This is a genomic window from Hymenobacter aranciens (genome assembly GCF_030580865.1).
In the GTDB taxonomy this organism is placed as follows: domain Bacteria; phylum Bacteroidota; class Bacteroidia; order Cytophagales; family Hymenobacteraceae; genus Hymenobacter; species Hymenobacter aranciens.
Map to the genome: position 1 here is coordinate 1 of NZ_JAUQSY010000016.1, position 115343 is coordinate 115343.

The following is a 115343-nucleotide window of genomic DNA, read 5'->3' on the forward strand; positions in this document are numbered from 1 at the left end:
AACCTTTTACACGTACAGCCTGCCGCTTTTACCAGCGGCAGGCTGTTTGCTTTTACACCAGTCTCCGCGCCAGGGCTGCTAGTTATTGCTGAAGCTGTGGATAGGTATAGTTTGGGGTTAAGTTTAACGCGATGAATCAAGCAACTCCTGCACGGTATAGCCGAAGTATTGATTGGCCAACGGTGTTATTGTATGTGATATTGGTCGGGCTGGGGTGGCTGTCGATTTATGCATCGAGCTATTCGCCGGATGCTCCGGCTAACCCTCTTTCGTCTTTGAGCTTTGACCAGTTGATGACTTTCAATTGGTTTAAGCAGTTGCTGTGGATTGGAACAGCGGTTGTGTTGATAGTGGTGCTGTTGGTGTTGGATTATAAGGCCTACGATACGTTGGCTTATATTCTGTATGGCGGGATGGTGGTGCTGCTGCTGATTACTATGTTTGTGGCTCGGCCGATTGCGGGGTCGAGGTCGTGGCTGGAGCTGGGGCCGGTGCGGTTGCAACCGGCGGAATTTGCCAAGTTTACTACAGCTTTGGCGGCTTCGCGATTTATGGCGGGGATTAATTTGCGGTACCAGAATTGGCGTGACCAGCTGGTGCTGGCAGGTATAACGTTGTTGCCACCACTACTAATAGTTGCGTCGAATGAGTCGGGGCAGGCGTTGGTTTTTGGAGCGCTGCTGCTGGCTTATTTTCGGGAGGGCATGTCGCCTTTGATTTTGTTATTGCTGGCGGCAGCGGGAGTTATCCTACTACTGGCACTGCTGGTGCCTAAGTTGTGGCTGATTGGCTTTTTTACAGCGGTGCTATTGGGGGTTTTTGTTGCGAATCGGAGGGTGTTTCGGCACTTTCTACCGCTTTCAGTGGGAGTGTGGGCGACGGTGATAGGAATGGTGCTGGGGGTAGATTTTTTCTATAATAATGTGTTGCAGCAACACCAGCGGCAGCGGATTGAGGTGTTGATTAATCCATCGGCTGACCCACTGGGGAAGGGGTGGAATGTGACGCAGAGCAAGATTGCGCTTGGGTCGGGCGGATTTTTAGGCAAGGGGTTTTTGCAGGGGACTCAGACTAAATTTGACTTTGTGCCTGAGCAGAGTACTGACTTTATATTTTGTACGATAGGGGAGGAGTTTGGCTGGCTGGGGAGTGCCGTGGTAATTGGGCTTTATCTGACATTGTTGTGGCGGATAGTGTATGTGGCGGAGCGGCAGAAATCCGTGTTTGGGCGGACGTATGGGTACTGTGTGGCCAGTATATTATTCTTCCACATGACGGTGAATATGGGCATGACGATGGGGCTGGCTCCGGTAGTGGGCATACCGTTGCCATTCTTCAGCTACGGTGGGTCGTCGCTGTGGTCGTTTACCGTGTTGTTGTTTAGCTTGCTGGCAATTGATGCTTATCGGAAGCAGGATTTGCTGCGATAATGGCTGGAAGCTGCGTAGCGGTACTAGCTTTGTAGCAAGGGGCGCCAATTCTTGAGGGAATTAGCTAGGAGGACTACGAAAAGAGGGGCGGCTAAATACCCCATGCGGCCTAAGTCGCCGGACAGTAGCATGTGTATTGCGACAATAGCTACAAACCAGAAGTCGGCGCTTTTTAGAAAGTTGAACCCTTCAGAAGCTATTGATAATGAGGTGCTGGTTCGGCTTTTCTTGAGAAAAAAAGCAAATGCGGGGATGAGCGTGAAGAAGCCAAAGATGCTCAGTAACTCGCCAATGCCTTTTGGAGAAGCGGCCCGGTGCAGGGAATAGCGGATGTTCTCCAGGTGATTTAGCGCGTTGGAAACGGTTTCGGTGGAGGCGGCGGCGATGCTGCGGTCGATGTAGTGATGCGTTAGAGCTAGCGTCAGGCAGCCGATAATTAGCGCTATGGCTTGTTTGGGCCACGACAGGGCGGGGCGGCCAAACCAGAAAATCCACGGTAGTAAAAAGACGAAGGATTCTTTGGCTAAGGGGCCGAGGAGCAGGCTGAGAGCAATGGCCCAGCCAGCACCGGAGCCGCGACGGCAGGCGTAGTAGCTTAAGCCAAAGATTAATAGGTATAAACTGTCGGTGAGGGGAAGGCCCGCCCCGTATTCGGCCCAGCGGCTGGAGAGGACGGCCAGCATAGCTAGCGCAGCGGCTTCGGCCGGGGCGCCGCTGAGGCGGGCGGTGTTGAACCAGGTGGCAGCGGCGGCGGCCAGCAGTATGCAATTGACAAGGTAGAACGCGAAGCGTAGGGGCCAGAGACCGGCCGGGCGCTGGGGCCAGATGTGGCCGTACACCTTAGCGACGGGCGCGGCTACGATGGCCGCGGCGGCAGGCACCAGTATCCGGTAGCGGCGGGTGACGCTTACGCTATCGAAGCGGCCGGTGGCCATGCGGAGATAGCCGCGGGTATCGAGCGAGTGCGAGAAATCGTAGTGCACGTACATGGGGTAGGCCAGATTGGCCAACAGGGCCATGGCCAGACACCAGGGCAGAAACCAGCGGCGGCTACGGGTGCCGGGAGCAAACAGCTGCACGATAGCGCGGGCTTAGGCGAACTTCCGCTCGATGAGCTTCAGGAGCTTATTGACGTGTTCTTCCTTGCGGTTGTTGTTCCAGCCGTAGCGGCTGGCGAGGTCGGAAGTGACGTAGGTGCGGGCTTCTTCGGCCGTGGGCAGCGAGTCGAGGTGCTGGATGGCGGCGTGGTATTCCATGTTTTCGCCGTTGAACAACTCGTTGATGAAGCTGAAGCGCTGGTTGATGGAAATAGCTTCGCGCAGGGTTTCTACCTTGGGGGCGCTACGCTCGGTGAAGGAGGCGGTGCCGGCCCGGAGCGTTTCGGCGAGCGGGGCAGCGGCGGGTTGAGATGCTTTGAGCTTTTCGTGGAGCGGGATGGCATCGGTGGGCTCCTGGGTGGGCTGGGGCGTTACGGTAGGCTTGGGCTCAACGAAAGTGGGAATAGCTGGAGCCGGCTCGGCTACCGGCGCAATTACTGGTTCCGAAACCGGAGCAGGCGGCGGGCTGACTGGCATCGGAGGAGGAGTTGGAACAACTGGCGCGCTGGCTGGCGGCGCTGGGGCGGTGGGCTTTTCGACGATGGTAGCCGGGGCTGAAGCAGCGGATACCGGACCATCCTCGCGCAGGTCGGCTTCGGTAAGGGGCAGCAGGCTGCTGAGCGTGGCTACCAGCCGTTGCATGGGCTGGTGGGCCTTATAATTGGCAGCGTGGTAGAGTTCGAAGCGGTGATGCAGGAATTCGGGCGTGAGCTCCGGAGACGGCGGCAGGCTGTCGATGAAACCCGTGAAAAAATCTTTGTCGATATCGAAGTAGCGCAGGTTGTCGCGCAACTGCGCGCTGGTGGGCTGGGTGGTGTTGCCGAGAAGCAGACGCTCGAAAGTGCCAATAGGGTCGGCCACGATGAGCAGCGTATCAGCGGCGGCGCGGGCCAGCAGCGGCTCGAAGGCGACGCGGTCGAGCCGCATATGGCGCGACAACACGTTCATAAACTGCGTGAGGGCCGCCTGCACGGCGGGCGCTTCAAAATCGAAATAAGGGCTGCGCAGGCGGGCTGTTTCGCTCTGCCACTGCTGCAGAAGCTGGCGCATCACCAGCAGATTGAGTTGCCGGACGGGAGTAAATTTCAGGATAGCCGGGCCGTCGAGGCTGGCATCGGGCTGGGAGGCAAAGTGCTGGTCGCAGAGCCGGGCCGCGAGGCGGCGACCGTATTGCTCGCACTTGGCGAGGCTATATTTGTCTTGCATAAGAAAGGCCGGTTTCAATGGCCGAAGTTAGGCATAAATGCCCCTCCTGACCGTTCAAAATTTGCCCGGCGCCGTTATCGAAACCCCGCCCGAAACCACGCTACTGGCCGCGCTGCAGGCCGCGGGCTTCGACTGGCGCCACGCCTGCGGGGCCAAAGGCCGCTGCACTACCTGCCGGGTGCAGGTGCTGGCAGGCGGCGAAAACCTGGCGCCCCTCACCGAAGCTGAACGTCGCTACAACACCGCCGGGCGGCTCCGGCCCGATGAGCGGCTGACCTGCCAGGCCCGTCTGCTGACGGGCGAATTGCTGGCGCGCGTGCCCGAAGCCACCAAGCTGCCACACGTGCAGTATGAATAACAAAGCAAGATGCTGAGTGAGCGTAAGTAGGCCTTCGTAGTCGAGAACAAGGCTGGCATCCTGCCGGCTTGGTACTTAACTTTAGGGTTCAAAACCACCTCAACTCCGTATTCACTTTGTTTATTGAACCCCGCGTTGGCAACCGCCACCATGCGCCCCACCGGGGCTGGATTGAAGTGGTGTGCGGCTCGATGTTTTCGGGCAAAACCGAAGAACTTATTCGGCGGCTGACCCGCGCCCGCATTGCCCGGCAGCAGGTTGAGATTTTTAAACCCGCGCTAGATACCCGCTACCACGCCGAAGATGTGGTGTCGCACAATGCCAATAGCATCCGCTCGACGCCAGTGGCGCTGCCGGCCGAAATTCTGCTACTGGCGGCCGGGTCGGATGTAGTGGGCATTGATGAGGCCCAGTTCTTCGACAGCTCGCTGGTAGAGGTGTGTGAGCAGTTGGCCAACAATGGTGTGCGCGTAGTGGTAGCCGGGTTGGATATGGATTACCTGGGCCGGCCTTTCGGCCCGATTCCGGCGCTGCTGGCCACGGCCGAGTTTGTGACCAAAGTGCACGCCGTGTGCGTGTGCTGCGGCGAAATAGCTTCCTATTCCTACCGCATTGCAGCCAGCGAAAGCCAAGTGCTACTGGGCGAAACCGATTCGTATGAAGCGCGCTGCCGGCCGTGCTTTCTGGCGGGCATGCAAGCCAAGCAGCCGGCTAGTATTCAGGCGGCGGCCACGCACTAAATAGCCACTGTTGGCGTTGTTAGAACGCTACGCTTCGGCGGTAATTTGTTTTTAGGGGTTTTCTTTTTGGCTATGACGCACGTCTTTCGCAGCTTTTGTTTTTTTCTTTCGCTGGTGCTGCTGAGCGGTATGGTCCGGGCGCAGAGCGTAGGCTACGGCGACTGGCAACTCCACTTGCCCGCCAACCGGCCGCTATACTTGGCCGATGCCGGCGACCGCATATACGTAGGCACCGAAAGCTCATTCTATTTTCTGGATAAAGCGCAGAACACAACACACATGCTGTCGCGCCGCGATGGACTGAGCGATGTGAACGTAGCCGGGCTTGACTACGACCCGGCTACGAAGCAAACCGTGGTGGTGTACCGCAACAACAACATTGACATTATTCAGCCCAATGGGAAAGTCCGGAACCTGAATGATGTGGCCCGAAAAGCCATTTCGGGTACCCGCAATGTAAACCAGGTAAAGGTGCTGGGTGACCGGGCGTACATCGCTACCGATTTTGGCTTGGTGGTAGTGAATCTGACCAAGCTGGAAATTGCGGACACTTACAGCACTATTGGCGCCAATGGAGCGCAGGTGCAAACGTATTCGGTTACTACTGCGCACGATACCCTGTTTGTGTCAACTTCGGAAGGCCTGCTGCGGGGGCGATTGAGCAGCTCCGTCAACCTGCTTGACTACCGTAACTGGACGAAAATGCCGGCCGCTGGCAGCCGGCCACGACACATACTGGCTACACTGAACGGCACCGTATACGCCGGCTCGTATCCGGAAGGAGTAGTATATGCTTACGCACCGCGGCAGAATTCCCCGGCTGGCGGTACCTGGCTTTTCGCAGGGTATGGCGGCAATTTGTTTAAGCTGCGCACTATTGCTACAGGGTTGCTTTTGTTGGGGGAAAATGCAGATGTTCAGTTGCTATCCCGGGGTAGTGATGGCAGCTTTTCACAAACTGTGCTGATTCCGAAGAGCACGGCGGGCATACGCACCTACGACGGCTTACGGGCCGACGATGGCAGCTACTACATCGCCGACTACAATCTGGGATTCCGGCATATTGTGCCAGGCCCTGCGCCGACGGTAGAGTTATTCCAACCTAATGGTCCGCAGGGGCGCCTGGGATTCAGCATCCTGGCCGATTCGCGTAGTAATACAGTTGATGTATTTGCCGGCCTTTATAGTGACCGTTATGCCCCACAGGGCTCGGGCGGAGCATTTTACGAATACGCGCTTGGGCAATGGACCAATTACACGCGCCAGTCCTTGCCTTCGGCTACCGATTTGCCGCAGCTACGCGATTTTGTGCGCGGCGCCCGCACGCTCGATGGCAGCACCCTGTACATCGGAAGCTACGGCGACGGGCTGGTGAGGTGGAATGGCGTAGGAAACTACGAAGTATTCGATGCCAGGAACAGCATCCTGAAGAATGCCACTACCGGGCCGGATGATAAAACGTGCTATATCGGCGACCTTGCCACGGCCGCTGATGGCAGCATCTGGCTAACCAATCGGCACGGCTTGCAGCAGACCTCGGGTTTATTCAGGCTGGACCCCAGCACTTCGCCGCCTACCCTGACTTCACCTACCGCTTTTCGGGAAGGAATGCAGATTCTTGACCGCCTGGCGCTGGATGACAATGGCTTCGTGTGGGCATCAGTGTCGCGCAAGACAGACGGCACTTCCGCCGCGCCGGGCATCATTGCCGTAGACCCGGTTAGCAACCAGACGAAGCACTTTTCCTCGGCCGATGGCCTGCCGAGCAACGAAGTGTATGATATTGTGAAAGACCAGACGGGCGATATCTGGGCGGCCACGCTGCTGGGGGTAGCCCGGCTAAGCGGGCCGGGAGGGGCCTTCCTATCTGAAGTAAGCTTTCTGACGCCCAACGTTACCCGCGGCGAAGGCGCCGGCTTTCCGGCGCTCTGGAACACAGCGGTGCGGGCAATGGCCGTCGATGGTGCCAATCGCAAATGGTTTGGTACCGACGAAGGGCTCTGGCTGTTCAGCGCCGATGCTAACGAGGCGCTGCTGCACTTCACCACCGATAATAGTCCGCTGCCCTCCAACCGCATTGTGGATGTGGCTGTGAACGACCGCACCGGCGATGTATGGGTGTCTACCGACGGCGGTGTGGTATCGTACCGCGGCTCGGCCACGATAACCGAAGGCAAACCCAACTGCACCAAGGTTTCGCCCAATCCCGTGCGGCCGGATTATACTGGTGTAGTAGGCGTTTCGGGTTTGGCTAACAATGCACTGGTAAAAATTACGGACGTGGCTGGCCACCTGGTGTATGCCACCACGGCCACCGGCGGCACCCTCACCTGGAACATGACCGATGCCAATGGTCAGCGCGTGCGCTCCGGCGTGTATCTGGTCCTGTCGTCGGATGCGGATGGTGGCAATACCTGTGTAAGCAAGGTGGCGGTACTGAGCAAATAATAAAGCGGTTAGCTGGGAGCTATCAGCTGTTAGCTTTCGTTCGAAAAAAGCCAATAGCTAACAGTCATAAGCTAACCGTTTAATAAATATGCTAGTTAAAACCCGGGGCATTGTCCTCAGCTACCTGAAATACCGCGAAACGAGCATCATTGCCCGCATCTACACCGAGCGGCTGGGCGTGCAGAGCTACGTGGTGAATAGCGTGCGCAAGGCCAAGCCGCCGGGTCGCATCGCCTTGTTTCAGTCCTTTACGCTGCTCGATTTGGTGGCCTATACGCCCAAGGGCAGCAGTACCCTCTCGCGCCTGTCGGAATACCGTTGCGCTGAGCCATTCCAGACGCTGCCTTACGATGTGCAGAAAAGCAGCGTGGTGCTGCTGCTGTCGGAAGTCGTATCGCGGGCCGTGCGCGAAGAAGAGCCCAACGAGCCGCTGTTTAATTTTCTACACGACACCATGCTGGCTTTCGACCAGCAGGAAACCGGCACGGAGAACTTTGCGCTGATTTTTCTGCTGCACCTGGCGGGCTACCTGGGCTTCGGGGTGAGCACGGGCGGCGAGCTGGTGGACCAGGTGATTATGGCGGGCAGTGCGCCGACGAGCTACGGCGTCAGCAGTCCGCCCACGCTGCGGTTGCGCGAGTTCGAAGGCTATTTTGATGAGCTGCTGGGCAACCCGTTCCAGAGCACTATTCCCAATGGCCGCGTGCGCCGCGAGTTGCTGAGTGTAGTCATTCGCTACTACCAGCTGCACGTGGAGCAGATGGGCGAAATCCGCTCGCTGGATATTTTGTCGGAAGTGCTGGCGGAATAGCCGTTTGGGTACAGTGCAAATAATAACGAAGAAGGCCGCTGGATTCCAGCGGCCTTCTTCGTTATTACTTGATGTCGGTGACTTCAACTTCGAAGCGGAGCACCGAATTCGGCGGAATATTGGGCCCCGAGCCCCGGGCGCCGTAGCCCAGCGCCGAAGGGATGTACAGCACGGCTTTACTGCCCTTCGGCAGCATCGCCACGCCCTGGTCCCAGCCCTGGATTACTTGGCGGCGGCCCAGCACAAATTCGAAGGGAACGTTGCCGTGCTTAACCGAGGCGTCGAACTCGGCGCCGGTGCTGAGAATAGTACCCCGGTAGAGCACGCTCACCGTTTGGCCAGGCTGGGGCAAAGGGCCGGTGCCGGGACGCGTGACGAGGTAGTATGTGCCGCCGGGCGTTTTTTTGGCCGTGGCCTTACGGCTTTTTAGATAAGCCAGAATCTGGGCTTCGTCCTTGGCCACCAGCTTGGCTTTTATTTCTTCCTCCGAAGTCAGCTCAAAAGCCCGGAAAGCGGCTACGAACATATTGCCGCGTTTGGCGATGAACGCCGGCACGGGCTGATGGAAAGTTTTCTTAAACACCGAGTCGGCCTGGAAGCGAAACACGGCGCTGTCGCCGGGCAGTAGGAAACTCATACCCTCTTCGATGCTGCCGGGCGTCGGCTGGGCCATCAGGGGGAAGGGCTGGGCCAGCGGCCCCATCCGGCGCGAGTCGATGAGCACCGAGTCGCGGCCATTGAGGTACTGAAAGTGGGTGGTGAGAAGCTTACCGACCCGACTGGCGTAGGGCGCATCACCGGGCGGATTGAGCGGGCGGGGCTTGAATTTGCCGGCTTTGTCGCGGCGGAACAGGCGGTATTCGATGCCCGAAGGCGTCCGTTGGAATTCGGCAGTTGCCGTTTGGGCGACGGCCTCGCTGGCAATACCCAGCGCAAGCAGGCTACCACAGAAAAGAGAAAAACGCATCGAAAAAGCAAAGTAAAATGCCGGACGGCCGGGCCAACACCCTAGCGCACACTCACGACGTACAACTCAAACACCAGTTCCGTATCGGGCGGAATAACGAAAATCTGCTCATTATCGAGGTCCGTAAAGCCTTTGGCACCGTAGGCCATGTGGGCCGGAATCCAGGCCCGCACCCGCGAGCCGGCGGGCAGCACCTGCAACAGCTCATCCCAGCCGGGAATTACCTCGCCGCGCGCTACCCGAAACCGTAGCGGGCCACCCGAAGCAGCCGTAGCGTCGAAGGCATGGCCATCGGGCAAAAAGCCGGTGTAGCGCACCGCTACCCGGCTGCCGGGCTGGGCCGTGGGGCCGGTGCCGCGCACATGAAACACGTAGCGTACGCCGCCGGGCGTTTGCTGCGTTGCCAGCTTTGCGGTGTCGGCAGCGGGTGGTGGAGCAGTGGGAACGCCGGGCACCGCAGGCTTGGCAACATCCTGTGCGCGCAGGCCGTCTGGGGCACCGAACCATACCACGCCAGCCAGCGCCGTCAGACGCCACACCGATAGCAGACGCAGAAGGGCTGGTCGTTGCACAGGTAAAGATTATAGAACGTCGAGAACCTCAATGTCGAATGACAGCACGGCATTCGGGGGAATGGTATAGCCCGTGTTGGTGGCATTAACCTGACCGGCAGTGCTAAAGGCCAAGCGCGAGGGAATCAGCAGTAGTTTGCGGTCGCCTTCGCGCATCGTCAGCAGGCCTTCGCTGAAGCCCGCGCCAAAAGGCGAGGCTACCCCACCGGTGAAAACTGCGCAGCCGCAGGTCGAATGATTTTCCGAAGAGTTTTCGAAGATACCACCAGGAGGAAACAGCGTGTTGTTGTAGCTATTGTTCAGAAAGCGGCCGACGTATTTCACCCGCACCTGCTTGCCTGCCGTGACGGCGGTGCCGGTAGCCGGGCCCGCCGTCAGCGTCACGATGGACAGGCCGGTAGCGGTGGTCTGCGCGCTGTTGACGTAACCGTTGCGACGGATATAGTTCTGAATGGTATCGTTGTCGATAATCTTATAGGCTTCCGTCTGCTCGCGTATCGACTTCATGTAAGCCGTTTCGGTGTTGCAGCTCCAGAAGGCCGGCACGGCCAGCACCAGGAAAAATAATGCCTTCAGGGCCGGGAAAGAAAACAACGTGCGTTTCATCATCTTAGGGGTAAAAATAGACAATCCGGCCGAGTAACCGGCCGGATTGTCCTTTAGAGAGACGTCCGGCCGGCCACCCGGCCGGACTGTGCAACACTACTTCACGTCAACCAATTCCACTTCGAAGCGCAGGGGCGAGTCGGCCGGAATGTCGGCGCCCGCTCCGCGCTGGCCGTAAGCCAAGGTCGAGGGAATCAGCAGGATGGCGCGACTGCCCTTGTTGAGCAGGGCAATGCCCTCGTCCCAACCCGGAATCACCTGGCCCTGGCCCAGCGGGAATTCGAATGGCTTGCCGGCTTTGGCCGACGAGTCGAACTCCTTGCCGCTCAGTAGCGTGCCGGTATAGTTTACGCTTACCTTCTGGCCGGGCTTGGCGTTGGTGCCAGTGCCGGCTTTCAGAATCTGATAGTACATGCCCGACGGGGTTTTCTTCACCGTCAGGTTGTTTTTCTTGATGTAGTCCTGCAGCACTACGTCGTCCTTTTTCAGCTGCTCGGCAGCGTAGGACATCATTTCCTGCTGCTGCTTGGCCATCATTTTCTGCTGCAGGTCCTGCTGCATGGCTTGGGCTTCTTTCTCTTCCACCAGCTTGTCGGTAGCCAGAGTCATGACCACCACGTTGCCAGCCTTTTTGAGGTAGCCGGGCACGGGGCGGCCGGGGCCTTTGAAGAGCGAGTCGGCCGAGAAGCGGAACACGCCGCTGTCGCCGGGCTGCAGCAGGGAGAAGGCTTCCTCGGGGCCGCCCATCTGCTTGAGCTCCATCAGAGGCAGAGGCACGGGGGCGCCGATTTTCTTGCGGGTATCTTCCAGCACCGAGTCTTTGCCGGTACGGTAGGAGAGATGGCCGGTCAGGAACTTACCGATGCGGCTCTTGAACGTCGGGTCGATGCCGTTGGCTACGCTTTTGAAAACGTACTTGCCGCCTTCTTTTTTGTAGATTTTGTATTCGATGCCGGATTTGGTTTTAGCAAATTCGCCATCGCCTTTGTTACAGGCCGTCAGGGTTGCGAAGCCCAGCAGCCCGGCCGCCAGGGCCAACTGCCGCGCAGGGCGGGAGGAAAAAAGCATGAAGTAAAAAGAAGGGAAAAAACAAGAATGTCGCAAAGTTACGCCACGGGGGGCGCAACCGCCAGCGGCGCGCCCGTCAGCTGCTCCTGGTACTCGGGCAGAATGCTCAGAAAGCGGTCCACCGTCTCATCCAAAGTCTGGTAGCTGATGCCGCCGGAAGCGTTGTGGTGCCCGCCGCCGTCGAAATGCCGGCGCGAAAAGTCGCTTACCGAGAAGTCGCCCACCGAGCGGAAAGAAATTTTGACGGCCACGCCGCGGTCGATGAAAACAGCCGCAAACACGATGCCCTCGATGCTCAGCGCGTAGTTCACCAGGCCCTCGGTATCACCGGTTTTGCTCTGGTACTCGCGCAGCTCTTCCTGCGAGATGGCAATGTATGCCGTGTTGTACTTACGGTTTACCACTAGCTTGTCCTTCAGCACGTAGCCCAGGAAGCGCAGGCGGATTTCGGAGTGCGAGTCGTAGATGCGGCGGTGTACGGCCGAGAGGTCGATGTTGACCTTGAGCAGCTCGGCGATGATGAGGTGGACGTTGCGCGAGGTGCTGGGGTGGCGGAACGAGCCCGTGTCGGTCATGATACCGGCGTAGAGGCATTCGCCCATTTCTTTGGTAATCAAGTCCTGGTCGCCGAGGTCGCGGATGATTTCAAAAATCATCTCGGCCGTTGCCGCCGCCTTGGGTTGCGAAAAGCTGATGTCGGCGAAGTTCTCAGGCTGCTGGTGGTGGTCAACGAGCACCTTCACGGCCGGTGAGCTGCGCACGTAGTCGCCGAGCTCGTTGATGCGGTTCAGGCAGCTGAAATCGAGGCAGCAGATAACGTCGGCGCGGTGAAAGAGGTCCCGGACCTGGGCGTCGTTCTGGCGCTTTTCGTAGATGACGACCTCGTCGTTGCCCTCCATCCAGTTGAGGAAGGCCGGGTAATCCGACGGCGCTACCACCGTGACGTGGTGGCCCCGCTGCTTGAGGTAGCCGGCCCAGGCCAGGGAAGAGCCCAGCGCGTCGGCGTCGGGCTTGTGGTGCGTGGTGATAACAACCTGCTGCGGCTGCGCCAGCAAAGCCTGCAGCGCGGATATGGGAGTGGACATTGACTACGTAAATGACCTAAGAATACAACTAAGCTCCGGGCGGTTAGAAATAAAACCGGGGCGCAAAAGTCGGAAGAAATCCGTTCCCAACAACGGCGCCCCCCCGAAAGGTTCTCCAAAACCCGGCCAACGGGGCCCGGCACTCGCCGAACGCGGGCCGCTCGTTATCTACTACTTTTGTGGCGAAATTACCCTCAACTTCTTTTTAATAAGACTCCCAAAAAATGGCCACAAACCGCACGTTCACGATGATTAAGCCCGATGCCACGAAGGACAACCACATTGGTGGCATCCTCGGCATGATTGAGCAAGGCGGCTTCCGCATCGTTGAGCTTCAGAAAGTTGAACTAACCCCGGAGCGCGCCGGCGAATTCTACGCCGTGCACAAAGAGCGTCCCTTCTACGGCGACCTCGTGAAGTACATGTCGAGCGGCCCCATCGTAGCCGCCATCCTCGAGAAGGACAACGCCGTGGCTGATTTCCGCACCCTCATCGGCGCCACCAACCCGGCTAACGCCGAAGACGGCACCATCCGGAAAAAATATGCCAAGAGCATCGAAGCCAACGCTGTGCACGGCTCGGACTCGGACGAGAATGCCGAAATCGAAGGCAAGTTCTTCTTCGGCAAATAAGCCGTAACGCGGAGTTTTATTCCGCGAAATCAATCAAAAAGCCCGCTCAACCTAGGTGTTGAGCGGGCTTTTTGATTAGGCCCAAAGGCTGACTTTTTTTGTGCCTTTTTTATACTGCCGGGCTTGCGCTACGCCTGCTCTACTGATAGCACGGCCTCGTCGGGGTAGGCGCCATCGAACTCCTGCTTGGTGTGTTTGTGCTTGAAAATAAGTACGAACAGCACCGCAATAACCAATGCGTAGGCTGCGAAGCACAGCCAGATGCCGTGCCAGTCCTTAGTGCCGTCGGCAGCGGTGAAGTACTGCTGAATGACGATGCCGCTGATGGAGCTGCCGAGCACGGCGCCAAAGCCGTTGGTCATCATCATAAACAAGCCCTGGGCACTGGCGCGGATGCTGGGGGCCGTCTGCGTTTCGACGAACAGCGAGCCCGAGATGTTGAAGAAGTCGAAGGCCATGCCGTAGACGATGCAGGAGAGCACAATCAGCCAGATACCAGGGTTATCGGGGGTGCCGTAGGCCAGCAAACCGAAGCGCAGTACCCAGGCAATCATGCTAAACAGCATCACCTGCTTGATGCCGAAACGGCGCAGGAAGAACGGAATGGCCAGAATGAACAGCGTTTCCGAAATCTGCGAGATGGACATGATGATGGCCGGGTATTTCACGGCCAGCGTGTCTTTGTAAGCCGGTACTTTGTCGAAGTCGTGCAGGAAGGTGTCGCCGTAGGCATTGGTGAGCTGCAGGGCGGCGCCGAGCAGCAGCGCAAACAGGAAGAAGGTAAGCATCTTACGGTCGCGCAGCAGCGCAAATGATTTCAGGCCCAGAATTTCGCCGAGTTTCTGGCTGTCGGTTTTCTGCTGGGTGGGTGGGCAGGCGGGCAGCGTGAACGAATAGATTCCCAACACAAAAGCTGCCCCGGCCGCTACGTAAAACTGGCTGGCCGACTTTTCGATGCCGAGCAGGCTCACGGTCCACATGGCCACGATGAAGCCGATAGTACCCCACACGCGAATGGGCGGGTAGTCCTTCACTACGTCGAGCCCCTGGCGCTTCAGGATGGAATACGACACGGCGATGGACAGCGCCAGCGTGGGCATGTAGAAAATCATGTTCAGCAGGATGACCCAGAAGAACGTGTTGGGGTCGTTGACCAACGGGATGGTGCACAGGGTGATGCCGCCCAGTAGGTGCAGCAAACCGTAGAGCTTCTCGGCATTCACAAACTTATCGGCCACGATGCCCATGAGCGAGGGCATGAAGATGGACGCGATGCCCATGGTGGAGAAAATGGCGCCAAACTGCGCGCCCGACCATTGCTTGGTTTGAAACCAGTAGGCGCCAATGGTTATCAGCCACGAGCCCCAGATAAAAAACTGTAAAAAGCTCAGGATGGTAAGGCGCAGCTTCGTATTCATGCGAAAGCAGGAGAGGATAAATAATAAAGTCGGCCGGGGCCGTGAACGTCAAAGATAAATAAAAAAGCCCCTGCGCGTGGGCACAGGGGCTTTTGAAAAAACCGTGGCAATTGCCTACGCCTGATAGTCGGGTGCAAACGTTCCCGCTGGCTGGCCGTTGGCCGTGGGGTAATCGGTGTAGCCGTCGGCCCAGCCGTTGGGGCCGGGGGCGTAGAAGGTGGCGAAATCGGGCTGCGCCAGCGCGGCACCGGTTTGCAGGCGTTCCACTAGGTCGGGGTTAGCGAGGAAGGGACGGCCGATGGCCACGAGGTCGGCCTGGCCAGCCAGGGCACCTTCGATGGCGGCGACGGTATTGTAGCCGCCGGCCAGGATGAGCGTGTTGGTGAACTTGGCGCGGAAGGTGGCTACCGTTTCGGCGGGCACGGCCGGAGCGCCCATGCTGGAGTGGTCCACGAGGTGTACGTACACGAGGTTGAGCTTCTGCAGCTCCTCGGCCAGGTAGGCGTAGGTTTCGTCGATTTCGGGGTAGTGCGGCATATCGGAGGCCACGCCCCAGGGTGAGAGGCGGATGCCGGTGCGCTCGGCGCCGATGGCTTCGGCCACGGCCCGGGCTACTTCGAGCACGAAGCGGGCGCGGTTTTTTACACTGCCGCCGTAGTCGTCGGTGCGCTGGTTGGAGTGGGGGCTCAGGAATTGTTCCAGCAGGTAGCCGTTGGCGCCGTGCAGCTCCACGCCGTCGAAGCCGGCTTCGATGGCCAGCTTGGCGCTTGCTACGAATTCGCCGAGGACGCGGCCCAGTTCCTCGGTTTGCAGGGCGCGGGGGGTACCGTTGGGCTGCATCTGGGCCTGGTCGGTCCACATGTCGCCGGCGGCGGCGATGGCGGAGGGGGCAACGCCCTGGGCGCCTTCGGGCAGGTTGTGGGCGTGGAAGATGCGGCCGGCGTGCATCAATTGCACGAAGATGTGGCCGCCGTGGTGGTGCACGGTTTCGGTCACGCGCTGCCAGTTGGTGACCTGCTCCTGGTTGTAGAGGCCGGGCATGCGGGCGTAGCCCATGCCGTCGGCGGCGGGCGAGGTGCCTTCGGTGATGATGAGGCCGGCGGTGGCGCGCTGGCGGTAGTACTCGGCCATCAGCTCGTTGGGCACGCCGCCGAGGGCGCGGCAGCGCGTCATGGGGGCCATCACGAGGTGGTTGGCGAGGGTCAGGTTGCCCAGCTTGGCGGGGGCGAAGGTTTGGTTCGACATTTTTAAAGGTTGATTGAAATGCGCTGGTAAAGTCTGTAGGTACACGGATTGTTTTTGCGGCACTGTCATGCTGAGCGCAGCGAAGCATCTTCTCACGCCCAGACGATTGAGTTACTGCGTCGTTCCGGCGCGATAGGATGCTTCGTTACGCTCAGCATGACAGACGAAAAAAGGCCCGTCTCCTCACGGAAACGGGCCTTCTTAAAATAAAAAAAAACGAAGCCTTACATCGGCGTAGCCTCCGCGAAGCGGCGGTTCACCTCATCCCAGTTGATGAGATTGTAGAACGCGGCGATGTAGTCGGGGCGACGGTTCTGGTAGTGCAGGTAGTAGGCGTGCTCCCACACGTCGAGGCCCAGTACGGGGATGCCTTTGCAGCCCTGGTCGGGCATCAGCGGGTTGTCCTGGTTGGGGGTCGAGCAGATTTGCACCGAGCCATCGGCCTGCTTGCAGAGCCAGGCCCAGCCCGAGCCGAAGCGCGTGGTGGCGGCTTTGGTGAATTCTTCCTTGAATTTCTCGTAGCTGCCGAAGGTCTTGGTGATGGCTTCGCCGACGGCCCCGGTGGGCTCGCCGCCGCCGGTGGGCGAGAGCACGGTCCAGAACAGCGAGTGGTTCCAGTGGCCGCCGCCGTTGTTGCGCACCGCGGCTGGGGCTTTGGCAATGTTGTGCAGGATTTCCTCCAGCGACTGCCCTTCCATCTCGGTGCCGGCAATGGCGTTGTTGAGGTTGGTTACGTAGGCCTGGTGGTGCTTCGAATGGTGGATTTCCATCGTCTTCGCGTCGAAGTGAGGTTCCAAGGCGTCGTAGGCGTAGGGGAGGGCGGGGAGTTCAAAAGCCATAATAAGAGAGGTGTTTGGGGATGGTTGTTGAAAGGGAAGGGTAGGAGTATAACCGGCGGCTGGCCTGTAGGGTTAAGCTGTCGGGCAGTCAAAAGTAAATTATTTCCGCTTTAAAGCGAAGAAATCGCGCATTAGCGCCACGCATTCGTCGGCCAATACGCCGCCCAGCAGCTTGGTGCGGGGGTGTAATAAATGGCCAAAGCGCCGAAAACCCACCTTCAATTCCTCGGCCCCGAACACCACCCGCGCCACCTGGGCCCAGTAGCTGGCCCCGGCGCACATCACGCAGGGCTCCACGGTAACGTAAAGCGTAGCCCCGGCCAGGTATTTATTACCGACGTGGTTGGCGGCGGCCGTTAGGGCCAGCATTTCGGCGTGGGCTGTCACGTCGCGCAGGCGCTCGGTCTGGTTGTGGCCCCGGCCGATGATTTTATTATCTAACACCACGACGGCGCCGATGGGAATTTCTTCCTCGGCCAGCGCTTGTTGGGCCTCCAGCAGGGCCTGGCGCATGAAATACGTATCGGAAAAATCTGTTGTCATGCTGAACGCAGTGAAGCATCCTCTCGCGCCGGAACGATTGAGTTACTGCCTCGTTGTGGCGTGAGAGGATGCTTCACTGCGTTCAGCATGATAGGTACTACTTCAGCACAATCCCATCCATCACCGCCTGCGCGGTTGCCTGCCACTGGGCCTGCTCCTCAGCGGGCGCATCAAACGTAAAAATGTACACCTGCTGCTTGTCGATGGCATACTGCACCATCTGGTATTTCTTGATGGGCGCCAGCTGCCCGCTGCGCTTGCTATCCGTCACGGTCGACACGAATTCGAAGAAAATGAAATCGCGCTTGTTCACCGTGCGGATGTCTTCTTTCAGAAACTCAACTTTCGAATACAGCCGCTGGATGCTGGACTTGTAAATCTTGATGAGCACCCCGTAGTCCATGCTTTCGAAGGTGGTAGGGCGGGTGCCCACGCTGAAATCGACGCGGCCCGCCGGGTTGGTGTACACAGCCAGGGGCTTGCGCGGGGCCGGGTATTTCACGGCAATGCCAGCGTCGGGCATGGCTACGAAGGTGGCGGGCACGCCCACCGTCAGGTTCGGGGCCAGCTTGGTGGCGGTGAGCTTGGGCTTGGGCGCGAAGGCCATCAGGGCCAGCAGCACCAGCAAAAACGGCAGGATTTTAACTTTCATGGGTACAAAACAACGCAACAAAAAAAACAATGCCCCGCCCTTCAGGGGCGAGGCACGAGGCTTTAGCGGCTGGTGGGGTACTTGATGCGGACCTTCTTCCAGTACACGTAGTTGTCGATTTTGGCTTCGACCAGGTAGGTGCCAGCCGGGATTTTTCCCAAGTCCACCGGCGCGCCGGTGTAGGTGGCCGGGTCGAGGTCGGTGCGGTAAATGACCTTGTTTTTATAATCCGTCATCACCAGCGTGCCGGGCTTGGTGAACTGCTGCGAGAAGCTCAGCATGACGCTGTTCGATTTCGACTTGGGGTACACGTCGATGCCCGACAAGGTTTCGATGCGCTTCACCGGGCCGTCGAGGGTCACGGCGCCGGGCTCGGCTTTGGCTTTCACCGAGGTGCCGGTCGAGGTTTTGGCTTTGGTCTTGACTTTGGTTTGGGCCTGGGCGGTACCGGCGGCCAGCAAAGCGGCGGCCAAAGCGAGCGTGGGGAAAAATTTCATGGCGAGGGGAGGGGTTGAAGAAGACAAAGGAACGGACTTGCCGGGGCTCTTTGCATGCGCCGTGCCAAAATAGCCGGCGTCGGTTTACCGAAAAGAGCCGAAAAACGTTTTTCAGAGGCCTATACATTGGTCGAGGTGCCTGAAAAACGTTTTTCAAGCACCCATACATTCGCCCAGGTGTCTGAAAACCGTTTTTCAGGCACCTACACATTGGTACATGCCTCTGAAAAACGTTTTTCAGACACCTGTACATTCGCACATGCCTCTGAAAAATCAAAACACTATGTTTCGGGAGGCCCGAAAACCGTGCGGAACGCCCCCGCCTACGGCCTAACTTTGCCAAAAATCCCGATACCGTATGTTACGTACCCACACCTGCGGCGAATTGCGCCCGGAACACATTGGCCAAACCGTCACCCTCTGCGGCTGGGTGCAGCTCACCCGTGACAAGGGCGGCATCCTTTGGATTGACCTGCGCGACCGCTACGGCCTCACCCAGCTGGCCCTCGAAGAAGGCGTGGAAAGCGACGAAGTGCGCGCCGTGGCTCGCGAGCTGGGCCGCGAGTTCGTGATTAGCGTGACCGGCAAAGTGGCTGAGCGCTACTCCAAAAACCTGCACATCCCGACCGGCGAAATCGAAATCCGCGTCGAGCAGCTGGAGGTGCTGAACCCCGCCAAGCTGCCGCCCTTCCTCATCCAGGACGACACCGACGGCGGCGACGACCTGCGCATGAAGTACCGCTACCTCGACCTGCGCCGCAACCCCGTGCGCCGCAACCTCGAGCTGCGCCACCGCGTGGCCCAGGCCACCCGCCGCTTCCTCGACGGCCAGGATTTCATCGAAGTCGAAACCCCCGTGCTCATCAAAAGCACCCCCGAAGGCGCCCGCGACTTCGTGGTGCCCTCCCGCATGAACCCCGGCGAGTTCTACGCCCTGCCCCAGAGCCCCCAAACCTTCAAGCAGCTGCTGATGGTAGCCGGCTTCGACCGCTACTTCCAGATTGTAAAGTGCTTCCGCGACGAAGACCTGCGCGCCGACCGCCAGCCCGAATTCACGCAGATTGACTGCGAAATGGCCTTCGTCGAGCAGGAGGATATTCTCAACGTGTTCGAGGGCCTCATCCGCTACTTGTTTAAGGAAGTCAAGCAGATGGAGCTCACCGAAGTGCCCCGCATGACCTACGCCGAGGCCATGCGCCGCTTCGGCAACGACAAGCCCGACGTGCGCTTCGGCATGGAGCTCACCGACCTCACCGCCACCGCCCAGGGCCAGGGCTTCCCCGTGTTCGACAGCGCCGAGCTGGTGCTGGGCATCAACGCCCACAACTGCGCCCCCTACACCCGCAAGCAGATTGACGAGCTCACCGAGTGGGTCAAGCGCCCGCAAATCGGCGCCACCGGCCTCGTCTACGCCCGCGTCGAGGCCGACGGAACCGTGAAATCCTCCGTTGATAAATTCTACTCGCAGGAAGAGCTGCAGAAGTGGCGCGAAGCCCTGCTCGGCAACCCCGGCGACCTGCTGCTGCTGCTGGCCGGCCCCGCCACCCGCACCCGCAAAGCCGCCAGCGAGCTGCGCCTCGAAATGGGCCGCCGCCTCGGCCTGCGCGACCCCAACACCTTCGCCCCGCTCTGGGTGGTCGATTTCCCGCTCCTCGAATTCCTCGAAGAAGAAGGCCGGTACTTTGCCATGCACCACCCCTTCACCTCGCCCAAGCCCGAAGACCTGGCCCTGCTCGACAACCCCGCCACCATCGGCCAGGCCCGCGCCAACGCCTACGACCTCGTCATCAACGGCGTCGAAATCGGCGGTGGCTCCATCCGCATCCACGACCGCACGGTGCAGGCCCGCATGTTCGAGCTATTGGGTTTCTCGCCCGAAGAAGCCCAGGCCCAGTTCGGCTTCCTGCTCGACGCCTTCGAGTACGGCGCCCCGCCCCACGGCGGCCTCGCCTTCGGCTTCGACCGCCTCTGCTCCCTCTTCGGCGGCTCCGATTCCATCCGCGACTTCATCGCCTTCCCCAAAAACAACTCCGGCCGGGATGTGATGATTGACTCGCCCTCGCCGATTGCCGATGCGCAGCTCAAGGAGTTGAGCATTGCCACGGCGGTGGTAGGGAGGTAGTAGCAGTATGGAGCCGCAACCCTACCCGTATGCATTTTATAATGTCCGTTGGCATGGTTACTTCGCTTTGCTGATGGGGGTAGGGTTTCTGCTTATAACTGTTATTGGCCTCGTCGGTAATCGGGCAACAGAATCATCAGCTGTATTTATGCTGGCTGTTGCTGGCGTGTTCTTATGGCTCGGTTGGCGTACAGTGAATGCCAAAGGCGCTGTTTTGCAATTTGGTCCTGAAGGAATTTGGACTCCTAAATTGGGCACATTGCTGTGGCAGCAGGTTCTCATTGAATATCGTACTTCTTCCTCTTACAAGTCGGGTAGTGTTGAAGTACTAGCCATACTCGACAGCCGCACACGGCAACAGTTAGATTGGGTCAGCTTGTCTTCGCTGAAAGGACCAGTGTATAAGGTGAAAGAGCTTTTAGCAAGCTATAAGAAAGCTAAAATTGTGTAGAAACGGAAAGCGGCGACTGGGGAATCAGTCGCCGCTTTTGTGTCTTCTGTTTATCTCAGGTAACTCCACGTACTGACTACGCAGACAACCACCCATAAAAGCCACATAATAGCTGTTTCCTGTTTGATAGGACGTTTTATGAAATAACTCACTAACCGCATGAGGCCTAGTGTTAACAACGGGAGTAGCAAAAAAGCAATTGCTCGGCCCAAGACTATACTCGCAATAGGTATACCGCTGGCAAGTTCTGACTCCCCTGAGCGCAGAACTACCAAGCTAATAATGTTAATGGCTACTGCTAGCCAAAACATGATGAAAAGCGTTTTCTTAGCTGAAACTGTCATAAGGCCATAAATTTACGACAATGGAATTCCGTCTCGACCGCACTGCTCACCACGCCGGCACCCACGCCGAAAATGCGCAGTACCACGCCAATCATCAGCCCGCCACGATGGCCGAGCGGCTGCGGGCCGCCGCCTACCTTAACAGCGTGGCCTACGGTTACGACTTGGACAATCCGCCCCGGCTCGACCGCACCGCCTTCGCCACGCGCCAGCACATTCAGCGCAATGGGTAACCTGTTCAACCTGGATTTTCAGGATTTTCTGCGTGCCCTGCGGCTACATGAGGTGCGTTATGTACTGGTCGGCGGCTACTCGGTTATCATGCACGGCTACAGCCGTACCACTGGCGACCTTGATTTGTGGGTAGAAAAGTCGGCCGATAACTACGAGCGTCTGGTGCGAGCATTTCACAGTTTCGGTATGCCGGTGTTCGATATGACGGCCCACAATTTTCTACACAACCCGGCGATGGATGTATTTACCTTTGGTCGGCCGCCAGTTGCTATCGACATCATTACCCAGTTGAAGGGTCTGGAGTTTGCCGAGGCATTTGCTGCGGCCGCAGAAGTAGAACAGGATGGATTATTAGTTCGACTCATCCACTACCAGCATTTATTGCAGGCCAAACGGGCCGCCGGTCGGCCCCGCGACCAGAACGATTTAGAAAATCTAATTCGGTGAATAGAAAAGCGGCCCCTGATGCATCAGGAGCCGCTTCCGTTTCTCAACGAAACAAGGACTTAGAAATTCCGCTCGCCCGTCTCGCGTTTGCCCAGCATCACCGAGCCCACCATGGCCGCCAGCAGCAGGATGGAAGCCAACTCGAACGGCAGCGCGTATTGCCGGAACAGCACCATGCCCAGCCGGTCTACCATGCCGATTTGCGAATCAAACGTGGCGGGGTTCACGCCATCGGGCTGCACGTGGCGCAGCGCCGCCACCATGATGAGCAGCAGCGAGCCGCCCGCAATGGCCGCCGCAAACTTGGCCAGCGCCGGCTTGTGCGGCTCGGTGTCCTCGTTCAAATTCAGGAACATAATCACGAACAGGAACAGCACCATGATGGCCCCGGCGTAGACGATGATGTTCACCGCAGCCAAGAACTGCGCATTCAGCAGCAGGTAGTGGCCCGAAAGGGTGAAGAACGTCAGAATCAGGAACAGCACGCTGTGCACCGGGTTCTTGGCGAACACCACGCCGAGGGCGCTGAGCAGGGCTACGAAAGCGAGGAAGAGAAAGAGGGACATAGAACTGTCATTCTGAGCGCAGCGAAGAATCTTATCACGCCAGCGCCGATTGATTTAATAATACTGCTGAAGGCGGCCGTGATAAGATGCTTCCTTCGTCAGCATGACAGGCGAAAAATTACGCCAACTGCGCGCGCAGCTTCACCGCCTGCTCATCCGTGAGCTGAATGCCGCGCTTCGAGCGCGCATCCGGCGACACCGGCTCCACGAGCCGGTCCTTGCCGTAGATGAACTCGTCGCGCTCGTAGCGCGGCGGAGCCATCTTGTCGGCCTGCAGGTACACGGCTGCCTTCGGGCACGCCTCTTCGCAGAGGCCGCAGAAAATGCAGCGCAGCATATTGATTTCGTAGCTGATGGCGTATTTCTCCTCGCGGTAGAGGTTTTCTTCGCCCTTCTTGCGCTCGCCGGCTACCATCGTGATGGCTTCGGCTGGGCAGGCCACGGCGCAGAGGCCACAGGCGGTGCAGCGCTCGCGGCCGGCTTCGTCGCGCTTGAGCACGTGCAGGCCGCGGAAAACGGGGGAGAAGGGGCGCGTTTCCTCGGGGTAGCGGATAGTGGCCTTCTTCATGAAGAAGTGCCGCATCGTGATGGACAAGCCCTGGAAAATGGCCGGCAGGTAGGCCCGCTCCGCCAGCGTGAAAGGCTTCTTTTCGACTTGCTTGGCGCGGTTGCTAAGGGATTGCATAAGCTCTATTTAATCACGCCAAAGGTAATCAGCCCGCCGGTGAGCAGGATGTTGAAAATGGCTAGCGGGATGAGAATGGACCAGCCCAGGCGCATCAGCTGGTCGTAGCGGAAGCGCGGCAGCGTCCAGCGCACCCACATAAAGAAGAAGATGAAAGCGAAGATTTTACCGAACAGCGCCACCGTGCCGAGGCCGGTGATGATGTTCTGGGCCATGTCGGTACCAACGCCCTGGTTGGAAATCAGCCACTCGCGCAGCTCGTACTGGAAGGGGAAGTTGAAGCCCCCGAAGTAAAGCACGCTCATCACGGCCGAAGCCACGAAGATGTTGATGTACTCCGAGAAAAGGTAGAGGCCCAGCTTCATCGAGCTATACTCGGTATGGTAGCCGCCGATGAGCTCGGCTTCGCACTCGGGCAGGTCGAAAGGCGTGCGGTTGGTTTCGGCGAAGGCGCAGGTGCAGAAGATGATGAAGCCCAGCGGTTGCTTCACGATATTCCAGAAGTGCCACTCGCCGGCGACGGATTGTTGCAGGGTGATTTCGCGCAGGGAGAGGGTGCCCGACATCATGAGCACGGCAATCAAAGCCAAGCCCATCGCCAGCTCGTAGCTAATGTTTTGCGAGGCGGCGCGCACGGCGCCCAGCAGCGAGAACTTGTTGTTAGAAGCCCAGCCGCCAATCATCAGCCCGTACACGCCCAGCGACACGATGCCGAACACGTAGAGCATCCCGACGTTGATTTCAATGCCTTGCAGCCACACGATGGTGTCGCCGAAAGTGAGCTTGTTGCCGAAGGGAATGACGGCCGACGACATCAGGGCCGTGACCATGGCCAGGCAGGGGCCGAAGATGAATAGCGCCTTGTTGGCACCGCCGGGGAAGAATTCTTCCTTCGTAAACATCTTCACGGCATCGGCCAGCGGCTGCAGCAGGCCGTAGGGGCCGGCGCGGTCGGGCCCCACGCGGTCCTGCAGGAAGGCGGCAATCACGCGCTCGGCGTAGGTGCAGTAGGTGGCAATCAGCAGCGAAAGGCCGAATACTGCCAGAATAACGAGGCCTTGCCAGCCCAGGGTTTCGAGAGACATAATGTTGGTGTCATGCTGAGCGCCGCGAAGCATCTTATCACGTTCGCGTCGCTCGAATTACTTGTTTCTGACGAAGTAGCCGTGATAAGATGCTTCCTTCGTCAGCATGACGTTCTTATTTAACCATTAAAACCGCCCAGTTTCAGCGGCGGATTCTGTTCGAGCTCGCGCACCACGCTTTCGGGCATGTCGGCAATCACCTGCGGGTTGATAACCGGCAACTCGTAGTGGTTGGCCGAGATGACCGAGGAGCGCTCGATTTGCGCCGGACCTTCGATAGTCCAATCCGAAGTTTCCTTTTTGTCGAAGCGACACTCGTTGCAAATCCACTCCTTCACCTCGCCGTACTCGTCCTTGCGGGCGGTTACGCGCAGTACATCGGCACCTTTATACCAAAGGGTTACGTGGCCGTTGCACTTCTCGTGGCTGCAGTTGCGGTGAGCATTCACGGGCTTCGTGAACCACACGCGCGACTTGAAGCGGAAGGTTTTGTCGGTGAGGGCGCCTACCGGGCACACGTCGATAACGTTGCCGGAGAAGTCATTGTCGATAACGTTCTCTATGTAGGTGCCAATTTCGGCGGCATCGCCGCGGCCCAGCACGCCGTGCACACGGTTATCGGTAATCTGGTTGGCCGTGTACACGCAGCGGTAGCACAGGATGCAGCGCGTCATGTGCAGCTGGATGAGCGGGCCGATGTCGATTTTGTCGAACGTGCGGCGCTCTTCCTCGTAGCGGGTGGTGCTCACACCGTGCTCGAAAGCAAAGTTTTGCAGGTCGCATTCGCCGGCCTGGTCGCACACCGGGCAGTCGAGCGGGTGGTTGATGAGCAGCATTTCCACGATGCCCTTGCGCACGTCGAGCACCTGGGGGTTGGTGGTGTTTTCCACCACCATACCGTCCTGCACAGGCGTCACGCACGAGGCTACCAGCTTGGGCATCGGGCGCGGGTCCTTAGCCGAGCCGGCCGACACCTTCACCAGGCAGGCGCGGCACTTGCCGCCGCTGCCCTTCAAAGGGGTGTAGTAGCACATGGCGGGCGGCACCACGCCGCCGCCGATTTTGCGCGCCGCGTTGAGGATGGTGGTTCCGTCGGGAACCTCTACCTCAATGCCGTCGAAAGTAATTTTAGCCATTATCGTATCAGATTAAACTTTTGTCGGTCATGCAGAGCGTAGCATCTTGCGTGTGGTAGTGAATGAATTACTCTAGCAGGCGAGATGCTTGGTTGCGCCGACCTTCGGTTCACTACGTTCAGCATGACGTTCTTTTATGGCACGTTCTATTACGCTAATACGGCCGCGCCGCGATACGCCGCGCCCGGTGCCGTAGCTTCTTTCGGATTGGTCACGTGCCACTCAAACTCGTGGCGGAAGTGGCGCACCGCAGCGGCCACTGGCCAAGCCGCCGCTTCGCCCAGCGGGCAGATGGTATTGCCTTCGATTTGCTTGGCCACGCTCACCAGCAGGTCGATGTCGTGCATCGAGCCGTGGCCGTACTCCAGGCGGTGCAGTACTTTTTCCATCCAGCCGGTGCCTTCGCGGCAGGGCGAGCATTGGCCGCAGCTTTCGTGATGGTAGAAGCGGCTGAAATTCCAGGTGTTGCGCACGATGCACGTCGTTTCGTCCATCGCAATGAAGCCGCCCGAGCCCAACATGGTGCCGGTCACGAAGCCGCCGTCGCTGAGCGACTCGTAGGTCATCAGCCGGTTTTCACCGGCGGCGGTTTTCAGAATCAGGTCTTTGGGCAGAATCGGCACCGAGGAGCCGCCCGCCACCACGGCCTTCAAATCACGGCCTTTCCAGATGCCGCCGCAGTACTCGTCGGAGTAGATGAATTCCTCCACCGGCACGCCCAACTCGATTTCGTAGATACCCGGCTTGTTGAGGTGGCCGCAGGCCGAAATCAGCTTGGTGCCAGTGCTTTTGCCCACGCCGATTTTGGCGTATTCATCGCCGCCATCGTTCACGATGGGCACCACGGCGCAGATACTTTCCACATTGTTCACCACCGTGGGGCGGGCGTACAGCCCCTGCACGGCCGGGAACGGCGGCTTATTGCGCGGGTTGCCACGCTTGCCTTCCAGCGATTCCAGCAGCGCCGTTTCCTCGCCGCAGATGTAGGCCCCGCCGCCAGGATGCACGTGCAAGTCAAGGTCGTAGCCCGAGCCGAGGATATTTTTGCCCAGGTAGCCCTTGGCATACGCCTCGGCAATGGCTTTCTCCAGGATGCGCAGCACGTACAAGAGTTCACCCCGGATGTAGATGTACGAAGTGTTAGCCCCCAGTGCATAAGAGCTGGTAATCATGCCCTCAATGAGCAGGTGCGGCAGCTTGCTCATTAGCTGCCGGTCCTTGAAGGTGCCGGGCTCCGATTCGTCGGCGTTGCAAACGAGGTAGCGCGGCACGCCCTCCGGCTTGGCCAGGAAGCTCCACTTCATGCCCGTGGGGAAGCCCGCGCCGCCGCGCCCGCGCAGGCCCGACTTCTTCACTTCTTCCACCACTTCGTCGGGCGTCATTTTCAGCGCCTTCTCCACGGAGCGGTAACCGCCGTGCTGGCGGTACACGTCGAAGGTGTCGATGCCTGCAACGTTGATATGTTCGGTTAATAGCTTGCGTCCCATCTATCGGTTCTCTAGGCGTTCAAGGCGGTTTTCGATGCTGTCGAGTCGCGAGCGAGTAGCCAATCCTTCTTCTCTGAAAGCATTGATAAGCATTGTTGTATTAGCACGGTCGGCTTCCATCAGCATGTCAAAGCGTTTGTTAGTCTCCTGCTGCTGCAGGAGCATAATTTCAGCCATTCTATTGAGTGCGGATTTCATGTCGTGCATTTCAATCAGAATTTCCGAAACTACTAGTGGCAAATCCTTGTCCCGTTCGTCCATGGCTCTGGTTATTAGCGATTGAAGTCGGCAACCCCGTTTCCTCCCACGGCAAAATGGGCCGGTGCACCAAGTTACGTAACTCATTGAGCATCCCGTCTACCGCTTCCGGTGTGTCGAGCTGCTCGTAGTATTTCTCGCGCACCTGCACGATGGGGGCAAAGCCGCAGGCAGCCAGGCACTCCACTTCTTTCAGGGAGAACATACCGTCGGGCGAAGTCTGGCCTATCTTGGCGCTGGTGATGCGCTCCAAGTGCTCGGTCAGCTCGTCGGAGCCGCGCAACATGCAGGGGCCGGTGCGGCAGATTTCCAGCACATGCTTGCCCACCGGCTTGAGATTGAACATGGTGTAGAACGTCGCCACCTCGTACACCTCAATTGGCTTAATGTTCAGCGTTTCGGCTACCAGGTCCTGCACCTGCGGGCTCACCCAGCCGCCAAACTCGGCCTGGGCGATGTGCAGAATGGGCAGCAAGGCCGATTTGCTGCGGTCCTCCGGGTAGTGCGTCAGCAGGCGCTTGATTTCAGCCTGAGCGGCCGGCGAAAACTGCGGCTTGGCGGTGGCGGTCGTCGATTCCATATCAGTCAGATTCAATAGCCTAAGTTATGCGTCGAGCTCGCCCGCAATTACGTTCATCGAACTCAGCGTCAGGATGGCGTCGGACAGCGTTTCGCCTACCACCATCTCGGTGTAGGCTTGGTAATAAATAAAGCAGGGGCGGCGGAAATGCAGGCGGTAGGGCGTGCGGCCCCCGTCCGAAATCAGGTAGAAGCCCAGCTCCCCATTGCCACCCTCCACGGAGTGATATACTTCTCCGACAGGTGCTTCAATCTCACCCATGATGATTTTGAAGTGGTAAATCAGAGCCTCCATGTTCTTATACACCGCCTGTTTGGGAGGCAGATAGTAGTGCGGCGCATCGGCGTGGAAAGGGCCTTCGGGCAGGTTGTCCAACGCTTGGTTGATGATGCGCAGGCTCTGCCAGATTTCGGCATTGCGCACCAGGAAACGGTCGTAAGTGTCACCTTTGGTGCCCACCGGAATTTCAAAATCGAAATCCTCGTAGCTGGAGTAAGGGTTCATCACCCGCACGTCGTAATCGATGCCCGCCGCCCGGAGGTTAGGGCCGGTAAAACCATAATTCAAAGCTTTTTCGGCCGAGATAGCGCCCACATTCACAATGCGGTCCACGAAAATGCGATTGCGGGTCATCAGCCGCTCAAACTCCTCCATTACGGCCGGGAAGGTCTTGAGCCAATCACGCAACTTTTGCAGTGCCACAGGGGTGAAATCGCGCTCCATGCCACCCACGCGGCCCATGTTGGTGGTCAGGCGCGAGCCGCAAACCTCCTCATAGATTTCGTAGACTTTCTCGCGCTCCTGCATCACGTAGAGGAAGCCGGTGAAGGCTCCCGAGTCTACGCCCAAGATGCTGTTGCAAATCAAGTGGTCAGTGATGCGCGCCAACTCCATCATAATCACGCGCATGTATTGCGCGCGTTTGGGCACGGTCACGCCCAGCAGCTTCTCCACCGTCATGTGCCAGCCCATGTTGTTGATGGGCGACGAACAGTAGTTCATGCGGTCCGTCAGCGGCGTAATCTGGTAGAAGGGGCGGCGCTCGGCAATTTTCTCGAAAGCGCGGTGGATGTAGCCAATGGTGGGCACGCCCGACACGATGCGCTCCCCGTCCATCTGCAGGATGTTCTGGAAAATGCCGTGCGTGGCCGGGTGCGTCGGCCCCAGGTTCAGGGTCGTCAGTTCCTGGCTGAAGTCGTTGAGCAGGTGCGGCGTAACCTGGTCGTGCCGCTGGGCGGCCGCCTCCTGCTGAATTTTATGAGTGCCGGCGAGGGCGTCGTTTACTGTCATGGTAACTACGTCATGCTGAGCTTGCGAAGCATCTTATCACGTTCGCGCCGCTGGGATTTCTTATTTCTGACGAAAGCGGCCGTGATAAGATGCTTCCTTCGTCAGCATGACAAATAGATTATCGTCCAAAAAACAAATCAGTCTTGTCCTCCCGGGTACCATCCTCCAGCGGGTATTCCTTGCGCATCGGATGGTAATCCATATCCTCCACGTTCAGAATCCGAATCAAATTGGGGTGACCAGTGAAGATAACGCCGTAAAAATCATAAGCCTCCCGCTCCATCCAGTTGGCGGCGTTGTAAAGGTCGGTCAACGTCGGCACCACCGGGTCGGCGATGGGGAAGAAGATTTTGATGCGCAGCCGGATGTTATGCACCAGGCTGTGCAGCATGTAAATCATGCCCAGTTCCCGGTCCTTATGGTCTGGGTAATGGATGCCGCACATCGTGGTCAGGAAGTGGAATTTAAATTCCTGGTCCTGCTGCAGGCCCGCCACGATGTCGTGAATCCGTTCGCGGGTAGTCGTCACCGTGAGCATACCGTAGGGCTCGTGCACGTCGGTGAAGGCCGTGTGGCCAAACAGGCGGTGCAGCAGGTCCAGAATCTTGGCGTTCTGGGCCTTTATCGGGTCTTCGGCCACGGCCGCTTCCTGGGCGGCCGGCGATTCTTCTTTGGTGGGGTCAGCCATTCGTTTAGCTGTTAGCTAGTAGCTGTTAGCTGTTAGCTTTTCAACTGAGCAACTCCCCCAAAAGGGAGCTAACAGCTAACAGCTACTAGCTAACAGCCAGAATTATTTGATATTATACGACGCCAGCAGCGCCTGATACTCGGGCGAGTTGCGGCGACGCATCGATTCGTTTTTGGCGAGGTCCTGCACGCGCATCAGGCCGTCGAGCACTTGCTCGGGGCGGGGCGGGCAGCCGGGCACATACACATCGACCGGGATGATGCGGTCGATGCCCTGTAGCACCGAATAGGTATCGAAAATACCGCCCGACGAAGCGCAGGCACCCATTGCCAGCACCCAGCGGGGCTCGGCCATCTGCTCGTACACCTGCTTCACGATGGGGGCCATCTTCTTGGCAATGGTGCCCATCACCATCAACAAATCGGCCTGGCGGGGCGAGAAGCTGGGGCGCTCCGAGCCGAAGCGGGAGATATCGTAGTGCGAGCCCATGGTAGCCATGAACTCGATACCGCAGCAGGAGGTGGCGAAGGGCAAGGGCCAGAGAGAGTTGGCGCGGGCAATGCCCACCACTTTCTCCAGCGAGGTGGCGAAGAAGCCAGCGCCTTCCACGCCATCGGGCGCGTCCACGGTTTTGATTTCAGGAACTCTATTATCAGCCATAGTAGTAGCGAATTAAGCAGCTTCGGCCACGGGAGCCGGCCGGTTTTCCAACAACGGCTTCGGCGCGAAAGTTTGGCGGGCGGGCTCTTCGTTCCAGCGCAGAATGCCCTTTTTGAGCACGTAGCCGAAGCCGGCCAGTAGCAGCGCCATGAAGAGCAACATCTCGACGAAGCCCGCCGTGCCCAGCTGGCGGAAATTTACCGCCCAGGGATACATGAAAATAACCTCGACATCGAACAGCACGAACAGGATGGCCGTGAGAAAGTACTTCACCGAAATCGGGGTACGGGCGTTGCCCACCGACTCGATGCCGCACTCGAAAGCCTCATCCTTCACCCGCGACTTGCGGCGCGGACCGATGAGGTGGGAGGCAATCATGGAAAAGGCTACGAAGGCCAGCGCCAATCCGAACTGGATGACGATGGGCAGGTAGTCGGAGGGCTGGTAATTGGCAGCAGGAACAGCTAGTAACATAGCAGTCAGGTTAGTGGCGAACGCGCCTACGGGCGCTGAAGGGCAAAGGTAGCGCCTACGGGCTTGGGGTGCAATTCGAGGGCGCTTTTGGAGCCTTTACGAGTATCTTTGATTGAAAAGCCACAACGTATGGAACAGCTAGGAGCCCAGTCGCGCCACTATACAGTGGAGGAATACTTTGCACTGGAAGCGCAGAGTGAGGACAAGCATGAGTTTTTTAATGGCGAAGTCTTTGCCATGGCCGGTGCCAGCATTCCGCACAATGCGCTGGCAGGTAATTGCTTTGCGGCATTCAAACTGGCTTTGCGTGGCCGCCCGTGCAAAGTAGTGATAGAAGCGGTGCAGTTAGCAGTGCAGGAAGGCCGCCACTACACTTACCCGGATGTGATGGTAAGCTGCGACCCGGCCGACCGGCAGGCCGACCTGACTATGCGGGCCCCGGTGCTACTGGTCGAAGTGCTGTCGCCGTCCACGGCAGAATACGACCGCGGTAAAAAATTTAATCAGTACAAGCAGTTGCCGTCGTTGCAGCATTACCTGTTGGTGTCGCAAACGTCTTGGCTGGTAGAATGGTATCGGCGAGAGGTAGGAGATATCTGGAGCTTCACACCACTGGTGGAAGCGGAGGATACCCTGCTTATTCCGGACTTGAATATCAACCTGACCGTAGCCGAGATTTATGAGGATACCAACATTGCTCCGTTGCGCATCATATCGCACGAGCCAATGATTCCTTACGGCAGCAGTTTAATCTGACAATAAAAAGCCGAGTCTGTTTCAGGCTCGGCTTTTTATTGTCAGGGCTTTAGGCTTTTATAGCCCTTTGTCACGGTTCAAGTCCTCCTTCGGCTCGGAGCCCAGGAAGGGGTAGCGGTAATCCGTGACGGGCACGAAAGTTTCCTTGATGGCGCGGGGCGACACCCAGCGGAGCAGGTTGAGGATGGAGCCAGCCTTGTCGTTGGTGCCGGAGGCACGGGCACCGCCGAAGGGCTGCTGGCCGACCACGGCACCGGTGGGCTTGTCGTTGATGTAGAAGTTGCCGGCGGCGTGCACCAGCTTCTTCGAGGCCAGGTCGATGGCGTAGCGGTCCTGCGAGAAGATGGCGCCGGTGAGGGCGTAGGGCGACGTCGAGTCTACCAGTTCCAGGGTTTCTTCGAATTTGTCGGCGTCGTAGACGTAAACCGTCACAACGGGGCCGAACAATTCGTCGCACATCGTGATGTATTTCGGGTCTTTGGCGAGGATGACGGTGGGCTCGATGAAGTAGCCTTTCGACTTGTCGTAACTGCCGCCGGCGATGATTTCGGCGTTGGGGTCGGCCTTGGCGCCGTCGATGTACTTGGCGAGCTTGTCGAAGGAAACTTCGCTGATGACGGCGTTGATGAAGTTGCCGAAATCTTCCACGTCTCCCATTTTGAAGGAGGCGAGGTCTTCCTTCACGTAACCGAGAATTTCATCGGCGAGGTTGGAAGGCAGGTACACGCGCGAGGCGGCCGAGCATTTCTGGCCTTGGTACTCAAACGCGCCGCGGCTGATGCCCACGGCCACGGCTTTGGCGTGGGCCGAGGGGTGGGCGAGGATGAAGTCCTTGCCGCCGGTTTCGCCCACGATGCGGGGGTAGGATTTGTAGCGGTGGATGTTCTGACCGATTTCCTGCCAGATGGTCTGGAAAACTTTGGTGGAACCGGTGAAGTGGATGCCGGCGAAGTCGGGATGCTTAAACACGACGTCGCCCACCACGGGGCCGTCGGCGTAAATCAGGTTGATGACGCCAGCGGGCACGCCGGCTTCCTCGAACAACTCCATCAGCACCTGGGCCGAGTAAACCTGGGTGTCGGCGGGTTTCCAGACCACCACGTTGCCCATCATGGCTACCGACGAGGGCAGGTTGGCGGCGATGGACGTGAAGTTGAAGGGCGTGAGGGCGAATACGAAGCCTTCCAGCGGGCGCTGCTCCAGGCGGTTCCACATGCCGGGCAGGCTCTCGGGCTGCTGCTCGTACACCTGGCGCATGAAGTGCACGTTGAAGCGGAAGAAGTCAATAAGCTCGCAGGCGGCGTCGATTTCGGCCTGGAAGGCGTTTTTGCTCTGGGCCAGCATGGTGGCCGCGTTAATGCGGGCGCGGTAGGGGCCGGCCAGCAGGTCGGCGGCCTTCAGGAAAATGGAGGCGCGGTGCTCCCAGGGCATTTCGGCCCAGGCGGTGCGGGCGGCCAAGGCGGCCTCAATGGCTTGATTTACATGGCTGGCATCGCCGTAGTGGAAGTGGCCGATGGTGCGCTGGTGGTCGTGCGGTGGGCTGATGCGCTTGAGGTTGCCGGTGCGCACCTGCTGTCCGCCGATGTGCATGGGGATATCCGCCTCGGTTCCGTGCAGGCTTTTGAGCTGCTGCTGGAGTTCCTGCCGCTCCTTGGAGCCGGGCGCGTAGCCTTTGACGGGTTCGTTAATCGGGGTCGGGACGTTGAAAAAGCCGTTAGCCATGGGAATAGGTTAGGAGGGAATGGGGGTGTGAGGGTGGGAGGGACAAAGGTAGAAACGGCGCCGGGCTAGAGCCGCTGCAGCAGCGCCTGCACCTGCCAGCGCAGGTCGGCCAGGGAGCCGGTATTGTGCAGCACCATATCGTAGTGCGCGTAATCGTCGAGGGCGATTTCGCTGGGGTGATTGTCGTCGCGGGTGCCGTCGCCGCGCTGGCGGAGCGGGTCGCCTTCGAGGCGCAGCATGAGGCCGCCGCGGGCGCGGATGGGGTCGGCTTCGCCGGGAAAGCGCACGTCGGGCACCAGCACGAAGGCCTCGGGTGGCAGCTGCGCGAAGAAGGCATCGACCCAGATGTTGGGTTCCCACACGCGCAGGGCCTGGCCCACCTGCTGGAGCATTTCGCCCCGGGTGCGGCCGAAGATGGGCAGCAGCTCGGCCTTGCCGCGCTGGGTGTAGTAGGGCTCGGTGGTTTCACCGGCCAAGCTGGCGCACACCGACTTAATGGCGTCACCGAAGGAACGGATTTGCCAGTCGCGCTCCGGCTGAAACTGACGCAACAGGCGGGCTACGGTGTCTTTGCCGCTGCCGCGCTTGCCAGCGAGGCCGATTAGTCGTACCATCTTTAAGGCTTTAGAGGATGTTCTTTAGCTCGCTCAAACAGCTGATTTCATAGGTGGTTTCGGCAAAGTGCCGCCGCCGGTCCACGTTGAAATACACTTGGTCGATACCCGCATTATAGGCGCCCAGCACGTCGCATTCGAGGTTGTCGCCAATCATGAGGCTGGTTTCGGCGCTGGCGCCCGTCAACTGCAGAGCGTGGGCAAACATGCGTGGGTCGGGCTTGAGGAAGCCGCTGCACTCGGAGGTAATGGTTTCGCCGAAGTAGTCCGTGAGGCCCGATGAGGCTAGCTTAATGTATTGAATATCCTTGAACCCATTGGTGATGAGGTGCATCTCGTACTTCGGTCGCAGATAATCGAGCACCTCGAACGTGAATGGAAAAACGGCCGCCTTTTGCGGCAGAATGTCGGTGAACTGCCGGGAGATTTCGGCTGGAATTTCAGCTTCGGGCACGCCCAGCTTGGTGAGCGTGCGCACGAAACGGATGTCACGCAGTTGCTGCTGACTCAGCTTGCCATTCTGGTACAGGCGCCAGAGGGCATGGTTTACCTCGCTGTAGCGTTCGATAAACCGCTCAACCGAAAAATCATAACGCCCTAACTGATGCAGGTCGAACAGCGTGCGCAGCGTCTCGTCGGCGTTTTTCTCAAAATCCCACAGCGTGTGGTCTAGGTCGAAGAATAAGTGGCGGTAGGTTTTCAAGGACGGTTAAAAGTTGAGAGTTATCAGTTAAAAGTCGGGAAGCAAAAGGAGGGTTTAACTCATAACTCTCAATTTTTAGCTTCGTTACAGATTGCCAGCCAGCAGCATGCTCAGCACGCCCGCCAGCATAATGCCTTTGCACCAGGCGCTAAGCTGCCGGAAATGCCGCCGCCGGTCGGCTTTGAACATTAGGTAGCCCAACTGCGCCATTGGCCCCAGCACCAGCACAAGCAGCCACAGTGCCAGCAGCCAGTGCGCGCCCAGCAGCAGCCGGACCACCGCCACGGTCACCAGCAGCGCCAAGCTGCCCAGAAACACGCCCGTCACCCATTTGGTGCGGGCCATGCCCCACACCAGCGGCAGGGTGCGGCAGCCGTGCTGGGCGTCGCCGCGCATATCCTCCACGTCCTTCACGATTTCGCGCACCATCGTGAGCAAGAAGGCAGCTAGAGCATAAGGCCACACGATGCTGGTGCTGTCGTGGCGGGCTAGCTGCAATTGAAGCTCGGGCAGTAAAACCAGCGCGGCCGTGAGGGTGGCGATGCTGGCGTTACCAGCCAGCGCAATGCGTTTGAAGCGAGCGGAATACCCCCACAGCAGTAGCGCCGACCCGAGCGTAACCACGCCCAGCATCGGATGCAGCCAACCCGCTAGCAGCACCCCAACACCGCTCATTACCAGGTGCGCCAGCATGGCCTTGCGGCGGCGCAGCACCCGGCCCACCACCAGCCGGTCGGGCCGGTTGATGGCGTCGATTTTAACGTCGTAATAGTCGTTGATGATGTAGCCGGCGGCCGCCACCAGCAGCGCCGACAGCACCAATGCGCCAAACCGCCAATTCAGCAGCGACTCGCGTAGCGGCACTGCGGGCAGCAGCAGGCCCACGCGCACCAGCACCATGCACAGCAGCATCATGGCCAGGTTGGGCCAGCGCACCAGGCCGGGCAGGGCCCGCACCAGGCCGCCGCGCTTGTCGGGCGCAGGGGGCAGGGTGGCAGACGGCGGCAAACTGGACATGGCGGCAGGAAGCTGGTGCCGCAAAGGTCGGACAAAGTGCGGGGCCGACTGCGCCAGCCACAAAAAAAGCCTTCCCGAAGGAAGGCTTATCGTCTTTCGTAGAAGAGTGTGCCAGCGTTAAATCTTGCGCACGTTCACGGCATTGATGCCCTTGCGGCCTTCCTGCGTTTCAAACTCTACCCGGTCGTTTTGCTGAATGTCCAGGCCATTAAGGCCGGTTACGTGCACGAAAAAGTCTTCTTTAGTCGTCTCGTCGGTGATGAAGCCATAACCTTTGGCTTCGTTGTAAAATTTAACAGTTCCCGTTTTCATGGAAAGAAAGGAAAAAAATGAACGGCCGGGTAAAGGGTAGCCAGAAAAACCTGCGGCGGCACTCGCGTACCGCCGTGGGGCTGCTTTACGGGCCGTCGGGCCGAAATGTTCAGCGCCGCGCTATTGATTATCGCGCCATTCGTACACCCACTTAGCCTGAATTTGCTCCAGGTGGCCTTCGGTGGCCTGCTCGCGGGTGCCCTCAAAATTGGGCAGCGTGAGTATCCACTCCAGCAAATCGGTGAAGCGGATACGGTAGATTTTGGCCTCGGTGAAGTCGTCGCCGAACTTCTCGTATAGGGCCATGGCAACGTCTTCGTGGTCGGCCCACTTGATGGGCGGCTCGAAATGGTTCATGGGGTGGAGTTATGAATTATAAGTTATGAATTATGAGTTGACAAAAAGCTGATTTATGGCTTGAGTAGCTGGCTGCCCAACACTACTAAAACTCATAATTCTTGACTCATAACTCCCGGCCTAATGGCCGAGGAAGTCCTGTTTGGGAATCGTGACCGCCACCTGCATACCGGCATTGAGTACGCACTGGCAGGCGAGGCGGGAGTTGAGGCGCGGGTTCACGGCGCGGTCGATGAAGTCTTCTTCCTTGTCGCTGATTTCGGGCAGGTCGTCGCCGCCCTTGTCGATGTAGACGTGGCAGGTGCTGCAGCCGCACACGCCGCCGCAGTTGTGCTGGAGCTGAATGCCGTTGTTGAGGGCCACGTCGAGCACCGATTCGCCGGCGGCCGCTACGTGGGTCTGGGCCGGCTGCCCGTCGCTAAACTGGAAGGTGATGGTGGTGGCAGACAAAATACTAACTAAAAGATTCGCAAAAATTGAAGGTGCAAAGGTAACCCTCCCGCTTCCGGCATCAAAGCTGCGCCTGAATGCTGGCCGTGAGCTGCGCATACAAGGCCTGCCAGGCCGGGTGCGCCACCAGCGCCGTGTGGTGGGCCGCCAGCGTGGGCGCATCGTGTCGCACGGCCGGCCCGGTTTGCACCGTGAAGGGCGGGTTAGCGAGAGCTTTGGCTACTGTTTCGCGCACCAGCGGGGCCAGCAGCGTAGCTGGTAAACCAGCCTCATTCAAGAGGGTATCGGCAATGCCCAACAGGTGGTTGGTGAAATTGTTGGCAAACACGGCGGCTACGTGCAATTGTAGCCGCGGCCCTGAGGCCAGCGGAAATACGTGCCGGCTAAGGCTCTGCGCCAAGGCGAGCAGCGTCGCCTCGCCCGCCACATCAGCAGCTTCGATGCCGAGCGGTACTGTGGGCCAGTCGATAGCGCGGCCGGGACTGAAGGTTTGCAGCGGGTAGAACACGCCGCCGCGCACGGCAGGCTGCTGCGCGAAAATACTGAGCGGCAGGGCGCCGGCCGTGTGGGCTACCAGGGCGCCGGCGGGCCAGCGCAACGCGGCCAGAGCAGGAGTCACGGCCGCATCGGTGAGGGCCAGCAAATACACATCGGCGGGCGGGAGCAAGGCGTCGGGAGCAGCCAGCGTTTCGGCGGCGGGCAGGCGGGCGGCTAGCGCCTCGGCACCGGCCAGCGTGCGGCTCCACACAAAAGGAATGTGGTGGCCGGCGGCCACCAGTGCCGGGGCCAGCTGCGTGGCGACGCGGCCGCTGCCCACCAGGCCCACACGCAACGGAAAGGTGGAAAAATTGGTCATTGCGCAAATTTCGGTGAAGAAAACCAGCCTGCTTTCGGAGCGTATTGGTCGGTAAAATGGCCGGGATGGTCGGTCTTTAGGCAGTACCGCTGGGGGGCATCGGCCGTCCGTTTAGCGGAAATTTAGCATCTTAGTCCTTTCAAAGCCAGATTCGGCCCAGTTAACCACTAGCTGCTGGTGCTGGTTTGGGAGCATAACGTTCACAATTCTCTCCACTTTCTAACCCCATTTTTTTTACCACATGACAAACTCCTACAATCGGGCGGGCCTTACGACGCCCCGCTTGAGGAACCTCGCGCTGCTGGCCTTGCTGGCTGGCGGCACCGGGGCTGCCTACGGCCAAGCTCTGCCGTACACGGCTCCTAACGTAACCAACCGGGCCGGTACCTACACCGACCTGGGTACCACCGGCACCGTGATTACCACGGCAAACTTCGATGACGCCAACTCGGCGGCACAGAGCTTCGGGTTCAACTTCGTGTATAACGGCGCGACGTATACCGACTTCGTGCTCAATACCAACGGTTTCATCAAGCTGGGGACGGCTGCTCCGGTGGCTCCGTTCTTCTCGTCCTTCGCGCAGGATGTAGCTACGGGTGGCCCGCTGAATTCGGCCGAAACCAACGTTATTCTGCCCTTCAATACCGACCTGGAAGCTGGTTCTAGCACCCCGGAATACCGCATGTCGGTGAGTGGCACAGCTCCAGGCCGCGTGCTGACTATTCAGTGGAAAAACGTGAGCGACAAAGCTCGGCCTGCCGCTTCGGGTGCTGCCAACATCGACAAGCAGTACGCCAACTTCAGCTTCCAGGTGAAGCTGTACGAAACCACCAGCCAGATTGACTTCGTGTACGGTACTGCTACGCCAGCTACCACTACCGTTAATAATGCCAATTTTGTGACGGTAGGTATCAAGGGCTCCGGTACGGCTACCAACCAGGCAATCACGGCCATTAAGCCTTCAAACGTTCCTTGGAACCAAACGACTTTCCAGCAAGGTCCCTACTTGGCAGAATCGAACGGTGTGAACATCCGCCGCGCTCCGATTCTGACTGGCGGCCAAGTTGTGCCTGACCCGGGCCGCACGTTCAGCTTCAACATTCCGGTGCCTACCGATGCTGCCACCAGTATAGTGTATGGCTACAACAAACTGGTGGTAACCGCTGGTCAACCGGCTACCATTCAGGCCCGAATTCGCAATGCTGGCACGTCTGCACTGAACAACGTGACGGCTACACTAACCGTGAGCGGTGCCAATACTTTCACGGCTGCCCCGCAAGTGGTAGGCTCGCTGGCAGTTGGGGCTACAGCGGTAGTAGTATTTACGGGCGTAGAGGTTCCTAACCAAGGGAACAATACCGTAACGGTGACTACTTCGATAGCTGGCGACGGTAACCCGACCAACGATGCGGCCAGCATGATTATGGTGACCGACCCGACCACGACGTCGTTCATTACCCCCAATGAGCCGTCGCTGTCGTCTTTTGGTGGCGCACCTACTATCACGAGGTATTTCGCCGCAAAAATCAATTTCGTCACCCCGCGCGATATCACGGCAGTAAATGCCTACATTGGCGATGCTGACCCCAACCCCCCGACGAACTCGCAGCGTAGTACGGTAGGCGAAACGCTCTACGGAGTGGTATTGGATGCCACTACTGGTGCACTGCTGGGCCGCTCGGCCAACTTTGTAGTGACGGCTGCCGATGTAGAAACCGTACATACTTTCCAGATGACGGCTCCGGTATCGGCACCGGTTGGCGATGTGCTGATTGGCATGGTACATGTCACTTCGACCAACCCCAGCACCGCGAGCGTTTTCCCGATGGGGGTGCAATCCGAAAACCCGAACCGCCCGGATACTTTCTACGGTGGGCAGATTGTCAATGGTGTGCCTAGCACTCCGCAAATTGCGCTAAACACGACGACTGCTCCTAACCCGACGAACGTTTATAAGTATATGCTGGAGGCCGTAACCACGTCTCCTGCTACGTGCCCGACGCCGAATAGCATCACCTCAACTGCTACACCCAACTCGGCTACCTTCACCTTTAATGGTCCGGCCAACGCTTCGGGCTACGAACTGGTGTATGGACCTACGGGCTTCAACCCCGCTACGGCTGGTACTACTTCGCCCGCCTTCACGACCTCGCCTTACACGCTGACTGGTCTGACCGGCGCTACCTGCTACGACGTATATATGCGCACCATTTGTGGTGCTACCGACCGTAGCGCTCTGGCTGGTCCCATTGCAGTGTGCACGCCCTGCACGCCGCCCATCATCACCACTTATCCTTACACGCAGGATTTCAACACGATTACCGTTGGCCAGTCGCTGCCCTGCGGCATCACCGTGGCTGACGTGAACAACGATGATAATACCTGGGAGCCTCGTGCTACTGTTCCGACTCAGGGTAACCCTAACCTGCCCATCGGTAATGGTGGCACTGGTAATGCAATGGTGTATTTCTTCAATGAAGACGGCGTTACGGGTGCCAATGATTGGTTCTTCTCGCCGGCAATGCTAATGACGGCAGGCCGTGCTTACCGCGTAGGCTTCTCCCTGCGTTCGGCTGGTGGTACGACTTATCTCGAGGGCCTCGAAGTGAAGTATGGCGCGGCTGCTACGCCTGCTGGTCAGACTACTACCATCTATACCAACACGGCTATTAGCAATCCGGCTTACGCTGCTGCTACGGGTGTGACTGATATCACGCCGGCCACTACGGGCACGTACTACATTGGTTTCCATGCTACCAGCGCCGCCGATAAGTTCTTCCTGGCCGTTGACGACCTGACGGTAACGCAGGTGCTGTCCTCGTCGGCCGCCCTCACCCGCGCCCTGACTGTGTACCCGAACCCCTCGGCTTCGGGTCAGTTCAACCTGGAAGTGCGTGGCGCCAATGCTACGCAAGGCCTGAACGTGGAAGTAACCAACATGCTGGGTCAGACCGTGTACACGGGCAAAGCCAAGGATAACTTCACCAACTCGCTCAACTTGACTTCGCTGGCTTCGGGTATCTACACCCTGAAAGTGAAGAACGGCAACGAGTACTCGGTGCAGCAAATCTCCATTGTGAAATAAAGCTCCGGCCGCATTTCGCAAGCCAAAAGGGCCGCCCATTGGGCGGCCCTTTTTTGTGTTGCTGGTTGCTGTAAGCTTTTTACCTGACTACGGCTCGTACAGATAGGGGCAGGGCCTGTTTACGCTCACATGCAAATCGGGCTGGACTCCTAGGATGTCGGACCAGTTTACATGAGAACGTAGGCAAGTCCATTCGAAGCAAAGGGCTAATTGGTTAGGCGCCTAGAGCGTCGGACCAGTTAGCGAAGGCAGTAAAAAAGCTGGCCTGGCCGCGAGTAAAGCGTTACGCTTTACTCGCAGCCAGGCCAGCTTCCAGCTGTTATTTAGCAGTTCAGGCTATCGACTGCTGCAGGGGCTGCAAAACCTCGGTCGCTTCTTCGGCTGGTAACGCGCCGTTTTGCTCACGGCGGTTGCGCTGGCGCAAGCTCATGAAAAAGCCCAGGCCCATGAGTAGCGTGCCGCTCCAGAGTAAATTGATGAAAGGTTTTTCAGTGGCTTTCAGGATGATGTAATCTTTCTGCGTGGTGCTGACGCCAAAGCGGAATTCGCCTTTCTCCGGGTCGATGCTATTGAGGGTGATACGTACACCAAGGTCGTCGACTTCGTCGGGCACGCGGCCGATAAGGCGGTTGCGCACCACGAATACCGGATGCGCATGATACTGCCGCCGCTCGCCCGATACTATCATGTCGGCTTGCAGGGCCAGGTCGCCTTTCTGCAAGCCGAGGCCGGCTACCTCGTGGGCCGGCTCCACGGCCCGGAACACGGCGAAATAGTCGTTGAGGAAAATGGTATCGCCCACGCTCAGCGTGTGCTCGGTGGGCGTGCTCCATTCGCGCTCCTTGCGCGGGTCGAGCACCGAGCTGATGTGCGAGTAGATGTCGTGGCCCGCGAACTGCTTGATGGCTGGCGAAGCCAGCAGGCCGCCCATTTCTTCATTCACCTGGGCGCGGGGGTAGAGCACGAACTGCTCGCCCGATTCGCGGTCCTTGTAATTGACGCGGTAGTAGGTGTTTTCGGGCGAAATTTCGAGGGTGTCGCCGGTTTTGTAGTAAGTTTTACCATCGGTGGCGATGGGGCCGCGGGCAATGGCCTTGTACTCGTCGTCGGTGGGGAACAGGAGTTGCTTATTGATGTAGCCCGGCACGCCCGGCGCCTCAAAGTATTGGCCGGTGTAGGTCACGTCGTAGTTCTGCATGCGGGCGGCTTCGTTGCGCCACAGCAGCACGTTGTCGCGGTTCAGCTCCTCGGTGAACTCGCGGGAGTACACCATGCCCGACACGTTGCGCGAGATGATGTTGGAATAGCCCGCCGAAGCCAGAATACCTAGCAGCATCAGCCCGATACCCAAGTGAGCCACCGCGCCGCCCGACAGTTGAATACGCCGCCGCAGCAGCGTGAAAATGGTGCCGAAGTTGGCCAGCACGCCGAACAGGGCTGTTAGCAGCAGCACCACGTAGGGCGCTGAAATGGTGAGCTTATTGTAGCGCAACAGCAGGATAACCAGCGCCGTTCCTAACATCGCCAGCAGGGCCGGGGGCGTAAGCGAGCCGATAAGCGTGTTCTTATCGTTGCGCTGCCACCACATGATTTGGGCCAGGCCCGAGAAGAAAGCCACCGCCACGCCCATCCACAGCTGCGCCTTGGTGTAGTGCGCAATCTGGTCGGCCGGCAGGGCCATGTTCGACTTGATGCCCACGAGGCCCAGCAAGGCGTTATACACCGGAATGCTGGTAGTAGCCAGCACCTGAAACGCTCCCAGGCACAGCACCGTAGCGCCCACGAATACCCAAAGTTCAGGCTGGTACATCGTCAACTCTTTGGGCGAAACCGGGATGGATTTCCAGCGCGACAGCAGCAGCGCCAGCGCCAGCACGGTAAAGGCGCCGAGGTAAATTAGCAGCTGGCCCGATAAGCCCAAATCGGTGAATGAGTGGACCGAGGCATTGCCCAGCACTCCGCTCCGGGTGAGGAAAGTAGCGTAAAGGATAAGAATGAACGTGGTGATAACCAGTGTAAAAGAGGTGCGCAAACCCGTGCGGCGCTTCTGCCACAGCAGCAGGCCGTGCAGGCTGGCTACCAGCACCAGCCAAGGAATGTACACGGCGTTTTCGACCGGGTCCCAGTTCCAGTAGCCGCCGAAATTCAGTGTTTCGTAGGCCCAGTAGGCACCCATCATCACCCCCACACCCAGCACGCCGCCGCCAACGAGCGTCCACGGAATCGCGGGTTTCACCCAAGCTGTCAGCTCTTTTTTCCAGAGGCCGGCAATGGCGAAGGCGAAAGGTACCAGCGTGAGGGCAAAGCCGAGGAACAGCGTGGGCGGGTGAATCACCATCCAGTAGTTCTGCAGCAGCGGGTTGAGGCCGGTACCGTCCTTGGGTACGAAGTCGGGGTTCATCTTGAAAACCGGCAGGTCGACCATGAAGTCGCGCAGCAGGATGAAGGGCGAGGAGCCGATTTTGACGTTGCCCAGCACAACCCCCAGAATCATGGAAACCAGGAACATCTGTACGGCGCTGAAGATTGCCATCACCGGGGCCTCCCAGCGGCGGTTGAAGCGCATCACGCACAAGCCCAGCACGACGTGCCAGAAAATCCAGAGCAGAAACGAGCCTTCCTGGCCTTCCCAGAAGCAGGAAATCATGTAGTGCACCGGCAAGTGGTTGGAGCTGTGGCTCCAGGCGTAGTAATATTCGTAGCGGTGAGCGTGAATGATGTTGAACAGCGCGCCCACTACCAGCAGCACCGCCAGCCCGTGTACAAAAAATGCCCCGCGGGCCAGGCGTAGCCAGCCGGCATGAACGTCGCCCAGGGCGCGGCCGCGCGCGGCCTGGAAGTAGCTGTAAGCCGCCACCAGCGCTGCCGCGAAGGCGACGATGACGCCGACGTGGCCCAGATTGCCGATAAGTAAATTCATAAGCTAGGAATAAAGCGCAAAATTACCGCCCAGCCGCCGGAGGCGGCACGTCGAGCAGCAAATGGTCGGTAAAAAAGCGCCCCCGGGGTGGGTGGCAAGTAATTTCAACGGCTATTTTCTGGAGGCCCGCAGCTTGCCAGGGCGCGGCGGGCAACTGAGCCTGCCGCGCATTGCCGGGCTGATTGACCAGCTGGCGGTGCGTTAGAACGCGTCCGCTCTGCGGGTCGGAAATAACTACCGACAGGTTTGAATTACGCGGGTAGTTCCGCAGGGGTAGTTCCAGGTAGGTGGCAGTTGCGGCAAGGGGCGTCTGGGCAGAAATGGGCCGCTCGAAAGCTACCCAGCGCTGCTGAAGCAGCACGGGCGGCTGAGTATCAGTTGTAATCTGATAGCAGTACAAGCCAGCGGCCGTCAGCGTGTCGGTCGTATTGTAATCGGGGAGGGGTGTGCCGTAGGTATCGCGGCCGACGGGCAGAATGCTGCGGACCTGGCTCCGAAAGTCGTGCTGCTCGTGGCGCAGAACCCGAAAGCTGGTTGCTGTGCCCAATGAATCGGGTAGCTGCCAACTCAGGGTAACAATTCGTGCAGAAAGCGCAGGTGCGACGGATGGTGTAGTGGGCAATGACAGCGCAGGTATTCCGCTTGCCTGGTGGCTGACTTGCAGGGTAAACTGGCAGAAATCCTTCAGATAGCCGTCCACATTCAGCAAGTAGGATTGGCCCGCCCGTGGTAGGTTCAATTCGACAAACACATCATCCTGCATGCCCAGGGAAGTGCAACTCAGCACTTGGTAAGTGGCCGGCTGGCAAGGCTGGCCGGCGAGCACTACCAGCTGCACGCCACGAATGTCACGGCATTTCTGGCCACCGATATTGACAAAATAGCGACCCGGCGCCGGAGGCGTAAACTCGAACCACTGGTCGTTGTGGTACTCAATGCACTTGCCGGTCAGACGTTCATCCACGCACGCACGCTGCACGGTGCAGCCGGTGGTTGAGGAAGTTACTGTTTCCTCCAGCTGCAACACCCGCCGACTGTCAATGTTGTCGTTGGCAACTTGGGCTGTGGCCGCCAGGGCGCTCCACCACAGCAAAAGGACTAAAAGCCTCCGCACTATGGGCATTTAGCGCGCTGCCGTAGCGCCATCAGCCGCGTTCAGGTCTTTCTTCACATACTTGCTAGGGCACTTCAGCAAAATGTTGTCGGCCATGAAGATGTCGCCTTTCATACAGCCCGTAATCACTACCTGCTCCGATTTGTCAAAGTCCTGCGGCTTGGGATTGTTGTACACCACGCGCTGGGCCACCTTGTTGGTATCAACGAGCGTGAAAGCGAAGTAATTGGGGTCCAGCATCGGGTCGTATTGCAAGCCGACGGGCTTGTTCTGGGTATCGCGCGGCAGCTTGCCCACCACGTGTACTTTGGTGGTGTTGCCCTCGGCCGCCCGCTGCCGGGCCTCGCCAAAGCCCACGTACACGCTGGCATCGGCAGTAGTGCTGAGGATAATGGCCGCCGCAATGGCGATGATGGCAATGGCAAAAATATGAGCCTTCTTCATAGACCGCAGATTCAAACAGATTTAACAGATGAGACGGATACGCCCGCTACGCGGGCTGGCTTTGGGGGGAGCTGACCTTCAAATCGGGCAACAGCTTTTCTGCTGTTGGGGTGCCGTTTTGCCAGGGTCAGGGTTTGATTTCTTTTTCGAGGCGGCTCACCTTGCGGTCGAGGGATATCAGATAGACCAACATGCCGGCCACGATGATGGCCACGGCGACTACTACCACGTATATTTTGCCGTCTTGGCGCAGGGCGTCGGCCATTTCGGGCGCATCGGTTTCTGTTTGAGCCCAGGCAGCGGCTACCGAGCTCACTACGAGGAGCAACACAAGCGCCAGCTGGCGCAGAACGTTAGTTTTCATCCGATTTCAATTGCAAAAAGGTCAGCCGGCTGCTCACCTGCGTGAGCCAGAAGGCGAAAAGAATCCAGCCCAGCACGGCGGGGTAAAACACGAGCCGCATGGTGCTATCAAGGTCGTAGGAGCTGAAGCCGGGGTTGCCGGTTTGGCCGGGGTGCAGCGAGGGACCGCTGAGACGTGGCAGCACGAAGAGCAACGGAATAGCCGCCGCGAAGGCGAAGATGTTGTAAATAGCCGAGATGCGGGCGCGCTGCTGCTCGTCGCGGAACGAGCCGCGCAGCACCAAGTAGGCGCCGTAGATGAGCATGGCCACGGCGGCGCCGTTGAGGCGCGGGTCGGGCGTCCACCAGGCGCCCCAGGTGTATTTGGCCCAGAGGCTGCCGGTAGCCAAGCCCAGCACGCCCATCAGAATGCCGGTTTTGGCCGATTCGTGAGCCAGCACGTCGAGCCGGGGCGAGGGCTGCCGCAGGTACTGCATCGAGCGGAATACCGAAGTGCCGAGGATGACAATCATCCCGAACCACATGGGCACGTGGAAATACAGATTACGAATGGATTCGTGCAGCACCGCCAGCCGCGGCACCGGCAGCAGAAACCCCGCGATGGCCGTGTACAGCAATAGTAACACCGTTACGCCTTTCCACCAGTTTTTTTTCATCGCTCACAAAGCCACGGGATTAGCCGCGCCACAAAAAGGGAAATAACAAGTACGAAGTCGCCGCTACTATCATGTTCAGGGCCACCAGCGTGAGCACCGAGCCCTGGCTTACACTCCAGTCGAGCCCATCGAGCGCGTTTTTGCTGACCTTGATGAGCAGCAGCAGCATGGGTACCATTACCGGGAAACCCAGCACGGCCATAAGCGTGGCGCCATTGCCGCCCGCCTTGGCCGCAATGCCCGACACCAGCGTGAGCGTGGTGGCAAAACCTACTGCGCCCAGCACTAGGTTGGCCAGAAACAAGCTGATATCCTGGATGGGATTACCAAGGAAGATGGTGTAGAGCAGCAGACCCAGCAAGGCTACGATTAACAATAGCAGGGCATTATAAAGCATTTTGGCCAGAATAACGGCCTGCGGCCGCACCAGCGTGTAGTAGTAGAGCCGCTGCCCGGCGCTTTCCTGCATGAAGCCTTTGGCCACCGCATTGACGGCCGCAAACAGCAGGATAACCCAGAACAGCGCATTCCAGGCCGGGGCCGGGGGCGTGCCGCCGCGCAAACTGAAGCTCAAGAAGCTCACGAACACCGTGCTGCCCACGTAGAGCAGCAGCCCGCCCAACGCCGCCCGCTGCCGCCATTCCAGGCGGAAGTCTTTGGCTAGCAGAGTGGATATTTCGTGGAGCAAGGGCACGGCTACGAGGCGTAAATCAAGCCGCAAAGATACGACCGAACCCGCCCTGCACGGCCAAAAAAACAGTGCTCCCGGCCGCGGCCAGAAGCACTGCTGCTTGAATTATGAAATTGGCGGCAGGTGATGATTTAAAAATCGTAGCCCAGCGAGACGTAGAATTTGGGCGACTTCACCACGTAGTCTTCCTGGCCCCAGGCTACGTCAGCTTTGATATAAAAGCCTAGCATTGTGGTGCGAAGTCCGCCGCCGTACCCAATGAGAAACGGCAGACCGTAGCCCGAAACATTGCCAAAGAACGAGCCCGCGCCAAATTTTGTGGACTGACTCACGAATGGATTGCCGCCGGAATACGCATTGCCCGCGTCGAAGAAGCCGGTGAGCTGCAGGTTGCGGAAAAAGCCGGAATAAATGGGCCGCCGCGAAAAATACTGCACAATGGGAAAGCGCAACTCGCTGTTGAACAACAGATAGCTGGAGCCGCTCACGGCGCTGTAGTCGAAGCCGCGCAGGTTGGTCACAAATTGCTGATAGAAGATGCCGGTCGGGTCGGGAGTAGCATCGTTGGGCAGGCGCGGCTCGGAATATTCGGCGTTCAGCCAGTCGTCCATGCCACCCAGGCGAAACTTAGGCATGTCTTCGAGCCGGCGCGGGCCGAAAAAATGGCCGAAACTCACCCGGTTGGCCCACACCAGCGAGCGGTGCAGGCGCTGATAATGACGAAGGTCGATGACAAATTTGGAGAAGCCCTGGCCCGCGCCCAGGTTGTCGAGGCTGGTGATTGAGGCTTTCATTCGCGTACCCGACATCATATTGACACCCGTGGTAATAGAATTATCGAATACCAGCTCGCCGGCAAACCCGAGGTAATTCTGCGTCTCGTCGCTAGTGGCGGTTACGTCATTGGTGCGGGTGCGAGCGAGGTTGACGTAGCGTGGACCGCCGCGCACGCTCAGATTGTGCGTGAGCGGGTACGAAATCGTGGGTGCGATTTCGTGCCGCCCAAAGCGGAAGCGCGTCGAGCCGTTGTTGAAGTCGAAGAAATATGCCTGCTTCTGGTAGGCAATACTCCAATCGTAGCGGCGGGTATAATTGGTGTAGGAGGCCGTAACGTTGCTGCTGCGCAAATCTATCGACCCAAACAAGCCTGCGTCAATGCGCTGATTTTCGAGTACATCAGTCAGGTTGGCCCGAAACTGGAGGCCCAGCCCCAGTAGCGGGTCGAGGTGGAGCGCCGTCGAAATATTATCGACCATAAAGCGCGGGTCGTTGCGGAAAGGGCCGGTCAGCTGCGGGGTTTCGGCCGCCTTGGGAGCAGCGGCGACCACATCGCGGCGGCGGCGGGCAGCAGCGGGGGCCGGTTCGTCTTCCTCAAACTGGTAGTTGCTGGTGTTTACCGTATTACTGGCCGGGCGGCGCGGCGTGGTACTGCGTGCTTTTGCTGTATCAACTGCAACTGCGGTTGACTTCGTGGCCGGTTTGGGCGCGGGTTTAGGGGCCGAGCGGTCTTCTAGGGTTTGCTGGCGGGCAGTTTTGGTCAGGGCTGGGGTAGGGGAGGCGAACTCCGGGTACACGTACAGCAAATCGCGCCCCTGAAACGGCGATACCAGGGCCAGCGCCTGGGTGGTGGCGTTGTAGTCGAAGTCGTTGACGTTGAGTAGAAAACTGCTGAGCAGCGTCCGCTGCTTTGTTTTCAGCGAATAGCGGTAAAGGGCGCGCACGCCGCTCTCTTCGCCCAGGTACACAATCTCATCGTCGGAAATAGCGCGGGGTCGCAGCTCGTTCGAGATGGTGCTCACCAGCGTTTCCACCGGAATGGGCCGCTCGTCGAGGTGGTAGAGAAACAAGTCGTAGTTATTCACCACGTTAGGGAACGTAGCCGGCCGTGCCCGTCCCGTCGAGTCGAGGTAGCGGTTGGAGCCAAAGACGATGCCTTGGCCGCCGGGCAAAAATACCGGCTGCACGTCATCAAACAGGTCATTGGTCAGTTGCTCGGCGCGGCTGCTGCCGGCCCGCAGTAAGTACAAATCGTTTTGTCCGTTGCGCACCGCGCTAAACACCAATGATTTTCCATCGGGCGAATAGCTCAGGCTCAGTACCTGGTCGTAAGCGGCAAAGAGCGAGGCAGGGCGGCGGAACGCGCCGGCTACCCGGCGCAGCAGCCCGCGTCCGCTGGCTTCGCGCAGCTGCAGAGCCATTTTGCCACGGCTCATCTCAGCCACTGCTACTTGCGCGTTGTTGCGCCAGGCCAAGGCGGGAAGGCGCACTTCTACTTGCTGGTCAGGGGTTTTGTAGCCGCCCCGGCGGATGGTGTGGCGCTTCGAGCCGTCGCGGTTGGCCACCAGCACGCGGTAGCGGCCGCGGTCGTTCACGGCGTAGGCTACCTGCTGGCCATTAGGGCTCAGAACGGGCTGCGAGAAGGTGGCGTTGCGGCGGTTGCGCCCGCTGCGCCGGAATTGGTCGTCGGGCAGTACCAGGGTGGCGGTGGGCGCCCCATTCAGGTCGCGGTAGTACGTCAGCCAGTCGCGCAGAAATACCTTGAACGGCACATTCAGCGATGAACTAATACCGACCTCAATGTCGCGCGTAATTCGCGTCAGGTTCAGAATGTTCTGAATGGAAGTGTAGCCGTAGCGCTCGGCCACGTAGTTCCAGATGCTCTGGCCGGCCAGCTTGGGGTCGCGCAGAAAAAACGGCGCGGTGCGGTTACCGCTGGGGTACTGTCGGGTCATGTCGCGCATGTAGCCGTCCATGTCAACGCTCCAGCCCTCGGCGGCATAGGCCGAAGCACCACCGATAAACCAGTCGGGCAGCCGCAGTAGGTAGCTGCTTTGCAGCACTTCCTTCAACGAGCCTCCGTACATCATGTCGTTGAGCAGCACGCTGGTAATCTGCGTGCTGAGCTCACGCTTAAACTCAGTTTGCTGGCCGGTGAAGGCAATCTGCACCTTGCTCATGCGCGTCAGCACCGACTCGCCGCCGGTCACCTGCTGGTCCGAGTTAAGGCCTATGTTGCTCTGGCGCAGGTCGCCTACCGAGTTATAGAGCAGCAGCGTCGTTTTCGAGTAGGGATAGTACCCGATGAGCGCCGTGATGCGCTGCAGCTCCTTTTCGGCAAACTCGGCAGTGTGGCGGGCATTGGCTTCGCCACCATCGTAATAGTATACCGTGAAGTTCTGGGTGGCGAGCTGATTCCAGTTGAAGCGCTTATACTGAATCCGTACCCGGCCGAAGGGCTCCTGGGCGGTTTGGGCGCGGGCCGTCGGTGCCAGTGTGAGGGCCGTGAGCAGGGCCGCGCCAAGTCGCAGCTTCGAGGAAAAAGAAAAAATCATACGAAAAACGAAGGCAGTAAGCGGCCGGGCAATCACGCGAGGCGGTTCCAGCGCGGGCCGGGATTCTCGCAACAAACTTCGGGCAACGAAAGAACAACGTACGACGAAAAAAATTATGAGCCGGCGGCCGGGCGGTACAGCGCCGCGTAGCGCCGCAGGTCCACTTCGGGCCAAAGCTCGGCTTTGCCTTCCAGCCAATCGGCCAGCAGCCCGGCCAGGCGCGGGGCCAGCAGCACACCCTTCGAGCCGTAGCCCCCGCCGAAGCTGAGGCTGGGCACCGTGGGGTGCGGTCCCAGCAGCGGCTTGCGGTCGCGCACGGCCGGGCGCACGCCCGCCCGCTGCCCCACTACGGCAAACGGCTGCTCGGTGATGGCCGCCAGTCGCCCGCTCAGCTCCTGCCGTGCGGTCTCAGTTGGCCCATCGGCAAACGGTGGCCAGCGGTAGGTAGCGCCCACCCGAAACCGTCCGCCTCCCACCGGTACCACATAGGCGCCCCGGTTGAGCACCTGCGCCGAACTCAGGCCCGCGCATTCCACATCCAGCACCTCACCCTGATTAGGGGTGAGGGGTAGCCAGTTGAAATAAGGATTTTGCGTGGCCGCCGCGCCTTCGCAACAGATAACATGCCGGGCCTGCACCCGCCCCGCATACCTGGCACCGGTCGGGTCGGTAACGAGCTTGGTCCAATCAAAAGTTTCGCGCCACAGCCAGCCCTCGCGCTCGCCCTGGGCGGCCAGGGCGGCCAGCAGCTCGCGCACCAGTACGTGGCCGCCGTGCCGCAGCCAGGCCCCGCCCAGCGGCGCCTGCACGCCGGGCAGGCCGGGGTCGGTGGTTGCGAGGCTGGCCACGTAGTCGCCCCAAGGGTGGTCAGGGCTACGGGTCAGCAGCGCGCTTTGCTCGTCGAGCGAACCAAATATCTTGAAAATGGGCGCCTCGAAGAAAAACTGCTGGCCAAAGCACTGTTCCAGCTCGCGGTAGAAGCTGGCGGCGGCAGGCAGCAGTTCATTGGCGTTCCAAGTGAGGGCGAAGCGTTTGCCGGCCACCGGGTTGATGAGGCCAGCCGCCACGTTGGAGGCCGAATCGGCCTGCCCGGGGTCGAATACCAGCACGCGGTAGCCGCGCTGGCGGAGTACGTAGGCCAGCGTGGCGCCCGCCAGGCCGTGGCCCACCACCAGAAAGTCACAGTCAGTCATGAGTGGCAAGGTAAGAGCCGGAAGGGGAAATAGTCGGCTGGCCGCACGATACGGAAGTGGTAAGCTACTATCGTTGCGTCGATTATTTTTTGATATTAAACTTTGGCAGTTAACAAATTATGCTTTTGTGGTTTTAGGCTTCTCTGCTTCCGGCTGTGGTGGCTCCTCCATTTTTCCCGTACCTTTCCGCTTTGCTCATTGGTTCTGGTTCGAATGAAAGTCGTCGGGTTTACCTTCAACGCGTTTTCCGAAAATACTTACTTACTGATTGATGAGGCCAGCCGGGAGTGCGCCATTGTGGACCCCGGCTGCTACAGCCCCGCCGAGCAACAGCAGCTACGCCAGTACATCGAAGCCAATAAGCTGACGGTAAAATTGCTGCTCAACACCCACGCCCACATCGACCATGTGCTGGGCAACTACTTCGTGCTGAGTGCCTGGCCGGACACTCCTTATCTGCTGCACCCGCTCGATTTGCCCACCCTGCACGCAGTGCCGCTTTACGCCACGCCCTATGGATTTGCGGCCTATCAGCCTGCCGAGCCCACCGGCGAACTGGCGGCCGGCCAGGCCGTCCGCTTTGGCCATACAGAGCTGGAAGTGCGCTTTACGCCGGGGCATTCGGCGGGCCACGTGGTGTTTTACCACGCGCCCACGGCCACGGTCATCGGTGGCGACGTGCTGTTTCGCCAAAGCATCGGCCGCACCGACTTGCCCGGCGGCGACCACGCCACGTTGCTCCGTAGTATCGAAACCGAGCTGCTGACCTTGCCTGACGCCACCACGGTATACCCTGGCCACGGACCTGCTACTACCATCGGCTTCGAGCGGCAGGCCAATCCTTTTCTTGCTTAATCTGTCGTGAATCAGAAAACTCCGGCCCCGGGCTGCAGCGGTTTTCCTTCTCGTTTTTATCTCTGAATTAATGCTCAAGCGCAGTATTCCCAATGCCGTAACCTGCCTGAACCTGCTGTGCGGGTGTCTGGCGCTGACGTTCATCTTCGCCGGGCGTCTCGATGTGGGTGCCTACTTCGTGGGCGCTGCCGCCGTGGCCGACTTCTTCGACGGCCTGCTGGCGCGGGCCCTGCGGGTGTCGTCGGCTATCGGCAAGGACCTGGATTCGCTGGCCGATATGGTGTCGTTTGGCGTGGTGCCGGGTGCCATCCTGTTTCAACTGCTGATGCAGACGCAGATAGTGGCCCCCAACCCCGGAAGCCACTTCGCGATGGTGCTGCCCGGCCCGATGGATGCCTTGCCATTCTTCGCCTTCCTGGTCACCATTTTTTCGGCGCTACGGCTGGCCAAGTTCAACAACGATACCCGCCAGACGACCTCTTTCATTGGCCTGCCCACGCCGGCCTGCACGCTGGTAGTGGCCTCGCTGCCGCTCATTCTGGAAAACGACCAGTTCGGAATTGCGCCGTTTATTTTAAATCCTTGGGTGTTAGTAGCGCTCACGGTGCTGCTGTCGGGCCTGCTAGTGGCCGAACTGCCGCTATTTGCCCTCAAGTTTAAGAATCTGCGCTGGGCCGACAATCGGCGCCGTTTTTTGTTTGTGCTGGTGGCGGCAGGATTATTGCTGGTGCTACAGGCGGCCGCAGTGCCACTGGTGGTACTGATATACGTGCTGTTTTCGATTCCCAAGCCCGTCAACCGCTGATTTTTTGCGAGCTCACCGAACAATAATTACCGGGAAAAGCAGTTGAAGAAGCCGCTGCCGGGTTGAACCCCCGGCTTGGTCCCGGTGTTGCGGGGCCACTGCCTCGGCCTGGCTCGCCGTCTGTTTTCCCTAATTTTTACGTGTATGCGTTATCTTTTCCTTCTGCTTGCGCTTGCGGGATTTACCACCACGACAATGGCTCCGGTGCGGGCGCAGTCGGGCGGCACCACCGCGCACGGCGTCATCAAGTGGGGCGGCACCACGGAAGTACCCAGCCGCAACAGCCGCAAACAGCGCGTGCCCACCTTCGCCGGGGCTTACTACAATCTGGATGACCAGGTAGGGATGTTTTCGCTGCGCCTGACGGGCAACGTACTCGATGGCCAGCTGACCAATACGGTTTACGAACCTTTCCCGGCCGAGGAAGCCAAGCTTTTTAGTCTCAGTAAGCTGCCCGCCGGACCCACGCCCACGTTGCGTTCGGGCACCGAAATGAAGCAGCCCATCACGCACCTGAGCCTGGGTACGGTGCGCCGCAATAGCCAGACCGGCCAGCCTGAGCGCCTGGTGTCGTTCGACTACGTCTATTCGCCCACCGCCGTAGCGGCCCGGGGTGGCCGAGCCCGCGGCCATGCTGCCGGCTCGGTGCTGAAAACCGGTGAATGGTTTAAGATTGGAGTGGCCGAAAGTGGTATATACAAGCTGGATTTCAACACCTTGCGCACAATGGGTGTTAACGTTCAAGGCATCGACCAGCGCCGCATCAAAGTGTATGGCAACTCGATGGGCATTCTGCCGCAGCTCAACTCTACCTATCGCCCCGACGACTTAGCCGAGAATGCTGTGATGTTTGTAGGTAATGCCGGCAATACTTTCGATGCCAGCAGCTCTCTGCTATTCTACTCGCCCGGCGCTCACACCTGGCAGTACACCAACGGCACCTTTCAGCACCGCAACAATATCTACTGCGATACTACTTACTACTTTATTACCGTAGGCGACACGCCAAACGGCCGCCGCGTAAGCCCCATGGCCCGCCCGGCCACCACCGGCAGCGAACCCAGCATCACCACCTTCACCGACCGGTATTTTTACGAGCACGACCTTGCCAACCTGCTCTATTCGGGGCGCGAATGGGTGGGGGATGGCTTCAGCTCGGGCACGGCAAAGAACTTTACGTTTAGTGATGTACCCGATTTGGTGGTAGGTTCGACCCTACACGTGAAGTCGGCAGCAGTATCGACGGCGACACTAAGCACTGCCTTTCAGCTCACCCTGAATGGGGCGCCGCTGGGCACCCAAACGCTGGCCCCTACGCAAACCTGCGGCTACTGCCCGGTAGCAATGCCTACTACTAATACTTTTCAGGCCTCGGTACCAGCCGGGTATGGCAATTCCCTGCAAATCGGGATGACATATAACTCGGGTAGCAATGCCAACGCCTACCTCGATTACCTGGAAATAACCGCGCAGCGCCAACTCCGGCTGAGCGGGGCGCAGCAGGAGTTTCGTTCGCTGGATAACATTGTACCGCAGGCTATTAGCCGCTTTGTGCTGAGCAATGCCACCGACGCCGTCGTGTGGGACGTAACCAACCCGCGCAACGCCCGGGCGCCGCAGTTCGATGCCGCCACGGGCGAGTTTTGGGCCCTCACCGATTCGGTGCGGGAGTACGTGGCCTTCCGCCCCAACGGCACCCTGAAAACCGTGCGCAGCTTCGGCCGGGTAGCTAACCAGGACTTGCACGCTCTGAACAGCAACGGCTTGCTGGATATGGTAATCGTGACCTACCCGGCCTTCAAGGCGCAGGCCGAGCGGCTGGCCAATCACCGCCGCACGCACAACAACCTGCAGGTGGCCGTGGTGACAACCAACGAAGTATATAACGAATACAGCTCGGGCGGGCAGGATGTGACAGCTATCCGCGACCTGATGAAGCAGGTATATGACCGTGCCCCGGCCGGCAAGCATCTGTTTCTGCTGCTGTTCGGCGATGCTTCGTACGACTATAAATCGGACCCGATGAACGACAAGACAGCGGAGCCAGCGTGGTGGGCGCAGCGGGTGCCGTTTAAGAACACGGCTGATTTCGACCGCTACAACCAGAACTATGTGCCGACTTACGAGTCGCGTGAGTCGTTCGTGCCCTTCTACTCGCTCACCGGCGAAGACCGCAAAAGCTATTCTTCCGACGACTATTTCGGTTTCCTGGACGACCACGAGGGCGAGTGGGCCGAGCCGGTGGCGGGCTTTAATGAGTATCAGGATATTGGCGTTGGCCGTCTGCCCATCCGCACGCCCGTTGATAATCCCCGTTCGGCTGTACATGCCGAGGAGATGGTAACCAAGCTCCTTGGCTACGATGCTACCGCTTCATTCGGTAAGTGGCGCAACCGCGTGACCCTGACCAGTGACGATGGTGACGGCGGCATTTTTGCCCTGGAGCAGACCAATGGCCTCTCCGGCTCCGATGAAATTGCCAGCCGTATTCAGACGACGTATCCGGTGTACAATATCCACAAGGCTTACCTCGATATGTATCCGCAGGTAAGTGTGGCTGCCGGGCAGCGCTCGCCAGAGGCCATGAAGGCTATTGACGCCTCGTTTGAGCAAGGCTCTCTGGTAATCAACTATCTGGGCCACGGCGGCCCCAAGGGCCTGACCGATGAGCAGATTGTGACCAATGCCTCCGTGATGGCCCTGCAGAACCCGAACAACCTGGCCTTTATGGTGACGGGTACCTGCGACTTTAGCACCTACGACAGCCCCGATATCGTGTCGGCGGGCGAGCAGGTGCTGACCGACAATATACAGGGCGGCGCCGTCGGCTTGTTTACCACCACCCGTGTGGTCGATGCCAGCCTGAATGCCGGCCTCAACAAGGCTTTCTACAATCGTCTGTTTCAACGTATAAGTAATCGCCACCCCAGCATTGCCACTATCACAATGCTGAGTAAGAACGATTACACGGGCGGCGGGACCAACAACCGCAATTACACCCTGCTGGCCGACCCCAGCATGGTGCTGGCGTACCCTGAGCAAACCGTAACGCTCGACACCATCAGCCGCCACCAGACCCGCAACGGCGCAATGGCCTGGGTAGTCAGCGACACCTTAAAGGCGCTGACGCAAGTGCGGCTCAAAGGCCGCGTGCTCGACCTCAACGGTAACGTGAACACCACCTTCAACGGCACAGCCCAGATTACGATTTTCGATAAGCCGACTATTTCGAGAACCTTTGGCGACGAATATTCCCGGACCAATATGCCAGGCGATGCCCCGCAGGATATCAAGGTGCAGGAAAGCGTGGTGTACGGCGGTCAGGCCACCGTTATCAATGGGCACTATACGGTTACGTTTGTGGTACCCAGGGATATCAACTACAGCCCGGGCCTGGGCAAGGCCAGCCTGTACGCCTTTGACCCCACCCAGCATATCGATGCCCACGGCTACCGAGGCACCGTGATAGGCGGCAGCGGCACCGGTAGCGGCGACAACGCGCCGCCTGTTATTGGCTTGTTTATGGATGACGAGTCGTTCGTGTTCGGCGGCACTACGGCCCAGAACACCACGCTGCTTGGCGACCTGAGCGACGAAAATGGCATCAATACCACCGGCGCCGGCATCGGCCACGAGATTACGGCCACCCTTGATAATGACCCCGTGAAGGTGGTGATTCTCAACGATAGCTACGTGTCGAAAGTCGATGACTTTACTTCCGGTCGGGTCAAGTACCTGTTCAAGAACCTGACGCTGGGGCCCCACGTGCTGCGCGTAAAAGCCTGGGACACGTATAACAACTCGTCCGAGAAGGAGATTGAATTCGTAGTATCGCACAATGAGCAACTGGCCATCAACCACGTGCTGAACTATCCGAACCCGTTTGCGGGCAACACCACTTTCATGTTTGACCACAACCGGGCCGGCGACGACCTCGATGTGCAGGTGCAAATATTTACCGTAGCCGGTAAGCTCGTGCGTACGCTGCGTAGTACGGTGTTTGGCAGTGAGGCCCATCAAAAAGGCCTCACCTGGAATGGTCGTGATGAATACGACGACCAGCTCGCTCGCGGCGTCTATATTTACCGGGTTAGCGTACGTTCGCCTGGTAACGGCACGGCTTCAAAATTCGAGAAGCTCGTCATCCTGAACTAAAATCCGCTTTTCTTTGTGCCCGGGCTGTATGTAGCCCTCATTTCCCTTTCTATGCAGTCTTTGTTTTCCCGGTCGCGCGGGGCACTGGTGGCAGGCCTTTCAGTGGCCGCCCTTAGCGCTCAGGCTCAGAGTCCTATTACTACCATTACTACGGCAGTACCCATCCTCACCTTGGCTCCCGACTCGCGGGCTGCGGCCTTGGGCGAAGCTGGAGTGGCCACCTCGCCCGACGCCAACGGCGCTTACTTCAATGCGGGCAAGCTGGGCTTTGTGCCCACCAAGTTCGCCTTCTCGCCTTCCTACGCGCCCTGGCTGCGCAACGTGACCGACGACATGGGCCTGGCCTACCTGTCCGGCTACGGTAAAGTGGGCACCCGCTCAGCGCTGGGCGTGTCGCTGATGTATTTCGACCTCGGCGAAATTGAATACCGCACGGCTCAGAACCAGGCCAATGGCTTGTTCAATCCCAAGGAATATTCCGTTACGGTATCCTACGGCCAGAAGCTGACTGACAATTTTGGCGTGGGTGTATCGGCTCGTTATATCCGCTCAAACCTCACCGGCAGCAGCACGGGTAACGATGCCCGCCCTGGCAACGCCGCTGCCGTCGACCTGGGCGCGTACTACAACAAGGACGCCACCATCGGCACCGGTCTTTACAACCTGGGTTTCGGCCTGTCGATTCTAAACATCGGTAACAAAATAACTTACACCGATGCCACCAACCCCAGCTTCTTGCCTACTACGCTGAAGCTCGGCACGGCTCTCACCCGTGAGATTGACCAGTACAATAAAATCACGCTGGCCATCGACGCTACCAAGCTGCTGGTGCCCTCGCCTTATTACGAAGAGGAAGTGCTGACCGGCACAGCCCGTCAGGAACAGCTGGAGCGCATCCGGGACCGCAACGTGGAAATTGCCCAGAAATCCATTGTGAACGGCATCTTCAGTTCGTTCAGCGATGCGCAGGGGGGCTTTAAGGAGGAGATGCGTGAAATCAACCTCTCGGCTGGCCTCGAATATACTTACAATGACCTGCTTATGGCCCGCGTGGGCTACTTCTACGAACACCCCACTAAAGGTGACCGTCAGTACGTAAGCATGGGTCTGGGCGTGCGCTTCAACGTGTTTGGCATCGACGGTGCCTACCTCGTGCCCAACTCGCGCGCCAACCCGCTGGCCCAGACTATCCGCGTGTCGCTGCACTTCAACTTCAACAAGCTGGCCGAAGCGTTTGACGAAAACGGCGCCGGTGGCACCAGCGGCGACGTGCCAACGAACTAATTTTAGGGTAGCCAGTATCAGATAGTCGGTAGTCAGACAATTGTTTGGCTACCGACTACTTTTTAGCGGAAATCCAACTACTGACTACCTTGTATCGACTACTCTCAGAAAATTATGCTCAACCGTACGCTTGCTCCCCCCATTCAGCCTCTGGCCCGCGTAACGTTACCCCCTACTGCTGTGTCGGTATTGCCCAGCGGGGCGCGCCTGCATGTGCTGGCCAATGCCGCACAGCCCGTGGTGCGCCTGCAGGCCGTGTTCCGGGCCGGTAAAACGGTGGAGCCGCGCCCCGGCCTGGCCATGCTCACGGCCCGGATGCTGCTGGAAGGCACCACTACCCGCAGCGCCCGCCAGATTGCCGACGAAGTGGCTTTCTACGGTGCCTCGCTGGAATGCGACGCCGGCCTCGACCGCTCGACGCTCACGCTGTATTGCCTTACGCGCCACCTGCCCACACTGCTGCCGCTCGTGACGGATGTACTGGCCAACCCCGCCTTCCCGGCCGACGAGCTGGCCCAGCTGAAAAAGCGCACCACGCAAAACGTGCGCGTGGAGCGTCAGAAAACCAGCTACCTCGCCTCCGAGCGGTTCAACGAGCTGCTGTTCGGTGCCGATAAACCCTATGGCCGCCCTTTCGACAGCCCCGCCTTCGAGGCTCTGACGGCCGAGGAAGCCCGCGACTTCCACCACGCGGCTTACAGCTTCGGCAACGCCGAGATTTTCCTCTGCGGCGACGTGGCCGAGCTGCAGCCGCTGGTGGCCGAGGCCTTTGGCACTACCACCCGCGAAACCGCGCTGGAAACCGGCAGCGACGCTGAGGCCGCTCGCGACTTCGAGCGCGAGGCCCTGACGGTGCAGGTGCCCGTGCCCGGCAGCCTGCAGGCCTCCCTGCGCTTGGGCCGCCGCTGGCCCATGCCGCACCACACCGACACGCACCGCCTGCAACTGCTGGTGAAAGTGCTGGGCGGCTACTTCGGCTCGCGGCTGATGAAAAATATCCGCGAAGACAAGGGCCTGACCTACGGTATCTATGCCAGCGTGCAGCCCCGCGAGCACGCCGCCGTGCTCGTCATCGGCACCGACGTGAATGGCGAAAGCGCCGAGCTGGCCATCCGCGAAATCAACCTGGAACTGCGCCGCCTGCAGGAGGAACTGATTCCTGCGGAGGAACTGACGACGGTGAAGAACTACATCCTTGGCAAATTCGCCAACGAGCTGTCAACGGTGTTTGAGCAGTGCGACAAGTACAAAACGCTCGTGTTTCTGGGCCTGCCGGCCGACTACTACGACCGGTATGTGCACGACATCGAGCACACCGATGCGGAAACCTTGCGCGAGCTGGCGCAGCAATATCTGTCGCCGGACGAGATGCAGACGGTAGTGGCCGGGCCGGAAACGACGGTGCTGGCGGAATAGCCTGTCATGCTGAACGCAGTGAAGCATCTTATCACGCCGGAACAATTGGTTCTAACGTGATAAGATGCTTCACTGCGTTCAGCAAGTTATACCTGAATAGCCGGCGGCGTCGGGTTATACTCCGTCGTGGCCGTGCGGTGCTCCGCGCTTTTCTTGCCCTGGTCATCCTTCATATCCTTGCGGCTGAAGGGACGGATGATGAGCCGCAGGGCCTGGTCGGTGCTGAAATAGCTGAAGGCCCAGTCGATGAGCGCCACTACTTTATTGCGGAAGCCTACCAGCGTCATCAGGTGAACGAACAGCCAGGTGAGCCAGCCGAAGAAGCCGCGGAAATGCACATCTTTGGGCAGGTCTACCACGGCTTTGTTGCGGCTCACGATGGCCATTGAGCCCTTGTTGAAATACTTGAAATCCTGCGGTGATTCGCCGCGCAGTAGGCGCTGGAGGTTGGCGGCGAGCTGGTCGGCGTGCTGCTGGGCTACGGGGGCCAGCATGGGCAGACCCTTGGGCATGTCGTCGGTGGTCATGAAGGCCACGTCGCCGATAGCGAAGACGTTGGGCAGGCCCGGCACCTGGTTCCAGCTGTTCACCGTGATGCGCTTGTTGCGGGTGATGGCCTCGACGGGCAGGCCGGGCACTTCGGCGCCGTTCACGCCGGCGGCCCACACCAGATTTTCGGTTCGAATGAAATCAGTGTCAGAATAGTAGGCGCGGCTGTCCTCGTAGCGCTTGATGGAGGTGTTGAGCAGCACGCGCACGCCCAGCTCGTCCATGTAGCGCTTGGCGTCGTCCTGCGAGGCCTTCGACATGGGGCCCAGCAGGGCCGGGCCGGCTTCCACCAGGTACACTTGCATGTTCTTGAGGTTCAGCTCGGGGTAGTCCTTCGGCAGCACGCTGCGGCGCATCTCGGCCAGCGAGCCGCTGATTTCGACGCCCGTGGGGCCGCCGCCCACCACCACGATGTTCAGCAGCGCCTGTTTTTCGGCCGGGTCTTCGGTGAGCAGGGCTTTTTCGAAGTTCTGGAAAATGAAGCTGCGCAGGTTCAGAGCATTGGGAATGCTCTTGATTTGCATGGCGTTGCGCTCGATGCTTTCTAGGCCGAAGAAATTGGTGAGCGAGCCGGTGGCCAGCACCAGGTAGTCGTAGCGAATGTCGCCAACGCTGGTAACGACCGTGTTGCTGGCCGAGTCGATGCGCTGCACATCGGCCATGCGGTAGAAGAAGTTCTTCTGGCCCGTGAAAATCTTGCGGATGGGGTAGGCAATGCTGTCGGCCTCCAGCGCGCCGGTAGCTACCTGATACAGCAGCGGCTGAAAGTTGTGGTAGTTGTTACGGTCGATAACTACTACTTGCACGGGGGCTTTGCGCAGCTGTTGGGCCAGGCGCAGGCCGCCAAAACCACAGCCCACGATAACTACGCGCGGCTGCGACGAAACCGGAAGATTGGTATCCATTCGGAAGAAGAAATGTCCACTCTTCTTAACCGCAAACTACCCGTCAGGGTTGTACCCGGGCTGGCTTAATAGTCGTCGTCGCTGGCCTTTTTCTTAAACTCGCCCTTCTTGACCTGCTGAATGAGCTGCAGCCAGCTGAAGGGATTGAGCAGCGGGTTGTTGGAATACTGGCTAGGGCCCATGCCCATGCGGCGGTCGTATTCCATCTGCTGGGTGCTCATGGTTTGGCGGTAATTGGCCACGGCACCCATCGGCTGCGAGTTGAAGATGCGGCGCATGAGCTGCTCGTTGAGGTTGTCGGCGGCTGCCGAGCCGCGCTCGGTGGGCATGCGTAGGGCCAGGAAGGCCTTTTTGAAGTCGCGCTCGGTGGCGTAGGGAAACACGCGCACCTCGGGCAGCACGGTGGCATCTTCGCGCAGTTGCACGATGACGGAGTAGCTCTGGCGCTGGTAATCTTCGGGAATAACTACCGTTTGGGGCGCGTAGCCCAGCGAGCGGACCACCACGCTGTCGCCGGCCAGCACGGCCAGCGAGAAGTAGCCGTAGGCGTTGGAGCTGGTGCCGCGGCCGGCTTTGGGCACGTACACGGTGGCGCCGGGCACGCCCAACAGGCTGTCGCCGCTGGCCACGATGCCCGTGAACTGCACTACTTTACGCTTGCCCTGGGCCTGGGCCGCGGGCGCGGCCAGCAACAGTCCGCCTACTATCAGCAGGATAACACACCAGGAACAACGACGCAGATACAGTAAAGCGGACATAATCACGGGGCAGAAGTACAAATATACGGGGCAAGGCCCCGGGCCGGCCGTACCTTTGGCGGCCAGAAGAGCCCCGGCTCAGCGCCGGGTTCCAGACACTAGATGCGCTTGAAACATTTCACGGTTGCGTTCGGGCAACAACTTTTTAAGGCTCTGGGCGACGATAGCCGCGTCCGCATCCTACACTTGCTGCTGCGCAACCGCGAAATGGTGGTGGCCGACCTGGAGCAGGTGCTCGATTTTACGCAAACAAAAACCTCGCGCCAGCTGGCCTACCTCAAAAACGCCGGCCTGGTGAGCATGCGCCGCCTCGACAACTGGATGTTCTACTTCATCAAGGAAGAGGCGGTGGAACTGCTGCAACAGTTGCTCGGCTTCATGGAAAAAGACCCGCAATTGGTCCACGACCAGCAGATTTACCAAACCCTGTGGTCGAACCGGGAATTGGCGGCGTATAAGCTGCAAAACCGCCGCTGGCAGGGAGAATAGTAGTGAGGTGGTGAAATAGTGAGATGGCGGGTTTGTTGTTCTGTCGATATTCACCGCCTTACCACCTAAACTCACCATTTCACCACCTCACTACTTCACCATGTCCCAGACCCGCCGCCTGTTCGTTTGCACCAATCAGAAATCGGGCGTGGGCGACGACGTGGCTAAGGCCCTGAAGAAGGAGCTGAAAATTCAGGGCCTGAAAAAGCTCTTTACCGGCGGCGAAAAGCAGCGCGTGCGGGTGCAGACCTGCAATTGCCTCGACCTGTGCAAGCAGTGCAAAAAGGGCCCGGGCGCCGCGCTTATCGTGTATCCGGAGGGCACGGTGTATGGCAACGTGCGGCCCAATGACGCCGCCGCCATCGTGGAAGACCACCTCGGCCGCGACCGCGTGGTGAAGCGGCTGCTGCTGGAAGAATAAAGGTTTGGGGGGCGGCGGCCAACCGTAGGGCGGCGGAATCCGTTGATACCGCACTCTACTTATCCATTTCCCGCTTCCCATGCGCTTCTTTTATTTGGCCGCCACCTTGCTGGGGGTGGCCAGCAGTGCCGCCGCCCAGGGCCCGGCCGCTTCCGAACCAACGGAACCCGTTACCGCTGCCTCCGCTATTGCTGCGCCGGCGCCGCTCGGCATCAAATCAACCAAGATTCTGGGTTTGCCGCCGCGGCTGAAGCTGCTGCCCATCCCGGTCGTCTTTTACCAGGAAGAAACCGGGCTGGGCTACGGGCTGGGCTTGCTGCTGAGCGGCCCGCTGGGCAAGGACGTGAGCGACACCACCACGCGCTCGTCGCTCATCCGGGCGCAGTACTGGACCACCACCGAAAGCCAGTCGCTGCTGCAGCTCACGCACACGGTGTACACGCCGGGCGAGAAGTTTTACCTGGCTGGCGAAATCAGTGCTTACGACCTGGGGCTGTTTTACTACGGCGTGGGCAACGACAATAAGAAAGAAAACGAGTCGGAGCAGAAATACAAGCTCTTCATCGTCAATCAGCGGATTCAGAAGCGCGTGGCCAAAGACTGGTTTGCCGGGGCGCAGTACCGCCTCACCGACGTCAGCGACATCCGCTACGATAAGGCGGCGGAAAACGGCGCGACTAACTTCTTCGCCCTCGACCCGCGGGTGAGCGAGCGGGAGCGGCGTGGCACCACGGTGTCGGGCCTCGGGCCGGTGGTTACGTACGACTCGCGCGACGTGGCCCTGGCCTCCTATACCGGCAGCTACCTCGACCTGAGCGCGACTTTCAACGGCAAAGGCTTAGGCTCCGATTTTAACTTCACCCGCTACCAGGTCGATGCCCGGCACTTCCAGCCGCTGTTTGGCTCCACCAAAACCATTCTGGCCTTGCACGCGCTGGGCCAGTTTCACTCCGGCGACGTGCCCTTCCGCGAGCTGGCCGGCATCGGGGCCAACCTGGGCGGCACGCTCTACAACAGCGCCAACGTGATGCGTGGCCTCTACGAGCAGCGCTTCCGCGACCGGCAACTGGCCGTGGTAGAAGCCGAGCTGCGGCAGTACCTGTTCTGGCGCTTCGACGTGGCCGCCTTCGGTGGCATTGGCGAAACGGCCTACAAGTTCAACGATTTCACTAGCGACGGCCTCAAGGGTGCCGGGGGGCTGGGGGTGCGCTTCCACTTCATTCGCCCGGTTGAGAACGGCGTGAACCGCCACTTCCAGCGTAGCCGCGCCAACCGCGTGAACCTGCGCCTCGACTACGCCGTGGGTACCGATAGCCCGGCGGCGCTGTACTTTGCCATCGGCGAGGCTTTTTAAGGCCAGCTGTTTGAACACGTTCGGAAGTCCTTGTGCGTAAGTACAAGGACTTTTTTTTATGCGCAGGGTAGGAAGTTTCGGTGCGCAAGCTCGGCTTTATCCTTTGAGAATGCAGCGCGTACTGAATGGCGCATGAACCACGCTACGCCTGCCCGTTTTCATATTTCCCAGGCCGGGACCGGGGCTGCTCCGGCGCTGGCCGTTGCTGAAGCTGCGCCGCTGAGAGACGACGCCGCCACCAGCCTGCGGGCCCAGCTGCCGCCACCGCACCGCGCCTTGCAGGCCTGCGTCATCATCCCCGCCAAGGATGAAGCGGCCGGCCTGCCCGCCACCCTGGCAGCGCTGGCGGCCCAACTCGACCGGCACGGCCAGCCCTGGCCCGTCAATTCGTTTGAGATTATCGTGCTGGCCAACAATTGCCACGACGCCACCGCCGAAGTAGTGCGCGCCCAAGCCCGCCGCTACCCGCAGCTGTCGCTCCACGTGGCCGAGCTGTGCCTGCCGCCGGCCCAGGCCCACGTCGGGCGGGCCCGCCGCCTGCTCATGGACGAGGCCGGCGCCCGCCTGGAGCTGGTAGGCCAGCCCGCCGGCCTCATCCTCAGCACCGATGCCGACACCCAGGTGGCGCCCAATTGGCTGGCGGCTAATCTGGCCGCCGTTGCCGCCGGGGCCGAAGCCGTGGGCGGCCGCATCCTGACGCTGGCCGATGAGCTGAACGTTTGCCCGACTGTGCGCCGCACCCAGCTGCGCGACGCCGCCTACCACCTGCTCCGCGCCCAGCTCGAAAGCCGGCTCGACCCCGACCCGGCCGACCCCTGGCCCCGCCACCACCAGCACTTTGGCGCCAGCCTGGCCCTTACGGCGCGGGCCTACCGCCGCGTGGGCGGCCTGCCCGACGTGCGCTACCTCGAGGACGAGGCCCTGTGGCAGGCCCTGCGGCGGCACGACGTGCCCCTGCGGCACTGCCCGGCGGTGCGCGTCGTCACCTCGGGCCGGCACGAGGGGCGGGTGGAAGTGGGCTTGTCGTGGCAACTGCGGCAGTGGGCCACGCTGCACCAGCAGCAGGCCGAGCCGCTGGTGGAGTGTCCGGCGCAGCTGGCCGCCCTGTGGCGGGCGCGCCGCCAGCTGCGGGCCGTGTGGGCGGGCCGCGCAACGCTGGATGCCGCCCTGGCGCAGGCACTGCGGATAGGCTTGCCTGAGCTAACGGCCTTGTTGGGTCAGGCGGCCCCTTTTGGCCAGTTGTGGGAAGACGTGCTGGCGGCACGCCGCGCCGCTGGCGACACCATTGCGCTGCAGCCGCTGTCGCTGGCCCTGGCAGGCTTGCGCCTGCTGCTGGCCCGGGCGTAGGGCAATAGGGCGCGCTGATTGCCTTTACCGCTGGGGCTGGGGTTGCCACAAATTTTATTTGTGGAAAAATTTGTGTTATGGTTTACCACAAATTTTCTGTTGATAAAAATTTGTGGTATCGAGTGCCACAAATTTTATTTGTAGAAAAAGTTGTGGTAATCCCCGCCCATCCATGTATCGCCCCGACCATTCTATTGCCCGCCTTGTTCAATACCTCGGCCTGACTCAGGTAGACCTAGCCGGTTACCTCGGGGTGAGCCGCGACCAGCTGGCCGGCTACGCCAGCGACCGGCACAGCCTGCCGATGCTGCCCAATCTGTACCTGGTCCACCTGTGTGGCAAGGTGCCACCGGCCGTGCTTAACGACCCGGCCTACCGGGCCCGGCGCCTGTGGCCAGCCGATGAACCTCTGTCGCTGGCCGAGGTGCTCGACCCGGCCGCCCCCGGCGGCCCCCTGCAGGTGGGGCCGCTACGGCTGCGAATGCTGGAATGCAAGCTGCAGGCCCACCGGGTGCGGCTCGAAATAGCGCGGGCCAGCCGCAAGCTGGCCCAGGCCCTGGCCCGGCAGCAGCTGCTGCCCGCCCTGCGTGCCGACCCGGGCTTCCCGGACAGCCTGCGCGATGAAGCCCGCGAAGCTCGCCGCCAGCGCTGGCTCGACTGGCTGGCCCAGGACACGGAATCCCAGCTGCGGGCTTACGACCGCACCGCCCAGGCCCTGCGGGTGCTGCGGGCCGAAGCCCTCGAAAGCGAAGAAGCGCGCTTGCAGGCTTTGCTTGATACCCTGCCGCCCGAAAGCGAGTAATGCGTGGGGTTAGCGTTTCTCCAGCACGTCGAGCCGGTAGGTGTCGTGCCGTTGCCCGCTGAGGTGGCGGAGCGGGCCGGTTTCGCCGGCTTGGTTTAGAAAATGCGCGTGCACTTCGTCGCCCGTCAGCGGGTAGTCGTGCACCGGGGGCGTCCAGTGCACCAGCACGAGCTGGCCGCCGCTGGGCAGGGCGTCGATGAGCAGCCGGGTGGCCTTCTCCAGGTCGGCCGGGGCCCAGTAATAGCCCACTTCCGACACCAGAATCAAGTCGAACGGCTGCGGCGGAAACTCCTCGGGCACCTGCATTCGCCGGATTTCGACCTGCGGCAAGCCCGCGCAGCGCTGCCGGGCCTTGAACAAGGCCGTTTCGCTTACATCCACGGCCAGCAGGTGGCCGCAGCGCGGCGCCAGCTGCGCCGTGAGCACCCCCAGCGAGCAGCCGATTTCGAACGCCTCGGCGTAGTGCGGCCGGGGCAGGGCGGCCAGGGTAGCGGCGTATTTGCCGTGCTCGTAGGCGCTGGTTTCGAAGTGCCAGGGGTCGGCGTTGGCCGCGTACACGTGGTCGAAATACTCGGGCGGCAGGCTATTGGGCTGGTTCTCGTTCATCAGATAGGGCTTCAAAATAAACTTCGTAAGGCTGCTGAAAATGAGCCAGCATTTCCGGATACAGCAGAAATCCGTTGGCATCGTCGGTGAAAATGCCGGGCGCCAGCTGCGAGCGATGCGCACGAATGGCGCGCTGCTTCTGCGGCAGCGCGGCCCCAATATCGAGCCGGAAGCCACGCACGCCGTCGGCGGGCTGGGGCAGGTCGGCGGGGGCGGCGCGCTCCCAGGCCCACACCACGTATTCGAGGCGGTGGGGCGGGGCGGGCAGCTGCGCCAGCGCCGCCTGCACCAGCTGGCTGCTGGCGCGGTGGTCGGGGTGGGGGTCGCGGCGCCAGGGCGCCAGCACGGTGGCGGGCTGGGTTTCTTCTAAAAAGGTGCGCAGCCGTTTCACCGCTTCGGTAAAGCCGGGCTGCCCCTCGGCGGGCACCTGGCCATCGGGCAGTCGCAGGCACAGCGGCTCGTGGGCGTCGACGCCCAGCAGGCTTAGCGAGTGGCGCAGCTCGCCCTCGCGCACGGCCCGGCGGGCCTCGGGCGAAAACAAGCGGGAGCGCGGGTGCGACATCGTGCCGTCGCTCACCAGCACTGGGTGCACCGGCTGGCCGGCCTGGGCCAGCAGCGCCAGCAGGCCGCCGCAGCCCAGCGCCTCATCGTCGGGGTGGGGGATAACGACGACGGTAGGGCCAAACTGAGCCGCGTAGTCGGCGGAGCGAAGTGGAAGGTCGGCGAAAGCGGTCAAAAGCGTATGATATGATATGTAGCTGGCGCGCGTCTCCGACGCGTGCCGATTGGGTTCGAGCCTCCGGCTCGTTATTCTGAGCGGCTCGTCCGGTAGGTCGTTCTGGCGCCGAGTCAGAGACTCGAAGCCAGTCGGCACGCGTCGGAGACGCGCGCCAGCAGAAATTGGCACGGGCTACCACAGCTGGTTGGCCGGCTCCGCGTGTTCCAGCACGAAGCGGCCCACGTCAGCCAGGGCTGCATCGGGCGCGGGCTGGCGCAGGTAGTGCGTCAGGTCGCGGTGCAGGCGCTCGAAGGGCTCGGGCTGGAGCAGGCCGCGGGCGCCCACGCAGCGCTCGGCCAGCCGCAGCATATCGAGGCAGATGGTTTCGATGGCCGTGCGGGTCATGTTGGCGTAGGCCACGGTGGCTTCGGCCGGGGCCTGGGCAGCGGCCTGCTGGGCCGCGCCGCGTAGCCAGTGCCGCCCGCTTTCCAGCAGGATGGCCATTTCGCCCAGGCGCTGGCGCTGGTAAGGGTCGTCGAGCCGGCCCAGGCTGCGCAGGAAGCGCCGCGTTTCGTCAAACACCGCCTCGGCCCCGCCCAGTTGCACCGCCGCGAAGCGAATGGCCCCGCCGCTAAACCACGGCTGGCGGTAATACTCGTTAGCCGGGCCGATAAGCGCGTCGGCCGCCAGCTCCAGCTCCGCCAAATCAGCCCGGAAGCTGGCCGAGGCCCGCATCCCCAGCGGCCGCCAGAAAGAGCGGTCGAGCACGGGCGGTTGCGCCTCCGCATCCAGCACGAACAGCTGCCAGCCCTGCCCCTCGGGCAAGGCCCCAGTAATGAGCGGGCGGCTAACATGCCCCGCGCCCGAGGCAAATGTCTTGGCCCCATGCAGGCGGTAACGCCCGTCCGGCAAAGCCTCCAGCTGCACGCCTTGCGCCGGATTCTCGGTATTCCACACGCCGAACAAATGCCCGGCCCGGGCATCGGCCGCCGCCCGCGCCACCTGCGCCGCGCTGCCAAACTGCTGGATGAGCAGCAGCGCGTTCAAATGGCCTTCGTAAATACGTCCCACCGCCAGATTGCCGCGCCCGATGTGGCGCAGCAGCTCCAGTAGTGGCCCGGTAGCGGCGGGCGTGTCGAGGCCTGCGCCGCCCAGGTCGGCCGGAAGCGTGGCCGTGAGCAGGCCGGCGGCGCGCAGCAGGTCAAACTCCTGAGTTGGAAACCCGCCGACGGCATCCGTGGCGGCGGCCAGCGCAAACAGCTGCGGAGCCAGCCGGGCACCCGCGGCTTCGGCCGCCGGGGTGCCGGGGACGGTGGCGGGCAGCGGTTCGGGCGGAAAAGCTGGATTGGCGGATAAGTCGGCGACCATGCGGGGGAGGGGAGTGACGGGAACCTTGCTATACTGTGCCATCAGCGCTGGGGTTAAAGCCGGGCTTTTAAAACCGCCGGAATATCCGAATTAACCGGGCGGGCGCTTGGCCCCGCCCCAGGGTCGGGCCTACCTTTGTGGCCGGCAATTTCGCCCCGCTTTTTCCCCGCCGATTATGTCGCAACGCCCCATTCGTGCCGCCCTGCTTTCCGTGTATCACAAAGACCGTCTGGCCCCGCTGGTGCAGCTGCTCAAGCAGCACGGCGTCACGCTGTACTCGACCGGCGGCACGCAGAAATTTCTGGAAGATGAAGGCGCCGAAGTGGTGGCCGTGGAAAGCCTCACCGGCTTCCCTGAGGTATTCGGTGGCCGCGTGAAAACCCTGCATCCCAAAGTATTCGGCGGCATCCTGCACCGCCGCCACGAAGACGCTGACCTGGCTCAGGCCGCTGCGCACGGCATCCCGCCCATCGACCTGGTAGTAGTCGACCTTTACCCCTTCGAGGAAACCGTAGCCAGCGGCGCCCCCGAGGCCGACGTGATTGAGAAAATCGACATCGGCGGCATTTCGCTGCTGCGCGCCGCCGCCAAAAACTACCGCGACGTGCTGGTAGTGAGCAGCCGCGACCAGTACGCCGCCGTCACCGAGCTGCTGAGCGCCAAAAACGCCAGCACCGACCTCGACGACCGCCGTCACTACGCGGCAGCAGCCTTCGCTGCCACCAGCCACTACGACACCGAGATTTTCAAATACGTCAGCCAGGACACCGCCGTGGCCGGCACTCAGCTGCGCCTCAGCCAACAGCCCGGTACCCCCCTGCGCTACGGCGAAAACCCCCACCAGGCCGGCACTTTCTATGGCGACCTCACTGCTCTCTTCGACCAGCTGCACGGCAAGCAGCTCAGCTACAACAACCTCGTGGACGTGGACGCCGCCGTGGCCCTGATGGCCGAGTTCACCGACGGTGAGCCCGCCTGCGCCATCCTCAAGCACACCAACGCCTGCGGCGTGGCCCAGGCCGCCACCCTCCACGAGGCCTATGCCAACGCCCTGGCCTGCGACCCCGTGTCGGCCTTCGGCGGCGTTATCATCGTGAACAAGGAAGTGGATGTGACCACCGCCGAAGAGCTCAACAAGCTGTTCTTCGAAGTGCTGATTGCGCCCGGCTTCGCCGCCGATGCCCTGCCGGTGCTGCAGAGCAAGAAAAACCGCATCCTGCTGCTGCAGAAGCCCGTCGAGTTTCCGCAAAAGCAAGTGAAAACCCTGCTCAACGGCTTCATCGAGCAGGATTTCGACCGCGTAGTGGAAGGCGCGGCCGAGTTCCGCACCGTCACCCAATCGGCCCCCACGGCCGAGGAAACGGCCGCTCTGGAGTTCGCCCTCAAAATCTGCAAGCACACCAAGAGCAACACCATCGTGCTGGCCCGCGCCGGCCAGCTGCTGGCCTCCGGTGTCGGCCAGACCTCGCGCGTGGACGCCTTGCGCCAGGCCATCGAGAAGGCCGCCAGCTTCGGCTTCGACCTGCACGGCGCCGTGATGGCCTCTGACGCCTTCTTCCCCTTCCCCGACTGCGTGGAAATTGCGGGCGCCGCCGGTATCCGCGCCGTGGTGCAGCCCGGCGGCTCCATAAAGGACGCCGACAGCATCAAAGCCGCCGACGACCTGGGCATGGCCATGGTGCTGACGGGCGTGCGACACTTTAAGCACTAGAACGACAAACTCCCCTCCTTTTCAAGGAGGGGATGTGAGGCGCGAAGAGCGCCGAACGGGGGTGGTTAGGCGGGACCGCGCCGTCAGAACGACGCAGTAATCAATTCGATTTGCGCGAAAGCCCTGCCGACGCCTAACCACCCCCGTTGCGCTTGCAGCGCAACATCCCCTCCTTGAAAAGGAGGGGAGTTAATCCTGCCGTACCTTTGCCCATTATTTTGCGCCGACCACCACGGCCTATCCGCTATTAATCCCTCAACCCTATGGGTTTCTTCAATTTCCTGACCAGCGACATCGCCATCGACCTGGGCACGGCCAATACGCTCATCATTCACAACGACAAAATCGTGGTGGATGAGCCGAGCATCATTGCCAAAGACCGCACCACCAACAAGGTGATTGCTGTCGGCAGCAAGGCCCAGCAGATGCACGAGAAAACCCACGATAACATCAAAACCATCCGGCCCCTGAAGGACGGCGTTATCGCCGACTTCCACGCCGCCGAGGAAATGATTAAGGGTTTGATTAAGCTGATTGACAACAAGTCGCGCCTGTTTCAGCCCTCGCACCGCATGGTGATTTGCATCCCCTCGGGCATCACCGAGGTGGAGAAACGCGCCGTACGGGACTCGGCCGAGCACGCCGGGGCCAAGGAAGTGTGGATGATTCAGGAGCCGATGGCAGCGGCCATTGGGATTGGGATTGACGTGCAGCAACCCGTTGGCTCGATGATAATTGACATCGGAGGCGGCACCACCGAAATTGCCGTTATCGCGCTGTCGGGCATCGTGTGCGACCAGTCGATTAAGACGGCCGGCGACGTCTTCAACCAAGACATTCTCGACTACATGCGTCGGCAGCACAACCTGCTCATCGGCGAGCGCTCGGCCGAGCGTATCAAAATCGAAGTGGGCGCGGCCCTGACCGAGCTCGACAACCCGCCGGCCGACTACGAGGTGCGCGGCCGCGATTTGATGACTGGTATTCCGAAAGTTATCCGCGTCACGTTCTCCGAAATTGCCATTGCGCTGGATAAGTCGGTGGCCAAAATCGAGGAAGCCGTGCTGAAAGCGCTCGAAATCTCGCCGCCCGAGCTGTCGGCCGACATTTACGAGAATGGCATTCACCTCACCGGCGGCGGCGCCCTGCTGCGCGGGCTCGATAAGCGCCTGGCGGCTAAGACCAAGCTGCCTATTCACATTGCCGAAGACCCGCTGCGCGCCGTGGTACGTGGCACGGGCAAGGCCATCAAGGACATTCCGGCCTACCGGGGCGTGCTGCTGACGTAAGGCTTGAGCATTGACAAAAAAGAACGTGTCATGCTGAACGCAGTGAAGCATCTTGTCACCGTAGAACGACGCAGTAATTCATCGTTTTAGCGTGAGAAGATGCTTCACTGCGTTCAGCATAACATGTTCTTTGAAAATCACAATTATTAACCACCCGTGCGGAATTTATTCCTCTTCCTGTTTCGATTTCGCGGGGTGCTGGTGTTTAGCTTATTGCAGATAATCAGCCTGTATCTGTACGTTACCAATAGCTCGTACCAGCGGGCGGCCTTCTTCAACTCGGCCAATACCTACGCGGGCATGCTGCTGGCCCGCCGCACGCAGGTGACCGACTACTTCCACCTGGCCGAGCAAAACCAGGCGCTACTGGCCGAAAATGCCGGTTTGCGCCAGCAGCTTTTCCGCCCCGACACCACCGGCCGCGAGGCCGACTCGGTGCAGATACCGCCCGACCCGGCCGATTCGCTGCACCGGCCGCGCTACCGCCGCCCGGCCGCCCGGCCCGATACCGTGGTGCTGGCGCTGCAGAAGCTGGCGGCCCTCGACCCGGCGTATCCGCTCATCCCGGCGCGCGTTATTAATGGGACCTTGCGCAACGTGGACAACTACCTGACGCTGAACGTGGGCTCGGCCAACGGCGTGCAGGCCGGGCAGGGCGTGGTGGCCAGCAATGGCGTGGTGGGCCGGGTGAAAGTGGTGAGCGAGCACTACGCCACGGTAGCCAGCATACTGCACTCTAAAGTGTTGGTGACGGCCAAAATAAAGCGTGACGGCACGGTGGGAAGCGTACACTGGCCCGGCGACGACCCCACCGTGGCCCTGCTCGACTACATTCCGCGCCAGAACAAGGTGCTGCGCGGCGACACCATTATTACCTCCGGCTACAATTCCATTTTTCCGGAAGGGTTGTTTATTGGCAAGGTCGAGTCGTTTATTAAGGAGCCGGACAAGAACTTCTGGACGGTGCGGGTGCGGCTGGGCGTCGATTTCACGCGCCTTACTTACGTGTACGTGGTGCGGCCCCGCGCCAAGGCCGAGCGCGACACGCTGGAAGCCGGCACGGGCATTAAGCCGGAAGGGGAGGGCAAGCAATGAAAGAGCTAGGAACGGTTGCCATTCAGCTGATTCGCTTTGCGATATACGCTGTGGTGCATGTGCTGCTTATCAGCCGGCTGGTGCTGTTTGATTTGGGCTGGTGCTTTTTTTACCTGGGCTTTCTGCTGTTTTTGCCCTTGGGCACACCCATCGTGGTGCAACTGCTGCTGTCGTTCGTGATGGGGCTGACGATGGATATTTTCTACGACACCGGCGGGTTGCATGCGGCGGCGGCGCTGCTGCTGGGCTACCTGCGCCCCTGGGTGCTGCGCCTGCTTACGCCCCGCGACGGCTACGACGCCCAGGACTCGGTGAACGTGCACCAGATGGGCTGGCAGTGGTTTGCGGTGTACCTGCTGCTGCTGGTGCTCATTCACCACGTCACGTTTTTCGTGCTGGAACTGGGCAGCTTCCAGCATTTTGGCCAGACGCTGGGAAAGATTTTGACCAGCGTGCTGTTTACCAGCCTCGCGCTGCTGATTGTGCAGCTGCTGTTTTTCCCGGTGCGGCGGGGGCGGCAGTAGGGAAATTATGAATTATAAGTTATGAATTATGAGTTGGCCGTTCGGGTATAGTGTCGACAGCTTGTAGTCCATGCACGAAAAGGCTCTTTTCGCAGTTTATAATTCATAACTTATAATTCATAATTCTCAACGTGCAATACCTCGAAGGCCGCAAATACGTCGTGCAGGGCATTTTCCTGGCCGTGGCACTGCTGTTTGCGGGGCGCTTGTTTTACATGCAGGTGCTGGACGATACCTACAAGCTGGCCGCCGACCGCAACACCCTGCAGCGCATCGTGCAGATTCCCTTCCGCGGCCTCATCTACGACCGCAAGGACCAGCTGCTGGTGCAGAACACGCCCGTGTATGACCTTATGGTGGTGCCCCGCGAGGTAAAAGGGCTTGATACCATGCGATTGTGCCAGCTGCTGCAGTTACCGCAGGACGAGCTGCGCGCCAGCCTGAAAGCGGCCAAAGCCTACTCCCGCGTGAAAGCCTCGCCGGTGCTGCAAAACCTAAGCACGCCCGACAAAGCCGCCATTGAGGAAAACCTGATTGAGTTTCCCGGTTTCTACGTGAAAGCGCGCATGGCGCGGGCTTACAAAACCAGTAACTTAGCTCACGCCCTGGGCTACGTGGGAGCCATCACGCCGGCCTTCCTGGAAAAGCCCAAGTACGCCAAATACGTGCCCGGCGACAACATCGGCATCACCGGGCTGGAGTCGTTTTACGAGCAGACGCTGATGGGGCGGCGCGGCGTGCAGTACAAGATGGTGAACGTGCGCGGCATCGAAAAAGGCAGCTTTCGCGAAGGCGAGTTCGATACGCTCTCGGTGGCCGGGCAGGATTTGCATTTGAGCATCGATGCTGATTTGCAGGCCTATGGCGAGAAGCTGCTGGCGGGCCGGCGCGGCTCTATCGTGGCGCTGGACCCCAAGACGGGCGAAATCCTGGCGTTCATCTCCGCCCCGCGCTTCGAGCCGAACTTGCTGACGGGCAAGGGCTCGGGCAACCGCTACATGGCCCTGCTGAATAACCCCGACCGGCCCTTATTCAACCGGCCCTTGCAGGCCACCTACCCGCCGGGGTCAGTATTCAAGCTGGTGAATGAGCTGGTGGCCTTACAGTTGCGGGTGGTGACGCCCAACACGCCCTTCGAGTGCAACTGGAAGCTGGTGAAGTGTACGCACCGCCACGAGGCTCCCATCAATGCCAGCATTGCCATCAAGAACAGCTGCAACCCGTACTTCTACCAGGTGATGCGGGCGGCGGTGCTGCGCGGGCAGAGCAAAAACAAGTTCGAAGACGCCCGCCTGGGCCTGGGGCAGTGGCAGAAAATGGTTAAATCCTTCGGCCTGGGCGAGAAGCTGGGCGTGGACATGAGCCAGGAAAAGCGCGGCCTCATTCCCTCGCCCGACTACTACGACAAGCGCCTCGGCTACCACCGCTGGGTGTACCGCACGGTGTACTCACTAAGCATCGGGCAGGGCGAAATCGGCATTACCGGCCTGCAAATGGCTAACCTGATGGCGACTATTGCCAACCGCGGCTGGTATTACACGCCGCATTTTGTGCGCGGCATCGGCAACGGCGGCCCGCTGCCGCAGTTCCGGGAGAAGCATTACACGGCCGTCGATACGGCGCTGTTCAAATACATCATTCCCGGTATGCGCGAGGTGGTGGACGGCCGCGGCGGCACCGCCGAATATGCTTCGCTGGCGCAATACGGCATTTCGGTGGCCGGTAAAACCGGCACCGTGCAAAATCCCCACGGCGCCGACCACGCCACCTTCGCCGCCTTCGCGCCGGTCGAAGACCCCAAAATCGCCATTGCCGTGTTCATCGAAAACTCCGGTTTCGGCGGCACCTCGGCGGCCCCGGCGGCGGGCCTGATGATGGAGCGCTACCTGCGCGGCAAGGTGCTGCCCGGCCGAAAAATATGGGAAGACTGGATTATGTTTGGCGACTTCAACAAGCGCCGGCACTAGCATTAGTATCGTTAAGGCAAGCCAGCTGCCAAGCTGCAATAGCTCGCAGGTGTTAACTTTAGGGTAAATACTATTCCAGTTATCGTTAGCTGTCCACCGTCTATTGAAAGCCCTGCGCCTACTCCTGTTGCTGCCGTTGATGAGTATGACCAAGTGTCTGCAGCAGCCAGCCCCTACCTTCAAATTACCTCCGGCTACGCAGCGCGGAGCTAACGTTATTGGCTTCGTAACCGGCGGCCGGATATGGCGCAGCTATGGGGAATACAATTACGATTCGACGCTGTACGGCAATAATTTACGGGCCTACCGTAGCCGCTTTGGGAATTTCTACCTGCAGGCTCGTCAAGAGGCGAAGGACGTAGACGAGTCGTTGCGCATCACACTCGATACCTTGGTCCAAGTTGGTACCTATCAGTTCAATCCCCGGCCGGATGTGACGACTAGCAGCCATATTTCCCGAGAGCTGGAATTTATGGAGAACTACAGAGTTTACAGCTCGCGGGCCAATGGCAGCACGGCCACGCTGACTATCACTTCCCTCGACACAATGCAACACATCATCGCCGGTACTTTTTCGGCCCGGCTGCGAAGCACTAACGATACGACAACCAGAGTAGTTACCCTTTCAGATGGGCGGTTTGATGTGCGTTATTATTAGCGTAACAAACTGCTAGATAGCAAAATGATTTGGAAAACATGAAGCCCGGTTTCTGGTGCAGAAGCCGGGCTTTATGTTATAAACCTGCCAAAAACAGGCTACCAGAACTTAATATACAGTGCCGAGATAACCAGCAGCAGCAGCACAATCTGCATAATCTGCGCGGGCTTGACGCGGAACTGGCCTGGCTCCAGCGGAATGGCTTTTGGGTTGATGGCCGGGCCGGCTAGGCTCAGCACCACCATTAGAATGGTAGTGAAGAAGAACGACAAACCCATGCTTACCAGGAAAGGGATTTCATACACGCCGTCGGCGTTTTTGAAAGCCGAGTACAGCAGCGTTTCGGGACCGAACAGGCGCGGGGCAAAATCGTTGAACAGCAGCGAGAAACTGAAGCCGGCCAGGATGCCGGCGATGCCCGCCGTGGCCGTGGTGCGCTTCCAGAACATGCCCAGCAGGAACACCGCCACGATGCCGGGCGAAATGTAACCGGTGTATTTCTGCACGAAGGTGAAGCCGCCTTCGCCGCCCACGCCGAGCAAATCTTCCCAGGTGAAGAGCACAGCCAACAGCATGGCCAGCAGCACCGTAAGGCGGCCCACCACCACCAGCTGCGTTTCGGAAGCGTTGGGGCGCAGGTAGCGCTTGTAGATGTCGAGCGTGAAGATGGTCGAAATCGAGTTGACCTTACCGGCCAGCGAGGCCATGATGGCCGCCGTGAGGGCCGCCAGCGACAAGCCTTTCAGGCCATTAGGCAGGAAGGAAAGGATGGCCGAGTAGGCGTTGTCGGCTTTCAGCGCGCCGCCGACGCTCATTTCCGCCTGCAGGCTGCCGTGCTGGTGCAGCACGTAGGCCGCAATGCCCGGCACCACCACTACCAGCGGCATCAGCAGCTTGAGCGAAGCGGCAAACAGGATGCCCGAGCGGGCCGTCTTGAGGTCGGCCCCCAGGGCGCGCTGGGTGATGTATTGGTTACAGCCCCAATAGTTTAGGTTGGCTACCCACTGGCCACCGGCGTACATTGCCAGGCCTGGCAAAGCCAGGTAGCGGCTGATTTCAGGTTGCGTGGATTCGGCCGTGGGCTTGGGGAAAATAAGGTGGAAGTGGTCCTGCGCCGAATCGAGCATGGCGCCGAAACCGGCCACGGCATTCGGGCCCAGCCCAAATTTCTCACCCACCAGCGTGAGGGCCAGGTAGCTGGTAGCCAGGCCGCCCAGCAGCAACACCGTTACCTGGATAACGTCGGTGTAGCCCACTACTTTCATGCCGCCCAGCGTAATCAGCACCGCCGATACCGCCAGCCCGATGAGAATCAGGTGGAAGGTGCCCCCATCGGTAGTGCCCACCAGGTTGTTGATAGCCAGCGCGCCAAGGTAGAGAATAACCGTCAGGTTGACCAGAATGTACAGAAACAGCCAAAATACGCTCATAATCAGGCTCAGCGTGCTGTTGTAGCGCTGTTCCAGAAACTGCGGCATGGTGTAAATCTTCTGCTTCAGGTAGATGGGCATGAAGAACACCGCTACGAATACCAGCACGATGGCCGCCACCCACTCGTAGGCCGCCACGGCGATGCCCTGGGCAAAGCCGGCGCCGGAAGCGCCGATGAATTGCTCGGCCGAGATGTTGGAGGCAATCATGCTGGCCCCGATGGCCCACCACGTCAGCGAGCCCTCGGCCAGGAAGTAGTCTTTCGAGTCGAGCTGCGCCGACTGCTTGCGCTTGTAGATGTAGTAGCCGTAGCCCGATACGCCGATGATGTAGAATAAAAAGACGAGTAAATCGAACGTAGTAAGTCCGTTGCGCATAAGTTAAGACCTTGGAAGTAGTTAAACAGAAGGCCCCCGCCCGGTTCGGTAGGGCAGGGGCCAGCGGTTATTTGCGGACGCCGAACTTGTAAATCGTCGTCGAATGGAAGTTCTCGCCGGGCCGCAGCACCGTGCTGGGGAACTTGGCCTGGTTGGGCGAATCGGGGAAGTGCTGGGTTTCCATGCAGAAGCCGTAGTGCTGGTTGTACACCGTGCTGCCCTTGCCTTTCTGCTTGCCGTCGAGGAAGTTGCCGGAGTAGAACTGCAATCCCGGCTGGTCGGTGCTCACTTCAATGGTGCGGCCCGTGGTGGGCTCAAACACGGTGGCGGCCACGCGTAGGCCTGCGCCGTTCAGCACCCAGTTGTGGTCGTAGCCGCCGGGGGCCGCGCCGGGCACCTGCGCGATGCGCTCGCCGATGGCGTGCGGCGCGGTGAAGTCGAACGGCGTGCCTTTTACGTCTTTCAGTTCACCGGTCGGAATCAGCGTATTATCAACGGGCGTGAACTTGTCGGCATTCAGCGTCACAATGTGGCCCAGAATGTCCTTGGCTGTGCTGTGGGCCAGGTTGAAGTAACTGTGGTTGGTGAGGTTAACGACGGTTGGCTTGTCGGTAGTGGCCGTGTAATCGAGGCGCAGGGCATTGTCGTTGGTCAGCGTGTATACCACCGTGGTAGTGAGGTTGCCGGGGTAGCCTTCTTCGCCGTCCTTGCTCAGGTAGGTTAGCGTCAGCGTGGGGCCGTCGGCCGAGGTGCCGGGCGTGGCCTGCCACACGCGCTTGTCGAAGCCGCGCAGGCCGCCATGCAGCGAGTTGGGGCCGTTGTTCACCGGTACCTGGTAGGCTTTGCCGTCGAGCGTGAATTTGCCCTTGGCGATGCGGTTGCCGTAACGGCCAATCAGGGCACCGAAGTAGGGTGAATCTTTTTGATAATCAGTCAGATTGTCGTAACCCAATACCACGTCGCCCAACTGGCCGGCTTTGTCGGGCACCAGCAGGCTGGTCACGATGCCGCCGTAGTTGGTGATAGTGGCCTTCATCCCCGCTTTATTGGCGAGCGTGAACAGCTGCACCTCGGCGCCGTCGGTGGTTTTGCCAAACGAGGCGGCCGTGGGAGCTGCCGCTTGCGTCGAGTCGGCGGCCGTGGTGGTAGCCGTGGTTTCCTGCGTGGCGGTGGGCTTCGATTCGCAGCTGGCGAGCAGGAGCAGGCCGGTCAGGCTGCCGGCGCACAGGCGGAGGGTGGGAGTGAAGGGCATAGGTAAAGCGGGAGTGGGAAAAATGTCTTAAAAGGGTCAGAATACCGCCCAGTTAAGTGGAGTGATGGAAATAATACTGGTGCTACGACCACCAGTAGCGGCAATGCAGATGCGAAATAAGCGCTTTTATGCAAACGATTGCACGTTTCATAAATTAATTTGCCAGAAATATTTTGCGGCGGACAGACTCAGTGCGGCATTTTAAACCTGCTTATAAATCTTTTACGCATCAGCTCATTATCATTTGAAAATCGGTTAGGCGTAAACTTCCGCTGTGGGTTTGTGCAAACGTTTGCATCTTTGGTAAATTTATACCACTTTTAACCCCTGATTTCTCCGCTTTTCTTTTCAGCACGTATTATTTCTCTTCCTCCTTTCCACCCTGTATCTATGCTTGCTCTCGCTATTGCCGACGCATTTCAGCAGCGCTTTGGCTATTCGCCGCTTTTAGTGCGGGCCCCCGGCCGGGTCAACCTCATCGGTGAGCACACCGATTATAACAACGGGTTTGTGCTGCCCGCCGCTATCGACAAGGAAATTACGTTTGCTATTGGCCTCAATAAGAAAGATGTAATTCGCCTGTTTGCTTTTGATAATGACGAAGCCGTAGAAATTCCGGTGGGCGAAATCAAGCCTTCGCAGACGCAGTGGGCCAACTACCTGCTGGGCGTGGCGGCGCAGTTTCGGGACGCCGGGGTAGTGGTACCGGGCTTCGACTGCGTGTTCGGCGGTACTATTCCGATGGGAGCGGGCCTGTCGTCATCGGCGGCCGTGGAGTGTGGGCTGGCTTTCGGCCTGAATGAGTTGTTGCAAACCAATTTCGACCGCATGAAGCTGGCCCGCATGGCCCAGAAAGCCGAGCACACCTACGCCGGCGTGCAGTGTGGGCTGATGGACCAGTTTGCCAGCCTGTTCGGCCGGCCCGGTCAGGTGGTGCGGCTGGATTGTCGCTCGACCGAATACACGTATTTCCCCTTCGATGTCAGCCACTATCACCTGGTACTGTGCAATTCGGGGGTGAAGCACGCGCTGGCCGACTCCGAATACAACACCCGCCGACAGGAGTGCGAGCGCGGCGTGGCGCTGCTGCAGCGGCATTACCCGGCTGTGCAGAGCCTGCGCGATGCGACTGAGGAGCAGATTGAAGCGCATCGCGCCGAGCTGGGTGACGTGGTGTACCGCCGCTGCCTGTACGTGGTACAGGAAAATGCCCGGGTAGTAGCAGCTTGTGAGGCGCTGGCAGCTAATGATATGTCGGCTTTTGGTCAGTTGATGTACGGCAGTCACGCCGGTCTGCGCGACAACTACGAAGTGAGCTGCCCCGAGCTGGATAAACTGGTAGAAATTGCTCAAGGGCAGACTGGTGTGCTGGGCTCCCGCATGATGGGTGGCGGCTTTGGTGGCTGTACTATCAATCTGGTAGAGGCTGAGCATGTTGCTGCTTTCGTGGCCACTACCAGCGCCGCTTTTCTGAGCTTCTACCGCCGCGGCCTGGAAACTTACCAGACTAGTATTGTCGGCGGCGTCAGTGAGTTAGAGCCTGTCACGCAATCTGCTTAGTTATATGTTTGATACCGCGCAACATTCGCACCGCCGCCTCAACGCCCTCACCGGCGACTGGATTCTGGTATCGCCGCACCGGGCCCTGCGGCCCTGGCAGGGCCAGCAGGAGCCGCCCGAGGCCGAACAACGGCCGGAATACGACCCTACCTGTTACCTCTGCCCTGGTAACACCCGCGCCAACGGCTCGGTGAACCCGCAGTATGCGAGCACGTTCGTTTTCGACAACGACTTCGCCGCCCTGCAGCTCGACGTGCCTGCTGGCGGCCTGCACCGCGGCCTGCTCCAGGCCGAATCGGAAACCGGCTTGGCCCGCGTTATCTGCTTTTCGCCGCGCCACGATTTGACGTTGCCGGAGATGAGCGCGGCCGAAATCCGCAACGTGGTGGAGGTATGGACCCGGGAATACCTCGAAATCGGGGCCCGTGAGGACATCAACTACGTGCAGATTTTCGAGAACAAAGGCCAGATAATGGGCTGCTCGAACCCGCATCCGCACGGCCAGATTTGGGCCCAGGGCACGGTGCCGGTAGAGCCCGCCAAGGAAAGCGTGCAGCAGGCGTCTTACTGGAAAGAGCACGGTCGCAGCCTGTTGACTGACTACCTCGTCACCGAGCTGGAGGAGAAAACGAGGGTGGTGCTGGAAAACGAGCATTTCGTGGTGCTGGTCCCCTTCTGGGCCACCTGGCCTTTCGAGACGCTGCTACTGCCGCGCCGCCACGTTACGTCTATCGAGCAGCTGACGGACGCGGAAAAGGATGCCTTTGCTGATGCGCTACGCCGCCTTACCATTCGCTACGACAACCTGTTTCAACTCTCTTTCCCGTATTCGGCCGGCCTGCACCAGCGGCCTACCGATGGCGAGGAACACCTGGAATGGCACCTGCACATGCACTTCTATCCGCCGCTGCTCCGCTCGGCTACGGTGAAGAAATTCATGGTAGGCTACGAAATGCTGGCTAACCCGCAGCGCGACGTGACGCCGGAATGGGCGGCCGAGCGACTGCGGGCGCAGTCGGAGGAGCATTATAAAACGGCGGTGAAATAACTGTCTGTCATGCTGAACGCAGTGAAGCATCTTTTCACGCTGGAACGATTTGTTCTAACGTGAAAGGATGCTTCACTGCGTTCAGCATGGCAGTTTCTATTCCCCCGACGGCCGCGCCAGCGGCTGCCCGGGCGCTACCGGCTTTCCAAAGTTGGGCGTGCCATCGGGGTTCCAGGTGAAGGGCTGGGCGCGGGGCGAGCGGAAGCGGCCGCAGCCCTGGCCGGGCTCGTCATTGGCGTGGTAGAGAATCCAGTCCTGCTGACCATCCGGCGACTTGAAGAAGGAGTTGTGGCCGGGCGCGTACACTTTATTCGCCGCATCCTGCTGGAAAATCGGTTGCGGCGACTTCGTCCAGGAGCTGGCTTGTAGCAGGTCGCTGCTGGCGTCGGCCGTGAGCATACCCAGCGAGTAGAAGTCGGTCCAGCAGCCGCTGGCTGAGTAGATGAGGTAGAGCTTGTTGCCGTGGCGTAGCACTTCCGGGCCTTCGTTTACGTCCACGTGGGCGGGGTCCTGGGGGTTGTTGAGGTCGCCGTTTTTCTCCCAGCCAAAGGTGGGCGTCGATACGCGAACCCGTTCGCCTTCAATAGTCCAGGGATTCTTCATCTTGGCCAAGAAGATGTTCTGGCGGCCGTTCGCGTCGCCCTCCCAGCCCGACCACACGAAGTACAGCTGCTTCTGGTGCTCGAACACCGAGCCGTCGATTGCCCACTTGTTCGTCGGGTCTTTTATCTGGCCTTTGTCGGTCCAGGTGCCCTGCAGCGGGTCGGCCGAGCTGTTTTCCAGTACCCAGAGGCGGTGCGTCTGGTTGGTGCCCGCGTCGGCGGCGTAGTAGAGGTACCACTTGCCGTTGAGACGGTGCAACTCAGGCGCCCAGATTTCGCGGGAGTTGGGGCCGGTGGTGGGCGGCGTCCACACCACCTTGCTGGGCACGGTTTTCAACTGGCTCAGGGACTTGGTTTTCCAGAGCGTGATGTTATTGCCGGTGGTGTGGGTGTAATAGTAATAGCCATCGTGGTAAATGCTCCACGGGTCGGCCCCGGCGGGCAGCAGCGGGTTGGTGAAGGTGGCGTCGGTTTTTGGCTGCGCGTAGCCCGGCGTGGTCAGCAGCGCGGCCAGCAGAAGCAGCAGGGAGGAAATACGTTTCATAGCTCAGAAAGACCAAAAGAAGTCCCCCGGCACGGCTGCCGGGGGACCAGAAAATCTATTTCCCGTTCGTTTTGCGAATCAGGTCGGTTTCGTCCTGATGGTAGGGCGTGCCATCTTTGCGAAACACCTCGTGGAACCACTCGCCGGGCTCGCCGCCGTCGGCCAAGGGCACATCCCACTGATACTTCGTGTTGGTTTTGCCATCCACCAGGCCCCAGTTGATGGCGCCGATGTTTTCCTTTTTCAGCAGCGGAAAGATGTTGACGAAGCGCGAGTTGCGCGGGCGGGCCATGTACTCGGTGCAAATCATGGGGCGGCCGTGGGTTTTCAGTAGCTCGATGACGCGCTGGTGGGCCTGCGTATCGTCGTAGTTGTGGTAGGTGATGATGTCAGAGTTCAGCGCTTGGTAGGTGTTCAGTTCGATAAAGCCCCAGTTCCACAAGCCCATGCTCAGGGGCTGGTCGGGGTTCACGGCGCGGGCCCAGGCGAAGGTGTTGCGCACCAGCGGCAACGAAGAATTATTCTTGCCACTGTTGCCGGGTTCGTTATATAAGTCCCAGAAAGCGATGCGCTTATCGTGGGCGAAGCTGGTCAGTACGTCGGTCACGTAGGGCTTCAATTTCACGAAGGTGGCCGAGTCGCGCGAGGCTGGGTCGCCGGGGTCCTGCACCCAGCCCGAGTTGTGAATGCCGGTTTTGGGCGCCGGCTGGGTGCCGATTTTCGCCTCCTTGTTCCAGCAGTCATCGAAGAACACGAAGATAGTCTGAATGTGGTGCTTGTCGGCAATGGCGAGATAATCGTTCATGCGCTTCTTGAAGCCCGCCTGGTCCTGCTGCCAGGCCAAGCTGTGCAGAAATACGCGCATCGTATTGAAGCCGATGCCCTCGGCCCAGCCGAGCTCGCGGTCGATGGTGGTGGGGTCGAAGGTGCTGGCCTGCCACATTTCCAGCTGGTTGATGGCCGTGCTGGGGGTGAAGTTGGCCCCGCTCATCCACTTATGGGTCTTGTACCAGGAGTTAGCCTTCTCGGCCGACCAGCGCTGGCCGGCTACGGTAGCCGTGGCGTCGCCGCCCTTGGTTTTAATCTTGGTTTTCTGGGCAAACGTGCTGGTAGCGGCCAGCAGCAGCAGAGGAAGCAACAGCTTTTTCATGCGAGCAAAATAGTTGTAAAAAAAGAATGACTTAGTAAAAAGGCTACTCGCCCGAGGGCCGGGCCTGCGGTGCCGTCAGCGTCACCGGCGCGCCGAAATTGGGCGTGCCGTCGGCGTTCCAGCCGAACTTCTGCATGCGCGAGCTGCGGCCTTCGCACTTGCCGTCGGCCGCTGCTTTGGCGTGGTACACCAGCCAGTCCTCGCGCCCGTCGGGCGACTTCGTGAAGCTGTTGTGGTCCGGACCCCACACGCCATTCGCCGCGGAGGAATGGAACACCGGCTGCGCCGCCTTGGTCCACGACTCGGGTTTCAGCAAGTTGCTACTGGCCTGGGCCGTGAGCATACCCAGCGCATAATTGTCATCCCAGCAGGCACTGGCCGAGTACACAATAAACAGCTGGCCTTGCCTGCCAGGCAAAAACTCCGGCCCTTCCAGAATCTGACGCCCGCCGCCTTTTTCCCAAGCGTAGGTGGGCGTGGCAATCGTAGCTTCCTTACTGGCGTCCAATGTCCACGGGGTTTTCATCGGCGCAATGGCCAGCGTGCTCTGCGGCCCGATGTAGGCCGAATACACGAAGTAGCGCTGGCCGCCGTGCTCGAATACCGTCCCATCGAGGCCAGAGTATTTGGTGTTCACTTTGCCCTTGTCGACCCAGGTGCCAGTGGTGGGGTCTGGGCTGGCATTCTCCAGCACAAACACGTAGCGGTGAGCGTCATCGACCGCCGCTTTGTCGCTGGCCGTGTAGTAGATATACCACTTGCCATCCAAGAAATGCAGCTCCGGCGCCCAGATTTGGGTTGAGTTGGGGCCGGTGGCGGGGGGCGTCCACACCACGACAGGTTTGGTGCTGGCCACCTCACTTAGCTTCCTTGATTTCCAAAGCTGGAGGTTGTTGCCAGTGGTATTGGTGTAGTAGTAATAGCCGCCCTGGCTAATTACCCACGGGTCGGGGCCGTTGGTTTGTAGCGGGTTACTGAATGTGCGGGGCGGCTGTTGCGCCTGTGCGACATCTCCCGGGCCTGCTCCGAGGACCATAATCAACAGAACGAGCCGGGAAACTGAATAGGTCATGGATGTAGAGACAGAGGGCAATGACTGCTAAGCTGGTATTGGCTGTGGCGTGTAAGTCGGGCCCTGGCAGCGCGGCCCCTGCTTGGTCCAGTTCAGCTTATCGATGCACAGCTGGCGCTCGGTCATTTCCTTGTTCCAGGCGTGGTACACGAGGTATTCGGTTTTGCCGTCGGGGCCCATGATGTGGGAGTGGTGGCCTGGCCCGCGCACCTTGCCTGCCACTGAGTGCAGCACCCGCGCCCCGGCATCGGAGCCGGAGTCGGCGTAGGGGCCCATGATGTGGTCGGCCACGCAGTAATCCACGCCGTAACGGTCGGTCAGGAAGTTGGCGCCGCTGAAGAAGCAGTAGTATTTGCCCTCGTGGCGGCGCACGAACGGCCCTTCCATGGTGTGCCACTGCGGGAAAGTGCGGTTGCCGTAGAGCGGCATCAGACGGTTGGCTTCGAAGAGCGTCCACTTGTGGCGGGCGCGCAGCACGGTACGGCTTTCGTTGGCCAGCTGCGTCATGCTCACGAGGCGGTCAATCACCAGGCCGGTGCCGGGGTAGTAGCCGTCGTCGGTGTCGGTGAAATCGCGGGCGTAGAGCAGGTACCACTGGCCGTCAGTGTCTTTAAAAGCATGCGCGTCAATGGTAAACTGACTGCCGGGCACGGGCAGCGCGGCCACTTCGGTGTAGGGGCCTTCGGGCTTGGTACTGGTGGCCACGTGCAGCTGGTGGCCCACTTCGGCCGCAATGGCACCACCGCCCCGCGAGTAATACATATAAAAGGTGCCCTCGTGCTCCACCACTTCGGGCGCCCAGAAGTCGGCTTTTTCGGTGCCGGCCGGGGGCGTGAGGGCGCCGCCCAGCGGCTTCCAGTTCACCAGGTCGTCGGAGCTCATCAGGGCGAAGATGCGGCCGTCGGGCATGCGGCCCTGGCCGGTGGTGGCGAAGGCGTAATACTTCTTATTGTGCCGCAGCACGAACGGGTCGGGGAAGTTTTGGGCTACCACCGGGTTGGTGTAGCTGCGGGCGGCGGCAAAGGTGCTGGGCGGCACGGCCAGCAGGGCCAGGCCAGTGAGACTACCCTTAATAAATTCGCGACGAGAGCTCATAAAAGAGGAAAAAGGAAGTGACAAAGTGAGGCTGCACCAATCGGAACAGGCCGGCCCGGCAGGCAACCCGGTGCGCCAGGGCTGCGGAGGAGTGTGGCAAAAAGCCCGGGGCCATCCGACCGGAATGCTCAAAGATGGGAACAAGTCGGGAAAAACGCAAACGTTTGCACTTGCAGCAGTCGGCCCGCTGGTCATCGGCTGCCCGCAAAGTGCATGACGGGCGCTGGATTAAGTAGTCGGCTGTAGCCTTGAGGATAAATAATGGCTAACGGACAGTTGCCACGCAACACTAGTCTAAATGGTGACTTGCCGCAGCCAGTAGACGGGTCACAAATACGTCACCGGTTGGCGTATTTAGCTGCGTGATGACGCAAACGTTTGCATGAAGCGAAAAAGTGCTTACTTTAGCGGCCGGAAATCATCGTTCGCATTCCGCCGGCGAGCTAAGTTTAAGCCTTAATCATCTATTCCTCAACCAAAATTCCCATTCAACATGAGAGAAGCGTTACCTTTGCTTACCAAAAAGGGTAAGACGCGCCATCAGTCGTCAGCTCTGCTGGCTCTGATGGTGTTGCTGACGGGCCTGCTAAATTTCGGCACCATCGGCCGGGCCTTCGCCCAAACCAACAACTCAAACCCGGTGCTGCCGCAGGGCACGGCCGACCCCGACATGCATTATTTCGGGGGCAGCTACCGCATTTATGCGGTGGCGCCCGGCGCCGCCGGCCGGCAGCTGGCGGTGTATTCGTCGCCTAACCTGTTGGGCTTTACCGCCGGCAGCGGGCCGGTGCTGGACCTGACCAACGTGACCTGGGCCGGCGCCTCGGCTACGGTGGCGGGCCCGGCCGTGGTATTTTCTAACAACACGTACTACCTGTACTTTGCCGCCGATGGCAAAATCGGGGTAGCCACCAGCACCAGCGCCACCGGCCCGTTCGTGGATAGCGGCGCGCCGCTGGTGAGCACCGACGCCAACGCCCCCACGCTGGGCATGCCGGCCGTGATGGTGGACGGTACTACGGCCCACCTCTACTACGGCGCCAACGGCGTGCTGGTAGAGCGCCCGCTGGCTGCCAACATGACCACGCTGGGCGGCACCACCTCCAACGTGATTACGCCCACCAACTACGGCGAAGCCCCGCACGTGCTGAAGCGCGACGGCCAGTACTACCTGTTCTACAGCAGCGACAATCGCAACAGCAACGGTTTCAATACGCAGTACGCTACGGCTCCGGCCGCTGCGGGCCCGTTCACGTTCCGCAGCCGCCTGACCTATGGCGACGACAACCAGGGCATGGGCAGCGCCTCGGTGTTTCAGCTGCCGGGCTGCGATGAATACTACTTCTGCTACCAGGCGTTTATCGGCCGCAACACCGCCAACCGCGCCGTGTGCCTCGACCGCTTGCTGATGGAAACCGACGGCAGCATTCCTGAAATCAAAGGCACCACCTACGCCGTAGCGGCGCGGGTGCCGGGCGCCTGCTCGGGCGACCGCATCGTATCGGGCGCCGTGTACCGCCTCACGCACAAGGGCACGGCGATGCGCCTCGACGTGGATAACAATAGCAGCACCGCCGGTGCCCGCGTGCGCCAGCAGGCCGACAACGGCTCGACCGCTCAGCGCTGGTTGATTACCCGCCGTTCGGATGGCTTCTTCGACCTGCAGCACGAGGGTACTACCCAAAACCTACAAACCGTGGGTGGCAGCCAGGCCAACGGCGCCCTGCTGGAGCAGAACGCCCAGGCCAACGACAACCGCCAGCGCTGGCAGCTGGAGGCCATGAGCGACGGCTACTACAAAATCACCCTCAAAGGCACTACGCGGGCCCTCGAAGTGGCTTCGAACAGCGGGGCCGCCGGCGCCGATGTGCAGCTTTACGACGATAACGGCAACGATGCCCAGCGCTGGAAGCTGGAGGTGATGAGCATGCCGATTCAGGATGGTGCGGTATATAAGCTCATCCACAAAGGCACCATCCTGGCGATGGACGTGGACAACAACAGCCCGAACCGCGGTGCCGGGATTGGCCAGTATTTCGACAATGGCAACGACGCCCAGCGCTGGATTCTGGGCTACGATGCGGCCAAAACCAGCTACAAGCTGACGCACCGCAACGCCATCGACCCGACTTCTAACCTGCCGCAGTGCCTGGAGGTGCCCAGCAACCGCAACGACCCGGTTAACGTGCAGCAGTACGACGACAACGGCAACGATGCCCAGCGCTGGATTATCGACTACACCGGCCTCGACTACGTGAAGCTGACCCACCGCGGCACCAGCAACCCGCCCAAGTGCCTTGAGGTGCAGTTTGGTAACGCCAACCTGGGCACCCGGGTGGCGCAATACGACGATAACGGCAACGATGCCCAGCGCTGGATTATGCAGCTCGTGGACTACTCGGCCGCGCCCTGCAACACCGGCTTCAGCTACAATGCTACCACGTATTGCCAGAGCGGCACCAACCCCGTGCTGGCCCTGACTGGCACGGCCGGCGGTACTTACTCGGTAGTGCCCGCCACGGGCCTGACCCTGGATGCCGCTACCGGCGCCATCAACCTGGCTACCTCGACGCCCGGCACCTACGCCGTAACCTACACCGCCAGCGCCGGCTGCGGCAGCGCGCCGCAGACCATCACCATCACCGCCGCGCCGGTGGCAGCCTTCAGCTACCCTACGGCAACTATCTGCGCCGGTGCTACGGCTACCGTAGCGCCCACGCTGGGCACGGGCAGCACCGCTGGCACTTACTCGTCCACGACGGGCCTGGTAATTGACCCGGCCACGGGCGTTATCAACCCGACTACCAGCACGGCCGGCACCTACACCGTGACCAACACGCTGGCTGCTGCCAACGGCTGTGCCGTGACCACGGCTACCTCGGCCGTGACCATCGAAGCCGCCCCGGCCACGCCGACGGTAACGCCGACTTACAACAACGCCACTACTACCACGCTTACCGCCAGCGCGGGCAGCGGCTACCAGTGGTACCTCGGCGGCACGGCCGTGCCCGGCGCCACCAGCCAGACCTACGTGATAAACTCGGTCGCTCAGCTGGGCTCCTACACAGTGGTGGTAACCAACGCCGCCGGCTGCGCCTCGGCGCCCTCGGCCGCCCTGGTGGTAACCGGCACCGCCCGTCAGCAAGCCAACGCGGCCCTGCACGTGTACCCCAACCCGACCCACGACGGCCGCCTGCAGGTGACCCTGACCAGCGCCCCGGCCGCCGAGCTCACCGTGCTCAACGCTCTGGGCCAGGTGGTGTACCGCACCAGCGTAGCCGCCGGCGCCGCTACCCTGGAGCTGCACCAGCTACCCGCCGGCATGTACCTGCTCCAGACGCGCACCAAAACCGGTGAAGTAGCTACTGCCCGCTTCATCCGCGACTAGGTTCTCTTGCTCCGCAACAAAAAAGGGCTTCCCAGCACTGGGAAGCCCTTTTTTGCGTTCAGGCCCGGCGTTTGGAAAGCCGGAAGCGCTATTTATTTACCAGCTCAAAACGCTCGAAGCTGGCCAAGGCCGGAGTAGCCCCTTGGGCTACCAGCCCCACGCGCACGCCCCGGTCCCAGGGCGGGAGGAACTGGCCGTTGGTAGCGGCGTCGTTGGGCAGCATGGGTGTCCAGGCGCGGCCGTCGGTGCTCCAGGCGAAGCGGTATTGGTTGCCGGCCTGGGTTTGCAGGCGCAGCTGGATGGTGCTGGCGGCAGAAGGCAGGGCGGTTTCGCTTAGCAGGTTGTCTTTGCCAGCGCGGCGCTCCCAGAGCTGCAGCTTGGCGCCGCTCACGGTGAGGGCCAGCAGGTTGTTGGGGTCGCCGTGGGCGGCCAGGCCGGCCCGGGTGCCGGCGGGCAACGCCTGAGGGTTGAGCAGCGTGGTGGTGGCGGTGTAGTTGGCCGTGGTGGTGGGCCAGCCCAGTGCGGCGCCGCCCGGGGTAGCGCGGGCGGTTAGCTGTAGCTGTCCGCTTTTCAGGGCGAAATTCGGCTTTTCTTCCACCGGCCACTGCCAGGTGGGGGCCAGGGTAGCGGTGGCAAATTCGTCAACAGTAGCGGCGGCCGGGGCTGCTTTGGCCACGGCGGCGGGGGTAGTGTGGTTATTCAGGAATTCGGGCCAGCCGGCTTTATTCCAGGTGAACTCGCCCAGCACGCCCTGCCGGCCCACATTCTCGAAGCTGCCGGTCTGGTAAGCGTGGTAGAGCATATACCAGCGGCCGTTGCGCTCCACGGCGGTGCCGTGGCCGGGGCAGGTCCAGGTGTCGTTTTTGGTGAGGATAGGGTTTTGGGAATACTTCTCCCAGGGGCCCAGCAGCTGGCGCGCGCGGGCCACGCCGGTGGCGTAGGTGCAGCCGCTGCCGCAGCAGCCGTTAGCGGCATAAAACATATAGAAGTACCCGTCGTGCCGCACAATGCTGGGTCCCTCCACGAGGTTGCCCTCCCAGGGCTCGGTGTTGCGGAACAGCTCGGTTTTCTCACCGGTGAGGGCGGTGCGGTCGGCGTTCAGGGCTTGAGCCCAGATGGGGGTGGGCTTGTTCTGGCTGTTGCCGTCTTCCTTCCACACCAGGTACAGCTGGCCCTTTTCGTCGCGCATGGGGAAGCCGTCGATGGAGCCGTCGGGCTGGCCCACCAGCGGGCCGTGGTCGCGGTAGGGGCCCTCGGGGCGGTCGGCGCTGGCCACGCCCACGCTCAGGTTGCCACCGCGCTTGTGAGCAGTGTAGTACACGTAGGTGCGCCCACCGTCCTGGCTGATTTCCGGGGCCCAGAAGTAGTAGTCGGCCCAGGCCGGCCGCTCGCCCGGAAACACGTGGCCCACCAGCTGCCAGTCGGTCAGGTTGCTCGATTTCAGCAGTGGAAACGTGGGCCCCCAGTTCGAGGTAGTAGCCGTGGCCCAGTAGGTATTGCCGATTTTAGTTACCGAGGGGTCGGGGTAGTCGCCGGCCAGCACGGGGTTGGCAATGGCGGGGGGCACTGAAGCTGCGGTTGTGGCTTGGGCTGGGGCTTTGGCGGGTTTCAGCTTGGTTTTGGCCTTGCCCTGGGCCACGGCCAACAGCGGGGCCGCGCCGAGCAGCACCAGCAGCGGCAAGCAGCGGAAAGTAGCGGGAATGTTCATAAAAGGTGAGCGGATAAAATTCAGGCCGTTACGCTGGGTGCAGCATAACGGCCTGACGGTTGATTTAACAAGCAACGATTAGCAGTGCTTACTCGCCGGCAGGCCGGGTAATGGGCGTGCCGATGGCCACGGGCGAGCCGAAGTTGGGCGAGCCGTCGGCGTTCCAGGTGAACTGCTGCATGCGCGGCTTGCGGGCGCCGCCGCAGCCCTGGCCGGGGTCGTTGTTGGCGTGGTAGATTATCCAGTCCTGCGTGCCGTCCTTCGACTTAAAGAAGCCGTTGTGGCCGGGCCCGTAGGCGCGGCTGGCTGCACTTTTCGTGAATACCGGGGTTTGCAGCTTGGTCCAAGAAGCGGCATCGAGCGGGTTGGTGCCGGTGAGTGTGAGCTGGCCCAAAGCGTAGTCGTCGGAGCTGCAGTGGCTGGCCGAATAGATGAGGAAGGTTTTGCCGTCGCGCTGCAAAATCTGCGGGGCTTCGTTCACCTTGGGGTAACCGTTGCGCTCCCAGCTGAGGGTGGGGCGGCTGAGCTCGGTGCGTGCGCCGTCGAGGGTCCAGGGGTTGCGCATGGCCGAAATGTAGAGGCGTTGCTCGTTGTCGGTGTTGTTGCCGATGGGGCCGCTCTGGCCCGACCAGATGTAGTAGCGCTGCCCGTTTATCTCGGCCACTGTGCCGTCGATGGCCCAGTAGTCGGCCCCCGGACTGATGATGCGGCCCTTTTCAACCCAACCGCCCCTGGTGGGGTCGGGGTTACTGTTTTCCAGCACCCACGATTTCTGCCCGTCGCAGCAATTGCCGGGGCCAGCCGTGTAGTAGATGTACCACTTGCCGTCGAGGTAATGCAGTTCGGGTGCCCACACGTCGCGGCTATTGTCTCCGGTGGCCAGGGGCGACCATACCGGGTAGCTAGGGGACGACCCGAGCTCCGACATCTTCGCCGTTTTGCGAATCGTGACGTTGTTGCCGGTCGTGGCCATGTAGTAGTAAGTGCCATCCTTCTGGTACACCCACGGGTCGGGGCCAGCGGTATTGCCGAGCAGCGGGTTGGTAAAAGTGGTGGCCGGCGTGGTCGGATTGGTGGGCGTTATCGGAGCGGTGGTGCCCGATTCTTTCTTGCAGGCCAGCAAACCCAGCAGCAGCAGCGGCGCCAGCATACGCGAGCGGTGGAAGGAAGCAGATGTCATAGAAAAGGAAAGGTTTAGTAAGACGTATTGCTAAGGGGCAGCGGCGGCAATTGGTTTCCGGCCGCGAGGTTTTTTACGGAGCCTCACTCGCCGGCCGGCCGGGGCAATGGCTGGCCTACCGCCGCCGGCACGCCAAAGTCGGGCGTGCCATCGGCGCGCCAGGTGATGGGTTGGATGCGCGGGCTGCGCAAATCGCCGCAGCCTTGGCCAGCGAGGGAGTTGGCGTGGTAAAGCAGCCAATCCTGAGTTCCGTCCTTCGACTTGAAAAAGCCGTTGTGGCCCGGCCCGAAAGCCTTGCCAGTGGGGTTTTGGGTGAATACCGGCCGGGCCGACTTGGTCCAGGAGGCCGCATCAAGCGGGTCGGAGCCGGTAAGCGTGAGCAAGCCTAGGGCGTAGTCGTCGGTCATGCAGTGGCTGGCCGAGTAGGTCACGAAGGTGCGGCCATTGTGCTGCAGCACTTCGGGGCCTTCGTTAGTGGGCGGGCCCTTGCGCTCCCAGTCGTAGGTGGGCCGGCTGATTTCGGTGCGCGGGCCGGTGAGCGTCCAAGGGTTGCGCAGGGCCGAAATGTAGAGGCGGCCCTCGCTGTTGGTCGTGCTTTCGACGCCGCACCACAGTAGGTAGCGCTGGCTGCCTAGCTCCAGCACGGTGGCGTCGATGGCCGAATAGTCGTGACCAGCGCTCAGCAACTGGCCCTTTTCGGTCCAGGTGCCAGTGGTGGGGTCGGGGCTGGGGTTTTCGAGCACCCAGAGGCGCTGGCTGGCGCAGCAGCCGCCCGTGCTGGAGCCAGCCGTATAGTAGAGGTACCACTTGCCATCAAGCCAGTACAGCTCCGGGGCCCACAGGTGGCGCACGTTGCCGCCGCTGGCGGCGGGCGTCCACACTACGGTGCTGTAGGCCGTGCCGAGCTCCGACATTTTCGCCGTTTTGCGAATCGTCAGGTTGCGGTCGTTCGTGGCCACGAAGTAGTAAAAGCCGTCCTTCTGCGCCACCCACGGGTCGGGCCCGCTACTGAGCAGCGGATTGGTGAAGGTGGTAGCCGCCGGAGTAGGAACCGCGGGCTGCAAGGTAGGGATGGCCTCTTTGGTACATCCCAACAGGCTCGCCAACGACGACACCACGACTGCAAAACGGACCGGAACAGGCAGCATAGACCAAGGTTAAAGTTAGGGAAATACGCCATTGGCGTACCCCTCTATAAAAAGGGCCCCGACAAACTGCCGGGGCCCTTTTTAAGAAGTCTGCTGCTTTCAAACTATGCCAAAAGCGGCCATTGTACCTACCAGTTAGGGTTTTGTTGCAGTCGGGCCAAGTCTACCTCGGTCTGAGGAAGCGGCAATAGGCTGGACCGGCCCACTACGAAGTTGTTGAAGTCGTCGTCGTGCGTCTTAAGCATATCCACGCCGGCCTGGTTGTCCAGCAGGCCCCAGCGCTTGAGGTCGAACCAACGGGTACCCTCGCCGGTCAACTCGGTCACGCGCTCGTGCATGATTTGGGTGCGCAGGCTGGCCTGATTGAAATTACTGGCCTGCAGGTTGGGCATGTTGGCGCGGCGTCGTACGCGATTAATCAGCGGAATGGCAGCACCCGTTTGGCCTTGCTCGTTCAGGGCTTCGGCCTGCAGCAGCAGCACGTCGGCAAAACGCATCACGCGCTGGTTGATGGGCGAATTGAAGTCCTCGAACTGCCGGTAGTAATCGGTCTGGTACTTACGCCAGTACACGCGGCGCAGATTGTTGGAGTTGCTGCCAAAGCGCACCGGGTAGGTCTGCCCGTACACCAGCGGCACCGGACTGTTGTCGGCCGGAATTGTGCTGGGGAACTGCGTTTGGTCGGCACGGTTGTAAAACACGGTGGCTGCCAAGCGCAGGTCCCGTTCGCCGTCGTTGTTTTCTTCGGTCAGAAACTCGTTCACCACCCACGGCCGTACTTCGCCATCGGTGAAGCCCAGGCCCGGCTCACCCGGCAGCACTGGCGGGCCAAAAAACTGCGAGCGTTGTCCGCTCTCCAGCGCGTTCACGTTGTCGCCGTCGTCGCCGGTATTGACATCGCTGAACTGCACCTCAAAAATTGACTCAATGTTATTTTCGGAGGTGTGGCGGAAGTTATCAGTGTAGCTGCCAGCTAGATTATAGCTCCCCGACAAGATTATTTTGCCAAACTCCGCTGAGGCCTCGGCCCAACGGCGGTTCTGCATGTGGGCCTTGCCCAGCAGCGTGGTGGCGGCGCCCGACGTAGCGCGGCCAATGTCGTTACCGGTGTAACTGGCAGGCAAGTCGGCCTGAGCTGTGGTCAGGTCGCTTATAATCAACTCCCAAGCCTGGGCTTCAGTGGCCTGGGGAGGAAGTATGCTCAGGTCAGTGCTGGCGGTGGTGCGTAGCGGTACGTTACCGTAGAGGGTCACCAGATTATAGTAGCACAGGGCCCGGATGAAGCGGGCTTCGGCCACGACGCGCTTTTGCAGGGCGGCATCCATCCCCGTAATCTTAGGTACGTTGTCAATAACCTGGTTGCAGCGGAAAATCGCTCGGTAGTGGTCGGCATACACGTTGAAATTCACCTCAAAGTCGTAGTTGCCTACGGCAAAGCGGGTCCAGTCGCGCAACTCGTTCCAGGGGCTTTGGCTGAAGCCGACGTCGTCCCGGATATCGAAGGCAAAATTAAGCCAGCGCCGGTAGGTACCCAGTTTCTGCAGGCCACTGTACGTGGCATTAATGCCCTTGATGGCATCGTTGCTGTTGGTCCAGAACGATTCGGTGGTGGCCAAGTTAGGGTTCACCTGGTCGAGCAGGTCGCGCTCGCAGGCAGTAGCTGCCATTAGCAGGCCGCCGGCCACGGCCCAGCGTTTGAATGCGTTATATTTCATGGGATAAAGTCGAATAGAAAAGGTGAAACAAGCCAGCCTTACAAGCCGATTTGCAGGCCCAGCGTGAAGGTGCGCACGTTGGGGTAGCTGCCCTCATCGAGACCACGCACCAAAGCACCATCGAGGCCACCCACCGTTTCGGGGTCGTAGCCGCTGTAGTTGGTGACGGTGAATACGTTCTGGCCTGAGGCGTAAATCCGCAGACGGCTGACAGCCTTGAGCCGGTCGGTGAGCGACTGCGGCAGGGTATAGCCTATCTGAAGGTTTTTCAGACGCATGTACGAGCCATCCTCCAGCCAACGGTCCGAGTTTACCCGCGAGTTGTTGTTGGCCGAAGTGTTATCGAAGCCTTGTTGGTCGCTGGCCACTACCGCCCGGGGCGTGGTGGTGCTGGGGTTTTCTGCTGTCCAGGGCCGGTAGTCGGCTGTGTGGTTGCCGGTCTGGTCGGTGCGCTCCAGCCAGTACTTGGTGTTGTTAAACACATCGTTGCCCTGAATGCCTTGGAAGAAAGCCGCTAGGTCGAAGTTGGCGTAGCTCGCCGTCAAGTTCAGGCCGTAGGTGAACTGGGGAAACACCCGGCCCACGTGGGCACGGTCTTTGTCGGCCGTAATCAAGCCATCGCCGTCCAGGTCTTTGTAGCGGGCATCGCCGGGCCGAAGGCCAGCCGGAATGTCGGTGTCGCCGGTCTGGTACACGCCATCGAACTGGTAGAGATAGAATGAGCCGATTTCGTAGCCTTTCTCCGTGCGGGTTACGCCGCTGGGGCCGCCCTGGAAGAAGTTGGCCGAATTGCCGGAATTTCCCAGGTCAATCACCTCATTTTTCACCGTCGACAAGTTGGCGTTGATGCCGTACTTGAAGGCGCCACGGTTTTCGTTATAGCCGAGCAGAAAATCAAACCCGGTGTTGCGAATCTCGCCGATGGCCTGGTAAGGATTGTCGCCCTCGTTGCCGAAGGACAGCGCGATGCCCGGGTTCACGAGGGCATCGGTCGTGTTGGAAATGTAGTAGTCGGCGCCCAAAGTCAGACGGTTTTCCAGAAAGCCCAGGTCCAGGCCGACGTTGGTGGTCCGGCGGGTTTCCCAGGTAATGCCCGGGCTACCGAAGTTGGTTTGCAGCGAGCCGTTAGCCAGGGCTTGGCTGCTGCCAAACGGGTAGTTTACGTTCGGGTTGATGAAGCCCTGGTAGCGGTAGGAACCGCCGTAGGCCCCGCCGATGTTTTCATTACCGAGTTGCCCGTAGGATGCCCGCACCTTCAGGTCGCTGATGGCACTCACGCCCTCAAAAAACTTTTCGCGCGAGACGCGCCAGCCTACCGAGGCCGCACCGAAGTTGCCAGCACGTCTGCCCGGCGCAAAGCGCGATGAGGCATCGTTGCGGTACGCCGCCGTCACGAGGTAGCGCTGGTCGTAGTCGTAAGTGAGTTGGCCGAAGAACGAGCGTTTGCTGTTGATAAACGCCGAGCCTGCCACCTGCGGGCTGGATGAGCCGGCATCGAGTGACCAGTAGTACACCGGCCCCTGCCCATACTCGTTGTTGCGGCCGCGGGTGAACTCCGCACGGAAGCGCTGCTGGCTATAGCCGGCCACTGCCGTTATGTTGTGCTTATCGAAGCTTTTGTCGAAGGTGAGGGTGTTTTCAGCCATGCCAAACAGCTCATTGCCTTGGTTTTCGGCATAATACGAGCGGGCTCCCAGAGCGTCGTCGCCCACGTAGCGAAGTTGGCCGTACTGGCGCTTTTCCTGGTCGTGGTAGCCATGGTACTCCACCGCTAGGTTGAGACGATAGCGCAGCCAAGGCAGGATAGTATATTCGCCGAACAGACTGCCCTGCACCCGGTTGGAGGTGCCGGTATTGTCCAGGATTTTCTGAGCTCCCACAGGATTAGTACCGTACGATACCGCGTTGGGGGTGCTCAGGCCATAGCCGCCCTGCTGCGTGGGGTCATACACCGGCGTCACAGGCAGCATCCGCACCACATCGATAAATGGCAGGCCATTCACGCGGGTTTGGTTGGTGCGGGTCAGCAGCAGGCTTTCGCCTACCCGCAGCTTACCGGCATTGAAGCCGCTGTTTATGCGAGCGCTATAGCGCTCAAACTTCGGCCCCACAATGGTGCCGATTTGCTTGAAGTAGCCTCCGCTGATGTTGTAGTTAGACGAGCCGCCGTTTTGACCGGCCCCGCCGCCGCTCACACCCAGGTCGTAGCTCTGCACTGAGCCTTGCTTGATAAGTGCGTCCTGCCAGTCGGTATTAATAACCGCTGAGTCGGCATCAAGCGGCAGAACATTGGCAAAGGGCTGACGAGCTAGGCCGGAGTTGTCGTATGCCTGATTAGTGACGTCGGCCCACTGTTGAGAGTTGGCCAAGTTGTAGCGCTTCACGATATCCTGCACGCCGCCGTACACGTTTATGGTAATGGCCGGGGCGCCCACCTTGCCGCGCTTGGTGGTGATGATGATAACGCCGTTGGCCCCGCGCGAGCCGTAGGGGGCCAGCGAGGCGGCGTCCTTTAGCACCTGCACGCTTTCGGCATCCTGGGGATTGAAGTCACGCAGGTTATCGGTCCACAGCCCATCTATTACATACAAGGGCTGGCTGTTGCTACCGAGCGAGCCCACCCCCCGGATGTTCACCACCGAGGCCTGGCCGGGCGTACCGGAAGTAGACACTGCCACGCCGGGTACCCGGCCCTGAATGGCTTCGCCCAGCGTAGCGACCGGAGCTCGCTTCACGTCCACGGCGCTTACCGTAACCACCGAGCCCGTCACGTCTTCGCGCTTCTGGGTGAGGTAGCCTACTACTACCACTTCGTTCAGCTTCTGCATGTCCTCCAGCAGCTGCACGTTGATGGTGGCTTCCGAGCCTACCGTCACATTTTGCGTCACGTAGCCCACGTAGCTGAAGGCCAGCACGGAGCCGGCCGGAACATCGAGGCTGAACTGCCCTTCGGAATTGGTGCTGGTGCCCGTGGTGGTACCAACCACTAATATGCTCACGCCGGGCAGGCCTGCGCCTTTCTCATCCGTCACGCGGCCGCTGATAACCTGCGCCGGGCGGGAAGTGCTGGTGGCTGGTAAGGGAGCAGCCATTGCCGGGGCAACTGCTGCTACAACCAAAGGCAGGCAGCACGCCAATGCTGGTAGCAAAAGCTGCCTTGGCGGGGGTAGCATCTTTTTCATATTGGGTGGGGTAAAGTAAATGGAACTGCGAAGTAAGCACTTTTGCGCAAACGTTTGCACAAACGACCAGCAAAAAAATAAAAGCAGTACTCGGCGCCCAGTGGCAGCAGAGCGGCAGAAAATAAATAATGGCAATTTGTTTGAGCTGCAAGTGGCTTGCTGTTAGGTTGTTTTATAGCATTAAAAGACTGCGGAAGCAGTTGGTGAGAAGCAGCTTAGCGGCTTCAAAAAAAAATCGTTTTGAAGGGCGAATAAGTTGTGGAAATGCACTCATTAGCCGATTCGGCCGGCTGTATACAATTGTTTCGGCTATTGAATGGCTGTTGTCCTGTGCTGACGGATTTTAGCACAGAATCACCCTGAAAGCAAGCGGAACGAGAATAATGGGGATGAAATAAGGGAAACGCATTTAAACGACTGTATGGCTGATGGATAACCGGTGAAATAACGCAGCACTGGGGCAACAGATAGCCAACACGAGCAAACTGTATTACAAGAAATTGTGCAAACGTTTGCTTTTGTTTGGGACGGTTAATAAAAAAGGCCCCGCCGACTGCAGAGTCAGCGGGGCCTTTTAAGCCAGGATGCGGGTTTACTGCACCACTACGAGCTTTTGGGTAGCCACGGTAGCCGGGCCCGTCAGGCGCACGGTGTACACGCCGGCCGCCAGGGCCGACACGTCCAGCGTCTGCTGCTGAGTAAGGCCTTGCGTGCCGGGGCGGCCGGGCAGCTGGGCCACGCGGCGGCCTTGCACGTCGAGCACTTCCAGGGCGAAGCTGCCGGTTTGGGCGGGCGTGTAGTGCACGCTCAGCTGGCGCTGGGCGGGATTGGGGTACAGCTCGAGGCCGGCGGCCAGAGCGGCAGCGGCCTTGGTGGGCAGGGTCAGGCGGGCGTCGTACTGCAGCTGGAAGGTCCAGCGCTGGGCGTCCACACCGTCGGGGTTGTCGTCGCGCTGCTGAATGTAGGTGCCGGGGTTAGTGCTGCCGTAGTCCACGTCGGCCACTTTTTGCGGATTGGTGGTGCCGTAGTGAATCAGCTTGCTGTAAATGAGGTCGGTGTTGGTAATCAGCCAACGCTGGGCGGGGCTGCCGTTATCGTCGTACTGTTGCAGGCGCACGGGGCTGGCGTTGCTGTTGTTGGGCACTTCCAGACACTGCGGCAGGTTAGAAGTGGGGTCGAGCGCGCCGCGGTGGGTGAGCTTATAGGCATTAGTCGCCGCGTCGAGGGTGATAATCCAGCGCTGCGCGTCGTTGCCGTTGTCGAAATACTGGCTAATCTGGGCGCCGCGGTCATATAGGTTCAGCGGCACTTCCATGCACTGGTTGGTGCCCTTGTGGGTGATTTTGTAAGTGCCGCCCGATACGATGCCCACCGATTGCACGTCGAGCTTCCAGCGCTGGGCGTCGGTGCCGTTCTCGGGAGCCAGGCGCACGTTGGAACCGGCTGTGGTGCCGGCGGCTTCCAGCACCTGCTGGGTGTTGCGGAGGCGGATTTTGTAGAAGCCGCCATCCACGGCTTCCATCACAAAGCGTTGCGCATCAACGGCGGCGTTGGTGCCCTGAGTGGCTAGCGCCCCGGCCGCGCCAGTCAGCGAAACCCGGTTGGCAACGCCGGCGTGATTGAGGCGGTAGCTGCCGCCCACGTCCTGCGTCACCATCCAGCGCTGGCGGGTATCGGCTCCATTCTCATTAGCCAGCTGAATGCGAGCGCCGTCAGCAGTGCTGTTGTTTTCGATTTCGAGGCGGCGGGCCGGTGCGGCCTTGCTGCTGATGCGGTACACGGCGCCCGAGAGCAGCGTCCCCTCGTTGCACACGGTCACCAGCGGGCGGGCATCCACGCTGTAATTGGTCATGGCCAGAATCTGCAGCGTGCCGTCGCCCTCGAAGGTGAGGTGGTCGAGGCACACGCCCCGGTGGTTTGTCACGTTGTTGTCGAAGCGCTGGTACGTGAAGTAATACTCGTCGCAGCCGGGCATCTTGAACATCGAGCCGCTGCCGGGGCCGCTGTGCTCGTTGTTGTAGATGAGCTGGTGGCGGAATGTCCAGGGACCCTGCACCGAGGGGGCAGTGGCGTACTGGGTGTTATAGGTGCCCAGGGTGCGGTCGCCGCTGCCGTAGGTCAGGTAGTAGGTATTAGCGCGCTTCACCACGCTGGGGGCGTCGGCGTAGTTGCTGGGGGTGATGTTCTGCGAGTTGCCGACGAACGATGTCATGTTAGTCGCCAGCTGCCGCACTACCAGGCGCCCGCCACCGCCGTAAAACAGGTAAGGCGTGCCGTCGGGGTCCACGAATACGGCCGGGTCGCCGAGCACCGGCGCGTTGGGGTCGGTGGTGAGCAGCGGCGCACCGCTGTCGGTGAAGGGGCCGGTGGGGCTGCTGCTGGTGGCTACCCCGATTTTGCCATCGGCGGCAAAGTACAGGTAGTAAGTACCATTGGCCAGCACCAGCGACGGGGCGGTGCCCTGCGCGTTGGCGCTTTCCCAGGAGCAGTTGGGGCCGAGGTCGAACACCGGCGTGGCGCTGGCCACGAAGTTCATCATGTCGGGCGAGCTGAACACGAAAAACTGCTTCGGCGTGGCCGCCAGCGCCGAGGGGTATATGCGGTAGTTGCCCCCGAAATATTGCATGTCGGGGTCGCCGTACTGGCTGGTATAGCTGTTGTTAGCGCCAACGGGCAGAATGGGATTGGTATTATTGGTCTGGGCAGCAGCCGGCAGTGCGGCGCCCGTCAGCAGCCCGGCGGCCAGCAGGGCCCGCAACGCCGGGGAGGGTAGTGGTTTAAACATGAGCATAAGGTGGGGTTTTGAATGAAAAAATGAAGGTTGCTTGATGAGTCAGTGGGTTGTTATTTAGCGCATCAGCTTGGCTTGGACCTGCTGCTGCCCCTGCCGCACGCGCAGCAGGTAGAGCCCGGTCGCGCCGGCGGGGCAAGCCAGGGGCACTTCCTGCGCCCCGGCCTGCAGCTGCACCGGCTGAGTGCTTACCACGCGGCCAAGCGGGTCAATCAGCTCTACCTGGGCCGGACCGGCTTTCAGTGTAGATACCTGGGCAGTGAGCTGTTCCACAAAGGGGTTGGGATAAGCCTGCACGGCCAGGCCAGCCGCCGGAGCTACGCCCGGCTGCACGGCAGTCGGCGTGGCCGGCGCGTCCGAAATCAGCTCCAGGCGCCAGCGCTGGGCGTCGTTGCCGTTGTCTTCGTACTGGGCTACGTCCACCCGCGGCTCGGCGCTGTTGTAGAGCACGTCGAGGCATTGGTTGGTGCCTTCGTGGGTCAGCTTAACGTATTCGTTGTCAGTGCGCGTAATCACCCAACGCTGGGCGGTGGCGCCGTTGTCGTCGTACTGCTGCACGTTGGCGTTGTTGCTGGAGCTGTTGTTCTCCACATCGAGGCACTGGGGCCGGTTAGAAGTCGGGTCGAGGGCATTTTTGTGGGTCAGCTTGTAGCTGCCGCCGGTTTCCTGGGTTATCACCCAGCGCTGACCGCTGGTGCCCAGGTCGAAGTTCTGCTGCACGTTGGTGCCGCGCACCGGGCTGTTGTTTTCCACTTCCAGCACTTGCTCGGTGCTTTTGTGCATTAGCTTGTAGGTGCGGCCCGAAATGACCGATACCTGGCTGATGTCCAGCTGCCAGCGCTGGGCGTCGCTGCCGTTGTCGGGGGCTATGCGCACATCGGCGCCGGCCGTGGTGCCGGTAGCTTCCACACACAGGCCGGTGCCTTTGAGGGTGATTTTATAATAGCCGTCGGTCAGGGCCTGGAGCTGCCAGCGCTGGGCATCGGCGGTGCCGGCAGTGTTTTGCTCCAATAAGGGCGTGCCAGTGCTGGTGCCGCCCACCGGCTGCAAGGCCTGGGTGGTGCCCTCGTGGGTGAGGTTGTAGCGGCCATCGGGCTCCAGGCTGAGGCGCCAGCGCTGGGCGGCGCTGCCGTTGTCGGGGCCCTGCTGCACGCGGGCCCCGGCGGCGGTGCTGTTATTCAGCACTTCCAGGCATTGGTTGGTGCCTTTGTGGGTGAGCTTGTACACGCCGCCCGATAGCACGTTGCCGGCCGTGCAGGGGCCGCCGGGCAGCACCGGGCGCACGCCATACGTTGTCATATTCACGCGCTGAATGCGGCCGTCGCTCTCGAAGTTGAGCCGGTCGATGCACAGGCTGCGCACGGTGGCGCCGGGCTCGTAGCGGTGGTAGGTCATGTAGTACTGGTCGCAGCCCGGCACCCGCGTGATGGAGGCGTGGCCCGGCCCGGTGCGCTGCTGGTCGCTCGACAGAATCTGGCCGCCGTAGGTCCAGGGGCCGGTGGGGCTGGTGCTGGTCGAATACTGCACGTTGTAGGTGCCGTTGCGGTAGTTGCCGTTCGAGTAGGTCATGTAATACACGCCGTTGCGCTTCACCAGGTAGGGGGCCTCGGTGTAGTTGGGCGGGGTGATGTTCTGGGCCGGGCTACCGTCGAAGGCATTCATGCTGGGGTCGAGCCGGCGCATGGCCAGGCGGCTGCCATTCGAGCCGCCGTAGTACATGTAGGCTTGGCCGTCGTCGTCCACAAACACCATCGGGTCAATGATATCCACCGTAATCGGGTCGGAGCCGATGAAGGGCTGGCCCAGGTCGGTGAAGGGCCCGGTGGGGGTGGGGCCGCTGGCCACGCCAATCTTGCTGTTGGCCGAGTAGTAGAAGTAATACTGGTTGTTGCGAAACACTACCGAGGGCGCCCAGCCGTTGGCACGGGCCCAGCTGCAGTCCACGGCCAAGTCAAATATCACCCCCTCGTCGCTCCAGTTGGTAAGGTCGGTCGAGGAGTAGGCGTGAAACTGCGAGCCCTGCAACGTGGTCGGGTACATGTAGTAGCGGCCCGCGAAGAAATTCATCTCGGGGTCGGCCAGGTCGCGGGGGCTGTTGACAATGGGGTTACCAGCCGTAACCGGGTTTTGCGCCTGTGCCGCCGGGGCAGCAAGCAAAGCAACAAACAACCAGCTGAATAAAGAATAGCGCATCAGGAGGGAAGAAGAAAACGAGGGAATAAATTTTTGATAAGCAAGCCAGCAAAGTGTCGCAAACGGCCTGTTCCGAGGCGTTTGGCTACTGGGCCTTGAGCAAAGTCCAGTTGGCGCCGTCCGATATTACCGTCACGGTTTTGGTGGGGCCGCTGGCTTGCATGAAGTAGGGTGTGGAAGAAGCATTTGTGGCGCTGCCTTCGAAAATGGCCCCCCCCGCCGTACCCAGGTAGGCAATGTTGGAGGAACTGTTGTTGCGGATGTAATAGATGCGGCCGGTGCAGGTGGTGGCGTCCGGCAGCAGGTAGTAATCATTGCCGCTGGCCGGCGAGAGGCCGGCGTAGCCCACGTTGCCGAGCGGCGTGCCGGTTGGGTTGCCTACCAAGCCGTTGCCCACGGCTACGGCCGTCGAGCCATTCACTTGCAGCGTGCTGGTAGGGGCCGCGCTCCCTCCGATAGCCACGTTGCCCGTGCCTTCGATGCTTAGGCTGAAGCCGCCGGTGGGAATGGTGGTATTGGCACTCAACGCCGTGCCGCCCAGAGTGATGTTGGTGCCGGCGCGGGTGAGGCCACTGCCGGCCGTGGTGGCGTCGAGGCTGGCGGCGGTAGCGCTGCTCAGGGTACCGTTGGCGGTGGTGGTGACGATGCCGGCGGTGCTTAGGCCGCGCAGGCGGGTGCTGCCATTCACGTCCAGCGTGGCCGTGGGCGTGGCTCCGGCCCCGATGTTCACCTTGCCGTCGCTGAGGATGCGCAGGCGCTCGGCCAGGGCGTTGTTGCCGGCGCCGGGAATGCGGGTTAGGAAAGCGACGTCGGAGCTGTAATTCACCGCATCGGTGACGAGCAGCCGGGCGCCTGGACCGTCGTTGCCCGTGTCATAATTCTGAAAATCAAGCGCTGCTCCGCCACCGCCGGCGCCGTTGGTGCTGCGCAGCAACAGCAGCGTCGGGTTGGCCCCGGTGGTACCACGCTCCAGGTGCAGCAGGGCTCTGGGGTTGTTCGAGCCGACGCCCACGTTGCCGGTGTTGGCAATGCGCAGGCGCTCCACCAGCGCGTTGGCTTCGGCCCCGGGGTTACGTAGCGAAAAGGCCAGGTCGGCCGTGTAAGCGCCCGGGTCGAGGGCCTGGATGCGGGCGGCGCTGTTGGTAGCCGATGCAGGTGCATACGTTTGAAAATCAATGGCCGGGCCGGTGGTGGCGGTGCCATTGGTCGTGCGCAGCAACAGCAGCGCCGGGTTGGCGCTGGTGAAAGCCTGCTCAATCTGGAGGGCCCCCACCGGGTTGCTCGTGCCGATGCCAATGCCCCGGGTTTGGGCCTGAGCAGCCAGCGGCAGAGCCAGCAGGAGTAGCGCGCCGCGCAGAATCGGGTAAAGTTGTTGCATCAGCTAAGAATTAATTAATAGCAGTAAAATCGGAGTTAGGACCAGCGGGCTGCTACGCCTGTAAAAAACGGTTCGTTAACCAGCCGCCTTTTAACGGTAATCCTCCGGGTAGCTATTCGCTTCACCTAATCCGGCAGCTAAATTAGGGCGGGTTAACTATAAATGCAAACGTTTGCACAAACGTTAAGGCTCTGGATTCAAATTTCTGCCATTCGCTGCGGCAGCTTTACTCTGATTTCATAATAGAGTTACCGCAACCTGCATTGTATTAAAGGGAAGTCGTGAATAACCGCTAGCCCTAGGTAACTGGCAAACGTTTGCATAGCCGCCATCACTGCCGCAACGAGCCTCCGCGCTTTGACCAGCTAAAGCAGACTGTCCACGATTTTTAATGCAAACCTATTGCCTGCCTTCCGTCAGCCCCGGCCAGTCGTCGGTGCGGAAAGGGGCGGCGGGCAAGCCTTGGCGATTATAAAGGCTGGGAAACGGACTATTGCCCCAAGCGTAGCGTACGGCCACCGGGGCTGGCACCTGGGGGCTCGATAGCACCAGCGTACTGCCTTCGAACCGGACCGTAGCCCAGTAGAATTTGCGGTCGGCTCCGGCAATGGCGAAGCTGGGAGTAGCGCCGGCAGACCCTTTGAATAACAGGCTGCTACCATTGGCTTGCAATGGCAGACGCAGGGTGTTGCCCGCCGTTTTGAGCACGCCGGGCGTGGGGCCCTGGCTGACGATTCTGGTATCGCCATAAGCCACGCGGGCGGCGGCCAGCGCCAGGCGGTGGCCTACTTCCTGCTTGTTGCGGGGATGAATGTCGTCGCGGTCGCCCAGGTCGATAGCCACGGCCATGCCGGTGTGTGGCAGGGCTAGCGCGCGGGCCTGGGCTTCGCGTAGCTCAGCCCATTCGTAGTTGGCGGGTTGGGGCTGGTCGGGTTGAAAATTAGCCAGCTGCACGAATAAAAACGGCAAATCGGGCCGCCCCCAGGCCGTGCGCCAGCTGCGGATAAGCGTCGGAAACAGCGTGCGGTACTGCGCGGCGCGGGCCGCATTATCCTCGCCCTGGTACCAGATAACGCCCTTCAAACCCAGGCCGACCAGGGGCGCAATCATGCCATTATAGAGCAACGTCGGCTGGCGGTAGGGAACCAGCATTTGCCGCTCGGCGGTGGGCAAGGCGCTTAAATCGAGTCCGATATGGTAGGGCCAGGCGCCGGCCAGCGGTAGCCGGCGACCAGCCACGTCGAGCCGCAGGCTGTCGGGCGGGCCGGCGATGCCGCCGCCACGCTGGTAGTCGGTCACGCGCACGGCCAGCACGTTGCGGCCGGGACGCAAGGCGTGGGCGGGCACCACGTAGCGCCGGTAGATGTCCCAGCCGCTGAGGCCGCCCACGGGCACCCCGTTCACCCACACCGAGTCCACATCGTCAATCTGGCCCAGGTGCAGCACGGCGGGCTGCCGGGCCTCGGCGGCGCTCAGCTCTACCTCGCGCCGCAACCAGATGATGCCATCGAAGTTGCGCAGTTCGGCGGAGGCAGGCGGGTTTTCCCAGTGGCCGGGCAGCGGCATCGTAGCCCAGGCGCGGGCATCGAAAGCAGGGGAGGCCCACCAGCCCGTGGGGCCGGTGCGGCGGCCCTGGTCGCGGGCCAGCAGCCCGGCCTGGAAGGCGGCTTCCCGGGCGGCATAGTAGCTGCTGACGGCTTCGGCGCTACCGGTTTGGGTGGCCAGCTCGTCGAGCGTAGAATCGAAATCGGCTAGGGGGCGCAGGGCGGCGGCACTGGTCCAGGCCTCGGCGGGCGTGCCACCCCATTCGCTGCCAATCAGGCCAATGGGAACGTGATGCTTGCCAAATAAATCGCGGCCAAAAAAATAAGCCACCGCCGAAAACCCCGCCACCGGCCCCGGCCCGCATACCTGCCAGCCCGCCGCGCTACGAATATCCACTTGCGGGCTGAAAGTCGCGGTGTTATCCACATTCAGCAGCCGGATTTGGGGATAATTAGCTGCCGCGACTTCCTGCTTCCCATTCACCGCGTCGCGCACCGGCCACTCCATATTCGACTGGCCCGATGCCAGCCACACGTCGCCGAACAGCACATCGCGCAAGGTCATGGTATTCTGGCCTTTGATGGTCAATTCGTAAGGTCCGCCAGCTGGTTGCGGGGGCAAGCTCACCTGCCAGCGCCCGGTGCCGGGGGTAGGCGTGGCTTTATAGGTCTGGCCTTTAAACGTCACTGTCACCGTTTCCCCGGCCTCGGCCCAGCCCCAGAGCGGCACTGGCGCATCGCGCTGCAACACCATGTGGTCGGCCACGAAGCGCGGCAGGCGCACGGTGGCCCGGGCGTAGTGCAGGCTGCCGCCCAGTAGGGCCAGGAGGAGGGAAGTTCGTTTGAGCAGCATAGGTCCTGCAGACATGCTTACTGCCGCACGCCAAAGCGGTATTCTGTCGTCGAGCGGAAGGTTTCGCCGGGCCGCAGCACCGTGCTGGGAAACTGCGGCTGGTTGGGCGAATCGGGAAAATGCTGGGTTTCGAGGCAGAAGCCGGCATGTTGGCCGTAGGTCACGCCATCTTTACCCCCGAGGTTGCCCTTCAGGAAGTTGCCGGTGTAGCATTGCACGCCGGGTTGGTCGGTGTACACGTCCATCGTACGACCCGAGATGGGCTCATACACGCTGGCGGCCAACTCCGGCTGCGGGCGGTGCTGGTTGGCCAGCACCCAGTTGTGGTCGTAGCCGCCGGGTACCTGCCCAATCCGTTCACCGATGGCGTGGGGGGTGGTGAAATCAAACGGTGTACCTTTTACGTCCTTCAACTCGCCGGTCGGAATCAGGGTGTCATCAACGGGCGTAAACTGGTCGGCGGGCAGGGTCAGGATGTGGTCTAGTATCGTCGGCGCGCTGCCCAGGGCCAGGTTGAAGTAGCTGTGACTCGTCAGGTTGAGCACCGTCGGCTGGTCGGTGGTGGCCGAGTAGTCGAGGCGCAGGCTGTTGTCTTCGGTCAGCGTGTACACCACCTGCACGGTCAGGTTGCCGGGGTAGCCTTCCTCGCCGTCTAGGCTTAGGTAGGTCAGCGTCAGCGTGGGTCCATCGGCCGAAATGTCGGGCGTCGCCTGCCAAACCTGCTTGTCGAAGCCCAGCGGGCCGCCGTGTAAGGAGTTGGGGACGTTATTGATGGGAAGCTGGTAAGGCCGGCCGTCGAGCGTAAACCGGCCCTTGGCAATGCGGTTGCCGTAGCGGCCAATGATGGCGCCGAAGTAAGTGTTTTCCTGTACAAACAGCTCGCTGGTATAGCCTGCCAACGTATCGAAACCCAGCACCACATCACCCGGCTGGCCATGCTTGTCGGGCACCAGCAGGCTCGTCAGGGTGCCGCCGAGGGTGCTGATGGTGGCCTGCATGCCGCAGTGATTTTGCAGGGTAAATAAGTGAACCAGCGTGCCCCCGGGCGTATGGCCGAAGAGCACGGCCACCGGCGGCGAGGAGAGAGTAGTGGGCCGGGAAAAAGAAGCAACAGCCATGCAAGAAAGGTGGCGAAGAGAAACGATTGTGGAACAGAACGACAAGTGCCGGCCAGCCGCCGTGGCCATAGACTGCCATCGCACCAAAAATGGTGAGAATGTCAGCGACTTAGCGGCCCCATAGTACGGGATTGAGGTATTAATCGGCCAAACGAAGGCTATACCGGACCGCAAGGTAGGAGCTTTTATTGATTTGCGCAAACGTTTGCATAAGCGGTGCATTTGGGCGTGCTTTGCAAATAATAATGCCGTGTTATGCAATATTTGCACGACTCTTTGCATCCGCTGCAGTGGAATTTGCCCGTATTGCGGGCTGGCCATTGCTTCTTTCCGTTCTTTTCCGTGGCTAAGAAACGCGCCTCTATTACCGACCTCGCCCAGCAGCTCAACATCTCCGTTTCGACGGTGTCGCGGGCGCTCAATGGGCACAGCACCATCAGCGACGCTACTACCAAACGGGTAGTGGAGCTAGCCAATAAGCTTGGCTACCAGCCCAACAGCCTGGCGGCCGGGTTGCGCCGGGGCCGTAGCCGCATGCTGGGCGTCATCGTGCCGCACATCGACGGCAATTTCTTTTCGCAGGTGGTGAAGGGTATTGAAGCTGCGGCCAGCAAGGCCGGTTATCACGTCCTCATCTGCCAGTCGAACGAAGACGTGGCCCACGAGCGCGAGAACATCGAAACGATGATGAATGCGCAGGTGGAGGGCATCCTGGTGTCGCTGTCGCGCACGACACGGGAGTTCCGGCACTTCGAAAAAATCCGTAAGCGTGACATTCCGCTGGTTTTTTTCGACCGCATTCTCGAAGGGCACGACGTGAATGCCGTGGTGCTCGACGACCGTGCCGGCGGCTACCGCGCCACCAGGCACCTGCTGGAGCAGGGTTACCGCCGCATTGCGCATTTCGGCGGCCCGCAGCACCTCAACATCTACAAGCACCGCCGCCAGGGTTACGAAGATGCCCTGCGCGAGCACGGCCTGCCCGTGCTGGAAGAGCTGATTTATATCTGCGACATGAAAATGGAAGACGGCACCGACGGAATGAAGCAGCTGCTAGCCCTGCCCGAGCCGCCCGATGCCGTGTTCTCGGCCAGCGACTTTACGCTGGTGGGCGTGCTGGAAACGGTGAAGGAACGGGGGCTGCGCGTGCCGGAAGACATCGGCCTGGCCGGTTTCAGTAACGAATTGTTCTCGCGCCTGACGGAACCCAAGCTGACTTCCATCGACCAGCACTGCGAGCTGATGGGCCGCTCGGCCACTAAATTATTGCTGCAGATAATGGAGGAGCAGGGACAGCATTTTGCGCCGCGCCACATCGTGCTGCAGCCCGATTTGTTTGTGCGGGCGTCGTCGCAGCGGCAGGAGAAGCCGGGGAAGTAAGACTCAGGCGACATTATTAAACGCAAAAGAGCGGCCGATGAGGCCGCTCTTTTGCGTTTAAAGCAAATCGGTGAAGCATTATAGCAGCCCGCTCATAAACATGGGGGCAATGGTGCCCAGCGCAATGGTCAGCAGGGCCAGCACTATCAGCGTCAGGCGCTGCACGCCATCTACTTCGATGGGCGCCGAGGTTTCGTCGGCCGGCTGCAGGTACATGGCGATGACGGGCTTGAGGTAGTAGTAGATGCTCACCATGCTCATTACCACGGCGAACACCACGAGGCCGATGGCGCCGTGCTCAACGGCCGCCGCGAAGATGAAAAACTTGCCGAAGAAGCCGCCGGTGAGCGGAATGCCAGCCAGCGACAGCATGCTCACGGTGAGCGCGAAGGCCAGTAGCGGGTTTTGCTTGGCCAGGCCGTTGAGGCCGGCGTAGTCCTCGCGGCCGCGCTGGTCGCCCACCAGTTTGAGGACGCCGAAGGAGAGGACGGTGGCGATGGAATAAGACAGCGAGTAGAAGAAGATGCCGCTGGCAGCGGGCGAGCCGAACAGCTGACCATTAGTGCCTACCAAGCCGATGAGCAGGTAGCCGGCGTGCGACACGCTGGAGTAGGCCAGCATGCGCTTAGCGCTGGTCTGGGAGGCGGCGCCGATGTTGCCTAGCAGCAGCGTGAGGGCGCACATGGCGACGATGGTGGGCATCCAGAAGCCTTGGGCAGCGGGCAGGGCCTGGGCCAGCAGCTTGAGGAAGGCGGCGAAACCGGCCGTTTTGACCACCGTGCTCATGAAGGCGGTGAAGAAGGTGGGGGTGCCTTCGTACACGTCGGGCGTCCAGAAGTGGAAGGGGGCGGCGGAGACTTTGAAGCCGAGGCCGATAATCATCAGCAGGATGCCTATGTGGAGCATGGGCAGCAGGCTGGCGTTGGCGGGCTCGGCGACGGCGGTGCCGATGGCCGAGACGTGGAATGTGCCGGTGGCACCGTAGAGCAGTGCCATGCCGAAGAGCAGGATGCCGGTGGCGAAGGCGCCCATGAGGAAATACTTGAGGGCAGCTTCGTTGGAGCGGACATTACGCTTGTCGGAGCCGGCCAGCACGTACATGCTGATGCTGAGGATTTCGATGCCCACGAAGAGCATGATGAGGTGGTCGTAGCCAATCATCATGATGGCGCCGACGAGGGAGAACAGCAGCAGCGAGTAGTATTCGGCCAGATTGGGCTCGCCGGTCTTCACGTAGCTGCGCGAGAAGGGGATGAGCACCAGGGCCGTAAGCACCACAATGCCGGTGAAAGCCACCAAGTAGTTATCGACCACCAGCATGTTGTAGAACAGCGGGCTGCCCTGGTTCCAGTCGAGCAGGTTGACTCCGAACACGACCAGCAGCGCGAGCATGACCAGCGGCAGCAGCAGCTTGTTGGAGCGCAGGAACCCCAGGAACAAATTGATGATGCCGAAGACGGAGAGGAGAATAATGGAAGTCATGTTGTTTAGCTGTTAGCTAAGAGCGGCTAGCTGTTAGCTTTTTGGCTGAAGGCATTAGGAAGGAAGCTAACAGCTAACCGCTCTTAGCTAACCGCTCAGACTTAGCGGCCGGCCAGCGTGAGCAGCTGCTGGATGGCGGGCTCGGAGATGTGCAGGAAGGAGTTGGGAAACAGGCCCAGCCAGAACACCAGCGCGATGAGCGGCACCATGATGAGCAGCTCGCCGCCGGTGAGGTCGGTGATGGTTTCGGAGTGGGCGGAGTCGGGGCCGAGCATGACGCGCTGGAACATGCGCAGCAGGTACACGGCCGAGAAGATGATGGTGAGAGCCGCTACCGCGCCCAGCCAGGCGTTGTATTGATAGACGCCGGCCAGCAGCAGGAACTCGCCCACGAAGCCGCCGGTGAGGGGCAGGGCCACGGTGCTGAGCAGCATCACGAGGAAGCAGACGGTGAGCACCGGGGTGCGGCGGGTGAGGCCGCCGAGGTCGGCGATGAGGCGGGTGCCGGTGCGGCGTTCGAGGGCGTCGGCGATGAAGAACATGCCGACGACGTTGACGCCGTGGGCCAGCATCTGGACGACGGTGCCCTGCAGGCCGATTTGGGTGAGGGAGAAGAGGCCGGCGGCCATCAGGCCCACGTGCGAGAGCGAGGAATAAGCAATGAGGCGCTTGACGTCGCGCTGCCGGATGGCGATGATGGCGCCGTAGAGGATGCCGATGACGGCGAGAATCATGACGACTTTACCCCACTGGCTGACGCCGAGCGGCACGACAGGCAGCAGCCAGCGCATGGCCCCGTAAACGCCCATTTTCAGCATGATGCCGGAGAGCAGCATGGTAGCGGGCGTGGGCGACTCGGTGTAGGTGTCGGGCTGCCAGGTGTGGAAGGGGAAGATGGGCATCTTCACCGCGAAGGCCGCGAAAATCAGCCAGAACAGCCAGGATTGCTCGGCGGCGCTGAGCTTCAGGTTGTAGAACGCCGAGAGCTCGGAGGAGTGCAGGGCGAGGCTGCCGGTGGCGGGGCCGGTTTGCAGGTACAGGTACACGAAGCCGGCGAGCATAAAGAGCGAGCCGACGATGGTGTAGAGGAAAAACTTGAACGTGACCTGAATGCGCCGCTCGCTCTGGCCCCACACGCCGGCCAGGAAGTAGATGGGAATGAGGGCCACTTCCCAGAAGAAGTAGAACAGGAAGGCATCGAGCGAGGTGAAAACGCCGATAAGGCCGGTTTGCATGAACAGCACCAGGGCGTAGAAGGCCGAGGGGTTGTGGTAGTCGTGCTTGAAGGCCGTGAGCAGGATGATAGGCACCAGGAAGGTGGTGAGCAGCACCAGCAAGAGGCTGAGGCCGTCCATCCCGACGTGGAAATTGATGCCGAAGGAAGGAATCCAGGCGTAGTTGAGGTCGAAACCGGCGGCGCCCTGCAGCTTGTATTGCACGGCGGCGTAGGCCGCGAGGGCAAATTCGACGAGGGAAGCGCCGAGCGCCAGGGCGCGGGCGGTGCCTCCTTTGGTGAAATGCAGCAGCAAAGCGGCGGCCAAAGGAAGGAAAAGCAGTACAGCAGTCAGCATGAACGAGCGGGTTGGGCGCGTTGCGGGTAAGATGAGTCTACCCACGAATTAGGCTGCAAACTTACGCACTACGGGGTAAGGGTCCGAAATTGAAGAGAAATTAAGTGGTTGGAGCGCGGACTTCGTAAGTCTGCGAGTTGAATTGTTCAGACTCGCGGACTACAAAGTCCGCGCTACTTTGCGGGTGGCCAGCAGGCGGCCGCTGGCCTCGAGCCACTGGGCGGTGTAGAGGCCGGGGGCCAGCGCGGCCACCGACAGAGTGGTTTCGGGCGTTGGGGTGGGCTGGCGGCGGAGCTCGCGGCCCAGGGCATCGAGCAGGCGCACGGTGGCGGTGCCCGAGGGCTGGCGCAGGGTAAGAAAATCGGTGGCCGGGTTGGGAAAGGCCTGGAAGCTGGCCGGCGCCAGCGCCGCGGCCGTGGCCGTGGGGCGGCAGTAGAGGGCCATGATGCGCGTCCAGAGCTCGGTATCGAAGGAGGAGAGGGCGAGGCGGGGGGCGCCGGCCGACGCGCCCTGCCGGACGACGACGAGGCCGAGGCTGGGCACGACGTAGATTTTCTGGTCGTTCTTGCCGAGGGCGGCAATCATATCCGCCGGGGCCGAGGGCGTGAGCGGGCCGGGGAAGCTGACCTGCAGGCCCGGCAGGCGGTAGCTGGGCTGGCCGTTGAGCCACCAGAGGTAGCCGTAGCTGGGGTTGAGCGGCTGGGAGGGCGTGGTCATGGCCCGGAAGTAGGCGGTGTCGGTAAGGATGGGGGTGCCGTTCCAAGTGCCGCGGGCCAGGATGAAGAGGCCGAAGCGGGCCATCGAGCGGGCTTTGCTGAAATATACATCGTTGACCCACAGGCCAGTCATGCCGATGCGGTTGCCGAGGCGCTGGTTGGTGTAGGCGGAGATGCTGTTGGCGCCGCTGGCCTGCACCAGCACGTCCTGCAGGGTGCGGTAGGCGCCGGTGTGGTAGGCCCAGCGGCTGGCGGGCGGGGCGAGATAGAGCAGGCAGCCGGGGGTGGTGCTTTCGTTGTCGCAGGGGGCGGGGGGCGCATCCTGGAGGCCGCTGGTCATCGTGAGCTGGTGCTGGATGGTGATGCGGCCTTCCTGGGCGGGCGTGGCGTTGGTCCAGCCCCGGCCGAGGAAGCGGGAGGTGCTGTCGGTGAGGCGCAGGAGGCCATCCTGCTGGGCCAAGCCGACGAGGGTGGCGGTAAGGGACTTGCCGGCCGAGGCCCAGTAGTGCACCGAGTCGGCGGTGTAGGTGCCGTAGTAATGTTCGACTACCAGGCGGCCGTCTTTGAGGATGAGCAGGGCATCGGTGTGCTGGCGGCCGGCGTAGGCGAGCAGCGAGTCGAGGGGCGTTTGGCACCAGCCGAGGCTGGCGGGCGAAGTGGTGGCCCAGGTGGGGCCTGTGAGGGGCGGGAAGTAGAGGGGGGCGGTTTGGGCCGGGGCCAGCCGAGCCAGCCCGGGCAACAACAGGAAAAGCAGAAGTAGAGCGCGACGCATAAACCGTTTTTGAAAGCCAATGATAGAAGCCAGACCTTTGCGCGGCCGTAAGGTTTAATAGCTACCTAATGGTTTTTACTGGTGCCCATGACCATCCCCAAGCTCCGCGTAGCCCGCCCCACCGACAACCTGCCCGCCCTGCTGCCATTCTACTGCGCCGGGCTGGGTTTGCAGCAGCTCACCGCCTTCACGGCCCACAATGGCTTCGACGGCATCATGCTCGGCCACCCGCAGGCGCCTTACCACCTGGAGTTTACGCACCAGCCCGGCCACCGCGTCGGGCGGGCGCCCACGGCTGATAATCTGCTGGTTTTCTACCTGCCCGATGCCGCCGAGTGGCAGGCCGCCGTGCAGCGCATGGTGGCCGCCGGTTTCGCACCCGTGCCGGCTTACAATCCTTACTGGGACCAGCTGGGCCTCACTTTCGAAGACTCCGATGGCTACCGCGTGGTGCTGCAGCAGGCAGCCTGGGAGCTGTAACGGCTATTTCAGCACAAATCCCAGTCCCAGGCCCAGGCTCCAGAAGTTGCCGGAGTAGCCGTAGTCGGAATCCGAAGCGTCGTAGCGGTTTAGGTTGACGCCGTCGGAGGTGCTGCGGAGGCGGCTGAGGCTGGACGAAGCATCGAGCCGCAGCCGGGGATGAATAACCTGGCACTGGTAGCCGATGATGGCCGTGCCGCCGTAGCGGGTGATGTTTTCGCGGCCCTCGCG

Annotated in this window: 97 protein-coding genes and 2 pseudogenes (1 of these 99 running past the window's edge); 33 read left to right on the forward strand and 66 right to left on the reverse strand. The window is 60.5% G+C overall.

The annotated features are described in order from the left end of the window. Nucleotides 1-131: 131 nt before the first annotated feature. Nucleotides 132-1430: a rod shape-determining protein RodA gene (gene rodA / locus Q5H93_RS19795; RefSeq protein ID WP_305008398.1), complete on the forward strand. Its 1299-nt coding sequence runs from the start codon at nt 132-134 to the stop codon at nt 1428-1430. A 23-nt stretch (nt 1431-1453) separates the two neighbouring features. On the opposite strand, the gene Q5H93_RS19800 is transcribed toward rodA, so the two are convergent. Further along, nucleotides 1454-2509, reverse strand: a complete 1056-nt coding sequence (locus Q5H93_RS19800; RefSeq protein WP_305008399.1) for a hypothetical protein — start codon at nt 2507-2509, stop codon at nt 1454-1456. A gap of 12 nt (nt 2510-2521) precedes the next feature. Next, entirely contained in the window at nt 2522-3733 is a 1212-nt protein-coding gene (locus tag Q5H93_RS19805) for a DUF8457 domain-containing protein (RefSeq protein ID WP_305008400.1), read from the reverse strand. A gap of 37 nt (nt 3734-3770) precedes the next feature. Between Q5H93_RS19805 and Q5H93_RS19810 the strand changes: the two genes are divergently transcribed. From Q5H93_RS19810 to recO, 4 genes are all read left to right on the forward strand, one after another. Further along, nucleotides 3771-4091: a 2Fe-2S iron-sulfur cluster-binding protein gene (locus Q5H93_RS19810; protein WP_305008401.1), complete on the forward strand. Its 321-nt coding sequence runs from the start codon at nt 3771-3773 to the stop codon at nt 4089-4091. A gap of 116 nt (nt 4092-4207) precedes the next feature. Continuing rightward, nucleotides 4208-4831, forward strand: coding sequence for a thymidine kinase (locus tag Q5H93_RS19815; protein WP_305008402.1), 624 nt, complete (start codon nt 4208-4210; stop codon nt 4829-4831). A gap of 72 nt (nt 4832-4903) precedes the next feature. Then, the gene (gene porZ / locus Q5H93_RS19820; protein ID WP_305008403.1) at nt 4904-7279 is read left to right on the forward strand and encodes a type IX secretion system anionic LPS delivery protein PorZ; all 2376 of its coding nucleotides are present in this window, start codon (nt 4904-4906) and stop codon (nt 7277-7279) included. Between the two features lie 88 nt (nt 7280-7367). Next, nucleotides 7368-8090 carry a DNA repair protein RecO gene (gene recO, locus Q5H93_RS19825; protein ID WP_305008404.1) on the forward strand — a complete coding sequence of 241 codons (723 nt, stop codon included), beginning with the start codon at nt 7368-7370 and terminating at the stop codon, nt 8088-8090. 64 nt (nt 8091-8154) lie between these two features. Here recO and Q5H93_RS19830 read toward each other — a convergent pair whose 3' ends face one another. The 5 genes from Q5H93_RS19830 to Q5H93_RS19850 form a co-directional block, all read right to left on the reverse strand. After that, a complete protein-coding gene (locus Q5H93_RS19830) occupies nt 8155-9057 on the reverse strand; it encodes an FKBP-type peptidyl-prolyl cis-trans isomerase (protein ID WP_305008405.1) in 903 nt (300 codons plus the stop codon). Nucleotides 9058-9098: 41 nt separating this feature from the next. Continuing rightward, a complete protein-coding gene (locus tag Q5H93_RS19835; RefSeq protein WP_305008406.1) occupies nt 9099-9629 on the reverse strand; it encodes an FKBP-type peptidyl-prolyl cis-trans isomerase in 531 nt (176 codons plus the stop codon). A 9-nt stretch (nt 9630-9638) separates the two neighbouring features. Beyond that, complete coding sequence (locus Q5H93_RS19840) at nt 9639-10238, reverse strand: FKBP-type peptidyl-prolyl cis-trans isomerase (protein ID WP_305008407.1); 600 nt, start codon at nt 10236-10238, stop codon at nt 9639-9641. Between the two features lie 93 nt (nt 10239-10331). After that, entirely contained in the window at nt 10332-11303 is a 972-nt protein-coding gene (locus Q5H93_RS19845; protein ID WP_305008409.1) for an FKBP-type peptidyl-prolyl cis-trans isomerase, read from the reverse strand. 38 nt (nt 11304-11341) lie between these two features. Further along, complete coding sequence (locus Q5H93_RS19850; RefSeq protein ID WP_305008411.1) at nt 11342-12388, reverse strand: DHH family phosphoesterase; 1047 nt, start codon at nt 12386-12388, stop codon at nt 11342-11344. A 224-nt stretch (nt 12389-12612) separates the two neighbouring features. Between Q5H93_RS19850 and Q5H93_RS19855 the strand changes: the two genes are divergently transcribed. Further along, nucleotides 12613-13020: a nucleoside-diphosphate kinase gene (locus Q5H93_RS19855; protein WP_305008412.1), complete on the forward strand. Its 408-nt coding sequence runs from the start codon at nt 12613-12615 to the stop codon at nt 13018-13020. A 128-nt stretch (nt 13021-13148) separates the two neighbouring features. On the opposite strand, the gene Q5H93_RS19860 is transcribed toward Q5H93_RS19855, so the two are convergent. The 6 genes from Q5H93_RS19860 to Q5H93_RS19885 all read right to left on the reverse strand — a co-directional run bounded on the left by Q5H93_RS19860 (nt 13149) and on the right by Q5H93_RS19885 (nt 18214). Beyond that, nucleotides 13149-14438, reverse strand: coding sequence for a nucleoside permease (locus Q5H93_RS19860; protein ID WP_305008413.1), 1290 nt, complete (start codon nt 14436-14438; stop codon nt 13149-13151). A gap of 114 nt (nt 14439-14552) precedes the next feature. Next, nucleotides 14553-15683, reverse strand: a complete 1131-nt coding sequence (locus Q5H93_RS19865) for an alkene reductase (RefSeq protein ID WP_305008414.1) — start codon at nt 15681-15683, stop codon at nt 14553-14555. Between the two features lie 224 nt (nt 15684-15907). Further along, nucleotides 15908-16522, reverse strand: a complete 615-nt coding sequence (locus tag Q5H93_RS19870) for a superoxide dismutase (RefSeq protein ID WP_305008415.1) — start codon at nt 16520-16522, stop codon at nt 15908-15910. Between the two features lie 99 nt (nt 16523-16621). After that, complete coding sequence (locus tag Q5H93_RS19875) at nt 16622-17065, reverse strand: nucleoside deaminase (RefSeq protein ID WP_305008416.1); 444 nt, start codon at nt 17063-17065, stop codon at nt 16622-16624. Nucleotides 17066-17162: 97 nt separating this feature from the next. Continuing rightward, nucleotides 17163-17717, reverse strand: coding sequence for a hypothetical protein (locus Q5H93_RS19880; protein WP_305008417.1), 555 nt, complete (start codon nt 17715-17717; stop codon nt 17163-17165). Between the two features lie 62 nt (nt 17718-17779). Continuing rightward, complete coding sequence (locus Q5H93_RS19885) at nt 17780-18214, reverse strand: T9SS type A sorting domain-containing protein (RefSeq protein WP_305008418.1); 435 nt, start codon at nt 18212-18214, stop codon at nt 17780-17782. 358 nt (nt 18215-18572) lie between these two features. On the opposite strand from Q5H93_RS19885, the gene aspS reads away from it, so the two are divergent. The 4 genes from aspS to Q5H93_RS19905 all read left to right on the forward strand — a co-directional run bounded on the left by aspS (nt 18573) and on the right by Q5H93_RS19905 (nt 21812). After that, a complete protein-coding gene (gene aspS / locus Q5H93_RS19890) occupies nt 18573-20336 on the forward strand; it encodes an aspartate--tRNA ligase (RefSeq protein ID WP_305008419.1) in 1764 nt (587 codons plus the stop codon). Nucleotides 20337-20343: 7 nt separating this feature from the next. Beyond that, the gene (locus Q5H93_RS19895; RefSeq protein ID WP_305008420.1) at nt 20344-20787 is read left to right on the forward strand and encodes a hypothetical protein; all 444 of its coding nucleotides are present in this window, start codon (nt 20344-20346) and stop codon (nt 20785-20787) included. 364 nt (nt 20788-21151) lie between these two features. Further along, the gene (locus Q5H93_RS19900; RefSeq protein WP_305008421.1) at nt 21152-21364 is read left to right on the forward strand and encodes a hypothetical protein; all 213 of its coding nucleotides are present in this window, start codon (nt 21152-21154) and stop codon (nt 21362-21364) included. Beyond that, a complete protein-coding gene (locus Q5H93_RS19905; protein WP_305008422.1) occupies nt 21357-21812 on the forward strand; it encodes a hypothetical protein in 456 nt (151 codons plus the stop codon). Before Q5H93_RS19900 ends, Q5H93_RS19905 begins: the two co-directional genes overlap by 8 nt. A 59-nt stretch (nt 21813-21871) precedes the next feature. Here the strand turns inward: Q5H93_RS19905 and Q5H93_RS19910 are convergent, their stop codons facing one another. The 11 genes and pseudogenes from Q5H93_RS19910 to Q5H93_RS19960 form a co-directional block, all read right to left on the reverse strand. Beyond that, a complete protein-coding gene (locus Q5H93_RS19910) occupies nt 21872-22378 on the reverse strand; it encodes an NADH-quinone oxidoreductase subunit J family protein (protein ID WP_305008423.1) in 507 nt (168 codons plus the stop codon). Nucleotides 22379-22496: 118 nt separating this feature from the next. After that, complete coding sequence (locus tag Q5H93_RS19915) at nt 22497-23063, reverse strand: NuoI/complex I 23 kDa subunit family protein (protein ID WP_305008424.1); 567 nt, start codon at nt 23061-23063, stop codon at nt 22497-22499. Nucleotides 23064-23068: 5 nt separating this feature from the next. Continuing rightward, a complete protein-coding gene (gene nuoH / locus Q5H93_RS19920; RefSeq protein WP_305008425.1) occupies nt 23069-24148 on the reverse strand; it encodes an NADH-quinone oxidoreductase subunit NuoH in 1080 nt (359 codons plus the stop codon). 119 nt (nt 24149-24267) lie between these two features. Beyond that, nucleotides 24268-25284 (reverse strand): NADH-quinone oxidoreductase subunit G, encoded by a 1017-nt coding sequence (locus Q5H93_RS19925; protein ID WP_305008426.1) that lies wholly within the window; start codon nt 25282-25284, stop codon nt 24268-24270. Nucleotides 25285-25433: 149 nt separating this feature from the next. Beyond that, nucleotides 25434-26771, reverse strand: a complete 1338-nt coding sequence (gene nuoF, locus Q5H93_RS19930; protein ID WP_305008427.1) for an NADH-quinone oxidoreductase subunit NuoF — start codon at nt 26769-26771, stop codon at nt 25434-25436. Continuing rightward, nucleotides 26772-27032 (reverse strand): hypothetical protein, encoded by a 261-nt coding sequence (locus Q5H93_RS19935; protein ID WP_305008554.1) that lies wholly within the window; start codon nt 27030-27032, stop codon nt 26772-26774. Nucleotides 27033-27108: 76 nt separating this feature from the next. Then, nucleotides 27109-27609 (reverse strand): annotated as a pseudogene (locus Q5H93_RS19940) (NADH-quinone oxidoreductase subunit NuoE family protein); the annotation flags it as partial. A gap of 24 nt (nt 27610-27633) precedes the next feature. Next, nucleotides 27634-28899 carry an NADH dehydrogenase (quinone) subunit D gene (gene nuoD / locus Q5H93_RS19945; protein ID WP_305008428.1) on the reverse strand — a complete coding sequence of 422 codons (1266 nt, stop codon included), beginning with the start codon at nt 28897-28899 and terminating at the stop codon, nt 27634-27636. 118 nt (nt 28900-29017) lie between these two features. After that, complete coding sequence (locus Q5H93_RS19950; protein WP_305008429.1) at nt 29018-29587, reverse strand: NADH-quinone oxidoreductase subunit C; 570 nt, start codon at nt 29585-29587, stop codon at nt 29018-29020. A 102-nt stretch (nt 29588-29689) separates the two neighbouring features. After that, nucleotides 29690-30247, reverse strand: coding sequence for an NADH-quinone oxidoreductase subunit B (locus Q5H93_RS19955; protein WP_305008430.1), 558 nt, complete (start codon nt 30245-30247; stop codon nt 29690-29692). Between the two features lie 93 nt (nt 30248-30340). Further along, a pseudogene (locus tag Q5H93_RS19960) lies at nt 30341-30721 on the reverse strand (NADH-quinone oxidoreductase subunit A); the annotation flags it as partial. Nucleotides 30722-30850: 129 nt separating this feature from the next. Between Q5H93_RS19960 and Q5H93_RS19965 the strand changes: the two are divergent. Further along, nucleotides 30851-31477, forward strand: coding sequence for a Uma2 family endonuclease (locus tag Q5H93_RS19965; RefSeq protein ID WP_305008431.1), 627 nt, complete (start codon nt 30851-30853; stop codon nt 31475-31477). Between the two features lie 57 nt (nt 31478-31534). On the opposite strand, the gene pruA is transcribed toward Q5H93_RS19965, so the two are convergent. The 8 genes from pruA to Q5H93_RS20005 all read right to left on the reverse strand — a co-directional run bounded on the left by pruA (nt 31535) and on the right by Q5H93_RS20005 (nt 37508). After that, nucleotides 31535-33199 (reverse strand): L-glutamate gamma-semialdehyde dehydrogenase, encoded by a 1665-nt coding sequence (gene pruA, locus Q5H93_RS19970; RefSeq protein WP_305008432.1) that lies wholly within the window; start codon nt 33197-33199, stop codon nt 31535-31537. Between the two features lie 65 nt (nt 33200-33264). Further along, on the reverse strand, nt 33265-33813 hold the full coding sequence (locus Q5H93_RS19975) for a nucleoside/nucleotide kinase family protein (protein ID WP_305008433.1): 549 nt from the start codon (nt 33811-33813) through the stop codon (nt 33265-33267). A gap of 10 nt (nt 33814-33823) precedes the next feature. Further along, complete coding sequence (locus Q5H93_RS19980) at nt 33824-34516, reverse strand: YjjG family noncanonical pyrimidine nucleotidase (protein WP_305008434.1); 693 nt, start codon at nt 34514-34516, stop codon at nt 33824-33826. An 84-nt stretch (nt 34517-34600) separates the two neighbouring features. Further along, on the reverse strand, nt 34601-35533 hold the full coding sequence (locus tag Q5H93_RS19985; RefSeq protein WP_305008435.1) for a geranylgeranylglycerol-phosphate geranylgeranyltransferase: 933 nt from the start codon (nt 35531-35533) through the stop codon (nt 34601-34603). Nucleotides 35534-35650: 117 nt separating this feature from the next. After that, on the reverse strand, nt 35651-35845 hold the full coding sequence (locus tag Q5H93_RS19990) for a cold-shock protein (RefSeq protein WP_305008436.1): 195 nt from the start codon (nt 35843-35845) through the stop codon (nt 35651-35653). A 120-nt stretch (nt 35846-35965) separates the two neighbouring features. After that, nucleotides 35966-36202 (reverse strand): Fe-S cluster assembly protein IscX, encoded by a 237-nt coding sequence (iscX, locus tag Q5H93_RS19995; protein ID WP_305008437.1) that lies wholly within the window; start codon nt 36200-36202, stop codon nt 35966-35968. A gap of 120 nt (nt 36203-36322) precedes the next feature. Further along, on the reverse strand, nt 36323-36652 hold the full coding sequence (locus tag Q5H93_RS20000) for a 2Fe-2S iron-sulfur cluster-binding protein (protein WP_305008438.1): 330 nt from the start codon (nt 36650-36652) through the stop codon (nt 36323-36325). Between the two features lie 61 nt (nt 36653-36713). Next, nucleotides 36714-37508 carry a Rossmann-like and DUF2520 domain-containing protein gene (locus Q5H93_RS20005; protein ID WP_305008439.1) on the reverse strand — a complete coding sequence of 265 codons (795 nt, stop codon included), beginning with the start codon at nt 37506-37508 and terminating at the stop codon, nt 36714-36716. A gap of 241 nt (nt 37509-37749) precedes the next feature. On the opposite strand from Q5H93_RS20005, the gene Q5H93_RS20010 reads away from it, so the two are divergent. Continuing rightward, a complete protein-coding gene (locus Q5H93_RS20010; RefSeq protein ID WP_305008440.1) occupies nt 37750-40593 on the forward strand; it encodes a T9SS-dependent choice-of-anchor J family protein in 2844 nt (947 codons plus the stop codon). 331 nt (nt 40594-40924) lie between these two features. Here Q5H93_RS20010 and ccsA (Q5H93_RS20015) read toward each other — a convergent pair whose 3' ends face one another. The 8 genes from ccsA (Q5H93_RS20015) to Q5H93_RS20050 all read right to left on the reverse strand — a co-directional run bounded on the left by ccsA (Q5H93_RS20015) (nt 40925) and on the right by Q5H93_RS20050 (nt 51306). Next, the gene (ccsA, locus tag Q5H93_RS20015) at nt 40925-43513 is read right to left on the reverse strand and encodes a cytochrome c biogenesis protein CcsA (RefSeq protein ID WP_305008441.1); all 2589 of its coding nucleotides are present in this window, start codon (nt 43511-43513) and stop codon (nt 40925-40927) included. A 22-nt stretch (nt 43514-43535) separates the two neighbouring features. Then, entirely contained in the window at nt 43536-44606 is a 1071-nt protein-coding gene (locus tag Q5H93_RS20020; RefSeq protein ID WP_305008443.1) for a hypothetical protein, read from the reverse strand. A 30-nt stretch (nt 44607-44636) separates the two neighbouring features. Beyond that, the gene (locus tag Q5H93_RS20025; RefSeq protein ID WP_305008444.1) at nt 44637-45071 is read right to left on the reverse strand and encodes a cytochrome c maturation protein CcmE domain-containing protein; all 435 of its coding nucleotides are present in this window, start codon (nt 45069-45071) and stop codon (nt 44637-44639) included. A 127-nt stretch (nt 45072-45198) separates the two neighbouring features. Next, complete coding sequence (locus tag Q5H93_RS20030) at nt 45199-45435, reverse strand: CcmD family protein (RefSeq protein WP_305008446.1); 237 nt, start codon at nt 45433-45435, stop codon at nt 45199-45201. Beyond that, nucleotides 45425-46090 carry a cytochrome c biogenesis protein CcsA gene (gene ccsA / locus Q5H93_RS20035; RefSeq protein ID WP_305008447.1) on the reverse strand — a complete coding sequence of 222 codons (666 nt, stop codon included), beginning with the start codon at nt 46088-46090 and terminating at the stop codon, nt 45425-45427. Before ccsA (Q5H93_RS20035) ends, Q5H93_RS20030 begins: the two co-directional genes overlap by 11 nt. A gap of 19 nt (nt 46091-46109) precedes the next feature. Then, entirely contained in the window at nt 46110-46778 is a 669-nt protein-coding gene (locus tag Q5H93_RS20040; protein WP_305008553.1) for a heme exporter protein CcmB, read from the reverse strand. A gap of 134 nt (nt 46779-46912) precedes the next feature. Then, entirely contained in the window at nt 46913-50113 is a 3201-nt protein-coding gene (locus tag Q5H93_RS20045; protein ID WP_305008448.1) for a hypothetical protein, read from the reverse strand. A 113-nt stretch (nt 50114-50226) separates the two neighbouring features. Continuing rightward, the gene (locus Q5H93_RS20050) at nt 50227-51306 is read right to left on the reverse strand and encodes an NAD(P)/FAD-dependent oxidoreductase (RefSeq protein ID WP_305008450.1); all 1080 of its coding nucleotides are present in this window, start codon (nt 51304-51306) and stop codon (nt 50227-50229) included. A gap of 213 nt (nt 51307-51519) precedes the next feature. Here Q5H93_RS20050 and Q5H93_RS20055 point away from each other — a divergent pair, with 213 nt between their 5' ends. The 5 genes from Q5H93_RS20055 to Q5H93_RS20075 all read left to right on the forward strand — a co-directional run bounded on the left by Q5H93_RS20055 (nt 51520) and on the right by Q5H93_RS20075 (nt 59821). Continuing rightward, nucleotides 51520-52161, forward strand: a complete 642-nt coding sequence (locus Q5H93_RS20055) for an MBL fold metallo-hydrolase (protein WP_305008451.1) — start codon at nt 51520-51522, stop codon at nt 52159-52161. 70 nt (nt 52162-52231) lie between these two features. Beyond that, nucleotides 52232-52966, forward strand: coding sequence for a CDP-alcohol phosphatidyltransferase family protein (locus Q5H93_RS20060; protein ID WP_305008453.1), 735 nt, complete (start codon nt 52232-52234; stop codon nt 52964-52966). A gap of 144 nt (nt 52967-53110) precedes the next feature. Beyond that, the gene (gene porU / locus Q5H93_RS20065) at nt 53111-57121 is read left to right on the forward strand and encodes a type IX secretion system sortase PorU (RefSeq protein WP_305008455.1); all 4011 of its coding nucleotides are present in this window, start codon (nt 53111-53113) and stop codon (nt 57119-57121) included. A gap of 51 nt (nt 57122-57172) precedes the next feature. Beyond that, complete coding sequence (porV, locus tag Q5H93_RS20070; protein ID WP_305008456.1) at nt 57173-58405, forward strand: type IX secretion system outer membrane channel protein PorV; 1233 nt, start codon at nt 57173-57175, stop codon at nt 58403-58405. 180 nt (nt 58406-58585) lie between these two features. After that, nucleotides 58586-59821, forward strand: a complete 1236-nt coding sequence (locus tag Q5H93_RS20075; protein ID WP_305008457.1) for a M16 family metallopeptidase — start codon at nt 58586-58588, stop codon at nt 59819-59821. Between the two features lie 86 nt (nt 59822-59907). Here Q5H93_RS20075 and Q5H93_RS20080 read toward each other — a convergent pair whose 3' ends face one another. Continuing rightward, nucleotides 59908-61275, reverse strand: a complete 1368-nt coding sequence (locus tag Q5H93_RS20080; protein ID WP_305008458.1) for an NAD(P)/FAD-dependent oxidoreductase — start codon at nt 61273-61275, stop codon at nt 59908-59910. A gap of 65 nt (nt 61276-61340) precedes the next feature. Continuing rightward, nucleotides 61341-62033 carry a carboxypeptidase-like regulatory domain-containing protein gene (locus Q5H93_RS20085; RefSeq protein ID WP_305008460.1) on the reverse strand — a complete coding sequence of 231 codons (693 nt, stop codon included), beginning with the start codon at nt 62031-62033 and terminating at the stop codon, nt 61341-61343. Between the two features lie 102 nt (nt 62034-62135). Here Q5H93_RS20085 and Q5H93_RS20090 point away from each other — a divergent pair, with 102 nt between their 5' ends. The 5 genes from Q5H93_RS20090 to Q5H93_RS20110 all read left to right on the forward strand — a co-directional run bounded on the left by Q5H93_RS20090 (nt 62136) and on the right by Q5H93_RS20110 (nt 66446). Continuing rightward, nucleotides 62136-62522 (forward strand): ArsR/SmtB family transcription factor, encoded by a 387-nt coding sequence (locus Q5H93_RS20090; RefSeq protein ID WP_305008462.1) that lies wholly within the window; start codon nt 62136-62138, stop codon nt 62520-62522. A 100-nt stretch (nt 62523-62622) separates the two neighbouring features. Beyond that, nucleotides 62623-62943 carry a (2Fe-2S) ferredoxin domain-containing protein gene (locus Q5H93_RS20095; RefSeq protein ID WP_305008463.1) on the forward strand — a complete coding sequence of 107 codons (321 nt, stop codon included), beginning with the start codon at nt 62623-62625 and terminating at the stop codon, nt 62941-62943. A gap of 79 nt (nt 62944-63022) precedes the next feature. Further along, nucleotides 63023-64297 (forward strand): BamA/TamA family outer membrane protein, encoded by a 1275-nt coding sequence (locus Q5H93_RS20100; RefSeq protein ID WP_305008464.1) that lies wholly within the window; start codon nt 63023-63025, stop codon nt 64295-64297. A gap of 132 nt (nt 64298-64429) precedes the next feature. After that, complete coding sequence (locus Q5H93_RS20105) at nt 64430-65644, forward strand: glycosyltransferase family 2 protein (RefSeq protein WP_305008466.1); 1215 nt, start codon at nt 64430-64432, stop codon at nt 65642-65644. A 172-nt stretch (nt 65645-65816) separates the two neighbouring features. Continuing rightward, nucleotides 65817-66446 (forward strand): hypothetical protein, encoded by a 630-nt coding sequence (locus Q5H93_RS20110; RefSeq protein WP_305008468.1) that lies wholly within the window; start codon nt 65817-65819, stop codon nt 66444-66446. 9 nt (nt 66447-66455) lie between these two features. On the opposite strand, the gene Q5H93_RS20115 is transcribed toward Q5H93_RS20110, so the two are convergent. The 3 genes from Q5H93_RS20115 to Q5H93_RS20125 form a co-directional block, all read right to left on the reverse strand. Beyond that, nucleotides 66456-67052, reverse strand: a complete 597-nt coding sequence (locus Q5H93_RS20115) for a class I SAM-dependent DNA methyltransferase (protein WP_305008469.1) — start codon at nt 67050-67052, stop codon at nt 66456-66458. Beyond that, complete coding sequence (locus tag Q5H93_RS20120) at nt 67030-67788, reverse strand: PIG-L deacetylase family protein (RefSeq protein ID WP_305008470.1); 759 nt, start codon at nt 67786-67788, stop codon at nt 67030-67032. The genes Q5H93_RS20115 and Q5H93_RS20120 overlap by 23 nt, the downstream gene beginning before the upstream one ends. A 174-nt stretch (nt 67789-67962) precedes the next feature. Beyond that, nucleotides 67963-69138 (reverse strand): acyl-CoA dehydrogenase family protein, encoded by a 1176-nt coding sequence (locus Q5H93_RS20125; RefSeq protein WP_305008471.1) that lies wholly within the window; start codon nt 69136-69138, stop codon nt 67963-67965. 175 nt (nt 69139-69313) lie between these two features. On the opposite strand from Q5H93_RS20125, the gene purH reads away from it, so the two are divergent. From purH to Q5H93_RS20155, 6 genes are all read left to right on the forward strand, one after another. After that, on the forward strand, nt 69314-70849 hold the full coding sequence (gene purH / locus Q5H93_RS20130) for a bifunctional phosphoribosylaminoimidazolecarboxamide formyltransferase/IMP cyclohydrolase (RefSeq protein ID WP_305008473.1): 1536 nt from the start codon (nt 69314-69316) through the stop codon (nt 70847-70849). Between the two features lie 263 nt (nt 70850-71112). Next, on the forward strand, nt 71113-72138 hold the full coding sequence (locus Q5H93_RS20135) for a rod shape-determining protein (protein WP_305008474.1): 1026 nt from the start codon (nt 71113-71115) through the stop codon (nt 72136-72138). A gap of 156 nt (nt 72139-72294) precedes the next feature. Continuing rightward, complete coding sequence (gene mreC, locus Q5H93_RS20140; protein WP_305008475.1) at nt 72295-73233, forward strand: rod shape-determining protein MreC; 939 nt, start codon at nt 72295-72297, stop codon at nt 73231-73233. Then, complete coding sequence (locus tag Q5H93_RS20145) at nt 73230-73757, forward strand: hypothetical protein (protein ID WP_305008477.1); 528 nt, start codon at nt 73230-73232, stop codon at nt 73755-73757. Before mreC ends, Q5H93_RS20145 begins: the two co-directional genes overlap by 4 nt. Before the next feature lie 131 nt (nt 73758-73888). Next, nucleotides 73889-75724, forward strand: coding sequence for a penicillin-binding protein 2 (mrdA, locus tag Q5H93_RS20150; RefSeq protein WP_305008479.1), 1836 nt, complete (start codon nt 73889-73891; stop codon nt 75722-75724). Nucleotides 75725-75827: 103 nt separating this feature from the next. Continuing rightward, nucleotides 75828-76382, forward strand: a complete 555-nt coding sequence (locus Q5H93_RS20155; protein ID WP_305008480.1) for a Riean_0653 family protein — start codon at nt 75828-75830, stop codon at nt 76380-76382. A gap of 98 nt (nt 76383-76480) precedes the next feature. Here Q5H93_RS20155 and Q5H93_RS20160 read toward each other — a convergent pair whose 3' ends face one another. Then, on the reverse strand, nt 76481-78190 hold the full coding sequence (locus Q5H93_RS20160) for a sodium:solute symporter family transporter (protein WP_305008481.1): 1710 nt from the start codon (nt 78188-78190) through the stop codon (nt 76481-76483). Between the two features lie 67 nt (nt 78191-78257). Next, entirely contained in the window at nt 78258-79442 is a 1185-nt protein-coding gene (locus Q5H93_RS20165; RefSeq protein ID WP_305008482.1) for an aldose epimerase family protein, read from the reverse strand. A gap of 390 nt (nt 79443-79832) precedes the next feature. Here Q5H93_RS20165 and galK point away from each other — a divergent pair, with 390 nt between their 5' ends. Both galK and Q5H93_RS20175 read left to right on the forward strand, forming a co-directional pair. Next, nucleotides 79833-81002, forward strand: a complete 1170-nt coding sequence (gene galK, locus Q5H93_RS20170; RefSeq protein WP_305008484.1) for a galactokinase — start codon at nt 79833-79835, stop codon at nt 81000-81002. A 4-nt stretch (nt 81003-81006) separates the two neighbouring features. Beyond that, nucleotides 81007-82050 (forward strand): UDP-glucose--hexose-1-phosphate uridylyltransferase, encoded by a 1044-nt coding sequence (locus tag Q5H93_RS20175; RefSeq protein WP_305008485.1) that lies wholly within the window; start codon nt 81007-81009, stop codon nt 82048-82050. A gap of 96 nt (nt 82051-82146) precedes the next feature. Here Q5H93_RS20175 and Q5H93_RS20180 read toward each other — a convergent pair whose 3' ends face one another. The 4 genes from Q5H93_RS20180 to Q5H93_RS20195 form a co-directional block, all read right to left on the reverse strand. Beyond that, the gene (locus tag Q5H93_RS20180) at nt 82147-83196 is read right to left on the reverse strand and encodes a glycoside hydrolase family 43 protein (RefSeq protein ID WP_305008487.1); all 1050 of its coding nucleotides are present in this window, start codon (nt 83194-83196) and stop codon (nt 82147-82149) included. A gap of 55 nt (nt 83197-83251) precedes the next feature. After that, entirely contained in the window at nt 83252-84346 is a 1095-nt protein-coding gene (locus Q5H93_RS20185; protein WP_305008488.1) for a glycoside hydrolase 5 family protein, read from the reverse strand. A 43-nt stretch (nt 84347-84389) separates the two neighbouring features. Then, complete coding sequence (locus Q5H93_RS20190) at nt 84390-85382, reverse strand: glycoside hydrolase family 43 protein (protein WP_305008490.1); 993 nt, start codon at nt 85380-85382, stop codon at nt 84390-84392. A 63-nt stretch (nt 85383-85445) separates the two neighbouring features. Beyond that, on the reverse strand, nt 85446-86513 hold the full coding sequence (locus Q5H93_RS20195; RefSeq protein WP_305008491.1) for a glycoside hydrolase family 43 protein: 1068 nt from the start codon (nt 86511-86513) through the stop codon (nt 85446-85448). A gap of 493 nt (nt 86514-87006) precedes the next feature. Here Q5H93_RS20195 and Q5H93_RS20200 point away from each other — a divergent pair, with 493 nt between their 5' ends. Then, nucleotides 87007-89901, forward strand: a complete 2895-nt coding sequence (locus Q5H93_RS20200) for an RICIN domain-containing protein (protein ID WP_305008493.1) — start codon at nt 87007-87009, stop codon at nt 89899-89901. Nucleotides 89902-89989: 88 nt separating this feature from the next. On the opposite strand, the gene Q5H93_RS20205 is transcribed toward Q5H93_RS20200, so the two are convergent. The 11 genes from Q5H93_RS20205 to Q5H93_RS20255 all read right to left on the reverse strand — a co-directional run bounded on the left by Q5H93_RS20205 (nt 89990) and on the right by Q5H93_RS20255 (nt 108711). After that, nucleotides 89990-91609, reverse strand: coding sequence for a family 43 glycosylhydrolase (locus tag Q5H93_RS20205; RefSeq protein WP_305008494.1), 1620 nt, complete (start codon nt 91607-91609; stop codon nt 89990-89992). Nucleotides 91610-91697: 88 nt separating this feature from the next. Continuing rightward, on the reverse strand, nt 91698-92789 hold the full coding sequence (locus tag Q5H93_RS20210) for a glycoside hydrolase family 43 protein (RefSeq protein WP_305008495.1): 1092 nt from the start codon (nt 92787-92789) through the stop codon (nt 91698-91700). Nucleotides 92790-92872: 83 nt separating this feature from the next. Further along, nucleotides 92873-93937 (reverse strand): glycoside hydrolase family 43 protein, encoded by a 1065-nt coding sequence (locus Q5H93_RS20215; protein ID WP_305008497.1) that lies wholly within the window; start codon nt 93935-93937, stop codon nt 92873-92875. A 128-nt stretch (nt 93938-94065) separates the two neighbouring features. Then, nucleotides 94066-95652: a RagB/SusD family nutrient uptake outer membrane protein gene (locus Q5H93_RS20220; RefSeq protein ID WP_305008498.1), complete on the reverse strand. Its 1587-nt coding sequence runs from the start codon at nt 95650-95652 to the stop codon at nt 94066-94068. A gap of 38 nt (nt 95653-95690) precedes the next feature. Continuing rightward, entirely contained in the window at nt 95691-98744 is a 3054-nt protein-coding gene (locus Q5H93_RS20225) for a SusC/RagA family TonB-linked outer membrane protein (RefSeq protein WP_305008499.1), read from the reverse strand. Then, nucleotides 98674-98985 (reverse strand): hypothetical protein, encoded by a 312-nt coding sequence (locus tag Q5H93_RS20230; RefSeq protein ID WP_305008500.1) that lies wholly within the window; start codon nt 98983-98985, stop codon nt 98674-98676. The genes Q5H93_RS20225 and Q5H93_RS20230 overlap by 71 nt, the downstream gene beginning before the upstream one ends. A gap of 441 nt (nt 98986-99426) precedes the next feature. Next, complete coding sequence (locus tag Q5H93_RS20235; RefSeq protein ID WP_305008501.1) at nt 99427-101625, reverse strand: family 43 glycosylhydrolase; 2199 nt, start codon at nt 101623-101625, stop codon at nt 99427-99429. Nucleotides 101626-101682: 57 nt separating this feature from the next. Continuing rightward, nucleotides 101683-103818 (reverse strand): RICIN domain-containing protein, encoded by a 2136-nt coding sequence (locus Q5H93_RS20240; RefSeq protein WP_305008502.1) that lies wholly within the window; start codon nt 103816-103818, stop codon nt 101683-101685. 85 nt (nt 103819-103903) lie between these two features. After that, entirely contained in the window at nt 103904-105196 is a 1293-nt protein-coding gene (locus Q5H93_RS20245) for a hypothetical protein (RefSeq protein ID WP_305008503.1), read from the reverse strand. A gap of 399 nt (nt 105197-105595) precedes the next feature. Next, nucleotides 105596-107593, reverse strand: coding sequence for a sialate O-acetylesterase (locus Q5H93_RS20250; RefSeq protein WP_305008504.1), 1998 nt, complete (start codon nt 107591-107593; stop codon nt 105596-105598). Between the two features lie 17 nt (nt 107594-107610). Beyond that, nucleotides 107611-108711, reverse strand: a complete 1101-nt coding sequence (locus Q5H93_RS20255; RefSeq protein WP_305008506.1) for an aldose epimerase family protein — start codon at nt 108709-108711, stop codon at nt 107611-107613. A gap of 342 nt (nt 108712-109053) precedes the next feature. Between Q5H93_RS20255 and Q5H93_RS20260 the strand changes: the two genes are divergently transcribed. Then, entirely contained in the window at nt 109054-110091 is a 1038-nt protein-coding gene (locus Q5H93_RS20260; protein WP_305008507.1) for a LacI family DNA-binding transcriptional regulator, read from the forward strand. 78 nt (nt 110092-110169) lie between these two features. Here the strand turns inward: Q5H93_RS20260 and Q5H93_RS20265 are convergent, their stop codons facing one another. From Q5H93_RS20265 to Q5H93_RS20275, 3 genes are all read right to left on the reverse strand, one after another. Then, a complete protein-coding gene (locus tag Q5H93_RS20265; RefSeq protein WP_305008509.1) occupies nt 110170-111573 on the reverse strand; it encodes an NADH-quinone oxidoreductase subunit N in 1404 nt (467 codons plus the stop codon). A 101-nt stretch (nt 111574-111674) separates the two neighbouring features. After that, a complete protein-coding gene (locus tag Q5H93_RS20270) occupies nt 111675-113144 on the reverse strand; it encodes a complex I subunit 4 family protein (RefSeq protein WP_305008510.1) in 1470 nt (489 codons plus the stop codon). A 159-nt stretch (nt 113145-113303) separates the two neighbouring features. Further along, on the reverse strand, nt 113304-114599 hold the full coding sequence (locus Q5H93_RS20275) for a serine hydrolase domain-containing protein (protein WP_305008512.1): 1296 nt from the start codon (nt 114597-114599) through the stop codon (nt 113304-113306). A 120-nt stretch (nt 114600-114719) separates the two neighbouring features. Here Q5H93_RS20275 and Q5H93_RS20280 point away from each other — a divergent pair, with 120 nt between their 5' ends. Beyond that, complete coding sequence (locus tag Q5H93_RS20280; protein WP_305008513.1) at nt 114720-115112, forward strand: VOC family protein; 393 nt, start codon at nt 114720-114722, stop codon at nt 115110-115112. A 3-nt stretch (nt 115113-115115) separates the two neighbouring features. Here Q5H93_RS20280 and Q5H93_RS20285 read toward each other — a convergent pair whose 3' ends face one another. Further along, nucleotides 115116-115343, reverse strand: partial view of a hypothetical protein gene (locus tag Q5H93_RS20285; RefSeq protein ID WP_305008514.1) — the 3' portion only. Its footprint extends 456 nt past the window's final position; only the last 228 of its 684 coding nucleotides appear in the window; its start codon lies off the right edge, out of view; its stop codon occupies nt 115116-115118.

What these genes read in the sequence shown, in the direction of transcription:
- Q5H93_RS19975 (WP_305008433.1), bottom strand. Translation starts at nt 33,813, where the DNA reads ATGGTACGACTAATCGGCCTCGCTGGCAAGCGCGGCAGCGGCAAAGAC.
- Q5H93_RS20235 (WP_305008501.1), bottom strand. Translation starts at nt 101,625, where the DNA reads ATGCTCATGTTTAAACCACTACCCTCCCCGGCGTTGCGGGCCCTGCTG.
- Q5H93_RS19955 (WP_305008430.1), bottom strand. Translation starts at nt 30,247, where the DNA reads ATGGCTGATAATAGAGTTCCTGAAATCAAAACCGTGGACGCGCCCGAT.
- Q5H93_RS20095 (WP_305008463.1), top strand. Translation starts at nt 62,623, where the DNA reads ATGTCCCAGACCCGCCGCCTGTTCGTTTGCACCAATCAGAAATCGGGC.
- Q5H93_RS19900 (WP_305008421.1), top strand. Translation starts at nt 21,152, where the DNA reads ATGGAATTCCGTCTCGACCGCACTGCTCACCACGCCGGCACCCACGCC.
- Q5H93_RS20090 (WP_305008462.1), top strand. Translation starts at nt 62,136, where the DNA reads ATGCGCTTGAAACATTTCACGGTTGCGTTCGGGCAACAACTTTTTAAG.
- ccsA (WP_305008441.1), bottom strand. Translation starts at nt 43,513, where the DNA reads ATGAATTTACTTATCGGCAATCTGGGCCACGTCGGCGTCATCGTCGCC.
- Q5H93_RS20160 (WP_305008481.1), bottom strand. Translation starts at nt 78,190, where the DNA reads ATGCGCAACGGACTTACTACGTTCGATTTACTCGTCTTTTTATTCTAC.
- Q5H93_RS19810 (WP_305008401.1), top strand. Translation starts at nt 3,771, where the DNA reads ATGCCCCTCCTGACCGTTCAAAATTTGCCCGGCGCCGTTATCGAAACC.
- Q5H93_RS20110 (WP_305008468.1), top strand. Translation starts at nt 65,817, where the DNA reads ATGTATCGCCCCGACCATTCTATTGCCCGCCTTGTTCAATACCTCGGC.
- aspS (WP_305008419.1), top strand. Translation starts at nt 18,573, where the DNA reads ATGTTACGTACCCACACCTGCGGCGAATTGCGCCCGGAACACATTGGC.
- Q5H93_RS20190 (WP_305008490.1), bottom strand. Translation starts at nt 85,382, where the DNA reads ATGGTCCTCGGAGCAGGCCCGGGAGATGTCGCACAGGCGCAACAGCCG.
- Q5H93_RS20100 (WP_305008464.1), top strand. Translation starts at nt 63,023, where the DNA reads ATGCGCTTCTTTTATTTGGCCGCCACCTTGCTGGGGGTGGCCAGCAGT.
- Q5H93_RS20270 (WP_305008510.1), bottom strand. Translation starts at nt 113,144, where the DNA reads ATGCTGACTGCTGTACTGCTTTTCCTTCCTTTGGCCGCCGCTTTGCTG.
- Q5H93_RS20010 (WP_305008440.1), top strand. Translation starts at nt 37,750, where the DNA reads ATGACAAACTCCTACAATCGGGCGGGCCTTACGACGCCCCGCTTGAGG.
- Q5H93_RS20115 (WP_305008469.1), bottom strand. Translation starts at nt 67,052, where the DNA reads ATGAACGAGAACCAGCCCAATAGCCTGCCGCCCGAGTATTTCGACCAC.
- Q5H93_RS20125 (WP_305008471.1), bottom strand. Translation starts at nt 69,138, where the DNA reads ATGGTCGCCGACTTATCCGCCAATCCAGCTTTTCCGCCCGAACCGCTG.
- Q5H93_RS20085 (WP_305008460.1), bottom strand. Translation starts at nt 62,033, where the DNA reads ATGTCCGCTTTACTGTATCTGCGTCGTTGTTCCTGGTGTGTTATCCTG.
- Q5H93_RS20105 (WP_305008466.1), top strand. Translation starts at nt 64,430, where the DNA reads ATGAACCACGCTACGCCTGCCCGTTTTCATATTTCCCAGGCCGGGACC.
- Q5H93_RS20265 (WP_305008509.1), bottom strand. Translation starts at nt 111,573, where the DNA reads ATGACTTCCATTATTCTCCTCTCCGTCTTCGGCATCATCAATTTGTTC.
- Q5H93_RS19885 (WP_305008418.1), bottom strand. Translation starts at nt 18,214, where the DNA reads ATGAAATTTTTCCCCACGCTCGCTTTGGCCGCCGCTTTGCTGGCCGCC.
- ccsA (WP_305008447.1), bottom strand. Translation starts at nt 46,090, where the DNA reads ATGAAAAAAAACTGGTGGAAAGGCGTAACGGTGTTACTATTGCTGTAC.
- nuoF (WP_305008427.1), bottom strand. Translation starts at nt 26,771, where the DNA reads ATGGGACGCAAGCTATTAACCGAACATATCAACGTTGCAGGCATCGAC.
- Q5H93_RS20145 (WP_305008477.1), top strand. Translation starts at nt 73,230, where the DNA reads ATGAAAGAGCTAGGAACGGTTGCCATTCAGCTGATTCGCTTTGCGATA.
- Q5H93_RS20165 (WP_305008482.1), bottom strand. Translation starts at nt 79,442, where the DNA reads ATGCCCTTCACTCCCACCCTCCGCCTGTGCGCCGGCAGCCTGACCGGC.
- Q5H93_RS20195 (WP_305008491.1), bottom strand. Translation starts at nt 86,513, where the DNA reads ATGAGCTCTCGTCGCGAATTTATTAAGGGTAGTCTCACTGGCCTGGCC.
- pruA (WP_305008432.1), bottom strand. Translation starts at nt 33,199, where the DNA reads ATGGCTAACGGCTTTTTCAACGTCCCGACCCCGATTAACGAACCCGTC.
- Q5H93_RS20185 (WP_305008488.1), bottom strand. Translation starts at nt 84,346, where the DNA reads ATGAAAAAGCTGTTGCTTCCTCTGCTGCTGCTGGCCGCTACCAGCACG.
- Q5H93_RS20080 (WP_305008458.1), bottom strand. Translation starts at nt 61,275, where the DNA reads ATGGATACCAATCTTCCGGTTTCGTCGCAGCCGCGCGTAGTTATCGTG.
- Q5H93_RS19925 (WP_305008426.1), bottom strand. Translation starts at nt 25,284, where the DNA reads ATGGCTAAAATTACTTTCGACGGCATTGAGGTAGAGGTTCCCGACGGA.
- Q5H93_RS19895 (WP_305008420.1), top strand. Translation starts at nt 20,344, where the DNA reads ATGGAGCCGCAACCCTACCCGTATGCATTTTATAATGTCCGTTGGCAT.
- Q5H93_RS20175 (WP_305008485.1), top strand. Translation starts at nt 81,007, where the DNA reads ATGTTTGATACCGCGCAACATTCGCACCGCCGCCTCAACGCCCTCACC.
- Q5H93_RS19840 (WP_305008407.1), bottom strand. Translation starts at nt 10,238, where the DNA reads ATGATGAAACGCACGTTGTTTTCTTTCCCGGCCCTGAAGGCATTATTT.
- Q5H93_RS20135 (WP_305008474.1), top strand. Translation starts at nt 71,113, where the DNA reads ATGGGTTTCTTCAATTTCCTGACCAGCGACATCGCCATCGACCTGGGC.
- Q5H93_RS19850 (WP_305008411.1), bottom strand. Translation starts at nt 12,388, where the DNA reads ATGTCCACTCCCATATCCGCGCTGCAGGCTTTGCTGGCGCAGCCGCAG.
- Q5H93_RS19865 (WP_305008414.1), bottom strand. Translation starts at nt 15,683, where the DNA reads ATGTCGAACCAAACCTTCGCCCCCGCCAAGCTGGGCAACCTGACCCTC.
- Q5H93_RS20045 (WP_305008448.1), bottom strand. Translation starts at nt 50,113, where the DNA reads ATGATTTTTTCTTTTTCCTCGAAGCTGCGACTTGGCGCGGCCCTGCTC.
- Q5H93_RS19880 (WP_305008417.1), bottom strand. Translation starts at nt 17,717, where the DNA reads ATGAAAGTTAAAATCCTGCCGTTTTTGCTGGTGCTGCTGGCCCTGATG.
- Q5H93_RS20060 (WP_305008453.1), top strand. Translation starts at nt 52,232, where the DNA reads ATGCTCAAGCGCAGTATTCCCAATGCCGTAACCTGCCTGAACCTGCTG.
- Q5H93_RS20180 (WP_305008487.1), bottom strand. Translation starts at nt 83,196, where the DNA reads ATGAAACGTATTTCCTCCCTGCTGCTTCTGCTGGCCGCGCTGCTGACC.
- Q5H93_RS19910 (WP_305008423.1), bottom strand. Translation starts at nt 22,378, where the DNA reads ATGTCCCTCTTTCTCTTCCTCGCTTTCGTAGCCCTGCTCAGCGCCCTC.
- Q5H93_RS20220 (WP_305008498.1), bottom strand. Translation starts at nt 95,652, where the DNA reads ATGAAATATAACGCATTCAAACGCTGGGCCGTGGCCGGCGGCCTGCTA.
- Q5H93_RS20025 (WP_305008444.1), bottom strand. Translation starts at nt 45,071, where the DNA reads ATGAAGAAGGCTCATATTTTTGCCATTGCCATCATCGCCATTGCGGCG.
- Q5H93_RS20210 (WP_305008495.1), bottom strand. Translation starts at nt 92,789, where the DNA reads ATGACATCTGCTTCCTTCCACCGCTCGCGTATGCTGGCGCCGCTGCTG.
- Q5H93_RS19860 (WP_305008413.1), bottom strand. Translation starts at nt 14,438, where the DNA reads ATGAATACGAAGCTGCGCCTTACCATCCTGAGCTTTTTACAGTTTTTT.
- Q5H93_RS19905 (WP_305008422.1), top strand. Translation starts at nt 21,357, where the DNA reads ATGGGTAACCTGTTCAACCTGGATTTTCAGGATTTTCTGCGTGCCCTG.
- Q5H93_RS20030 (WP_305008446.1), bottom strand. Translation starts at nt 45,435, where the DNA reads ATGAAAACTAACGTTCTGCGCCAGCTGGCGCTTGTGTTGCTCCTCGTA.
- recO (WP_305008404.1), top strand. Translation starts at nt 7,368, where the DNA reads ATGCTAGTTAAAACCCGGGGCATTGTCCTCAGCTACCTGAAATACCGC.
- Q5H93_RS20005 (WP_305008439.1), bottom strand. Translation starts at nt 37,508, where the DNA reads ATGACCAATTTTTCCACCTTTCCGTTGCGTGTGGGCCTGGTGGGCAGC.
- purH (WP_305008473.1), top strand. Translation starts at nt 69,314, where the DNA reads ATGTCGCAACGCCCCATTCGTGCCGCCCTGCTTTCCGTGTATCACAAA.
- Q5H93_RS19805 (WP_305008400.1), bottom strand. Translation starts at nt 3,733, where the DNA reads ATGCAAGACAAATATAGCCTCGCCAAGTGCGAGCAATACGGTCGCCGC.
- Q5H93_RS20200 (WP_305008493.1), top strand. Translation starts at nt 87,007, where the DNA reads ATGAGAGAAGCGTTACCTTTGCTTACCAAAAAGGGTAAGACGCGCCAT.
- porZ (WP_305008403.1), top strand. Translation starts at nt 4,904, where the DNA reads ATGACGCACGTCTTTCGCAGCTTTTGTTTTTTTCTTTCGCTGGTGCTG.
- Q5H93_RS19830 (WP_305008405.1), bottom strand. Translation starts at nt 9,057, where the DNA reads ATGCGTTTTTCTCTTTTCTGTGGTAGCCTGCTTGCGCTGGGTATTGCC.
- Q5H93_RS19915 (WP_305008424.1), bottom strand. Translation starts at nt 23,063, where the DNA reads ATGCAATCCCTTAGCAACCGCGCCAAGCAAGTCGAAAAGAAGCCTTTC.
- galK (WP_305008484.1), top strand. Translation starts at nt 79,833, where the DNA reads ATGCTTGCTCTCGCTATTGCCGACGCATTTCAGCAGCGCTTTGGCTAT.
- nuoH (WP_305008425.1), bottom strand. Translation starts at nt 24,148, where the DNA reads ATGTCTCTCGAAACCCTGGGCTGGCAAGGCCTCGTTATTCTGGCAGTA.
- rodA (WP_305008398.1), top strand. Translation starts at nt 132, where the DNA reads ATGAATCAAGCAACTCCTGCACGGTATAGCCGAAGTATTGATTGGCCA.
- Q5H93_RS20280 (WP_305008513.1), top strand. Translation starts at nt 114,720, where the DNA reads ATGACCATCCCCAAGCTCCGCGTAGCCCGCCCCACCGACAACCTGCCC.
- iscX (WP_305008437.1), bottom strand. Translation starts at nt 36,202, where the DNA reads ATGAACCATTTCGAGCCGCCCATCAAGTGGGCCGACCACGAAGACGTT.
- porU (WP_305008455.1), top strand. Translation starts at nt 53,111, where the DNA reads ATGCGTTATCTTTTCCTTCTGCTTGCGCTTGCGGGATTTACCACCACG.
- Q5H93_RS20245 (WP_305008503.1), bottom strand. Translation starts at nt 105,196, where the DNA reads ATGCAACAACTTTACCCGATTCTGCGCGGCGCGCTACTCCTGCTGGCT.
- Q5H93_RS19985 (WP_305008435.1), bottom strand. Translation starts at nt 35,533, where the DNA reads ATGTCCAGTTTGCCGCCGTCTGCCACCCTGCCCCCTGCGCCCGACAAG.
- Q5H93_RS20205 (WP_305008494.1), bottom strand. Translation starts at nt 91,609, where the DNA reads ATGAACATTCCCGCTACTTTCCGCTGCTTGCCGCTGCTGGTGCTGCTC.
- Q5H93_RS20215 (WP_305008497.1), bottom strand. Translation starts at nt 93,937, where the DNA reads ATGCTGCCTGTTCCGGTCCGTTTTGCAGTCGTGGTGTCGTCGTTGGCG.
- Q5H93_RS19845 (WP_305008409.1), bottom strand. Translation starts at nt 11,303, where the DNA reads ATGCTTTTTTCCTCCCGCCCTGCGCGGCAGTTGGCCCTGGCGGCCGGG.
- nuoD (WP_305008428.1), bottom strand. Translation starts at nt 28,899, where the DNA reads ATGACAGTAAACGACGCCCTCGCCGGCACTCATAAAATTCAGCAGGAG.
- Q5H93_RS20250 (WP_305008504.1), bottom strand. Translation starts at nt 107,593, where the DNA reads ATGCTGCTCAAACGAACTTCCCTCCTCCTGGCCCTACTGGGCGGCAGC.
- Q5H93_RS20240 (WP_305008502.1), bottom strand. Translation starts at nt 103,818, where the DNA reads ATGCGCTATTCTTTATTCAGCTGGTTGTTTGTTGCTTTGCTTGCTGCC.
- Q5H93_RS19855 (WP_305008412.1), top strand. Translation starts at nt 12,613, where the DNA reads ATGGCCACAAACCGCACGTTCACGATGATTAAGCCCGATGCCACGAAG.
- Q5H93_RS20255 (WP_305008506.1), bottom strand. Translation starts at nt 108,711, where the DNA reads ATGGCTGTTGCTTCTTTTTCCCGGCCCACTACTCTCTCCTCGCCGCCG.
- Q5H93_RS19870 (WP_305008415.1), bottom strand. Translation starts at nt 16,522, where the DNA reads ATGGCTTTTGAACTCCCCGCCCTCCCCTACGCCTACGACGCCTTGGAA.
- porV (WP_305008456.1), top strand. Translation starts at nt 57,173, where the DNA reads ATGCAGTCTTTGTTTTCCCGGTCGCGCGGGGCACTGGTGGCAGGCCTT.
- Q5H93_RS20225 (WP_305008499.1), bottom strand. Translation starts at nt 98,744, where the DNA reads ATGGCTGCTCCCTTACCAGCCACCAGCACTTCCCGCCCGGCGCAGGTT.
- Q5H93_RS19965 (WP_305008431.1), top strand. Translation starts at nt 30,851, where the DNA reads ATGGAACAGCTAGGAGCCCAGTCGCGCCACTATACAGTGGAGGAATAC.
- Q5H93_RS19990 (WP_305008436.1), bottom strand. Translation starts at nt 35,845, where the DNA reads ATGAAAACGGGAACTGTTAAATTTTACAACGAAGCCAAAGGTTATGGC.
- Q5H93_RS19935 (WP_305008554.1), bottom strand. Translation starts at nt 27,032, where the DNA reads ATGGACGAACGGGACAAGGATTTGCCACTAGTAGTTTCGGAAATTCTG.
- Q5H93_RS20050 (WP_305008450.1), bottom strand. Translation starts at nt 51,306, where the DNA reads ATGACTGACTGTGACTTTCTGGTGGTGGGCCACGGCCTGGCGGGCGCC.
- Q5H93_RS19950 (WP_305008429.1), bottom strand. Translation starts at nt 29,587, where the DNA reads ATGGCTGACCCCACCAAAGAAGAATCGCCGGCCGCCCAGGAAGCGGCC.
- Q5H93_RS19875 (WP_305008416.1), bottom strand. Translation starts at nt 17,065, where the DNA reads ATGACAACAGATTTTTCCGATACGTATTTCATGCGCCAGGCCCTGCTG.
- Q5H93_RS20055 (WP_305008451.1), top strand. Translation starts at nt 51,520, where the DNA reads ATGAAAGTCGTCGGGTTTACCTTCAACGCGTTTTCCGAAAATACTTAC.